Here is a 115,343-nt window from a genome sequence, read left to right as displayed (position 1 = left end):
AAAGAAAGCAACGGTTTGCCAAACACGGGCATTAAAGCCGCCTTTGAGTTCCTTGATGATTTCAAAGCAATTCTGACCCGTTTCGCGGTCGATCAGTTTCATCAATACTTTTCCCTGGTAAACGGAGAGGTTTTCCAGTTTATCGCCAAACTGGGCCTTGAGTTCTTTCTCTTTAGAGGCCAGGAAGGCTTTACGTTCCCTTTTATTCATGGTAGCCATGCGGCTGTTCACATCTTTCAGCACTTTTGCCGCCGATCTGGCAAAAGGATAGGTTACATATACCGCGTTGCGCAAACGACTCCAGCGCTCACGTTCTTTGCGCAGCGCCTTCGGCATTTTAGCCACTACGTCAAATATTGCCAGCGTGATTACCGGAACGGTATCACGTCCCACTATCATGGCATGCAATGGTATCACATCAGCACCATGCGCCTCCTGGGCCATCGCATCCGTGTGACAGAGGGATATGACCAGTACCAGGAATAATGAAACGATGATCTGTTTAAAACGGATGCGCATAGTTAACTTAACGTTGCTTATGTACGGAATGTTACCACAAGTTATAAAAAGATTTGAAAATCCGGTTTAACTAAAAAGTGTTACTGTACCGGCCTCATATGTAACTTATTTACTACGAAATCATTGATGGCTTTTTCTACGGCGGGGATATCATGCCCGGTGAGCGCGCAGCCCATCACATGGCTGCCGGCGCCCGGAACGGGCACTGCCTCCTTCAGGGAATCGGGCGTTCCCAGCAGCTTTTCCATCTCCAGGATGGCGGCTACCCGCACCGTTTTATCCTGGTGCGTTTCATCTTTATAATAATATAAATTGATCACCGGCTGATGCACTTTTCTAAAGGTCTCCTCCACCATACTGGATTCCAGCAGGTTTTGCAACTGCACCACCGCTTCCAGGCGGTAATTGTTGTACCAGTATTTTGCTGTTTCCGGATCTTTATCATCGCTCCGCCTGAAATCGCCTTTGCTCACCGTTCTGGCCAGCTGCAATCCCCAGGGGTTATTGGCCAGGAAGGCCAGGTTGTCGTTGATCGCAACATTGGGCGACATATTGATCAGGGCATAAACATCATCCGGGTAGGCCGCTGCCAGCTTCAGCCCCAGCGTACCGCCCGTGGAGGTGGTCATCAGGATCACTTTATCGCCCAGCGCCTTGCCTATACTCAACGCTTCTTCTGCATCTTTCCACAAACCCGCCGCGGTCATATGCAGCAACGGATCGCTGGTGTCAATCCCGTGCCCGTCGAGCCGCGACAGGTACAAATTACACCCGTAACGTGCCGCAAAGTTACGATGCACCGGGTTCCCTTCTTCCTGGCTGGCGGAAAAGCCATGCAGGTATACCACTGAATAAGGCGTTTTATGACGTCCGGAATCCTGCCACACTATACGGGCTTCATTATCCGGTTTGAGCCGGTGCCCGGCTTCTTTATGCTGTATGTAGGCTTCCAGGGCAGGGCCGGCAGCTGGCACTGCGGGCAGTTTGTGTTCATAAACCGGTTCAGCCGGTTTGGGGCCAAGAAGATACACCACAGCTGCTGTGGCTATAACGATCAGGGATATACGCAACCACTTAGGCATCATAAGGATATTTATTCCAGCTAAATGTAGATAAGAATTCTGAAATGGCGCTGCCTGGCTGGTTATTTAACCAAGAAAAAATCCTTCAATAGCAACGCCATTGAAGGATTCTTTCTAAAAAAATATCCGGAGGTTATCTTCTTCTTACTTTCTGATAAATACTCATGGCGGTACCAATCACCGTAATAATGATTCCCAGCCATAACACGTTGATATAAGGGAATATCAGCGCTTTCATCACGATGTAATCGCTGAAGCCTGACGCTTCTTTTACCTTCAGCTCTATTTTATTCTCCGCCGGCATGATCTTCGAGAACCGTACATTCAGTCCCAGCGGCGCCAGGGTGTCTTCCACGCTGTACTGGTAGCTGCTGTCACGGATAAAATAGATCGGTTGCAGTTTAAAATGATCATCTGTTTGCGTATATACCTCCAGCTCTGCTCCTACAGCCAGGTCACCATTCTGCGGGATATAATTGCGGCTTTCCGGTTTGGTGTTTAATCCTTTCAGCACAATAAATCCTTTGGAGAAGAACACCGAATCACCCTGTTTCATTTCATGGGTAACATAAGGTGTGGTATCTTCTTTGGCGGCTTCTTCCCGGTTAGGTGCGGCAGATACATAGGTAAAAATGTCCTTCGTGAGGTAATGCCTGGAAGCCGGGTTGGACGACAGCGCATTTTCCTTTTTATTCACAAACGCATCCGGGTAAAGGGTGAAACGCTCCAGCGCCTTGCCGGTTTGTTTATCCTTTTTCTCATAATGCACTACATAATATGTTTTCGGATCTCCCTGCGCTACGGAATCGCCGGTATAGGTAACGTGATAGTCGCCCATTTCCACCGGCACATCCTTTGGCAGCATAATATTCTCCCGCGGATTCTGTTTGCTTTCCTTTGTAAAAATACCATCGCCCAGCATCTTCATGCGGTCCAGTGAAATCACTTCCATTTTGGCGGAGGAAATCAGCACGCCCAGCAACACCATCCCAAAACCGATATGCGCAACAGAAGCGCCTGCATTTTTGATTTTGCCTTTCAGACCGGAGAAAATATAAAAGAAGTTGCCCACAATCGCATAAATGCTGGCAAACAACATCAGGTAAATAGCAGTAAGGAAACCGGCGCCGTAAGTATCGTAGGTAATAGTGCCTTTCCAGGCCACCAGCCCGGTTAATAAGAGCGCTACGATAGTAGGTACCAGCAGTTTCTTCGTGATTTCGCCGCGGGGAGTATCCTTGTACCGCATAAACTGCACAATCGCCGTTAATACACCCAGTACAATCGCAATCCAGATCTGGATTTTGTTGTAGTGGAATATACTGTTAGACGGCGGCGCAATATCGTTCATGTTGAACGCAGACTTCAGCCCGGTGAGGCTCAGTAATTTATTCCATACCGGAATAGAAGTGGTGAAGGTGATCTGGATGGCTGCAATGAGCAGGATCAGGGAACCTACAAACAGCCAGAACTCACGTGAGTAGCTGTTCTCTTCTTTCTTCACGGAAGGAATTTCTTTTCTGCGTACAATCAGCAGGGCGATGGCCGGCACCGTAAACACCAGCATGGAAATCAGCAGCTGTGCGCTCATGCCCATATCGGTAAAGGAGTGTACGGAAGTATCGCCCAGTACGCCGCTCTTTGTTAAGAAAGAGGAGTACAGGATCAGCACGTAGGAAATAAAGAAAAAGAAGAAGGTAGATTTCAGCGAGTGCCCGGTGGCTTTATACGCCAGGAGTGTGTGCACGCCTGCCACCATGGTCAGCCACGGTACCAGCGATGCATTTTCTACCGGGTCCCATGCCCAGTAACCACCAAAGTTGAGCGATTCATAGGCCCAGGCAGCGCCCATCATAATACCGGTTCCCAGCATCATTATGGCAAATAAACCCCAGGGCTGTACCGGTTTTACCCAGCCGGTGTAATCTTTTGTCCATAACCCCGCAAATGCAAAAGCAAATGGAATGATCATGGAAGCAAAGCCCAGGAACAATACCGGCGGGTGAATCACCATCCAGTAGTTCTGCAACGTCACATTCAACCCGTTTCCGTCGTGGATATGCTGCATATAGTCAGCTGTCTGGAAGATGGGCGCCAGCTGGTTTTCAGGCGCTTCCCTCAACAGCATGAAAGGATTGCTGCCCACTTTATAGCCCAGGATGAAAATACCCAGCAACATGCTGGCCATGATCAGCTGTGCAAGAGAGAAAATCGTCATTACCGGCGCTTCCCAGTTTTTGGAAGTGCGGATCAGGAAAATCCCCAGGATGCTGTTCCAGATGCTCCACAGCAGGAAGCTGCCTTCCTGGTCGGACCAAAGGCTGGATAACAGGTATTGGATTGGCAGGTCGCGGGAAGTATTGCGCCATGCGTATTTATATTCGAAATAGTGATTATACAGGATGAAGTACAGGCAGCTGAATACGCCGATGACGGCGGCCGACTGGATAATGAAAGACCAGCGTGCCAGTCGTTTCCAGGAATCCCTGATCAGTGGTTCTTTTCCTTTAACTACATTATAATAAGCCACGGTGGCTACCATAGATGCTACAAATGCCAGTATGGCAAAGAAGTGGCCTAGTTGGCCCGGCAGTAAATGTTCCCCTACAAACTTCATAAAATTCCTCTGAGAGATGTGAATATTGTGGCATTGATCATCCGACGGTGACAATCATATACATATAGCTAATTATATCTGTTTATTGCTCACTGCAACCTGGTCGTCCTTATACTTGGAAGGACATTTCATCAGTATTTTGCTGCAGTGAAACTCAGTGCCTTCCATTTTACCGGTCAGTACAATGGATTCGGCCTTTTCAAAGTCGGTAGGTTTTGCGCCGTAGAAAACTACTTTATGGGATTCCCCCGTTTTATCGTGGACGTAGAAGCTGAACAGGTTGGCATCTTTAGTTGGATCGTAGTTCATCGCTTTTAAGGTATCGAGTTTACCAATAACATGGAACTCTTTCCCTTCTTTCTCGCGGGCTGTTGCGAAAGTTTCATAGGTGCTGAAATCACCCACCATAGTCACTATCACTCCAATTGCCACCGCAATTACCACCAACAGAATAATATTTGTTTTTTTCATATGAAAATTATCTTCCCTATTGATTAGACACAAGCTGCAAAAACCCTTTACCAGCGCGACTTCAACAACTCCTCTCCTTTTGCCGTACTTTATTTGTTTCCGATTAATCGGCAAAATTAAGTGAAAATGACCTTCTTCCGACAAATTTTATATAAAAGGTAATTCTTTTTAAGAGAAGGACGGCTGTAAGTAAACAGAATCCTATCTTTGCGCGGAATTTAGAAAAGTACGACTTTATCATGGCAGATTTATCTCAATTTGACCCTAACTCGGTTGGCCTGCTGTCCAACAACGTTTTTGGCTTACCTTTTTCCGAAGAAGAGGCCAGACTGGTATTATTACCTGTTCCCTGGGAAGTTACCGTTTCCTACAACAATGGCACGGCCCGCGGCCCGGAACGTATCTTCAGGGCTTCCTTCCAGGTAGACCTGTACGACGCAGATGTAAAAGACGGCTGGAAACAGGGTTTCTACATGCGGGAGCCCGATAAGCACCTCCTGCTCCGCAGCGATTACCTGCGCAAGGAAGCAGAACTGTACCTGAAATTCCTGACCGAAGGGGGAGATATTTCTGAAAATGAATTCCTGAAAAAAACACTGGTAGATGTAAGTAACGGTACCAGGGCCATGAACGAATGGGTATACATCCAAACCAAATCGCTCCTGGAAAAAGGCAAGCTGGTAGGTTTGGTTGGCGGCGACCACAGTACGCCACTCGGCTTCTTCAAAGCCATTGGTGAACACAAGGGCGAGTTTGGGATCCTCCAGATCGATGCACACTGCGACCTCCGCGATGCATATGAAGGATTCAAATACTCCCACGCCTCTATCATGTTTAATGCACTGGCAGAAGTGCCGCAGCTCTCTAAACTGGTACAGGTAGGGATCCGCGACTATTGCGAAGAAGAAGTGGATTACGTGAATAATAGTGAAGGCCGCGTAGTAACCTTCTTTGATAAACAGATCAAGGAAAGACAATTTGAGGGAGAATCCTGGAAAGCTATCTGCGACAGCATTGTAGACAACTTACCGCAGCAGGTATACATCAGTTTTGATATCGACGGACTGGATCCGAAATTATGCCCGCATACCGGTACCCCGGTGCCCGGCGGGTTTGAGGCGGAACAAATATATTATCTCTTCAAACGGGTGCTGGCCAGCGGCCGGAAACTGATCGGTTTTGATCTGAACGAAGTAAGCACCTCACACGACGAATGGGATGCCAACGTAGGCGCCCGTGTGTTGTTCAAACTTTGTAACCTGTTGATCAGTTCCAATTCTTAATCTCACATTCCTGTTCATGCATAGTTTGCGCATCCTGCATCCGAATACCTCCAGCAGAATCCGGTTATTACCGGTTATGCATGGGCTTACGGGCATACTGTTCCTGTTTAATGCGATCGGTATTTACCGCAGTCCGCAGCCGAACTGGTTCCTGGTGTTTTTTTTCCTGGTGGTAGGTGTATTGTGCATCGGTTTTCCTTTTACCATGAGAAGGTTTAAGAAATTCACCGAAGCCAATACCGTCGCACGGATGATAGAAGCGCTCATCTGCTTTACCGGCAGTTTGTATTTCCTGTCGCACCTCAACCCGGTTACCGCACTACTGCTGTTCCTGGTGGGCGCAGGGCTCGCCTACGTAGGCTGGATGGAACACCGCATTTTCCAGCCATCTTATGTAAAGATGGATACCACCGGAATTACCCTTCCTACCACCTTCTCAAAAAGGCTGGTTGGCTGGAACGAACTGAATAACGTAATTTTGCGGAACGATCTGCTCACAATAGACTTTAAGAACAACAAGATCCTGCAACTCGAAATACTGGATGAACCAGGCAACGAACAAAGGGAAGCGCTGAATAACTTCTTCCGGAGCAGGGTGCAATAACAGTATATAAAAACAGAAAATGCTAAAACAAACACCTTACATATTATACTCAGACGGTAACGGTAATATTTTTGAAGATACCACCCTGTATGTAACCGGCCGCAGCGGCTGGGATGCATGGCCGGTAGAAGCAGACGAGTGGATTGAATTGCCGGAAGGAGGTAATTTGTATGAGTTGCCCGGCCGCCGTGGTATTGGCATCAACGCCGCCACCGGCGATATGCAGCTTTGTGATAAAGGATGGGCTGTAGCCGCATTTATACCGCCGGCGCATACCGGTTTTTACCTGGCTGCCTACGAAACCATGCCGGATGCGCCTACCCTGCCGCTGTTCTGCTACACCGCAGTAGGCTGGCTGGATGGTAAGTTTTATGTGCCCGCCACCCGCATTGAAGCAGATATCCGCCAGGAATGCGCGGGCTTTGACGATAAAAAAGTGAAACAGGGCGTAAAAACCCTGGTGGAAGCATACCCGCATAACAGGCTGGTACAGCACCTCGCGGAAAATTGCGCGCTCACCTATGAGTGTCCTGCTGCCCGTAATTATTTTATGGGAAGATGGGAATGCCCTATTCCTTCCTCTCCGGCATGTAATGCCAATTGCGTGGGCTGCATTTCATTCCAGCCGGAAGAAGAAAGCATTGTTTCCACGCAGGACCGTCTCCGCTTTAAACCAACCGCGGAAGAAATTGTGGAGTACACCGTACCTCACCTGGAATCAGCCCCCTTCCCAATCGTAAGCTTCGGACAGGGCTGTGAAGGCGAACCCCTGCTGATGTGGGAAACCATCCGCGAATCCATCCTGGAAATACGTAAACACACGCCTAAAGGCAGCATCAATATCAATACCAACGGTAGTAAGCCAGATGCCGTAAGAGCCCTGTGTGAAGCAGGCCTGAACAGTATCCGCGTAAGCCTTAACTCCGCACAGGAGAAGTATTACACCCCGTATTACCGCCCTAACAACTACGTTTTTGAAGATATCATCGAAAGCCTGAAAGTAGTGCGTGAATTCGGCGGCTGGACCTCCATCAACTACTTCGTGTTTCCGGGCATGACCGATAGCGCAGATGAATATGAAGCGCTGCGTAAACTGATCAGGGAAACCGGCTTGAATATGATCCAGTGGCGTAATTTCAATATTGATCCCGACTGGTACCTCGGCAAACTGGGTGTAACGGAAACGGGCGAATGCCTAGGGGTAAAACAGCTGCAGGAACTGATCCATGAGGAATTCCCGGATCTGAAGTTCGGTTATTTTAATCCTCCGATGGAGCGTATTACCGGCGATTATATGAGCGACTTTGCTCACTGAAAATAACAGAAATCATTTTAAAAAAGCGCGTCTCAAAAATAATTGAGACACGCTTTTTAGTTTAAAATAGTTTTCCCGTCTAAACTACCAAATTTCATTCTCTAAAAATTAAGTGCTGATGATAAACGCTCGATGTCATCCACAAAGAGCTTTTTGATATCCAGGGTATTAATTGCAGCATATAATGCGACCTTTGCAACGCTTTCTACAGGAAGAGGACGATTAGGCTTGATTTCCGGCCCCAATACAGGATCTGGTAAAAGCTTCCGGATATACTCATTTTCCTGTATGGTTTCAGGACGTTCCAAACCATAAAGCATTCCTGGTTTCAGGATAGTCAGATCAAGCCCAAGTTCATTTGAGCTTAAAAAAGCTTCGGCAGCAGTTTTACTTGCCATATAACCGGCAGGCGTATCCGGAGCACCTGCACCTGCCGAGATGTAGACAAATTTGTCAATACCCATTGACTTTGTAGTAATACCGGCAATTTTTGCCGCGGTAAAAATCATCCGTTCATAAGTAATGCCCTGATCAGGTTTTTCTTCCAGTATCCCGATACAATGGATCACAGCGCACGCCCCCTGCAAATGTTTCTTCCACTCACCCGGCTGGAAAATATCGGCAGAAACCCAGGTAGTCGTTTGGTAATCCTTCCCATATACGTTTTCAGGTTTGCCGCCCCGGGAAATGCTTATCACCGGAATTGTATGCAACGATGCTAATCTGCATATTGCCTTTCCTAAAAAACCATTGCCTCCTGTTATTACTATATGCTTCATTTTATATCATATATGATGTTTATAATACAATATTACAACATTTACATTATAAAATAGCGTTAATGATGTATTTTTTTTACTTTTACATCATAAGTGATACAAATGAATAAAACAGTCGACCTGGTGAACCATTGGGCTGCGTTTGAAAAAGCGCACCCACAAGGAGAAATATTAGATTTCTGCCGGTACATGCTCACAAAAAAAAGGGAGGATAAACCTAATCAGCATTTTTTGGGCGGAGCCGTTCCTCCGGATCCTCACAGTAAGTTAGCTAAGCTAATAGGCCGGATCGCCAAAATCCACGTAGTATTATCGCTTCCAATACTAAAAGAACATGGTATTAATAGCTTCGAAGATTTTGCATTCCTTAATTCAATTTTCAAGCTTGAAAATCCAAGAAAGACAGACGTAATAAATAGTAATTTTATAGAACTGTCTTCGGGGCTATTGATCATCGACCGCCTCAGAAAGAATGGCTGGATAAGTGAAAAAGATGATGATGCTGATAAGCGTTCCAAACGGCTTTCGATTTCATCAAAGGGCAAAAAGGTATTGGAGCAGGTTTATAAGCGTATGGCTGAATTGAACAAGCAATGCTTTGGCAATATCTCAGATGATGATATTATGCTTTGCATTCAACTGATGTCTCCGGTAGAATCAGCGCTGATGGCTTCATGGTTAAAAAGCAAAGGGAAATAACGACTTTCGCAAATACAATACCGGACAACCGCAGGTTTAACAGGATTGCTGTTACTTCAACTCTTCTGCAAAGCGGTATTGCCTCGCATACGCCGATGGCGACATTCCCGTTACCTTCCGGAATACCCGGTTAAAAGTGATGGGATTGTTATACCCGGTAGCATAGGCCACTGCTGCAATACTGTCGAAGTCACCGTTAATAATATTCTTACACGCTACATTGATCCTGATCTCATTCAGGAATTCAAGATAGGTTTTGCGGGTGTGTTTTTTAAAGTATTTGCAAAAAGCATAAGTAGTAAGATGCGCCACGCCGGCAATTTGTCCCAGCGAAATATTCTCCGCATAATGCTCCAGCGTGTATTGGTAAATATCATTCATCCGCAGTCCTTCCGACTCGCTGTAAGATTGCCTGGAAAACCCCGTGGATAACGACTTCCAGTCCTTCACCTGTTTAGAGAAATATACCAGCATGCCCACAAATGCCAGCAACCTTTCGGCGCCGCTGAGCCGGGAGATCTTTAATATATCGGCAGCTGTTTTCTCCGCGTATTCGGCAGGCAATTGCAAACTGTTGGCGCTGAGTTGCAGGAACTTTCTTACCGCCTCCATTTCTTTCAGGGAAAATAAGCCCTGTAATGCGTGTTCATGATCGAAAAAGATATGGATGGCGTGGATATTCTTCTCCTGTAAATTTTCAAAATACCGCGCATCCCCTTTAAACATATGGGGTTGATTGGCGCCAATCACATAAATATCTCCGGCCTTGAAAGGTTGGGTATAGTTTCCGGCAATCAGGGTGCCTTCTCCCTTTATAATAAGTGTTACCTGCGCCTCTTTGTGACGATGAAGGTAATTATAAAAGTAAGGGAGGATATCTTCCTGTATGACTACAGCACCTTCATCGGCAACGGGGACAGTAAATTGAATTACTTTCATTAACCAATATTACTAATTTACCTGCAAAATTAGCGATTATGTGGCAATAATGGTAAAGTGTTGGACAATATCATCCACTGATCTCTTTTCTGCCCGTCCCTATTTTTTGCTGCAACCACAAAAATCCGCCGCCCGACAACACGCACCCCAGCGCTGTAATCCCCCACCACGGCCTAAACCCAAGATGCTGCACCACAAACGCCCCCGTTGTGGGCGATACAATATTGGCCAGCGAATACGAAATGGTATACAACGCGGCATATTGTCCGCGGTTATGGTCCAGGCTCCTGCCGATCCAGAAACTGTTCATAAAGGGGAGGCAAAACATTTCCCCGAAGGTGATCACCACCATAAATACTACTGCCAATGCCCATACCGGCGGCAGGAAACAAAGTAACATATAGGACAAGCAAACCATCATGGCGCCGCGGGCCACAAAGGACAGGTTAGGCATTTTTCCGTCGAGGCGGTACACCATTACCATTTCCACCAGCGCAATCAGGATCCCGTTAACAGACATGTTCAGACCAATAGCCCACTCTTCCAGGTGCATCACTTCTTTAAAATATAACGGCACAATGCTGGAAAACTGGAACAGGCAGATGGCATTTATGGTGGCAAAAAGCAGGAACCACAGGTAAATATGATCCCTCCATACCTTCTCTTCCGCTTTTACGGCTGCTTTGGCAGCCTTTGGCGGCGCAGGTACCGGCGGCAGGAAAATCCGCATCAGGATGGCCGCCAGCATACAGGTGAACCCGTCTACCCAGAAAAGCAGCTGGTAACTGAAACTGGCAAGGATACCCCCGATAGCAGGACCTACCGACCAACCCAGGTTCACCGCCAGCCGGTTCAGGGCGTACGACCGGGTCCGGTTTTCCGGCGAGCTGTAGGCGGCAATGGCAATGCTGTTGGCCGGCCGGAAGGCATCTCCCACAGAACTCATTACAAATACGCAGATACATATTTGCTCAAAGGTGCGCATCTGACCCAATAAAATGAATAATAATCCGTTAGAGAAAAGACTCCAGAACTGTACCTGGTAGAAACCGATCTTATCGGACAGCCATCCGCCCAGCAGGGCGCCAACAATGGCACCGGTACCAAAACAGGCCATAACCAGGCCTGCCTGGGCAATACTGAAATGAAGATGTTGTGTAAGATATACGGTCATAAAGGGAATGACCATCGTTCCGCTCCTGTTGATCAGCAATACAAGCGAGAGCCACCAGGTAGCAGGAGCAAGACCAGTATAGGCATTTTGGTAAAGACGGATCGTTTGTCTGGCCAGGTTCATAAAATCGGTGAAAAATAATTTACGATAATTGGATTAACAGCACAGTTTTTGCAAAGATCCGGAATTCATCTTTTGATAAGCGATTATTTTTTCTGGATCAAAACATTAACTTTGGCCTGAACAGGCACTCAATAAGGTTATCATGGAGGAAAAAAACGGTAAAAAAAATATACAGGCTTTAGGAATCACTATCGGCGTGCATGCATTGCTGTTAGTAGCGCTGGTATTTACCGGTTTTTCTGCACCTCCGCCCTTGCCGGATCAGGATCTTGGCATGGAAGTAAACCTTGGCACATCCGATGATGGCATGGGGGACGAACAACCATTGAACCCTAATCCACCCAGTGCTGCGGCACCGGAACCAGCAGCAGCTGAAAGTCCGGCTGCTACCGCTCCGGCCAACACGGAGCCTCAGCAGGATATTGCCACCCAGGACGAGGAAGAGGCCCCGGAAATAAAAAAACCGGAAAAGCCTGTTGAGAAACCTAAAGAGATTCCAAAGAAATTAGAACCAAAACCTGTTAAGCCAACAAAGAAACCTGCAGAAACGCCACCGGCGCCCACACCTCCCGCACCAAAACCAAAGGCGGTGTTTTCAGGCGGTACCGGCAACAGTGCCAATAGCGGTAACAGCGCCAATGGCTCTAATAATGCCACAGGAGAGGGTAATACCGGCAAACCCGGCGATCGCGGTCAACTGGGGGGTAACCCTAACGGCGGCGGATATACGGGCGGTGGACTCGGCGGCGGACGCTCCGATTTCCACCTCAATGGGAGAAGCCTCATCGGCAGGCCACAGGTTACTTACGACGGTACCGAAACAGGCTACGTAGCCATCAATATAAAAGTAGATCAAAAGGGAAATGTGACATCTGCCACTTTTAGTATGAAAGGATCTACTATCAGTAACCCCCGCCTGATTGAGATTGCCAAAAAGGCTGCCTCCAGCGGACAACTGAAATATAATGCCAACCCGGATGCACCAGAAGAACAGTTCGGAGTGATCCGCTTCTTTTTCAAAGCAGAATAAGCAGCGTAATATATACAGATTTTAAAAGAAGCTGTTTTATTACCGGACCAGGAACTGATCCGGAACAGCATAGCTTCATCCTGAAATCTGTCGTTCCTACATCATCTTTACCTATGATTGCAACAACTGACAAGAGCAATTTTTTTGTGTCATTTCGAGGAACCTATTTTTTATCGCCAACGATGATTGTAAAACTTAACCGTATCTTTTCCGGCACCGCAATATTGCTTGTGCTGATGCAGGCCGCTGTGGCTCAAACTTTCCCGGGTTACAACAACAGTAACTACGCGGGTATTTATGGTGTATTCTCCAACCCGGCCAGCGCTGCCGGCTATCGCTACAAATGGGATGTAAATATTATAGGTGCGGATGTAAATGCCGGCAACACTTATATGAGCGTTCCGAAATCATTGCTGTTTAATATTCCTGATACGCTGAAACGCAACCAGGATTATTTCCTCGATGAAGGCGCCAACAGGAAACAAATGGGCTGGCAAATGGCGGAAATTGCACTGCCTTCCGTATTATATGCTATTGATGAAAAACAGTCTGTTTCCTTTGTATGGCGTATGCGCAGCAGCAGCAGCGGCGGTAATTTCACTACCCCCATCGCCAATTTCTTTGGGGTGGATTTTCCAAATCCAGGGTATATCAACACCAACTTAAGTATTCCGCGTGCAGGCGTTTCCTCGCATGTATGGCATGAACTGGGCTTCAGTTATGCACGCACCATCAAAGAAACTTACAGCGGCCGGTGGAAAGCCGGCGTTACACTGAAACTGCTCAGTGGCGTGGCCGCGGGTTACGCCGCTGTTAAGGGCGTTGACTTCCGGCTAAACTCATCAAAAAGTGCCACTATTACCAGTGGTACCCTCTATTATGGCTATAACAAAGAAATGGACGACTGGCAGTCGCCCGCACAAAAAAACCTCCAGTTATTTCATAACAACGGCATCGGCGCAGACATCGGCGTGATCTACGAATACCGCCCCGACAACGGCGGCTTTGGCGCTTCCGAAAGCTCCGACGCAGATGACTATAAATTTCGTATAGGCGCTTCCATTACCGACATCGGCAGGATAAAATATACCAAAGCGCCTATTAACACGGACCTCAGCCTGGTAAAAGACAATGTAGTGCCAAAGGATGTGCAGTATAAGAAAAATGAAAGTCTGCAGCAATACGCCCGCCGGCTCAACAATTATTTTACGCCACTGGGCACCGATTCTACTTTCAATATGATGCTGCCCACGGCGCTCAACCTGATGGGTGATTATAATATCGACAGCCGCTTTTTTATCAGTGCACATGCGGTTATAGCATTAACCGCCGGCAACCGCGATATATCCAAAACATATGCACTAACACAGTTTAATATTACGCCACGGTATGAAACCTACCTTTTTGGCGCCTATATGCCATTCACTATTAACCGTAACGGCCAGACCGATGTGGGAGCGGGTATCCGCATAGGTCCCCTCCTGATTGGCTCCAGCACAATTTTCACCAACCTCTTTCAAAAACATGTCGATCGTGCAAATGCTTTTGTAGCTTTGCGCTTAAATTCAAGCATGTTCGAACGGGGTGAGGGCGGTGGGCTCTTTAAGAAGCGTAACCGCCAGTTGGATTGCCCGGTGGTTAATAATTACTAATATGGCCTCTTACAAAGAAACGCTGGACTATCTCTATGCACAGCTGCCCATGTTTACCAGAGTGGGCGTCAGTGCGTTTAAAACAGACCTGCATAATACCATTGCATTACTGGATCAGCTGGACCAACCGCAACACAGCTTTAAAACCATACACGTAGCCGGTACCAACGGCAAAGGCTCTTCCAGCCATATGCTGGCAGCCATTTTCCAACAGGCCGGCTACAAAACAGGACTTTATACTTCCCCTCACCTGCTGGATTTCAGGGAGCGTATCCGCATCAACGGGCAAATGGTTCCGGAAGATTTTGTAGTTAATTTCACAGAACAGATGCGCGGGCATATTGCCGACATCCAGCCCTCTTTTTTTGAACTCACCGTTGCCATGGCATTCCGCTACTTCCAGCAGGAAGCAGTAGACATTGCCATCATTGAAGTGGGCCTCGGCGGCCGGCTGGACAGCACCAACGTCATTACGCCCGAACTGTCGCTGATCACCAATATCAGCTACGATCATAAAAATATTCTCGGCGATACACTCCCGCAGATTGCCAGCGAAAAGGCAGGCATCATCAAAGCCGGGGTACCGGTAGTGATCAGCGAAACACAGTCTGAAGTACAGGACGTGTTTATCAATACCGCCAACGCACTGAATGCCCCCATTCACTTCGCTGACCAGGAATGGATGGAAGCTTCCGGCGCCATTGAAAGCAATCACTTCACTATAACGTTACTGGATACACGACAACAGCAGATGCGCCGTTTACAACTGGATCTGACCGGTCAGTACCAGGAAAAAAATGTAATGGGCGTATTGTCGGCCGTAAAAATATTACAGCAAAAAGCCTGGCATATCACCTGGGATCATATCAGCCATGCACTTTCCCACGTAAAGAAACTGACCGGCCTGAGAGGCCGCTGGGAAGTGGTTCAACGGCATCCGCTCACTGTACTGGATGTTGGCCACAACGAAGCCGGTATCCGCGAAGTGATGCAGCAGCTCGGACATGTTAACTACCAGCAGTTACACATTGTGGTAGGATTTGTGAAAGATAAGGAAGTAGAAAAAGTGCTGCCATTATTCCCGCCTACTGCGCATTATTATTTCTGTAAAGCACAGATCCCCCGCGCATTGGACGAAGTAGCACTGGCTGAAATGGCGGCGGCCAGCGGATTACAGGGCCATGCCTACCCAACTGTTCAGGCGGCGCTGCAGGCGGCCAGGCAACATGCCCAGCCGGATGATATGATCCTCGTTTGTGGAAGCTTTTTTATTGTAGCAGAAGTGATGTAAGTTATTTCATCGTCATTTTACCCAGATACAGCAACGCGTAAAAGATACAGGTGGTGTGCAAACTGTGTACTATTTTGTTATCCAGCAACAGTTGCTGTAGTTCTTCCAGCGGCATAATCACCACTTCAATATCTTCGTTATGATCTAATTCCTGTTCCTGCACCTTTACCCCTCCCGTTGCCAGGAACATATGCGTGTAGTTGTTACTGGAAGCCGTATTGGGCGCAATGGTACCAAGCGACACCCATTCTTTAAATGCATACCCGGTTTCTTCCAGCATCTCGCGTTTCATCGCAAATAAAGGGTCCGGATCTGTGGGGTCCATCGTGCCACCGGGAATTTCCAGCAACGTTTTACCTACTCCCTGCCGGAACTGCCGGATCATGATTACCTGTCCGTCTTCACGGAGCGCCATACCGTTTACCCAGTTGTTATACTCCAGTACGTAATAAGGCGCCACAATTTTACCTGCGGGCGTTTCGCAGGTATCGATACGCGCCGTAAGCCAGGCATCTTTAAAAAGGTATTCCGATGACAGTAATTTCCAGTCCATATTCATAATAACAATGCTTTACCAATCCATTCGTTCTTTCAGGCGCAGGATATGCTCCAGGTGATGTTTACCATGCCAGGCGTAATTGGCGGCATGGGTTTTCAAATGATGACTGGTGCCATTGGCAGGATGTACAAAAGTACGTTCCCAGTCGCCATCCGATAAGTGCTCCATCAAACTTACCCAGCGGTTATGCAGGGCATGCAGCAGGGTGACAGATACGTTTATAGGCGTAAACTTTACATCAGGAAGTTCCGCCCATAGTTGCTCCTCGTAAGGTTTTATAACCGGCTGTTCTTCTGTGAGGGCCAGCTTCATGCGGGTGTATCCGTTCATATGGCTGTCGGCCAGGTGGTGTACCACCTGTGCTACCGTCCATCCATCCGGGCGGTAAGGCGTTTGCAGCTGGTATTCGTCCAGTTGCTGCACGGCAATCTCCACCAGCTGGGGCAAATAGCGGATGTCGTTAATAAATCCCCGCAACATTTCCGGCGTATAGTCCGGTAATGCTTCAAAGCGGCCGATAGGATATTTCAGTGATTCCATCCGTTAGGTGTTAGTTTATTCTTCGCGTAAGTCTTTCCCCGTGAGATGAATGAATACATCTTCCAGGTTCGCTTTCTTCACTTCTTTCTTTCTTTCAAAACCGGAAGATACCAGTTTATCAATCAATGCATCGGGCGAGTCGATAGCGATAATAAGACCGCTGTCGACGATAGCGCAACGGTCGCAGAGGAATTCTGCTTCATCCATGTAATGGGTGGTGATTACCACGGTGGTACCCTGGCTCCGCACCTGCTGGATCAGCTCCCACAAGTTGCGGCGGGCCTGTGGATCCAGGCCGGTAGTAGGTTCATCCAGGAAAATGATCTGTGGTTTATTGATGAGCGTAGTGGCAATGGAAAACCGTTGTTTCTGGCCACCGGAAAGTTCCTTGAATTTTGCTTTGGCTTTATCTTCCAGGTTAAACATCCCCAGGAGCTTCATGGGCTCCACGGGCTGGTTATAAAGGCCGCCAAACATTTCTATGAGTTCTGTGAGATTCAGTCCGGGGTAATAGCCGGAACTCTGGAGCTGTACGCCGATGATCTTCTTAATATCGTTGGGGTCTTTGTCGAGGTCATAACCTCCCACCATCACTTTGCCGGCTGTTTTTTCCCGGAGGGTTTCAATGATTTCCAGGGTAGTGGATTTACCGGCGCCGTTGGGGCCCAGCAGGCCAAAGATCTCTCCTTCAAACACCTCAAAGCTGATTCCTTTTACCGCGGTAAACTCCCCGTATTTTTTTACCAGGTTGCTTACCTCAATGATCTTTTTCTTTTCCATGGGGCCAAATTACAGAAAGAATGCGAAAAAAAAGAGCCTCTGAACGAAGGGGACAGCCACCGGCCGTCCCCTTCGTTTCAATTACTGCTTGATAAACACCTGCGTAAAGAAGGTAATCCTCCCCTTATCGGCGGTGCCGATACCAATGAGCGTATAATCGCCCAACATATTTTTGCGGTGCCCCGGGCTCTTGATCCATCCATTTACCACGGCTTCGGCGTCGAGGGTGCCATAGGCTACGTTTTCAGCGGCGCTGGCTACGCGGCCCATCTTTTTGGATACGTTGGCTACGCGTTCTTCAAATCCCTCATGACCAAAACCGGTGCTGCCGTTGGCCATATCCCGGCTGTGGCGGCGGGCCTGCTGGCTGATGGTGGCATCCAGCTGTAAAGGCTTCAGGCCTTTGGACTGGCGGAACTTGTTGGTGTAGTAAAGAATCTGGTCATCCATGCTGGCACCTGCATTACTGCTGTCTGCCGCATGGGTGGCACGTGAACACGCGCTAACCTGGAAAACGGCCAACAGGGCGACTAATAATGCAATGATCCGCTGGTTCTTCAAAATCGACATAGAAATAAAGTGGTTAATTATTAAAAATGAATAAAGAGTACTAATATGACTATTAAAACCAGGCCAGGTTTAGCAAGCCGGGTGCCAGAAATTAAAAACGGTGTATAATGGACATTTTGTATCCGCTATACACCGTTTTTTGTAATATTTTTTTAAGCCTACTCGTTCATGATCCGCTGCCAGGTATCCATCATTGTTTTGGACCCTATAAAGATGGCCATCCGCTGGTGCAACTGTACCGGTTTCAGCTCCAGGAGCCGCTGTTTACCATTGGCCATGGCCACGCCGCCCGCCTTTTCCATGATAAACGACATGGGATTGCACTCATAACAAAGCCTTAAACGGCCAGCCGGGTACTTACCAAAAGCCGGGTACATGAAAATACCGCCCTGGATAAGGGTACGGTGTATTTCAGCCACCATACAGCCCACAAACCGGTGGCGGTAAATACGGTCGTTTTCATTCCTCGCCATAAAATGATCGATCGATTTACGGATTCTCTGCTCGTATAAGTGGTAATAACCCACATTAACGGAGAAAATATCGCTGTCGGGCGGACATTTCAGGTTGGGGTGCGACAGGCAGAACTCCCCGATAGACGGGTCCAGGGTGAAGCCCTGCACGCTGCGACGGGTAGCATATACCATCATGGTAGAGGAGCCATAAATAATATACCCCGCAGCAATCTGCTTGGTGCCCGGCTGCAGGAAATCCTCCAGTTCACATTCAGAGCCCTCCGGCGTAAGCCGGCGGTACACCGAGAAAATGGTACCGATAGATACATTCACATCTATGTTGCTGGAACCATCCAGGGGATCCAATAACACCACGTATTTCGATTTTTTGGAATGCTCATCATGAAAAGGAATAAAGTTTTCATTTTCTTCTGAAGCCACGCCACAGCAGTAAATACTGGTTTCCAGTGAATCAATGAACTGCTCATTGGCAAATTCATCGAGCTTCTTTACTGATTCGCCCTGCACGTTGGTCCGGCCGGCTTCTCCCAGGATGTCGGCAATACCGGCTTTGTTTACTTCCACATTTACCCTTTTAGCAGCGAGGCCGATATCACGCAGTAAACCGGATAACTGACCGGTGGCTCCCGGGTAATTCCGTAACTCCTGGATAGTAAATTCATCCAGTGTCATTACTTTTTGCTTAAGATTCATAACGTTAGGTTGTATGGGCGAATTTAGTCAATTGAAACTATTTTAACGGAACTGTCATTTATCTGCAAACAGATTTTAAAACAATTCTAAACTTGTCTTACTTTGCCGAATAATTTTTTAAAAGAAGATAAACTATCATATGAAGGTTTTCAAGTTTGGTGGCGCAAGTTTAGAAAGTGTTGAACGTATCCGGCAGGTGGCTCAGATTGTACAGTCATTTCCGGACGAAAAACTCCTCATTGTTATTTCTGCCATGGCTAAAACAACCAATGAGCTGGAGAAGGTAGCGCAAAACTTTTTCCTGCGCAAACGGGAAATTGCCGCGCAGCTTCTCTTTAACATCGAGGAGCAACATGTGAATGTAGCCGAAGCCTTGCTGGGAACAAAGGATCATCCATTATTTATCCAACTGCAGCAATTTTTCACCGAAGCCGAATGGACACTTGGCGAAAAACCCCTGCGCACCTATGATTACTATTACGATCAGCTGGTGAGCCTGGGTGAACTGCTCAGCACCTCTATTGTAAGCGCCTTCTTTAACAGCGTGGGTATCCACAATACCTGGCTGGATGTAAGAGATATTTTCCGTACAGACGACAACTTCCGCGACGCCAATATCGACTGGATCTATACCCAGCGGCAGGTAACCGAAAAAGTGGTTCCCCTGTTCAACAACACCAATATTGTGATTACACAAGGCTTTATTGGCAGCACCGACCAGAACGAAAGCGTTACCCTGGGCCGGGAAGGCAGCGATTACTCCGCCGCCGTTTTCGCCAATATGCTCGATGCCGAAAGCCAAACCATCTGGAAAGATGTGGAAGGATTGAAAAATGCCGATCCCAAACTGTTCCCCAACACCGTGAATATACCGGAGATCAGCTACAGTGAAGTGATAGAAATGGCCTACTATGGCGCCCAGGTGATCCACCCGAAAACCATTAAACCACTGCAGAACAAACAGATCCCCCTGCTGGTGAAATGCTTCCTGGATAAAAACCTGCCCGGCACCGTCATCAAGGAAACCGCAGATGTAAAACAGCTGCCCCCTATCATTGTGCTGAAAAAGAACCAGGTGTTGCTGAATATTACCTCCAAAGACTACTCCTTTATCACAGAAGATAAGATCAGCGACATCTATGAGATCTTCCACGGGCTGAAGGTGAAAATTAACCTGATGCAGAACGGAGCCATCAATTTCTCCTGCTGTATAGATAATAACCCGGAGAAGATAGAACTCCTGATCAAAACGCTCCACGAGCAGTTTAAAATCGTTTACAACGAAGGACTGGAGCTGCTTACCGTTCGTTATTACCAAACCGGCCTCCTGGAAGAACTCAGCGATGGCCACACCATACTTTTAGAACAACGTTCAACCGCCACCATACAGCGTCTCTGGAAAAGATAAATTTATCCAGTAAAAATATTATCACCCTTCGTGCAACTTTTTTCGTACCCGTTCGTCTTTAGTAAAAATGTGGTATGAAAAAAGTTGCTATCGTTTTAAGCCTGAGTACCGTGGTGATGCTGATCATAGCATGCGGAGGGAAAATGGTCAACCGTGGCTACCTTTCCGCCAGCAACCCGGATGAATTGCCTATTTACCTGATCACCCTGGGATATTTCAGGGAAACACCTGCCTGTCCCACAACCCCATCGTCGTGTGTGATGAATAAAACAACAGAGATGCCCCTCGGCAAAATACAGGATGTTTTAAGATCGGCGCTTCAATACTACCAGGAGAACTGCAGCAGGAAATAATGACCCCCTTTTTTGGTATTAGCTTTTGAGAAAATTTACAACGGAAACGATAGTATGAGAACAATCATCGTAGCCCTGGGAATGCTTTTTATCGGTGTGCACGCTACCCTGGCACAACAATCCAATTCCACAGGAAAAATTACACTGACAATTACAGACCATGAAGGCAAGCCGCTCCCCTTTACCAGCGTAATGGTGAGGAATATCAAAGATTCTTCCCTCGTAAAAGGAGAACTGACCACCACCAACGGCAGTTGCGCCTTTGAAAAAATAACCTTTGGCCATTATTTCATCCAGGCTTCCCAGATGGGATACAACACCACCTACAGCAAAACATTTCAACTCAACGCCGCTCATAAAAACATTACCCTGGATACCATCCGCCTGAACACTTTAGGCAAAAATCTCCAGGCCGTGAATGTAACCGCTCAGAAACCTTTTATTGAAAGTTCTGCCGGGAAAACAGTCATGAACATCGAGAACAGCGTGAGCGCCGCCGGCAATACCGCGCTGGACCTGCTCCGCCGCGCACCGGGAGTACAGGTGGATAACAACGAAAACGTAACCCTGAAAGGGCAAAGCGTTACGGTAATGATCGATGGCAAACTGACCTACCTCAGTGGCGAACAATTAACCAATCTCCTGAAAACAACACCCGGGGAAAGCATTGCTTCCATTGAAATATTAACCAGTCCTTCTGCCAAATACGATGCCTCCGGTAACGGCGGTATCATCAACATAAAAACTAAAAAAGGAAAAATGACCGGGATCAATGGTAACGTGAATGCTACCCTTACCCAGTCGAGATACGGCCGCTATGGTATTTCCGGTAATGTTAACTGGAGAACGGAAAAATTCAACCTGTTCGGTAATTTCGACCAGGGCGACTATCCCCGCCAGGTTACCCGCGTATACAGCCGGAACGTAAAGGAAAACGATGGCAGCTCCACCTATCTTCAGCAGAATATATTTCAGCGTAACCGCTTTAAAAATAACTACCTGAAAATAGGAATGGATTACTTTATCACTGATAAACAAACCATCGGCGTACTGGCCAACGGCTATAAAAACGCCTTCAGTAACCAGATTTACAGCAATGCCGACCTTGGCCGGGTTCATATGCCGGCAGATTCTACCGTGAACTCCCTTACCACCAACAATAACAAGTTCGATAACATTGCGCTTAACCTCAACTATAAACTAATCCTGGATACTGCCGGCGGAAGGGAAATCAGTTTTGATGCAGACTATGCACAGTTCAACAACCACCGCTTTATGCAGCTGAACGACAGCCTGTATGACGCCAAAACACAGTTGAACCGCAACCCCAACAGCATCCGCACCACAGGAGGCACACAGGTAATTATCAAAAGCCTGAAAGCAGATGTGAGCTGGCCGCTCGGCAAGGAAGGCAAACTGGAAGCCGGCGCTAAAACCAGCTTCGTTACCACCACCAATGTGTTGCAGTTCGACTCTTTGTCTCATGGTGGCTATAAACCTTCCCCCGGGTTAAGCGACCGCTTTAACTACCAGGAAAATATTTATGCCGCATACGCCACCTACAAAAAACAAATACATAAAACGAATCTGCAGCTGGGGCTGAGGGTAGAGAACACCGAATCTACCGGGACTTCTTTCACAACCGGAACAAATGTGAAACGCTCTTATGTGGACTTCTTTCCAAACATCAACGTGGAGCAAAAACTGAATGATAAAAATAAGCTGAGCCTGGCCATGTCGCGCAGGATAGAAAGACCGCAATACGGTCAGCTGAATCCATTTATGTTTTACCTGGACAAGTATACCTACTTCCGCGGAAATCCTTACCTGCGGCCGCAGTACAGCAACATCGCAGAAGTTGCCTATACGTTCAAAGACAAATACATCGCCACTTTCCGCTACAGCCGGATTAAAGATATGATGGAAGAATTCATTACGCAGGACGACAGTACCAAAGCCTCCATCAGCACGGAACGCAACTATGATAAAACAGACATCTATAGCATCCTGTTTACGCTGCCTTTCCAGTTTACAAAATGGTGGACCAGCGACAACAACGCAGATTTATCCTATAACAAATACCGTTTTGAAGATCCCGTAACGAATGACCCTTATTACCGGTATAACTTCAATTATTATATCAGCAGCACGAATACTATTACTCTTCCGAAAGATTTTAAGGTAGAAGTAATGGGCTACTATAACTCGCCTTTTATTTTTGGTATTTTCAGGGGCTATGCACAGTATAACCTGAACCTGGGCGTTCAGAAAATGTTCCTGAATAAAAATGCCACCGTAAAACTGAGCTATAACAATATCCTGCGGAATGAAAGCTATCGCGGGGCCGCAGAATTTGCCAACCTGAACATGAGCATCTTCAATACTTGGCAGTTCCGGACGGTGAACCTTTCTTTCAGCTATAAATTTGGCAGTGCCACCATTAAAGCGGCCCGTGAAAGAAAAACGGGTACCAGCGATGAACAGAACCGTGCGGGTTAAACCAGGATACGCATCATTTGCTGAATCAGCGCCATCATAGCAGTAGGATATACACCCAGCCCTATTAACAGTATGGTTAAAATCACCAGGGTAATATTACCGGCCATGGGCAGGGCCGGTATCACCGTTGTTTGTTGCCCTTTTGCAGGCACTGCAAACATAGCCGCCACCAGCCGGATATAATAATACAACCCGATCACGCTGTTAATCACCAGCATAAACAACAGGAACCACTGGTGCCCGTCCACGCCGGCCAGCACCACATAAAACTTACCGATAAAACCGGCGGTAAGCGGAATGCCCGCCAGCGATAACAGCATCGCCGTAAATACGGTGGCCACCCAGGGATAACGCCAGAACAGCCCCCTGTAATCAGCAATCGTTTCCGCATCCTGCGAACTGCTCGACATTACAATCACCACCCCAAAGGCGCCGATGCTTGTAATAAAATAAGCTACCAGATAAAATGCCAGCGCCTCCAGCCCCGTTTGCACACCCGATAAAAAAGCAACCAGGATGTAACCCATATGCGCGATGGAAGAATAGGCGAGGATACGTTTGATATTCTGTTGTGTGAGTGCCAGCCAGTTGCCCGCAAACATAGACGCTACCGCGATAATAGCTACTATCCACCACAACATCGGGTAGTCGTTACCGTGAATGTCCTGGTAAAAGCGGATCAGCAACACCAGCATGGCTCCCTTGGAAACCGTGGCAATAAACGCTGCCACCGGCAACGGCGCGCCCTCATAAATATCCGGCGCCCACATATGAAAAGGGACAATCCCCAGTTTAAAACCCACTCCTATCAGCATCAACCCAAAACCTGCCATCACACTCACCGGCAAATAACCCGCCTCGCGTAAGGCTGCGCCTATTCCCGGGAAATCCATATGGCCGGTAAACGCATACACCAGTGCCATTCCGAACAGCAGGAAAGCAGACGACAACGCCGCCAGCATCAGGTATTTAATCCCCGCTTCATCAGACCGCTCACGGGCACGCAGATACGCAATTAATCCGTATAAACTGATGCTTAGTATTTCCAATCCGAGGAACAGCGACATAAAATGGCGGCTTACCACCAGCACCAAAGCACCGATAGTAGCGAGGATCAGGAGAATGTAATATTCTTCCTTCCGCTCTTCCCTTTCTTCAAAATAATTAAATGACAACAACAGGATAATAAACCCCGATACGAGGATCAACCCGGAATTAAAGAGTGAAAACTCATCGATCACCAGCAGCGGTGGCACGGGATGAGGAATATACTTAATGGCAGGAATCACCGCCGCCATCGCCATACCAAAAGCAAGCAGGGAAAAGCTGTACACGATGCGGTGATTACGCCAGGCTGCTACCAGCAACATGGCTATCACTGCCGCAGCACATAGGGTAATCAGCGGCCCCAGACTTAAAAAATCAGCGAACGACATAGTCAATGTTTTGGGAAGTATTCAATACCGGTTGCGGATGGAAGCCCAGCCAGCATATCACTATTACCAATGCTATTATGATCACCAGCTCACGCCCGTTCAGATCGGGCATGGCATATTGCCGGTCGCACGGACCGAAGAAAACTTTCTGCATAATGCGCAGCGAATACGCCGTTGCCACCACCAGGCCAATAGTAGCCAGGATGGTGAGCACATGATTGGCCTGCCAGCTTCCCAGCAGCACCAGGAATTCCGCTACGAAATTGCCCAATCCCGGCAACCCGAGAGAGGCCATCACAAAAATCATGGCAGCGCTGCCCATCATGGGAAGCCGCAGCCAAAGCCCGCCCATTTGCCGGAGGTTGCGGGTATGTATGCGCTCATACAACGCGCCCGCAATAATAAATAACGCACCCGTACTAATGCCATGTGTGATCATTTGCATCACTACGCCCTGGTAAGCAATTTCATTAAGGGCAAAGGCGCCCAGCAGTACAAAGCCCATATGGCTTACGCTGGTGTAGGCAATCAACCTTTTAAAATCCGTTTGTGCATAGGCCAGCATGCCCCCATACAGGATACCAATTACGCCCAGTAACATGGCCACCGGCGCTATGTCTGCGGCGGCAGTGGGAAACAGCGGCAACACAAACCGGAGGATACCATAAGCGCCCGTTTTCAGTAACAACCCCGCCAGCACTACGCTGCCCGCAGTAGGCGCTTCCGTATGCGCATCCGGCAACCAGGTGTGAAAAGGCACTGCCGGTAGTTTGACGAGGAAGGCAACCAGGAAACCCAGCATCAGCCAGCGTTCCATAGAAGGCGTCATAGGGGTGTTCAACAGCTCAAAATAATTAAACGTATATACATTAGTGTTAGCTTTATGCACAAAGTAAAGACCGAGTATTGCCAGCAGCATCAGCAAGCCCCCCGCCTGTGTGAACAGGAAAAACTTGTTGGCCGCATACTCCCGGTGTTCATGTCCCCAGATACCAATCAGGAAGTACATGGGGATCAGCATCATCTCCCAGAAAAAATAAAACAGAAAAAGATCCATTGTCAGGAAAACACCTGTGATACCACAAAGCACAAACAACAGGTTAAAGTGAAAGAACCCTACCCGCGTTTGGATTTCCTTCCAGGAAATTAATACCGCCAGCGCCCCAAGGAAAAATGTCAGCGCCAGCATCAGCATGCTTAAACCGTCCATCGCCAGGTGCAGGCTGATACCGAAATGCGGCACCCAATCCATCCGGAACTGGTACCACCAACGGGTATTGCTACCTCTATGCTCCATCCATACCCCTGCGATAATGCCGAGGTTCACCAGCAGGCTGCATAGGGCTATCCACCGGCTGGCAGCGTGGCTTCTCACGCCTGCCACCCACGACAACAATGCCGCGCCAAAAAGGATCAATATCAATACCAGCAATATCATAATTGTTCGTTTAATCGTTCGGGTTATATGTATATCCGCCAGATCAGCACCGACAATATCGCCACCGCACCCAGCACTACGCCAAGTATATACCATCTCAGCAAACCACTCTGCGTACGTGCGAGCACGTTATGACACCATTCCATAAACGCCGCCAGCCCGGTATAAAACGTGTCTATCAGATCCCTTCTGTTGATACGCGACAGGTACACAAAAGGGCGTACCAGCAGCACATTGTATAATTCATCAAAGTCCCACCCCCTGCTCCAGTAGCCACGCAGCCACATGATAGCAGGCATCTCCAGGAAATCAGACATGCCTTTGGGATGCTTCACTACCCAGGCATACGCCAGCCCGATGCCGCCCAGCGCCAGCAAGGCCGATAAGGCCTGCGAAGTCCATTCCATAGAAAGACTTTCATGCAGTACCGTCACCGCCGGCAACACCGGTTGCAGCCAGTTGCTGAATAACGTTACATGCCCCATTGTATGTGGCAATTCTATAAACCCGGCAACCGTGGATAATACCGCCAGGATATACAGCGGGATCATCATACTGCTCCCCGGCCGGTGATGCACCTTCGTTTTCTCTTCTCCATAAAATACCAGGAAAAACATGCGGAAAGTATACATACCCGTGAATAACGCACCCAGCAACGCCGCCAGCCAGAAGCCCACATGGCCGCCGGCAGCGGACCACGACAACCAAATGATCTGGTCCTTACTGTAAAAGCCGGCTGTTATAAAAGGAATGGCCGCCAGCGAAGCACAACCAACCAGGAATACCCAATAAACGCCGCGCAACTGCTTTTTCAATCCACCCATCTTAAACATGTCCTGCTCGTGATGCAGCGCTACAATGATAGCGCCTGCGGCCATGAACAACAACGCCTTGAAGAAAGCATGCGTAACAAAATGAAATACCGCTGCCGACCACGCGCCACAACCCAAAGCCAGGAACATATACCCGATCTGGCTCACCGTGGAATAGGCCAGCACCCTTTTAATATCCGTTTGCACCAGCGCGCTGAAACCCGCCAGCACCAAAGTAATAGCGCCTATCACGGCAGTAGTGGTTTGCGCCGCGGGCGCCAGTTCAAATAAAGTATGCGTACGCGCAATGATATAAACCCCTGCCGTAACCATGGTGGCGGCATGTATCAACGCACTCACCGGCGTAGGGCCCGCCATGGCATCGGGCAGCCAGGTTTGCAACGGCAGCTGGGCCGACTTGCCCACTGCGCCGCCCAACAGCAGCAAAGCGATGGTGGTAACCACCGTATCGTTCACAGACCAGAGATGTGTACTGTTTTCCAGTATGCCGGGAATACTCAGTGTACCGGTATACTGAAATAACATAAACAAAGCAATGGCCATCGCGGTATCGCCTATGCGCGTTACAATAAAAGCTTTCCTCGCTGCATACCCGTTGGCAGGATCTTTATACCAGAACCCGATCAGCAGGTAACTGCAAAGGCCCACCCCTTCCCAGCCAAAGTATAACAACAATAAATTATCTGCCATCACCAGCGTAAGCATGGCGCCTACAAATAAATTCATGCAAGCAAAAAAACGGGCGTAGTCCGGCTCGTCGTGCATATAACCGGATGCATATACATGGATCAGGAAGCCCACAATGGTGATCACCAGCACAAATACCACCGACAACGCATCCATCCGGAAATCGAAACCTGTTTTAAATCCACCGGCTTCCAGCCAGTTGCCGGCATGCTGAACAATAGCCTGTTCACCATTGGCGGCAAATTGTATAGCGATGATAATAGCCACTATTGCAGCCAATCCGATACTGCCGCATCCGATTACGGTAACGCCTATACGGTCGAAACGCTTCCAGCCCAGCATGAGCAGGAAGGCGCTGATAAAAGGAATGAGCGGTATGAGTGCAGGAAACATACAATTGAATATTTTATCCGTTCATTTTTGCTGCTTCGTCGCTGTCCAGTGTTTTGAGCTGATGATATAACTGTAAGATCAATGCCAGTCCTACCGATACTTCTGCCGCCGCCATCGCCAGGATGAAGATGAACATCACCTGTCCGTCTGCTGTACCCCAGTGGGAAGAAGCCACTACAAATGCCAGTCCTGCTGCGTTCAGCATTATTTCCACCGACAGCAACATAAAAATAATGTCGCGGCGAACCAGTATACTGATCAGCCCCAGCACAAATAAAACGCCGGCAAGCAGCATGCCCGCTGTGGTAGGATGTACTATCATGATTGATTATTTTCAAGGAACCGGTGCAATGTTTTCTCTTTCTGACGCCCTAAGTGGTAAGCCCCTACAATACCCGCCATCAGCAACATCCCCGTAAGCTCTACCGCCAGGATATAAGGCCCGAATAATGCAATGCCCACCTCCTTCGGATTCACAATCTGAATACCGGATACCGGCTGGCGGTTCTGTAGCACCAGGAAAACAAGCTCTCCAAGCAGGATGATACAAAGCAGCGATGGGAAAATCCAGATGCGTGGCTTCAGCCATAGCCGCTCCTGCGCGGCCGACTCTTTTCCCAGGTTCAGCATCATCACAAAAAAGATCAGCAATACCATAATGGCGCCCGCATACACAATCACTTCCAATGCCGCCATAAAGGGCGCGCCATAGAGATACAGCACCACAGCCACCGCCAGTAAAGACACTACGAGATATAACAAGGCATGCATAATATTATACCGGGTGATCACCATCACGGTAGATAACACTGCAATCAAGGCAGCAATATAAAATGCAGTTCCTATCATGGTATCAGGCTTTTAATATCTACCGGTGGTTCTTCGTGTTGCGCATCGCCTTTGTCTTTTCCACGAATGGCCATACCGGCTACATTGTAATAGTTATAACCAGGATACTTGCCTTCACTGTTAATGAGCAGATCCTCTTTTTCATATACCAGGTTCTGACGGTTATATTCTGCCATTTCAAAATCGGGCAATAACTGTATCGCGTAGGTAGGACAAGCCTCTTCGCAGAAGCCACAGAAAATACAGCGGGAGAAATTGATCCGGAAAAATTCCGGGTATCTTCTGCCCGATTCATCTTCCGTTGCCTGAAGGGAGATGCAGTCTACCGGGCAGGCCGCGGCACACAGGTAGCAACCTACACATCGTTCGCCTCCATCCGGATCGCGGGTTAACGCAATGCGGCCCCGCCATCGGGCCGGCAACGGCGCCCGCTGTTCCGGGTACTGAAAGGTTTCCCGCTTGTGGAACATATGCAGGAATATCAGCCACATACTTCTTACCAGACTAAACATGTTTTTTGTTTTAAGTATTTAACCACAGCTTAATGGCAGCTGTTACCATCAGGTTTAAAATCGATAACGGAAACAATACCTTCCATCCATACTCCATCAGCTGATCATACCGCGGCCGCGGCATAGATGCCCGGAACAAAATGAACAGCATAATAAAGGCAAACGTTTTTATCACAAACCATAATACCGGTGGTAGAAAAGCCGGTCCAAGCCAGCCGCCAAAATAAAGCGTTACCAGCATGCCGGAGATCAGCGTTACGCCCAGGTATTCACCGATGAAGAACATACCGAACTTCATCCCGGAATATTCTGAGTGGAAACCCGCTACCAGCTCGCTCTCCGCCTCCGGGATATCGAAAGGTAAACGGTGTGTTTCTGCTACGCCCGCCACCAGGAAAATGAGGAAGCCGATAAACTGCGGGATAATAAACCACACCTTCCGCTGGGCTTCCACTATTTCACCCAGATTAAAAGAGCCGCTCAGCACCACCACGCCCATCAGCGCCAATCCCATAAACACCTCATAACTGATCATCTGCGAAGCCCCGCGCATAGCACCCAGCAACGCGTATTTGTTATTGGAAGCCCAGCCGCCCAACACTACACTGTATACGCCCAATGAAGACATGGCCAGGAAAAACAACAGGCCGATGTTCAAATCTGCCACCACAATTCCTGGTGCAAAAGGTATCACTACAAAGCTCATGAGCACACTCAGCATCACTACACCGGGTGCAAATACAAACACTACTTTATCGGCAAATGGCGGAATCCAGTCTTCCTTAAAAAACAACTTGATAGTATCTGCCAGCACCACCAACAGTCCGAAGGGCCCTGCCCTGTTGGGACCGTAACGGTCCTGCCACAGTGCCAGCATCCGGCGCTCCACCCAAATGAGACCGGCCGCCGTATTTAACAGTGCAAAAAGCACCCCTCCTATTACCCACCAAATGTTTATCATAGCATTATACTTTTATCAGTTGCGGCGCCTCTGAAATCTGCATGCCTGGAAGGCCTACAGGTATTCCGGCAACGCCTTCCTGTAATGTATCGTTAATGATCACCGGTAACGTATAGTGGTGACCGTTATCCGTGAAATGCAGCAGGTATCCAGCGGTTACCTGCAACCGTTTTGCGTCTTCACTATGCAGCATAATGTAGGGAGCCGGAATACGTTCCGCAATACCCGGTGTATGCACACTCAATTCTTCTGATCCGAAAATATGATAGAGCGGTACCAATAACAGATGTTCTTTGAGTGGCAGAAAAGGCTCCGGTACTTCCGTATAAAAAGGCGTTTGCCCGTTCCCGTGAGGTTCAATCAATCTCTTGCCGGAGTTGCCGTCGTGCAGCGGTCCGCCTGTTTCCACCTGGAATTTGTTTACTGATTGCACAGAGTTCCATCCGGGCGACCAGAAGAAAGGAATCATGGAAGAAGGCGGCTCTCCCCGGTATCCTTCCATGGTAAAGGACAGCGCGGTATCTGTATCCTGTGGCGGACGGGGCTCGCTTACATCTACATTGGCCTGCATGGCGGTACGGCCGCTGAAGCGATGTGGTTCCCGCGGTACCTTCTGACCGGCAATCCGGAAATCAGCATGCGGCGCAAGATGATCTATACTTTCAAATTTTTCGTATGCGTGTGCAAGGTGACTCACTACTTCATCGAAGTGCTGCAAACCGGAGAGTGTAGCATGCCCGTTAATGCTGGCTATCTGCAACAGCCAGCGCCAGCTTTCCTGTACTGCCGAGTCGGGTGCAAACACCTGGAAGAAGCGCTGGGCGCGGCCTTCATTATTCACCAGCGTACCGTCCGATTCAGCAAAGGTGCCAGCCGGTAAAATGATGGTGGCTTTCTCCGCCGTTGGATTATAAAGATGATCCAGCAGGATCACATCTTTCACCTTTTCAAAAAACTGCTCTGCCCGGTGCTGGTTCAGCCGGCGGTACAGGTCATTTTCCAAAACGATCACGGTATCCACTTCGCTATTCAAGGCACGGTCTACCGCCGAATCCAGGCGGTGGCCACCCAGCATTTCAAGGCCTACGCTATTGCATTCCGGCACCGTGTAGGTAAGCATGGCGTCGATACCAAGATCCCGCAGGGACCAGGCCACATTGGCGGCGGCTTTGATGATGGCTTCACTGCCGCCGCCATAGCCTGCAATGATAAGCGGGTTCTTAGCGGTTTTCAGCACCGCTGCTATTTCTGCAGCAATGGCTTTTCCCTGCTCCGACATACCTTTTACTTCGGGCATTTTACTGCTCAGCAGGTGACTAACGCCAAAGCCTATACGGGCAATATTGTCCGGCGCCGTGTGATAAGCACCTTTTGCAAGTTCATCGAGTTTGGTTTCCTGGACATTTAAAATATAGAGGGGGCCTTTGCTGTCCTGTACGGCTTCCCGTACGGCGGCATCCTGCCACGCGGGCATGTGAATATGATTGATCACCTCCTCTACGGGGATACGGCGTACCGCCTGCCGCACCGACAGGGCCAGCATCGGCGCCGTATTGGTGACATCTTCACCGAGGATAAGCACCACATCTGCCGCTGCCGCTTCCTGCAGGGAGGCGCTACGCACCGGTCCCTGTTGCAGTATTTTGAGGGAAAGGGATACCAGGTCGTGATCTGCTGCTGACACACCCAGGTAGAAGTTTTCTTCCCCTACCAGTTCTTTCAGCACGGCATTGGATTCCAGGGAAGCTCTCGGCGATCCTATGCCGATGGTCTTCCCTGGTTTCATCCGTTGATGTACATGCTGCAACACCGGGATGCCATTGGCCTTATCTGCAGGGCCGTGATGCACCATCGGCGTTTTGATCCGTTGTCCGCTGTTCACAAATTCGTAGCCATAGCGGCCACGGTCGCAAAGGAAATAACCATTTACCGCGCCATTAAACCGGTTAGTGATTTGTCGCACGGCGCCATAACGCTCGCCGGCGATGATATTACAGCCCAGTCCGCAGCCCTGGCATACGGAAGCAGCAGAGGTCAGATCCCATTTACGGGTATAATGCTGCTTGAGGGTTTTATCCGTAAACACACCGGTAGGGCATATTTCGGCAAGATTGCCGCTAAACTCGCTTTCCAGTGTACCCTCTTCCTGCCGGCCAAAATATACATGGTTATGCGCGGCGAAAACATCCAGGTCCTTACCACCGGCAAAGTCTTTATAAAACCTCACGCAACGGTAGCACTGGATGCAACGGTTCATTTCATGATTCAGGAATGGTCCGAGATATTGGTTGTTGTAAGTTCGTTTTGTAAAATGGTAATCACGGTAAGAGTGGCCTGTCATCACCGTCATATCCTGCAAATGGCAGGAGCCGCCTTCATCACATACCGCGCAGTCGTGCGGGTGATTGGTCATCAGCCAGCCGATCACATGCTCCCGGAAGTTGCGGGCGTCGGTATCGTCAATGGATAAACGAAGCTGGTCTTTTACCGGCTCCATACACGACATAATGATCTTTCCCTTCTTATCATCTTCATCTTTAAACACCTTAACAGCGCATTGACGGCAGGCGCCTACCGCACCCAGGGCGGGGTGCCAGCAAAAGTAAGGAAGGTTCAAACCCAGCGACAGGCAAGCTTCAAGCAGGTTCTTTCCCTCCTTTACTTCGTAAGGTTTATTATCAATGTGTATGATCGGCATATGGACATTTTTTTTCTTTGATGTGTTGTTCAAAATCTTCCCGGAAATATTTCAGTGCACTTTGCAACGGTTCCATTGCACCGGGCGCCAGCGCGCAGAAAGTATTACCGGGGCCTAACAGCTTCGTATGCATTTCCAGTTGCTCCAGGTCTGCGTAAGTTCCTTGTCCCTGCTCCAGTGCGTATAGTATCTTCTCCGTCCAGGGCAGTCCTTCGCGGCAGGGCGTGCAGAAGCCACACGATTCCTGTGCGAAGAAGTGCTCCAGGTTATGTACAAACCCCACCGGGCAGGTGCGGTCGTCGAGTATCACCATAGTGCCGGTACCCAGGCGGCTTCCCGCGGCAGCTACTCCTGCGAAATCCATTTTCACATCGAGGTGGGCATCGGTTAAGAAATCAGTAGAAGCGCCACCAGGCAAGGCACCGCGAAAACGGAATCCCGCTTTCATGCCACCTGCATGTTCCTCCAGTAATTCCCGCATAGTAACGCCCATAGGTAGTTCCCAGGCACCGGGCTTATTTACTTTTCCACTTACACCGTATATTTTCGTACCCCCGTCGGCGGTATAACTCAGTGATTTGAACCAGTCGCCCCCCTTGCTGATGATATGCGGTATATAAGACAACGTTTCCACGTTGTTTACAATCGTTGGTTTACCAAACAATCCGCTTACCTGTGGAAAGGGCGGTTTGGCGCGGGGTATAGCGCGTTTCCCTTCCAGCGAATTGAGCAATGCAGTTTCCTCTCCGCACATATATCTACCTACGCCGGTATGCAATTGCATTTCCAGGCTGTAATTTTTACCGAGTATATTTTTACCGAGATATCCCGCGGCATAGGCATCCGCAATTGCCTGGTTCATGATCCGCGCGGCTTCTTTATATGCCCAGCGCATAAATACAAAACCTTGTGTGGCCTGGATAGCATAAGCGGAAATAATCATTCCTTCGAGCAACTGGTGCGGGTTCCCTTCCAGCAGCCAGCGGTCTTTGAAGGTGCCGGGTTCCATTTCATCGGCGTTACAGATCAGGTAACGCGGACCGGTTACTTCCGCGGGAACAAAACTCCACTTCATACCAGTGCTGAAACCTGCGCCGCCACGACCTTTGAGGTTGGCGTCTTTCACCCTGCCTGTTACTTCCGCCGGGGTGAGCTCCTGCAACACTTTGCGTAATGCGGCATAGCCGCCCACTGCTTCATACTCCTTCAGGTGAAGAGGCGCTCCGGAAGCGGGTATATGTTGTGTGAGCGGTTTTTCCATCTTTATAAATATTGATCCAGTATTTGTGAAAGGGAAGCTGTTGTAAGATCCCTGTACAGGTCGTTGTCTATCATCATTGCCGGCGCATGGTCGCAGGTACCAAGACAAGCGTTAGGCAGCAGTGTAAAGCGTTCATCCGGTGTGGTTTGTCCGTACTTAATCTGCAGCAGTTCCATCAGTTGTTGTTTAATCTCCGTATAGCCCATCACGTAGCAGCTGATACTATCGCATAACAGGATCACGTGCCTGCCTACCGGCCGCCGGAAGATGAGGTTGTAGAAAGTAGCTACGCTGTCTACTTCAGCGGTGCTCATTTCCAGTATAGCGGCAATGTCTGCCACGCTTTCATCAGATACCCAGCGGCGTTGCCCCTGTACAATTTTCAATGCTTCAATACAGGCGGCTTTTTTTACCGGCACCTGCTGCATTTCATGTGTGATCTGTTCTATTTCAATAGCAGAAAGCATATGTTGTTGTATTATCTGTCAATATCTGCGAGTACGTAATCCATTCCTCCGAGTATCGATAACAGATCGGCCACGGTATATCCGCGGCTGATCAACGGAATCATCTGCATGTGCGGGAAAGAAGGCGTTCGTACCCTGGTGCGGTAAGAGGCGGTGTTGCCATCGCTGATCAGGTAATAACTGTTCCATCCTTTGGTGGCTTCCGTGCAAACAGCAGCCTCCCCGGCGGGTATTACCGGTCCCCAGCTTACGTTGAGGAAGTGATGGATAAGCGTTTCAATATCCTGCATGGTGCGTGCTTTTACAGGAGGGGTAGCCAGCGGGTGGTGCGACTTGTAATCGCCGGACGGCATGTAAGCCACGCATTGTTCAATAATGCGGAGGCTCTGTCGCATTTCTTCCACCCGTACTACCGCGCGGTCGTAACAATCTCCGTTGTGTGCGACCGGGACCTCGAAAGCAAAATTCTCATAACCACCATATGGCCGCTTCTTGCGCATATCCCACTCCAGGCCGCAGGCGCGGAGTCCGGGGCCGGTTACGCCCCATTCAATGGCTTCTTCCAGTGTATAGATGCCGATACCTTTGGTACGGGCTTTAAAGAGATAATTTTTCATGACCATGCTGTCGTACTCTTTCAGCTGTTTGGGGAAATAGCTGATAAAGTTTTTCACCAGCGGCTCCCAGCCGTTGGGCAGATCCTGGGCTACACCGCCAATACGGAACCAATTGGGATGCATACGGCCGCCGCAAATGGCTTCAATGATTTCGAAGATGCGTTCACGGTCGGTGAACATATAGAACACGGGCGATAGCTGTCCCAGGTCCTGTGCAAAGGTACCGTACCATACGAGGTGACTGGCAATGCGGAACAGTTCGCAGAGCATAATACGGATCACCTGCGCACGCAGCGGCACATCAATGCCGCCCAGCTGCTCCACCGATAACAGGTAAGCGAGGTTATTATTTACGCCGCCGAGATAGTCGATACGATCTGTGTAAGGAATGTAGGTATGCCAGGACTGCCGTTCTCCCATCTTTTCCGCGCCACGGTGATGGAACCCGATATCGGGTACGGCGTCCACAATATCTTCGCCGTTGAGCTGGAGGATGATACGCAACACGCCGTGGGTACCCGGGTGTTGCGGACCGATGTTGAGGAACATAAAGTCAGCGTCTTCGCTATGGCTTTTTAAGCCCCATTCTTCGGGTTTAAACCGCAGGGCCTCCTGCTCCCTGTCCTGCTTCTCGTCATAGAGCTTAAAGGGCCCCATTTCAGTAGCGCGTGCCGGGTGCTCCTTCCGGAGCGGATGCCCCTCCCAGGTGGAAGGCATGAGGATGCGTTTGAGTAAGGGGTGACCATTGAACCGGATGCCGAACATATCGTATACCTCGCGTTCGTACCAGTTGGCGGCCGTCCAGATGGGGGTGATGCTTTCCAGCGTTGGGTATTCGCCGTGCAGACCGGCTTTTATTCGCAGGAATTCGTTTCTGTCGAAGGAAAAAAGTGTGTAAACAACGGTAAAGTCATAGGGTTTATGCCCGTTCTGTTGCCGTTTATACGCACGCTCATCAATGGCCGTGAGGTCATAGAGCATGCGATAAGGCATTTGTATTTCAGATTTGAGAAACTGTAGTACGGCCACAATATGCTCCTGTGGCGTCCAGAAGGTGGGCGTCCCATCCCGTGTAACCTGAGGTTCGAAGGTGATATCACCAAAACGGGAGCTTAATTCCGCTGCAATGCGCTCTGGCATGGCGTATTAAGTTTAGATGGGGGTAAGATAAAATTGTGGTCTTTTTCCGGTTTAATCTTTCATATATCCATTGATGTTAGTAAGTATTTTATATTTCATCGGGTGTTTTAAAATTTGTCATTTGTTGCCGTTTCTCACGGAGGGTGTCTTTCATGGAAATCTTTTCCGGCCTGATGACGCCCTGTTCGCCGATCACCCAGCTGAGTGGCCGTTTCTCTTTACCAACGCTGTCGCGCAGCATAACGAGTCCCGACATAAATGCGTCCGGGCGTGGGGGACAACCGGGTACGTAAACATCTACAGGCAGGAATTTATCTACTCCCTGTACTACGCTGTAGATGTCGTACATACCGCCGGAATTAGCACAGGAGCCCATGGATATTACCCAGCGGGGCTCCATCATCTGCTCATACAAACGTTGAATGACGGGCGCCATTTTTATAAATACGGTGCCTGCGATGATCATGACGTCTGCTTCGCGGGGAGTACCTCTGATTACTTCCGCACCAAACCGGGCCATATCATACTTAGGGGTCATAGCGGTAGCCATTTCTACAAAACAACAGGAAAGGCCGAAATGGAAGGGCCATAGCGAATTTTTCCGTCCCCATGCCAGCAGGCTTTCCACGGAAGTGAGCATTACACTTTGCTGTATCACTTCTTCCATAGAAGTATTGCCGGATATCTTACCCGTTACATCATTTGCGTTGGTCAGCCACCATTTCATATAAAAGTTGATTTACCTTGAAGTCATAAAATCAACATGCTGTTGCTACGTCAGTGCCTGTGGTGTTGGAGTCTTAATGTCCGTGTAACCATTAACGTGAGCGGAGGTTTTCTTCCGCATTTTCTTATATGCGCGTAAAATCTTTTTCCCATCGGGCCCGAAGTCCAATGCGCCGTTACGCCATTCGTAAATAAGTACAGCCAGTAATATGAAGATAAAAACGGCAACGCCGAGGAAGCCGGTCCAGCCAACTTCTTCATAGGCAATTGCCCAGGATATGATTAATACTGTTTCAATGTCGAAAATAACGAAGAGCATCGCTACCAGGTAGAACTGGGAAGGGAACCGTAATCGTGCAGAGCCGGTGGAGATGATGCCGGACTCATAGGCCTCTCCGGTGGCGCGGTCTTTATGCCGCTGCCCCAGTACATAAGAGAGCCCCAGTATGATACTGATAAGTATCACAACGATAGCACCATATGCTAAAAACGGCCAGATAGGGGTGATGTCAGAAACAGCGCTTTTCAAAGTGTTCGCCCTCCCGAGCGATTTACTTAAAAGTCCGTCATGCCTGTCTATCAGTTAAAACCAGTAGTATGCTTTCCAATCTACTGAACATGTCTATTATTGGTAATGCTAGTCTGTAAACCGCCAAATCAAGAGGGAAGACCGGATATGGATCCGGTTTCATAACGTTTCAAGTGCTGCTATACGGTAAAGACTATATGAAACTGAAGTTACAAAAAATACAATGATAAAACAAAAGATTAAAATGCGCTACTCAGGTATGCGTACCCGTAATATAGCATTCGAGACTGGTAATGATATGCTGTTGGTCGTCAATAATAAACTTTACCACGTCACCAATAGATATCAAACCCATCAGCCTGTTCTGCTGGTCAACTACCGGGAGGTGACGGATCCTTTTATCTGTCATCAATCCCATACAATCTTCAATGGAATCATCTTCGGTAACCGTAATTGGGCGTTCCGTCATGATTTCCCGGATCAGGGTTTCCTTTGATGCACGCCCCTTCAGGATAACCCGGCGGGCGTAATCACGTTCGGAGAAAATTCCCATAAAATGTTCGTCTTCATCAACTACTGTCAATGCTCCCACGTTGTGATCCACAAGGAGTTGAAGCGCTTCAAAAACAGTGTTGTCGGGATTTATGGAGTATACTGCATGACCCTTTACCTGCAGGATATTACGTACCTTTCCCATGGCAAGATATTTAGAATAGTAAATAAATGAAAAACCACCATTTCTAAGTTACCAATTTTCATTGTTAAAAGCAAGGCAGTGAAAATAAATCGTTTGTGTAAATTGTACACAAAGCTTCATGCGGAGGTTGTCTTACTCAGGATTAAACTTATTTCACTGATACGCTGATTTGATCATTTTGGATTTTTAAAGATTTGGGGAGATTAAAGCGGATATACTCGCTTATATCTCCAAAATCTTTTAAAAAAATAATCAGTTAAATCAGCGTAATCCTGAGTAAGACAAAATCCGCGTTCTTCGCTTATATCTCCCCGAATCCTTTAAAATCCAAAGTGATCAAATCAGCGTAATCAGTGAAATAAGTTTAATCCTGAGTAAGACAAAATCCACGTTTTCGCTTATATCTCCCCGAATCCTTTAAAATCCAAAGTGATCAAATCAGCGTAATCAGCGAAATAAGTTTAATCCTGAGAAAGACAACCTCCGCGTTCTTCGCTTATATCTCCCCGAATCCCTTAAAATCCAAAGTGATCAAATCAGCGTAATCAGTGAAATAAGTTTAATCCTGAGTAAGACAACCTCCGCGTAAGACAACCGCCGCGTTTGTTAATGATTGTTAAAAAAAACGGGATATAAATACGCGGCCATTTATATTTGCCCCGGTATGAAACTTTCGGTTAAAAGTATTGGTCAGCTGGCAGTGCCCGCCGCCACCGTAGCATTGCTCTTTCAGTTGTACTGGCTGAGACAAACCTGGCTTACTGCCCGGCAGTCGTTCCGTGCTACTGCGACGGAGTGCCTGCAAAAGGCCTACGACGCAGCCATGATGAGCAACCTGGGTCACATAGGCCGTACCAACGACTCCCTTCAACAAATGAATATATCGTCTTCCATTAACTTTGAAGAACTGGAAGATGATGAAAATGAAACTGTGGAGCAGGCCGCCAAACGCGACAGCATGATCAATACACTCGCCGCCCGGCTGCATCTCGACACCGGTAAATCCCACAGCATACCGGTACCCAATGTGGAATATGCTCAGATGTCCAATATTCTTTCACGCATGTTTTCATCTTTTGGCTTACAGCTGGTGCATATCGACAGCCTTCAGCACGAATACCGGTTGTTACTGCATGAAAAAAATATTGATCTGCCGTTCCGAGTGTACACCGATTCTACCCTGACCGCGGTAAAGAGTAATCCACAGCTGCTGCTCATTCATCCCGCGTTGAATACCCAAACCAATACCATCGGCGTACTGTTTTCCGGCGAAACCATTTATCTCCTGCAACAAATATTCCCGGCTATCATCGTTTCTTTCTTTATAGGACTGCTAATCATAGGCTGCATATGGACACTCTGGCGCATCATCGTAAAACAAAAGAAACTGGAGCAAATGAAACAGGACTTTATCAGTCACGTTACCCACGAACTGAAAACACCGGTAGCCGTACTACAGGCCACAAACGAAGCGCTGCTCAACTTCGGTGGCAGCAATAGCCCGGAAATGACAACACGGTATCTCCATCTCAATAAAACAGAACTCGACAAACTCCAGGGACTCATCGATCAGATCATGACCATCACCCGGCTGGAACAACAACTGCATCAGCGGCAAACAACCGCCATGCCGTTGGAAGAGAGCCTCAGCAGCATTATTCAGCGATTCGCCTACCAGGACAATGTGCATGTTCAAATAGATAACCAATCAGGACACAACAGTATAGAAACCGATAAACAGGCGTTTGAAATCATCTTCAGCAACCTGCTCGATAACGCCATTAAATACAACAACAAACCACAGAAGCTGATTACATTGACAATAAAAGATAACAGGGACCGTATCCTTATTACGGTAGCCGATAACGGCGAAGGCATTTCCAACAGCCATCTGCCCTTTATCTTTGATAAATTTTATCGTGTTACCAGTGGTGATACACAGGATACGAAAGGCCACGGACTTGGGCTCAGTCACGTTAAAGCACTGGCACAGCAACTCCAGGCCACCGTTGAAGTGAACAGCACTCCCGGCACAGGCACTACGTTCACCCTTCAATTTCCGCGCTATGCAAAAAATTAAACTACTGCTGGTAGAAGATGAACCTACCCTGGCAGGCGTAGTGAAGGAAACGCTGGAGCTAAACGGATTTCACATTATGCATGCGGCAAATGGCCAGCAGGGCTGGGACGCCTATCTTTCCTTCCGGCCCCACGCCTGCGTGGTGGATATCATGATGCCCAAAAAAGATGGCATCTCCCTCGTAAAAGATATCCGTAACGTAGACGAACACACGCCGATCATCTTTCTTACTGCCAAAAGCGAAACCTCCGACGTATTACGCGGACTGCAAAGCGGGGCCGACGACTATATCAAGAAACCCTTTAGCATGGAGGAACTGATTCTCCGCGTTAAAACACTCATCAAACGCGCGCATAGCAACCCTTCCCTCAATGCCCCCAAAGGTATTTACCGCATCGGCCAATATGTTTTTGATCATAACCGCCAGGAACTGAAACATGAAACTGCCACCATCCGGCTCTCCCTACGGGAAGCAGATATGCTGCGCATGCTGGCAGAACGTCCTAACACCACCACCCACCGGAAAAGCATGCTGCTGGAATTATGGGGCGATGATAATTTTTTCAACGCCCGCAATATGGATGTATACATCAGCAAACTCCGGAGATACCTGCAACACGACGCCACCGTGCAACTTATCAATGTAAGAGGACAGGGATATAAGCTCGTCTTTTAACAATCATTCACACTATACTCAGGTTTGTTAACGGTTACGTGTACACGATGATCCTACTTTCGTATCGTTCAATTACAAACGATGATACAAAAAGCAGCGATCCTTTTTTGTACCCTGCTGGCAGCGGCTGTCAGCAGCCATGCACAGGCCACCAAACAACTGAAGGAAGTAGTTATAAAAGGTAAAGCAGACATCCGCGCGAAAGGAGATACCCTGGAATATGATGCCGCGCGCTACAAAACAAAAGACAATGCTGTAGTGGAAGAACTGCTGCGTAAGTTGCCCGGTGTCCGGGTAGACCGCGCCGGCAACATCATCGCCCAGGGGGAAACTGTACTAAAAGTATTGGTAGACGGAAAAGAATTCTTTGGCAACGACCCCGCCATTGCCACCCGCAATCTCCCGGCCGACATGGTTGCCAAAATCCAGGTGCTGGATAAAAAAAGCGACCAGGCCGCCTTTACCGGTATCGACGATGGTAACAGCACCAAAACCATCAACATCGTTACCAAAAAGGAAATGAAAAAAGGATACTTTGGCAATGCATCAGCGGGCGGTGGCACCCATGAGCGCTATGAAGCCGGGGTGAACGTTAACAGCTTCGCCGGCGATAAACAGCTCTCCGTTTTATTCAAAGCCAACAACGTGAATAAGTCGGGATTCAGCGCAGGCGAACTGCTTCGCCTCGCCGGCAGCAACCCCGAAATATTTGACCAGCTTCCCTCCTATGCAATGGCCGAAATCCTCAAAATGAAAGGCGTACAGGCAACAGCAGACAACCCGGAGGAGCTGGCGCAGCTCTCTAATCCCACGGGATTAAACAATATCCAATACGGCGGCGTGAACTTTAACAACGACTTCAGCAATAACACCGCCCTGCGCAGCAGCTATTTCTATAACCGGTTCGCATCACGAAATAATTATGATAACCACCGGTTTTATCAACTCCCCGACACCAGCTATCACTACTACCAGCAAGGCTATCAAACAGATATCAATAACAACCATCGCATAAATGCCAGCATCGATATACCTGTAAATGCACACAACAGTATTAAGATCTCCCCGGTATTCAACAGCATACGGTCTTCCGGTGTCAACCAACTCTCCTATCGCTCCCTGAATGAAGCGCAAACACAATTGCTGAACAACGGTACCCAATACCATGAAAGCAATGCCAGCAGCTGGCAGTCGGCCACCGATATTCTTTTCCGGCATAAATTCCGGCAAGAACGGCACACCTTATCACTCACCGTAACTCCCGCCTGGCTGGAAAACAATAACCAGGTGCGAAATATCTCCCGCAATAATATCTATAACATTAAAATACCCCGCACAGATACTATTAATCAACAGCTCCGGATACAGGGCCGCGGCTTTTCGATAAACAATCAATTCGTATATACCATGCCGTTATCACGCACACACACGTTGCTGATCAGTGAAAATTTCTTCTACAGCAACACCCGGCAACAACAAACCGCGTTCAGCTTTGAGCCGGTGCAACAACAATACACATTGCCGGATGAGCGCTACCACGACGACTTCTCCACGACCAACACCCGCAGCACACCCACTGTGGCCATGTCTGCAAAGTATAAGCGTTTCAGTTACACCGCGGAAGCAGCCCTGCAAACCAACTGGCAGCAAAGTAATTCGCAGGTACAGCACTACCAGGTCAGTAACACCTATCATAACCTGCTGCCCCGTATCAACGCCCGGTACCAGTTTTCGCCGGCACGCAAAATCAGCTTCGATTACCAGACCAGTGTTCAGCTGCCTGCCATTTCGCAGCTACAGTCCCTTCCCGATATCAGCGACCCGATGTATGTGCGGCAGGGCAACCCTGGACTGAAACCGGCTATAAGACGCAGCATACGCGCATCTTATCTTTTCACAAACGCGGATAACGACAGTTATACCAATATTATGGCCAATGGCAGCATAGTGGCCCGCCAGTTTACTGACTATGCCGTTACAGACAGCAGCGGCAAACAACTGATCACCACTATTAATGCTAACGGGTACGCCAACACGAACGTATCGTTCCAGCACTTCTTTAAAACAGACGACGAAGGATCGGGTATCACCTATGGCCTGCAGCTGGCTTACAATGCCTATCCATCGCTATTCAACAGCATGCAACGCAACAACCGGCAATACAGCGTGGCCCCCGATATCAGCTTTAATTACTATCCCGCGGCATTCCTGAATATTTCAGCACACCTCAACACTGCGTGGAACAACACTACTATGCTTCAAAAACCTTACTGGTTGTTTAACTACGATTTGTCCGCTATTGCCACGCTTCCCTGGAACATGCAGGCAGAGAGCGAGTGGACAGGTTACACCACCTCCGGCCTCAGTAACAACTATAACACCACCGCCCTGTTATGGAATGCTTCCCTCAGCAAAAACATAGGCAAAAAGTATACACTGAAAGTAGCCGCCACCGATTTGCTGCGGCAAAACAAAAATGTGATGCGGATGGTGCGGGGCGGATATACGGAAGATCAGCGGAACAACGTGCTGGGGCAGTATTTCATGGCAAGCCTTGTTTACCAGCTCCGCTCTTTCAAAAAAAGTAATTCATCTCACTAAATATATATTATCATGAAAACAACCTCCATCTTAACATTTGTATTACTGGCCGCCGTGTACATACCTGCAGCTGCGCAGGACAGAAGCAGCGGAAAAATAAGCTATACGCTTACCATGAACCTGCACGCTAACCTGAAGCCGGAACAAATGCAATACAAAGACATGATTCCCGAAACTGCCACCCAGGACGCGTCATTGTGGTTTAACAAACAGCGCTTCAAAACATTCTATAATGCTAGCCAGAAAAAGGAAGGAGACGAGGTGGAAGTAAACGTAAACATTCAATCTGATAACGGCGATGAATTGTATGTGGATCTGGACAGTAAAAAACAATGGGCAAAGAAAAACGGCAAACTGAAGGAAGCACCGTTAGACATACGTAAAGGCGAAAGCATTGTCACCGGCGCAACAAAGGAAATCCTCGGTTATCACTGCCAGCAGCTTATCCTCGTTAATAAAAAAGATTCCACCACAATATGGTACACCACTGCCCTGCCGTTACATGCAGGCAGTCCTATTGGTATGTTCACCGACAAAGGCGTGGTACTGGAAATGCAGCACAAGAAAATGAGTTTCGTGGCTACCGCGATTGAATTTACGCCCATCAGGGACGAAGAGTTAGCCATCAGCCGTTAAACAAAAAAACGCAGCGGGAGATGATCCCGCTGCGTTTCCTTCTCAAAAAAAATATTACAAACTCACTACTCCCTTTACCGGTGCAGCTGTTTCCTGGTGCAAATCAAACACTACAATTTCATTGGCGCCTTTCTTCAGCCACGGAGCAGGACAGTACAGGTTTTTCTGTGGTCCTATTTCCCAGTAGCGGCCAAGATTGTGACCGTTTACCCAAACAATTCCTTTCTTATATCCCGACATATCGATGTAGGTATCACCGGTTTTATCCAGGTTAAAAGTGGCTTTAAAAAACTGGCCGGGTTTAGCAGCGTTACCGGAAGAAGCGCTCAGTTCCTGTACGAATTTTTCCGTCATTGGCAGGCTGTATACTTCCCAGTTCATCAGTGTCATACCGTTCAGGACTACACGATCTGTGATCCCTTTACGGTCAATCAGCGCTTCTGCAAAGTTGATGCGGCCCATGCCCTCTACCAGGATTTCCAGTACGGGATCCTTCACATCGCTTACCGGCAGGTCAATTGTTTTCTCCCCAAGCCGGCGGTCAATTTTCCCGATGTACTTGCCATTGAGAAACACGGTCGCATAGTCATGCAGGTCTTTTACACTCAGCTTGCCGCTCTTATGCCCTATCAGCGTGGTTTTATACACCATAAAGCCATAGTCCTGCCCATATGCTTCAAATGGCTTTGGCTGCGGGGATTTAACCGGCTGCGGTAAATGATCCCATACCGAAGTGAATGGGGTAAGATTAAATGCAGGAATTGTAATGGCCGGAACAGGCTTTGGTATGGCAGGTAATTTTTTGCCCTTCGGGAGATAGGAACCGATCAGCTGACGCAATGCCTGGTATTTAGGCGTCGCGTTTCCCTGCTCATTGATAGGCGCGTCATAGTCGTAGCTGGTTACATCGGGTTCATAGCCCTTTCCACCGGAATTTGCGCCGGCAGTATAGCCGAAGTTGGTGCCGCCATGAATCACATACAGGTTGAATGAACGTTTGGTATCCATCAGGAATTTCACTTCCTTTGAAATGCCGTCTATGCCCGGCCGTTGCCATTGTTCGCCCCAGTGGGTTAACCAACCCGGGTAAGATTCGCTGCTGAAGGCGGGTACATTGGGGTTCTGTTTTTTGGCGGCGGCGAAATCAGCTTCCGATCCGCCGGAGTCCAGTCCGATGGCTGCGCCTTCCACGCCTCCTGCTTCCAGCATGTAGGCAGTAGCGCCATCAGCAGTATAGAATGGAACATTGATGCCATTCTTTACCCACATTTCTTTCAGCGTATTTAAATATTCTTTATCGTTGCCGTAACTGCCGTATTCATTTTCAATCTGCACCATTACTACCGGTCCGCCGTTGGTGACCAGCAACGGCTTTATTTCTGCCGCCAAACGGTCTACGTAGGTGGATACCGCGGCTATATAGCGCGGATCCATACAGCGCACCTTTATATCCGGCGTTTGCAGTAGGTAAGGAGGCAAACCACCAAATTCCCATTCCGCACACACATACGGGCCGGGGCGCAGTAATACCCACATGCCTTCTTCCTGGGCTATTTTAATAAATTCCGCAATGTTGTGGTTACCGGTACTGAAATCAAACTGGCCTTTCACCGGTTCGTGATAGTTCCAGAACACATATGCCGCAATGGTATTACAACCCATTGCCTTCGCCATCTGAATGCGGTGACGCCAGTATTCATGTGGTATACGGGCCGGGTGCATCTCTCCGCTGATCATCTGGAAGGGTTTACCATCCAGCATAAAATCAGTTTTACTTAATGCAAAAGAATGTTTGTTTTGCGCCTGCACTGCCTGCCCCATCCAACAGGATAGCGCCAGCATGCCGCTAAGGATTACTTTTTTCATTGTTCAAATAAGTTGCAGATAAGCGTTCAAAATACGCCAAAAATCTTTGATTGGAAAGATTTTTATTGTACGCTGATATCCGCTACTATGGGCCGGTGGTCTGATACATAGGCTTTCAGTGTATCGTCATAACCGCCGATATTATTATACCGGGTTACCGAGAAGCGGTTTACCGGGGTGGTCATGATGTAATCAATGGTGCGATCCGGCTTATCTGAAGGAAAAGTAAGCGGGCATTGCTGGAGGCAGCCAAGGTTCATGAAACTCCGTATAATGCCTATGGTCTGCGATGCAGGGATCGCATTAAAATCCCCGCCAAGTATCAATGGCTTCCCCAGTTCCGTTACTATCTTTTTTAATTCTGCCGCCTGTAATAAACGGCTGTCTTCCTGCGCGAGGTGGTCGAGGTGAGTGGACGCAAAATAAAATTCCCGGTCATCTTTTTTCACCCGGATCATGGCCATTGTCCGGAACTCGCCACCGATATCCGGGGCCACCGGCAAGGCATAGCGTTTTCGTTCAAGAATGGGTAAGCGCGAAAGCACGGCATCGCCATACTCCCCTCCGGTTACATCCATTGCCTTCGTGAAGTACCAGTCCATTCCCGTCAGCTTTGCCAGTTCTGCTGCCTGGTGAACGTTCACACCGGTACGGCGGGTATACACATCTACCTCCTGCAACGCCACCAGGTCCGGCTTTTCCTGGTTGATCACTTTGGCCAGGGCCTCCAGGTTGGCCGGCGGACCGGAAGAAGCCCGGGCGCCGTAAATGTTATAAGTCATCACTATTACCATTGTTTTCGGACGCGCCGGTTCTTCCGGTGAAGTATTTGCTGTTTCCCGCTTGCCACAGGACAACAGGCAGCTGGCTAAACCTATCAACCAAAATATGTTTCTCATCATCAGAAGGCGTTGATCTCCGCAATATGCGTCAGGTAGATATCTCCCTGGCTGGTGTTCACCGTCAGTTTCACAAACCTGGCCTGCTGCGCATACGCCAGGTAAACGGTGCTTACTTTATCATTAGCCAGTGTGAATGATTCAGTATAATTCCAGGTGGCGCCATCGCGGCTCAACTCCACGATAATATTTTTGGGGTTGCCGGTAGCCTTTACCTCCCCGGTATTTTTATCTGTCCGCCCGGTAATACTGATACCGTGTATCTTTTGTTCCACCTGTGTATCAATGGTAATATAATGCGGAGGGCCGGGCTTCGACGCTTTCCACCGGGTGCTCCAGAAGGTGGCAGTATCGCCATCCAGCGAGTGGATAGCGTGGCCGTTGGTGGCCCCTTCGCCGGTGGTTTCCTCCGATGAGAAGCCCGTAATATTCCAGTTGCTGCGATCCAGCATAGGAAACGGATTGGCAGCATAACGCCCGCTGATCAGGAAGTAAGCAGTGCGTAGCTTTTCATTTACTTTCATGCTGGTTTCAATAGTCACAGGCAACAGGTAGCTGCCTACGCCATCCAGTTTATCCATATGCACTACCAGGTTTAACGGCGCCGTGCTGAATCTTCCTGCCGGGATTACAGCGGAAGACTGTTCCAGCTCATAGCTTCCCTCGGGTAATACCGGGTAACTGGTAAAGTTGTTAGTGTTGAAATGATCTGTCAGCGAGGCATCTACTTTGAATTTTACATTTATGTCAGATGCCGGTGAATGCGGCCCGCCATAACAGGCGCCATAAACAATACTGTCGCCCTTTCCGGATATTTCAAATGAATACACCGCAGGAGCAATAACTGCCTGTGGCATGTACACAACAGCGGTGCTGTCGGATATATTTTCCAGTTCAGCACTGTTGTTCCGGCAACTGCTCCAGGCGGTGGCCGCAGCAAGCGATAATATCAATAATTTTATCTTCATTTTTCTACAATTAATCATCAGGAAATAATTTACCAGCCGGGGTTTTGTACCAGCTTTCTGTCGCGGTCTATTTCCGATTGAGGAATAGGGAACAGGTAATAATTCTTCAGGAAAACCCTCCGCTCAAATATGGTTCTTTGATAAAAAACCTGGTCGGTAAGTTTGGTGCCTGCATCTACGTTCATGCCGTAGAAGTTTCCGCCATCGGTTTGTTCGGCAATCTTCCAGCGGCGGGTATCGAAGTAACGGAGGCTTTCCAATGCCAGTTCCACTCTCCTTTCATGCCTGATCTTTGCGCGCATGGCGGCCTGGCCCAGCCCACCCGCAACATCAGGTACGCCGGCCCTGTTACGGATTTCGTTCAGGTATTTGAGGATATCGGGGTTACCAGGCTCGTACTCGTTCAATGCTTCGATATAGTTCAGTAATATTTCCGCATAACGAATCAGTATAAACGGCCTGGCCACATACTGGGTGATCCTGGGATTACTGTCGGGATGCACGTTTTTCCGGGCGATGTAACCGGTACGCGGAAAGTCCCACGATCCTTTCTTACCGGTATTGCCGGTGAAGAAAGTTTCAATCACTTTATTGCCTTCACTTTTATTGATCCAGAGACTTCCATTGTAACTAACATTTACATAAAACCGGGGTTCCCTGTTTACATACATGTTGTAGGTACCGGCAGTGGTATATTTGGTAGCGGTGGAAGAAAAACCGGTTTCTTTATAACCCGATCCGGATTCATAGATCCCTTTTCCATTTTCCATTTCGAATTCATCTACCAGTTGCTGCGTAACAGCCACCGCAGCGTATCCGCTGGCTAAACGCGGCGTTACGGAACGTTCCCAGTCTTTCAGCCCGTTAGAAGTCCTGGTGAAAATCACTTCCGAATTCCAGGGATCCAGGAATACATCGCGGGTAGAGAGGTATGGATCGAAGTTTCCGCTGGTATCATTCTTACGGTACAGGGAAAAACTGAAACCGGTCATTACCTCTTTGGCTGCATCGGCGGCACGTTTCCATTTCTCCCGATCATATTGCGCGCTTACCAGCTGTTTGCCATCCAGGTTGCGGAAGCCGGCGTAGTCGGGGTTACCGTTGAACTGCGGACTTGCCGCCAGTAACAGCACCCTGCTTTTAAAAGCCTTGCATGCGGCCTGTGTGGCGCGGCCATAATCATTTTCGCCCTGTGCGGTAAAATGTTTGGGGAGTTTCTGCGCGGCGAGGTCCAGCTCCGATACAATGTAGTTAACGCATTCGTCGTACGAATTCCGTGGCTTCTGCATCTCTTCATCGGTAGGCACCAGGTCACCGGCGATCGGGATATCGCCCAGGATAATAGCGGGGCCATACTGACGGATAATACCGTAATAAAAGAACGCCCGCAGGAAACGCGCCTCGGCTTTATACTGGTCAATGAGATCCTGTCCGTTAGGCAGCGCCAGTATCTCTTTATTCCCATCAATATGCTGCATAAAATAAGTAGCCGAACGGATCCCCTGGTAGAATTTAGTCCAGTTGTTCATGTAGTCGGATGCTGCACTCCAGTTACCCAGGTTCATGGGATAGGTGTTATAACCGGAGCCGGGCCGGTCGTACGTAATATCTGCATCGTCTGAACATCCTTCCCAGGCGCAGGTATTGCGGTAGGCTTCATTGGGGATGGTAACATAGATGTTAGCGAGGTATTCTTCAGAATATCTTCTTCTGTTAAATACCTGCTCAATGGTGATACGGTCGCTGGGAACCTGGTCAAGGAAGTTACTGTTACAGGAAGCCGTTAGCAAAGAAACGCCGACCAGTAAAATGTGAACCATCTTTTTTATTTTCATCCGGAGAGAATTATAATGTTTAGGAATGATCGTTGTTATCAGAAGTTGACGGCAACGCCGGCAGAATATGATTTGGTACTTGAATAAGAGGCGCCTCTTCCATTGCCTACTTCCACATCCCAGAGCTTGAACGGTGAGAAAGTGAGGATGTTTACCCCTTGCAGGAAGATGTTGGCGGATTTAAATTTCGCGCGTTTCATCCAGGCAGCGGGCAGGTTATAACTTAGCTGTAAAGTCTTTAACCGGATATAGTCGCTGTTCTTTATCCACCAGGTACTGGCGGCATAGTTATCATTCAGTGAACCTGCCATCAGGCGGGGATAAAAAACATCCTGGCGTGGATTTTCTTCGGTCCACCGGTCGTTGATATTGCTGAATAAATTTCCGCGGCTCAGTCCCTGCTGGAATGGCATGGTGCCTTCACCGTTCAGCAGTACATCCACATGAGCGGCGCCCTGGAAAAGGGCCGACAGCCCAAACGCTTTGTAGCCGAGTGTAAAACCGAAGCCATATACCATTTCAGGAACATCGCCATATCCGATGGGCGCCTGATCATAGGAATCGATCACGCCGTCGCCGTTGATGTCTTTGTATTTAATATCGCCGGCACGCACATCGCCTGTTTGCCTGGGTGAGTTCTGTACTTCCTTATCGCTTTCAAAAAGTCCGAGCGCGATGTACCCGAATCGTTGTCCTACGCGCAGCCCTTTGCGGTCCAGCCAGGGATACTTCCAGCTGGGGTCATCATTCTCCACTACTTTATTCCTGTTATAAGTAAAATTGCCTAACAGCTGCAGGGTGAAGTCGCCGAAACGGCGGTTATAGGTGACCGATGCATCTATTCCTTTGTTATCAATAATACCCACATTACCAAACGGTGCGTTGATCATCCCTATATAACCCGGTAACGATTTCCGGCGCAGGAAAATGCCGCTGCGGTATTCCCGGAAAAGATCCACCTGCAACGTGAGATTATCATGCAGTAGCCCGATATCAAAGCCCAGGTTAGTTTTGCGGGAGGTTTCCCATTGTACATCCACGGCATATTCACCGATTTCCTTACCGGTAAATTTCTGGTTGATGTTCTTTCCAAAATAATAATCGCTGGTATTAGCTACGGTTGCCAGGTAGGCAAATCTTCTGCCGTCGATGTTACTATTGCCTACGATACCATGCGAAAAGCGGATCTTAAAAAGTGATACTGTATTTTTAATACCGGAGAAGAAATTCTCTTCAGATACTACCCAGCCCAGGCCTGCGGAAGGAAAAAGGCCATAACGCTGATCGGGGTAAAAGTTTTCCGATCCGTTATATCCAAAATTTACTTCTGCAAAATACCGGTTGCGGAAACCGTAGGTGAAACGCCCTGCCAGTCCCTGGAACCGGTAAGGCAATGATGTTTCCAGGTCGGCCGCATAGGTATTGGCTTTGTCGCTGCGGTTGTAGAGCAACATACCGGATACATCGTGCTTACCAAAACTCCTGTTATAGTTGAGTCCAAATTCAGAATAGAAGGTGCGTTCGCCCTGGTTACTTTTTGTATACTGGAGAAACTCTGTACCAATGGCCACCTGGTCAAACACCAGGTTACCATCGGCATCGCGGCCGGTGGCCAGCCAGGTGTCCGGTATTTTCGTATAGCGGTTGCTGGTATAGTTATAGGCGTCGAATGAAAACATACCCGTTACAGATAAGCCCTTGGTGAGGAAAGGCAGCTCCTGCGTGAGGCGCAGATTAGAGTATACCTGGCTTCTCCACTGGTTGGCATAACCGCCCTGGGTAAGACTTGCCCAGGGATTGGACAAACCGCCTGAACGCACGTCCGCCACTTTACCGTCCGGGTAACGCGTTGGAATCTGCACCGGCGTCATAAAATATGCATCCGTAAAAATATCGGATACACCTGTAGTTGGCAGGTTTACATTACTCAGGTAACCTTGTATGCCTAGTTTAACAGTGGTAGTGGCGGAAGGCTTCAGGGTGATATTGGAAGTAACGTTATACCGTTTCAGGAAAATAGAGGAATTGTATTTGGTGAGTTCATCTGTTTTATACATTCCGAGCTCATCGTAGTAACCAAGACCGATATAGTATACCGCTTTTTCTGAACCGCCGCTGATATTGGCGTTCGCATTCCGTACTTTTCCATTGTTGCGGAACAGTTCTTTAAACCAATCCACATTAGGATACAGGTAAGGATCACTGCCATCGGCGGTTTTCCGGATAGCCTCGTCAGAATACACCGGCGCGCTGCCACGGGTGGTCAGCGCTTCGTTTGATAATTTCATATAGGTAGGACCGTCGGCAAACGAAGGTAATTTCGTAAACTGGGTGATGCCTTCTGTATAACGCAGGTTATAGGCAGGCTTACCCGGCTTACCTCCTTTGGTGGTGATCAGGATAACGCCGTTGGCGCCGCGCACGCCGTATACTGCAGTGGCAGAAGCATCTTTGAGTACAGAAAAACTTTCAATGTCTTCAGGGTCTACATTGGAAATACTCCTGGGCACACCGTCCACCAATGTGAGTGGTGCGCTAAAGCCCTGTGTAAAAGTGGAGATGCCGCGGATGTAAATATTGGCATCGTTGTAACCCAGTTCCCCGCTGCGTTGTACAGATACCATTCCGGCTACGCGGCCACCGAGCGACTGTGTAAGGTTGGATACCGGCTGCTTCAGTTCTTTGGGAGTGATAGTAGCCTGGGCACCTACCAGGCTGATTTTTTTCTGCTCACCAAAACCCACTACCACTACTTCTTCCAGCGCGGAAGACGCTTCCTCCAACACTACGTCTATTTTGCTTTTGCGTTGTACCGGGATTTCCTGTTTACGGAATCCCATCAAACTAAACACCAGCACCGCATTATCATCTACTGACAAAATAAATTTTCCGTTGCCGTCGGTACCGGTGCCCAGGCGGGTGCCTTTAATGGCAACGGTTACGCCTACCATCGGCTGCCCCGTAGAATCCACCACTACACCGGTGATTTCCCTTTTGCCTACTGGAGAAAGATTAATGACAGGAGGTACTTCTTTTGTAGCTACTGAAATATTCTGACCGGAAGTTCTGAACTGCAAACCCGTACGGCCTTCCAGGTCCTGTAACAGTTTGGCAACCGCCATATTTTTATAGTTCACGGTTAACTTCTTTCCAAAAGCTTCCAGTGATTTATCGTACAGGAAACGGAAAGTGGTTTGTTTTTCAATGGCGCGAAAGAGGGTGGTCACCGTGGCATCTTTCAGCTGGATGGTGACTGTTTTTGTTTTGGGGTCCTGTTCCTGTGCGTGTAGCGGCGCCATATAAACAGCTGCCGCCAGGAATGAGCACAGAACGACCCTCACGGCCTTTTTAAGGCCGCGTGAAGCGGATAATAAAATTAGGATCATACGTTAGGTTTTGTTAGCGTAGTATGTATTAAAACAGGATTAAGCGGTTTATTTTTTATCTATACGGATTATATTTCCCTGGCGATGATATTGCAGATGATAAATAAAACAGATGGATTCCAGCACAGATTCCAGCGAAGTGTTGGCCTGTTGCCCGGACAATACATGCCGTCCCATTTCCGGTGTGGCCAGCACAATACGTACGCTGTACCATCTTTCCAGCACGGTAGTAACTTCCTTCAATGTAAGATTGTCCATCGTGATAATACCCTCCTGCCAGGAGTTCATTTTATGCGGCTCTTCCCTGAACCTCGTAAATCCATTCTTTGCGCTGTCGTAACTTATTTTGCTGCCTTGTTCCAATATGGCTTGTTGTCCTTCTGCCGCCATTACTTTTACTTTCCCTGTGGCAACGCCCACCACCAGCTTTTCGCCGGGGTAATGCTTCACATTAAAGGAGGTTCCCAATACCTGTGTTTGTACTTGCCCGGTGTGCACGATAAAAGGAGCCTGGCGGTCGGGATGTATCTCAAAAAAAGCCTCGCCGTCCAGCATTACCTCCCTGGAGGTGCCGGCATATGCTTCGCTGTAACGGATCACCGACCGGGCATTTAATATTACCGTAGAACTATCGGGAAGCACTATACGTTTTATTTCTCCGTCGCCTGCAGCAATGGTGGTATACGACGGCTGATGACGGGGCCATAGTAACATCAGGCCCAGCAACACCAGCAGCATGGCGGCATAGGGCAACCAGCGGCGGAATTGACCGCCCCGGATATTTCTTTGCAGCGCCGTGTTCACTACTTTATTTTTCAATCCGGCAGACAGTGGTTGCGGCTCGCTTTGAAACCATTCTTCAGGCGGCATCAGATCGCCCTGTTTGTTTTCTTCGAGCAACTGTAAAAGCAACCGGAGCTCCTCCCGGCTGGCAGTATTATGTTGTACTTTTTCTATCAGCTCCTGTAACAGGCCGGCATCAGGTTTCATCATATACAGTTCACTTCTACCTATATATACACTAAAAAAAAGGAGGCTACTTAGTGGAAGAAAAAAATTATTTCAGGAAGAATAATATCAGCAGCAAAATATAGGAATCTCTCAACTCAGCTTTTATTACTTTCAAACTGCTGTGGATGTGCGCTTCTACAGTACGTATGGAGATACCCAGTTTATCAGCGATTTCGCGGTGCGATAATCCTTCTTCCCTGCTCATACGGAATACTGCCTGTTGCTTGTCGCCCAGCGAGTCCAGCACGCCCTGGTATTGCTTGTACAGTTCATTATAATCCAGCCGGTGTAAGATACTGTCGGCTGGCTGCAACAAGGCATGCTCCGGATCTGTGGTCATTAGCCGGCGACTGACTTTATTGCGGATAAAATTCAGGATATGATTTCTTGCGATCGTGAATAGTAATACCTGTATATCAGCAGTCTCATCCAGCTTTGCGCGGAAATGCCAGAGTTTGAGGAAAATGTCCAGCAGTAATTCTTCTGCATCTTCCTCAATACCCACCTTTTTCCTGCAATAGCCTAAAACGCGCGGGCCCAACAGATCCAGTAAAGAACGCAGTGCTTCTTCGTCGCCTTCACGGAAACGGCGCAACAGGAAAGGTGAAATAAGAATAGTTGTATTGTCCATGCAGGAGACAAAATTAATAAGCCATTGTTAACGTAAGGTTATGATATGATTAACAGCGTGCAGTCTATAATTTTCATTGTTCGTCTGGTGGAATTTTACGTCCATCAATATTAATAAAAATAATCTTGTGGAGAAAGAATTTCCGGTGATCTCTTTTATTAAAAATATACCGCTCAGTGGCAGGTTGCTAACAGTTACTCCGGGGGGGTCAGGGATCAACAACAATCTTTGCAGTATACCTGCTAAAAACAAAAGGGAAACCGGTAAGCTGGTTTCCCTTTTGCGGTATTTAAATATTTCCTTTTTTCAGTTCCTTAACGGCATGATCACATGCCCGCGCAGTAAGCGCCATATAAGTAATAGAAGGATTCACACAGGAGGAAGACGTCATGCAGGCGCCATCTGTTACATATACATTTTTAGCGGCGTGTACCTGGTTAAAACCATTCAGTACAGATGTTTTGGGATCTTTACCCATGCGGGCGGTTCCCATTTCATGAATGCAATGTCCCGGAGGAGGTGCACCGTCGTAGCCATGCACATTTTTCAATCCTGCTGCTTCCAGCATTTCTATCGCACTGGCCTGCATATCCTTGCGCATGGCCATCTCATTGCCTTTAAATTCACAGTCGATATCAAGTATAGGCAATCCGTATTTGTCTTTCTTATTTTTATTCAGTACTACCTTATTTTCAAAATAAGGCAGGTGCTCACCCCAGGAACCTATGCCCATGCTCCATTTGCCGGGTTCGCCCTGGGCTTCTTTCAGCTGAACGCCGATGCCCTCCATGCTGGTGCCACGGGCCCTTCCTGCGCCGCCCTGGTAGCCAAAGCCACGCACATAGTCTTTTTGCATGGTGTTGGCGTTGGTGTTACGGAAACGCGGAATATAAATGCCGTTGGGTCTGCGGCCGCTGCTGTAATACTGGTCTTCAAAACCTTCATAATCGCCGCCGGCGCCAACGCCATAGTGATGATCCATGAGGTTATGCCCCAGTTGTCCGCTGTCGTTGCCAAATCCATCCGGGAACCGGTCTGACACCGAATTGAGCATGATCCAGCTGGTACCCAGTGTGGATCCGTTCAGGAAAATAATATCTGCGTAATATTCTACCGTTTTCAGGGTATGGGAATCCATTACTCTTACACCGGTAGCTTTACTTTTATCTTTATCATATAATACTTCCAGTACAATAGAATCCGGGCGCAGGGTCATGTTACCTGTTTTGGCGGCGGCAGGCAAGGTAACGCCGTTGCTGCTGAAGTAACCGGTAAACGGACATCCGCGGGCGCACAGGTTACGGTACTGGCATGGACCACGGTCCTTTAATCCTTTTGTGAGATGCGCCACGCGGCCTATGGTCAGGATACGGTCGTTATACTTTTCTTTGACGCGCGCCGCAACATGCTTCTCCAGGCAGTTCATTTCCATTGGCGGCAGGAAAACGCCGTCGGGCAGCTGTGGCAGGCCTTCCGCCTGACCGCTTACACCGATATATTCTTCTACATATTTGTACCAGGGGGCAATATCTTTATAGCGGATAGGCCAGTCAACACCATGACCATCTTTCGCGTTGGCTTCAAAGTCCAGGTCGCTCCAGCGGTACACCTGCCGGCCCCACATGAGGGATCGGCCGCCTACCTGGTATCCACGCAGCCAGTTGAAGGGCTTTATTTCGTTATAGGGGTTCTCAATATCATTTACCCAAAACTGTTGTGTGCCTTCATCAAAAGCATAACAACGGCTCTGGATGGGATGCTTCTCCCGCATTTCATTGGGGGTATGGAGATGATGAGCAAATTCCCACGGCGCTTTCATAGCGGTGGTGTAGTCCTTGATGTGCTCTACATTGCGGCCTCTTTCCAATACCAGCGTTTTCAGTCCTTTTTCACTGAGCTCTTTGGCAGCCCATCCGCCGCTGATACCGGAGCCCACTACGATGGCATCATATGTATTTTCCTTCTCTGCCTTTATATTCAGGTTCATATCGTTGTGTTTAAAGCCGCAAGCGGCCAGGAATAGGCTTTTGAAAAGCTATCCCTGACCGCTACGCACCTATTGTATTTTTAAATATTACCTTTCTTCAGTTCTTTCACGGCATAATCCACTGCACGGGCAGTTAACGCCATATAGGTGAGAGAAGGATTTACACAGGAGGCGGAGGTCATAGCCGCACCATCTGTTACAAAAACATTCTTCACGGCATGCATCTGGTTAAAGCCGTTGAGCACGGATGTTTTAGGATCACGGCCCATACGTGCGGTACCCATTTCGTGAATAGCCATACCCGGGTAAGATCCGTTGTCGTATGTTTTCACGTTTTTAATACCTGCTGCTTCCAGCATTTCTGCGGCATCATTCATCATGTCTACGCGCATTTTCTTTTCGTTCTCCTTGAACTCTGCATCAAACTTCAATACAGGCTGGCCCCATGCATCTTTCACGGAGGTATCCAGGGTTACCTGGTTGGCTTCATAAGGCAAACATTCACCGAAACCACCTAAGCCAATGCTCCATTGACCAGGTTCGGTGATCATTTCCTTAAAGTCCTTACCCACACCCATTTCAGCAATACCGCGGCTCCAACCTGAGCGGCTGGCGCCACCCTGGTAACCAAATCCACGGATGTAATCACGTTTATCGCTGCCGATGTTGCGGTAACGGGGCACATAGATCCCGTTGGCGCGACGGCCGAAATAGTATTTATCTTCATATCCTTCTGCAGTACCGGAAGCGCCTGTACGGAAATGGTGATCCATCAGGTATTTGCCCAATACGCCACTGTCGTTACCCAGCCCGTTCGGGAAGCGGGAAGACGTGGAGTTCATCATTATAAAGGTAGAACCGAGGGTAGAACCATTGATGAAGATGACCTTCGCGTAGTATTCCACCATTTCTTTGGTGTGCTTGTCTATAACCTTTACACCTGTTGCCTTGCCTTGCTTCTCATCATAGATGATGGAATTTACAATGGAATCAGGACGAAGTGTGAGGTTACCGGTGGCTCTTGCTGCCGGCAGCGTGGAGGATTGTGTGCTGAAGTAAGCGCCAAACGGACATCCGCGGCTGCAGAGGTTGCGGTATTGGCATTTCTCACGACCGGGAAGTGGTTGTGTGATATTGGCTACGCGCCCCATCGTAATATTACGGCCTTTGAATTTTCCTTCTACGCTGGCCTTCAGATCTTTTTCCACGCAGTTCATTTCCATGGCAGGCATAAACTGGCCATCAGGCAGTTGTGGTAGACCTTCGCGGGTACCGCTGATACCTGCAAATTTTTCTACGTAATCGTACCAGGGGGCAATGTCTTTATAACGGATAGGCCAGTCTACCGCAATGCCGTCTTTCAGGTTGGCTTCAAAATCAATATCGCTCAGGCGGTACGACTGACGGCCCCACATAATGGATTTGCCACCCACGATATCCGGGCGGTACCAGTCGAAACGTTTTACTTCATTATATGGACTTTCCGAATCGTTGATCCAGTATTTTTCGTTGTGTTCACTGTAGGGATAGTCGCGGCTCAGTTTGGGATGTGTTTCGCGCTGATCTACCGTGATACGGCCGCGGTGTTTAAATTCCCACGGATCTTTGGTGGCCGTTTCATAGTCTTTCACATGTTCCAGTGGTTTACCACGATCCAGCATGAGTACTTTCAGGCCTTTTTCTGTCAGTTCTTTGGCTGCCCATCCACCACTCACACCTGAGCCAATTACGATGGCATCATACGTATTTTCAGCCTGTGCTTTTATATTCAGGTTCATTTAATTAAGTTTTAAAAAGTAAAGAGAAGATTACACTGCCCAGGCTTTTTCTCCTTTGGTGTAAGGAGTACAACCTTCGTACTTGCCCGGAACGGGAACATAGCGCAACGCTTTGGTGGCACCCGGTTCGGAGGTGAAGTAACCCAGCAGGGTTAATTCTTTCAGGTACTGGAAATAATGGGTAGGATCCCCTTCTTTTTTATCTTTGCGCTTGTTGTAGTCTACGCGCTCTTTTTCAATTCCTGTGAGGAGTTCGGTGCGCTGTTCCGGTGTAATGTCCATGAAGCCTTTTTTGAATTGCTTCTCACTTGCCTCATTGATTTTTGACAACCCATCGAGGAATGCCTGCTGATCTTCTTTCTTGTAACAATCGTTCATCATTACAATGATAAAGTCTTCTACTTTGGCATCTTTTGCTCCAGGAGTGCTGGTTTTGGGTATGATGGTTTCCGCTATCTCCGCCAGCAAAGCTTTGGTTTCCGGCTTGTGAAGATCGTAGTTCTTAGGACCAGACCCTGTGCAGCTTTCTAAAGCTGATAACGTGGAAGCGGAAATGGCAGTACCCAACAAAATCGCCACATTCCTTATTGCGTCTCTTCTGTGCATAAATAGTAAGTTGATTTGACCTTCGAACAAGTTGGAAAAAATTCTTCTAAAAACCAAATAAAGAGGGGTGAAATATGCATGAGCGGCTAAAAATAGGAAGAAGTAAAAAAGAAGATGGGTAGATGTAAGTCTGTAATGCGACTTCCATCTACCCATCGGCCTGTACAGTGTGGCAACTGTTACAGGATATATTTTCCTTTGTCGTCTACCAGTACAACCGGCAGGCGGTGGTGTTTTTCGAAATAATCATAAGCCGACCTGAGTTCTGCCCAGAATTGTTTGGAAGAGCTGTCGGTCATGGTAAAGGTGCCCAGGTAGTTCATGGAACCGGGGTTACCGAACTTCACGGGGAATACATGCACCGGTATGAAATCCTGTCCTGCGTTCTTTGCATTGACCGCTAAAATGTATACCTCATCAATGAATTCATCGGTTAAAGGAATACAGCCTACGGTGATACAGTTGCCATGGATATAGATTTCACCACCGGGGTTCTTTGGATCGCTCAGGATGCGGTCGGAGAAATTCGGGTAGTTGATGCCCAGCGACAGGTGATAGTTGCTGTTCGGGTTAAAATCGTTGATATAATAGAATCCTTCCGGCACCTGGCGGTCCCCTTCCTTACGCTTGGGTCCCATTTTACCGGAAAGTGTACATACCCGGTAAGATTTGAACAAACGGAAAGTGTCCTGGGGGTTATTTTTTACCCAGATCTCCATTTCACTATCCAGTTTGAAGGAACGGACAAACATATATCTTGCAGGGTAGGCAAGGCCCTTCTTTTCGAATTCTTTTTTCAGCAACTCCTCTTTTTCACGGTATGCCTCCCCTACTTTGGGAAACATTTTCTGGTTGTCGAGGAAAGATTGCTGGGCAAAAACTTTACCTGCACCCAACAAAATCAGGACGATTACAACAAGTCGCTTCATAATATTATTCAACAAAATTTTAATATTTACACCAGGTTTATATAAGCAAGATAAAACAATAACAGGGCAAGAATAAAATATATTACCATACTCACTTTCCTGTTGGCTATCTTTAAAATATAGTGTTTGTGCCCCTGATAGATCAATATGGCCGTAAAGGCCTGGAAAATTCCACCTAACAAAAACAATACACCGAACAGCGTTTGCATCCTCATAAAAAACGGAACTCTTATTTTAATATTGTAAAGTTACGCGTTTATTGCTTTACTGTAGCTTTATCCATTCCAGTTTTACGGTAGTTTCGTCCATGCCGGAGCTGAAAGTGGCGCGCACGGGGTACTTCCCGTTATAGGCGTAGGTATAGGTGTTGGTGATCACCCTGGAAGTGTTGGGACTGCTAATGTTTTCAGTGAGCACGTTGTGGGCCGAGAGGCTTCCACCACCGCCGTCCAGCAGGATAGCCAGCTCTGGCTGCAGCTGCTGCGGGTTCCGCATGCGGTCGTAGGTGTAGCTGACAGAAGAAGTATACACAAACTTACTGTATCCCGGCTGTTTACCGTAGGTATCCATCCGTTCCACATCTCCTTCCTGGTTCCAGGTATACTCCAGGTATCCGCTGTTTTCCCAGGCTGCTTTGGCGCCATTATGGCCAAACTGGTAACGCCGGGCTATTTTACCACTGGCATCATACGCCAGGGAGTCATAGGAATACACGGCGTTGTCGCGGTAATAACTGATCCTGGACACCTTGTCGCTGCTGTACTCAAACGACAGGTAAGGATCGCCGGTAACGGCTTTTTCATCCGCAGCCGACAGGCATTTCACCAGGCGGCCATTTTCATACACCGGCAGCTGGACATCGCTGTAGGTAGCATTTTCCGTTTTGCGCAGCTGTATAATCCGGCGAATGGATTTGTCGGGATTATACTCCACCGTTGTTTGTCCTGCGGGCGATACCATTTTGTGCAGGTAAGTTTGCTGATCGCCGCCATTAGGGAAACCAATATGGTTGCCTTCGCTACGGAAAGCAGTAAGGATGGTGAACGATGTCACCAAAGCGGCATAGATAGCCCCGCGGGCTATGGAAGTTGTGTGCATAGGTTACAAATATTAAATATAAATATACTGTATAAAAATAACTAAAGTGTGGCTAATGCGGGAAAAGACGCAATATATACGCGCATTTTGACAAGTTGGTTTAAAATAACAAATTATTTACATATCGTTAACATTTGCATGCGTAGGTTGTCTTACTCAGGATTAAACTTATTACACTGATTACGCTGATTTGATCGCAGCGTAGGTTGTCTTACTCAGGATTAAACTTATTACACTGATTACGCTGATTTGATCACTTTTTGATTTTAAAAGATTCGGGGAGATGTTAGCGTAGGTTGTCTTACTCAGGATTAAACTTATTACACTGATTACACTGATTACGCTGATTTGATCACTTTTTGATTTTAAAGGATTCGGGGAGATATAAGCGTAGCTTATCTTTTTGCCTGATTAGGATTTTACTTTTTTCTTTGGGAGATGGGTATTTAAAAAAGCTGACTTGAAGATCGGATAGCCCATGCCTTACATCTGCTTTGCACATGCTTTGCACATGCTTTGCACATGCTTTATATATGCTTTTGATTTGCTGTTAATGTGGAGGTGACGTGGACTTGATCGGTAACGTATTGTGCATCAATGCGCTAGAGCCGGTTTTAAGATATTCTTTAGACAGGTTCATCAGAAAAAGAACCTGGATATCAACGCTTTAGGCATATTATAAAGATAAACATAATCAGGCAAAAAACAACGTTTGCATTTTTTTTTAGCTTTAAAAGATCAGGGAAAATAAAAGCGCATCTTCCGCTTCTATCTTCCCTGATCTTTAAATCTAAAAAACTCAAAAAAATAAAATCAACTTACGCTTATATCTCCCAAAATCTTTTAAAATCAAAAAGTGATCAAATCAGCGTAATCAGTGTAATAAGTTTAATCCTGAGTAAGACAACCTACGCGTAAGACAAACTACGCCGGTTACAAATTGCCGCGCAGTGCCTGTTCTCTTTCTATGGATTCAAACAAAGCCTTGAAGTTGCCTTTACCGAAAGATTGCGCACCCTTGCGCTGGATGATCTCGAAGAATACGGTTGGCCGGTCCTGGATAGGCTTGGTGAAGATCTGCAACAGGTAGCCTTCATCATCGCGGTCTACCAGGATGCCCAATTTTTGTAATGGCGCAATGTCCTCATCAATCTTACCAACCCTGTCCAGCAGGGTTTCATAGTAAACCGGTGGCACCGTCAGGAATTCCACGCCCCTGTTTTGCAGCTCAGTCACCGTGTTCACAATGTCGTTGGTGGCAATGGCTACGTGCTGAACACCAGGTCCGCCATAGAAATCGAGGTATTCTTCAATTTGTGATTTCTTCTTTCCTTCCGCAGGTTCGTTGATGGGGAATTTCACACGGCCGTTACCGTTACTCATTACTTTACTCATTAAGGCAGAGTATTCGGTGGAAATATCGCTGTCGTCGAAAGAGATCAGGTTCCTGAAACCCATCACGCGCTCGTAAAATCCAACCCAGGTATTCATCTCATTCCAGCCCACATTACCCACGCAATGATCTACATATAACAGGCCGGTATCCGTTGGATTGTAATTCGTTTTCCATTCCTTATAACCCGGCATAAACAATCCTTTATAGTTTTTACGTTCTATAAAAAGATGCACGGTGTCGCCGTAGGTATGAATACCGCTCCGCACTACTGTGCCAAATTCATCTTTCTCTGTAACCGGCTCCAGGTAAGGCGTGGCGCCCCGTTTCACGGTTTCTTCGTAAGCCGACCGGGCGTCGTCTACCCACAGTGCCAGTACTTTCACACCATCACCATGTTTGGCAACGTGACGGGCAATTTCGGTATCCGGCAACAGGGAGGTGGTGAGCACAAAGCGCAGTTTGTTCTGCACCAGCACATAGGAAACCCTGTCTTTTACCCCGGTTTCAGGACCGGCATAAGCCACCGACTGAAAGCCGAAAGCAGTTTTGTAATAATGTGCCGCCTGCTTGGCGTTGCCTACATAAAACTCTACGTAGTCGGTACCGTTGAGTGGTAAAAAGTCCTGCTGACCGGTTAAGTTGTCCGCATTCGCTAATGCTGTTTCCATAACATTCAATTGTTTTGGTTTTATAAGTTGGTTGGTTTTTGTGAATCATTTATTCTGCCCAGCTCATGACGTAGCTGCCATCTTCAATACCCAATGCTGCTTCGGTGATCTGCAAAGGGTGAAAGGTGTCTACCATCACTGCCAGCTCTTTTGTTTCTTTTGCGCCGATGCTTTTTTCCACGGCTCCGGGGTGAGGCCCGTGCGGGATACCCGCAGGATGTAAAGTGATCATTCCCCGCACCACATGCTTACGGCTCATAAAATCGCCGTCTACATAATATAATACCTCATCACTGTCGATGTTACTGTGATTATACGGTGCAGGGATCGCCAGCGGATGATAATCAAATAACCGCGGGCAGAAGGAACACACGACAAAGTTGTTTCCTTCAAAGGTCTGATGCACCGGCGGCGGCTGGTGTACCCGCCCGGTGATCGGTTCAAAGTCGTGGATGGAAAAGGCAAACGGGTATTCGCATCCATCCCAGCCAATTACGTCGAAGGGATGATGTTTATAATGAATGGGATAGATCACCCCTTTCTTTTTTATACGGATCAGGAAGTCGCCTTCCTCATCAATGGTTTCCAGGTGCTGCGGCTGCCGGATATCCCGTTCGCAGTAAGGGGAATGCTCCAGTAATTGTCCGTATTTGCTCAGGTATCTTTTTGGATAACGGATAGGACTAAACGATTCCACTATAAACAGGCGGTTATCTTCCGTATTAAAAGTGATCTGGTAAATAGTACCACGGGGAACCACCAGGTAATCGCCATAGCCAAATTCCAGCTGGCCGTATTGTGTTTTCAATACACCGCTTCCTTCATGCACGAAAATCATTTCATCCGCATCCGCGTTCTTGTAAAAATATCCTTCCATGCTTTTGCGGGGCGATGCCAGTACAATATGAAGATCACTGTTTACGAGTACTGCTTTGCGGCTTTCTAAAAAGTCGTCTTCCGGCTTAATATTAAACCCCATGAAGCTCCGGTGCTTCAGCATCTTTTCTTCTGCCACCTTTGGCGCAACGGAATAGGGTTCATCTACTTTTACAATCTCCGTAGGGGGGTGACAGTGATACAACAGGCTGGAGTGGGAAGAGAATCCCTCCGTAGAAAACAACTGCTCCGAATACAGCTGGCCGTCCGGTTTGCGGAACTGGGTATGGCGCTTATGCGGTATTTGTCCTAGTTTATAATAATGTGGCATGACGGGTGGTTTGAGAAAATTGTTCTGGTGTACAATTAAAAGATTGAATGGGTGTATGATTCATTGTACTGGTGTACGATCCATATTTATATGATACAGTGCAACCTGCTGATGGCAGCAAAAAATTAAGATACACATGCGCAGGAATAGCAACTGAATACTATTACAAAGTTACGGTATATAAACACGAAGGATGGCCGGTAGCGGCCGTTGGGAAAGGTTATGCCAAAGTCGAATCCATGGCAAGCGTGGCCATGAGAAAGTAGTAGTTAAGCTGACTATTGCTTGTATATTTCAGTGAAATGGACAAGTGGCAATTGTTTAGGCGACTAAGGTAAGGAAAAACTGTGATTCCAAAATGATTTTTGTCATGGGCAATATTCAGTCACACAATTGTCACAAAACAACCATTTTGTTCAATGTCAGGAATTATGAAATTGCAACTATCTTATTTATATTTTAAATATAATTCTAAAAAATAACCATAATAAGTATCAAAAATCAACAAATGACCCTAAATTTAAAACATTTCTAAAAATCGCCACTGCACTTTTATTTACCAGTGTAATTGTAGACTTTTGTTACACAATCGTCATATTCCAATAGTGATACCGTTCTACACATACCAGTTCTCTTCGGTTTCTGCCTCCAGGCGGATAGCGGACACTATGGCGACAACGACCACCATTATTACAACCCCACTGCGGGGTTAGTTTTCACATATTATCCAACGACCACAAGGGTGGTACATAACCGGGAGGACCCGGACTTATCTACGTATAAATTTTCCATATGCAAGTATTAAAATTTGGCGGCACTTCAGTGGGAAGCGCCAAAGCAATAGAACAGGTTTGCAACATCCTCAAACAATATAAACCGGCCGGTAAATATGCCATCGTCGTATCTGCACTCGGCGGGGTAACGGATAAGCTTATACGCTGCGGGCAACTCGCGGAGCAAGGCAACGAAGACTATAAAAGTATATTACAGGAAATTGAAGCCCGGCACCTCGATACCATCCGTGAATTATTCCCTATCACTGCACAAAGCGGGCAAATCAGCCAGCTGAAGAAAAAACTCAACACCCTCGAAAACCTCTGCGACGGCATCTTCCAGGTCGCAGAACTCAGTCCGCGTACCCTGGATAAAATCATGAGCTACGGCGAACTGATGTCCTGCGTTATCGTTGCTGAAAAGCTGAAACAGCAGGGATTCTCCGCTACCTGCAAAGACAGCCGCGAACTCATTGTAACAGATAATCACTTCGGCCACGCTACCGTTAACTTTGTTGCCACCAATCACCATATTACGCAGTTCTTTGCACAGTCGCCCGCCGACTATGTAGTACTGCCAGGCTTTGTTGCCGCTACCCCCGATGGCGAAACCACCACCCTCGGACGCGGCGGCTCCGACTACACCGCCGCCATTGTGGCGGCCGCCGTCAACGCCACCGTACTTGATATCTGGACAGATGTGAGCGGCATGATGACCGCCGACCCCCGCATTGTATCACAGGCTATTCCCATCTCACACATTTCTTATGTGGAAGCAATGGAGCTGTCGCATTTTGGCGCCAAAGTCATTTATCCCCCCACCATCCAGCCGGTGATGAGTAAACGCATCCCCATCTGGATTAAAAATACTTTTGCCCCGGAAGATCATGGCACCCTCATACAGGACAGCGCCGACCGCAGCTTCCCGGTAACAGGCATCTCCGGTATTCCCAACATCGCCCTGCTCACCCTCGAAGGAAGCGGCATGGTGGGCATCCCCGGCTTCTCCAAACGGTTGTTTGAATCCCTCTTACGGGAACGCATCAACGTAATTCTTATTACCCAAAGCTCATCTGAACACTCTATCACTGTAGGTATCCATGAAACAGATATGCTGAAAGCTAAAACTGCGGTGGACAGCGAGTTTGCACAGGAAATAAGCGAAAAACGCATTGAACCCCTCCTGGTGGAAAAAGACCTCTGCATTGTGGCCGTAGTGGGAGATAAAATGAAAAACCATCATGGCACCAGCGGTAAGCTCTTTGGCACCCTGGGCAGGAACGGGGTGAACGTAAGGGCCATCGCGCAGGGATCTACCGAAAAAAATATCTCCGCGGTGATCAACAAAGCCGATATCAAAAAAGCGCTGAACGTTATGCATGAAACCTTTTTTGAAACACCCCTCAAACAGGTGAACCTCTTTATCGCCGGCGCAGGAAATGTGGGCAGCAAACTGCTGGAACAACTGGAACAACAGCAATATTACCTCCAGCATGAACTGGGGTTGCAGATCCGGGTAACCGGCCTGGCCAACAGCCGCCACACCCTCATCAGCGAAACCGGCATCACCTTACGTGAGTGGCGCGAACAACTGGAGCAGGCCAAACATATCAGCACCGCCGATTTCGTGCAGCAGATAAAAAGCCTGAACCTCCGCAACAGCGTATTCGTGGACAATACCGCCAGCAGCGATATTGCAGCCGTATACCACGAGTTCCTGCAACACGGTATCTCCGTGGTTACCTGCAATAAAATTGCCTGCTCATCAGACTACGCTTATTATAAACAACTGAAAGACCTCGCCCGCAAATACAACGCCTCCTTCCTGTTTGAAACCAACGTGGGAGCAGGACTACCGGTCATCAATACACTGAATGACCTGATCCGCAGCGGCGACAAAGTACACAGCATCGAAGCCGTGTTGTCCGGCAGCCTCAACTTCGTATTCAACCATTTTCTAAATGGCACCAGTTTCCGTGAAGTAGTAAAAGCTGCGCAGGACGAAGGCTACACCGAACCAGATCCGCGCATCGATCTCAGTGGTAAGGACGTTATGAGAAAGATCCTCATCCTAGCCCGTGAAAGCGGCGCCGCCATTGAAATGGATGAAATCACCAACTACTCATTCCTGCCCGCCGAATGCCTCGACGCCCCTTCTGTAGCCGCCTTCTACGAAGAGCTGGATGTACATGCCGGTCACTTCCAGGGACTGCGCGAAGCCGCAGAAGCTGAAGGCAAACGCCTGAAGTTCGTAGCCCGCTATGAAGATGGCAAAGCCTCCGTAGGCCTGCAAAGCGTGGCTCCCGATCATCCGTTCTTTAAACTGGAGGGGAAGGACAATATTGTGCTGTACACTACCAGCAGGTATAAAGACCAGCCACTGATCGTAAAAGGCGCAGGTGCAGGAGCAGATGTTACCGCCTCCGGCATCTTTGCAGACATCATCCGGAGCGCCAGATTGTAAACTTTCCATGAAATGAGTTGCAATCCTGACAATCAATTATTAAATTAAACTAACTTAAAGGTGATATGGACAGTATAAAAGTATTTGCGCCGGGAACAGTGGCCAATGTAGCTTGTGGGTTTGACGTGATCGGCCTGGCGCTGGACGCGCCGGGAGATGAAATGATCCTTCGCAGGAGCAGTGAACCAGGCATCCGCATTACTGCCATCCATGGCGCAGACCTGCCCCTGGAAACATCACGTAATGTGGCCGGCGTAGCCGTTCAGGCATTATTACAGAAATACGACCAGCCGGATATCGGCATTGAAATAGAGATCTTTAAAAAGATCCACCCCGGCAGCGGCATCGGCTCCAGCGCCGCCAGCAGCGCCGGCGCGGTAGTAGGCGTAAATCATTTACTGGGGGAACCCTTCACCAAAAAACAACTGGTAAGGTTTGCCATGGAAGGAGAACGGCTGGCCTGCGGTTCAGCACATGCGGACAACGTAGCCCCGGCCATCCTCGGCGGCTTCACCCTGGTAAGAAGTTACCGTCCCCTGGATATTACCACTCTCCATACACCGGAACATCTGTGGGTAACCGTTATACATCCGCAGATAGAGGTGAAAACGTCTGATGCGCGCGAAATACTGAAACAAAAAGTGCTCATGACAGATGCCATCCGGCAATGGGGCAACGTAGGCGCACTGGTGGCGGGGCTTTACCAAAACGATTATGAACTGATCAGCCGCTCGCTGGAAGATGTGATCGTGGAGCCTATCCGCTCCATCCTCATCCCGGCCTTCCACGAACTGAAACTGAAATGTAAAGAAGCCGGCGCCCTCGGCGGCGGTATCTCCGGCTCCGGTCCCTCTGTATTTATGCTCAGCAAAGGAGAAGAAAATGCCCGCAAAGTAGCGGCTACGATGGATAGCGTTTACGCACCACTTGGCGTGGATTATAAAATCTACGTTTCCCAGATTAACACCGCCGGTGTAAAAGTGATTGACTAACTAATTAACAACGTTTTATTCATGCAGTATTTCAGCTTACAGAACAAGCAGCACCAGGTAAATTTCGAAACAGCAGTAGTACAGGGATTGGCGCCAGACAGGGGACTCTATTTTCCGGAACAGATACCGGCACTGGATAAAGACTTCATCAATAACCTGCATAATTATACGGACCACGAGATCGGACTACAAGTAATCCGCCCGTTTGTTGGCAATGAAATACCCGAAGAGGCTTTAAAAAAGATAGTAACCGATACATTACATTTTCCTTTCCCGGTGCAAAAAGTGACCGGTCATACCTACGCCCTGGAACTGTTCCACGGCCCTACCCTTGCATTTAAAGATGTGGGCGCCCGCTTTATGGCCGGCTGCCTCGGCTATTTCCGCCGCAACAGCACCACTCCTGTAACAGTACTGGTAGCCACTTCCGGCGATACCGGCGGCGCCGTGGCCAGTGGTTTCTATAATGTACCCGGCGTGGAAGTGGTGATCCTCTACCCTTCCAAAAAGGTGAGTGTATTGCAGGAAAAACAACTCACTACCCTTGGCAATAATATTCATGCACTGGAAATAGAAGGTACTTTCGACGACTGCCAGCAGCTGGTAAAAACTGCTTTCCTGGACCAGGAACTGCAGGCACGCCGGCCGCTTACCAGCGCCAACTCCATCAACGTAGCCCGCTGGCTGCCCCAGATGTTCTATTATTTCCTGGCATACAAACAAATGAAGGCGGCACATCCCAGGCTCGTGTTCTCCGTACCCAGCGGCAATTTCGGCAACATCTGCGCAGGCATGATGGCTGCTGCCATGGGATTGCCGGTATCACACTTTGTGGCCGCCACCAATATTAACGACACCGTGCCCCGCTTTATGGATAGTGGCAAATATGAACCAGGCAAAGCATCGCCTACCATGTCTAACGCTATGGATGTGGCAGATCCCAGCAATTTTGTACGTATCCTGGAACTGTTTGGCAACAGCCTCCCTTCCCTCGCAGAAAAACTTACCGCCTACAGCTTTAATGATAAAGATACCGCCCGTACGATGGAACAGGTATGGAAAGAAAACCATTATATGCTGGACCCTCATGGGGCAGTAGGCTTCATGGGATTGCAGCGTTACCTGGAACATTCCCCTGAGCTGACAGGCGTTTTCCTGGAAACAGCCCACCCGGTGAAATTTGAAGACACCGCTCCTAAATCTATCCGGGAGGAAATATATACCCCCGCGAAGGTGATGTCTTTATATGGTAAAGAAAAACAGGCTACCCTGCTGGCTGCCGATTATCCTGCTTTCAAAAACTGGTTAATGCAATAATGATTCTGTAGTTTTGGCGCCAGTATGAAGTATTTACCTATCCTCCTGTTATTAATGGGTGCGCAGGCATGTAATAATGCCGGCACCCGGCAGCAAGATACTGCCAGCCGCCCGGACTCCGTGCTGTACAGCGATATCATCCGGCCGGTAACGGATTCTATTTCACAGTTTCCTGACCATCCTGATTTGTACTATCGCCGCGCACTGCTATTGTTTAATACCAATCCTGCACTGGCGCAGGCCGATTTTGAAAAAGCCGCCTCGCTGATGCCGGAAAATACCGACTACTGGGCAGGGGCAGGCGAAGCCGCCCTGATCGTGAATGATTATAAAAAGGCAGCCGCAAATTTTCAGCAAGCGCTGGCTACCGCTCCCGGCTATACGTACCTGGAATACCGCCTGGCCACTGCACTGATAGAAAATAAACAATATGCCCAGGCAGACAGCATCGCTAACGTGCTCGCACAAACGACAGATGCTCGCGATAAAGCATTCTACCTGAAAGCCCGCATGGCGGAAGATAAACAGGATACCACCTCGGCTATCCGTCACCTTACCTCCGCCATTCATGCCGCCGGGAAACAGCCTGAATTTGAGGCCGTCATGGAACTGGGCGACCTGCTCCGCAGCCGCAAAGCCACTGCCGCCCTTAACTATTACCAGCAGGCATGGCAACTGGATACTACCAACGCATATCCTTTATTTGAAGCCGCTCAATTCCAGGAAGAACTGGGCGACCTTCCCGCCGCGCTCGGCGCGTACCGGAAATGCATAGTGGCAGATCCCGGCTTTGAACCAGCCTACCTGGCACTGGGGAAAATTTACAGCAATAAAAAGGACTGGAAAACGGCGTACACCTACTACAACCTGGCGGCCAAATCGGCGCCAACAGACGCATGGGCCTATTACTACAGGGCTACGGCACAGGAACAACTGGGCAACAAAGCACTGGCTATAGAAGACTATACCAAAGCTACTTCCTTTAAGAAAGATTTCAGCGAAGCAAAGGAAGCCCTGAGAAGATTGAACCCGTAATTACTTAAATTTACATCATTCAAAAATAGAGCACTTGGAAAAACATCCTGTTTTAGTGGCGCCATCTTTACTGGCAGCAAATTTCCTGGAGCTGGGAAAAGAAGTGGATATGGTGAACCGCAGCGAAGCCGACTGGTTCCATCTCGATGTAATGGATGGACGGTTTGTACCTAATATCAGCTATGGCTTACCCGTGATTGCACAGATCAAAAAGAAAGCGCAGAAACCCTGTGATGTGCACCTGATGATCGAAGAACCGGAGAAATACGCAGCCGACTTCAAAAAAGCCGGCGCCGACATACTTACTGTACACTTCGAAGCCTGCATCCACCTGCACCGGAATATCCAGCAGATCAAAGGACTGGGCATGAAAGCCGGCGTGGCACTGAATCCGCATACACCGGTAGGGTTACTCGAAAATGTGATCCGGGATATTGACGTGGTGCTGATCATGAGTGTGAATCCGGGTTTCGGCGGACAAACATTCATTGAACAAACCTACCAGAAAATAAGACAACTGAGACAACTGATCACCGACAATCACGCACATGCGCTCATTGAAGTAGATGGCGGTATAGGCACAGATAACGCCGGACAACTCATCCAGGCGGGCGCAAATGTATTAGTGGCAGGCAGTGCCATCTTCTCCTCTGCCGATCCTGAAAAGACTATTCACACGCTCAAGACAAGTGTGAAATAATTTCCTTTGATAGTGGCTTGGTGAGATATCCTGTTACAAAATTGTAAGCATTCACACGCTCCCTGTCCTTTTCATCAATGGAGGAAGTCAGTACAAAGATCCTGATTTGCTTAGGCAACTCCGCCTGGAAAACAGCATATTCTTCCAGGAACTCCCAGCCATCCATCACAGGCATATTGAGATCCAGCAGTATAAGATCCGGCAAGGCCTGTGCTTCTCCTGCATTTTCCCGGAGAAGGTCCAATACATCCTGTGCGTCGGAAAATACACGGATATTACTGCTGATAGCCTGACGTTCGATCATGATTTTGGCAATCTGCTGGTGAATCGGGTCATCATCTACAATAAAAATCGTATTGATTAAACTCATAAAGGGGGTTTATTCTGATCTAAAAGTAATAATAAATTTGGTTCCCTCTCCGGGATGACTTTCTGCTCTTATATTACCACCCATCGCTTCTACCTGCGTTTTCGTGATAAATAGGCCAATTCCTTTCGCATCCTTATTTTTATGAAAGGTTTTGCGGAAGCCAAAAAGCTTGTTGCCAAACCGCTCCATATCTATACCCACGCCGTTGTCTTCCACGCTCAGAATGATGTTATCATTTTCTTTCCAGCTCCGCAGATGCAGTGCAGGCGTACGTTCTGAAGAACGGTAGCGGATAGCGTTGGTAATAAAATTCAGCAGGATACTGTCGAGGTACACCCGGGGGTATTCAATCACCGGCTCCTCCTCAAAATCGTAGGTGATCTGGATATTGCTGGTTTCTATATCTACCAGCAAAATATCTTTTACCTTCTGTAATCTTTCGGCAAACGACAGTTTTTCTTTTTCCACATTCACATCTTTCCGGATCTGCACTACCTCCACCAGGTCGTTCAGTGTTTCATCAATCTTCTTTATCACCTCGTGTACCATACCCAGGTAAAGATCCTTTTCCTGCTGGGCGGCAGCTTCATTGTGCATCTGCATCAGCGCCTTCAGGTTGGCAATAGGCGCCCGGAGGTTATGGGAAGTGATGTGGGCAAAATCTTCCAGCTGCTTGTTCTGGTTCAGCAGGTTTTTGTTCAGGTTAGATAACTGCTCGTTGGCCTTCCGCAGCTCTTTCTGCAATTTCCGGCTGTCCGTAATATCGCGCATAAACACGGAGATCCCGCCGTCCTGCATCGGGGTAAGCAGGAAATCATACCATTTGTCTGCCCCCGGGAAGTAGATGCCGAACGACTGTGACGCCTGCTGCTGGATGCATTCCTGCAGCCGTGCATAAAACACGGTGCCGCTTAAGCGCGGAAATTCCTTGAAGATATTGCTGCCCATGGCCACCGGGTGACCAATCATTTTCTCGGCCTTCCGGTTCAGGAAGTTGAGGTTACCTGATTTCTCCATAGCGGCATATCCCATATCGATGGTATCAAAGAAAAGGCGCATCAGCTCTGTGTTCCGGGTGAGTGCGTCCCTGATTTCCAGTTGTTCGGTGATATCCTGTACGACCCCGTACATGCGTACCAGCCGACCGTTTACATAACCGGGTTGTCCAATAGACCGGACCCTTTTTACCTGTTGTTTGGAAGAAATGATGGTGAGCTGGGCATCGAATGGCCTGCCTGTTTCCATACATTGCTGCATCAGCGCTTCGAGGCTTTCACGGGCTTCAGGCGTGTAATAGGCCAGTGCTTTTTCAAGATCGACGGGGGTGTCTACGGGGCAGTCGTGGATGTGATACGACTGGTCCGTCCACCGCACCTGGCCACTGTCTACATCCAGTTCCCATCCGCCTATCTTACCGATGGTACCTGTTTGCTGGAGGAATTCCTGGTTCTTCTTAATCTCCAGCTCCTGCAGTTTTTTATCGGTGATATCATTTACCAGCGCTACCACAATCATTTCCTTGTCCACCGGTTCAATCACCGGGAACACGGTCAGGTCGAGGTATACTTCCCGGCCTACGGTGGTCCATCGCTTGTCCTGGGAGAAGTCGATCCGCTTTTCCACGCGGAGTGATTTATTCTGTTCCAGGGCCTGTACAAACAGTTTGTCCAGTTCAAACATGGTGGCCAGTTCATCGTTCATCACGTTGAAAGGCTGGCGGCTCATGGGATGCGGCGAATTAAAGAAGAAGCGTTGTGTTTGATTGATCCGGCGGATAAAGCCAAAATTATCAAACTGGATATAACCGATGGGCAGGTTTTCGATGATGTTGTCGAGGAGTCGTTCGCTTTTCTGGAGGCTGAGTTCCGATAATTTTTTCTCTGTGATATCGTCCAGTATCAGGAAGATATTATCCATATTCCGTTGCTGGTCTGTGAGGGGGAATATGGTCGCTTCGAAATATACGGGATAAAGCCTGGTGATGTTTTCGTGGTGTTTCTCGCGGTAGCTGAGGAGGATTTCCCGTTTGATCGTTTTCCCTGTTTTGCGGGCTTCCTCGAACATAACGGCGAGGCCATTAAGCCGGTAGAAAGGGTCTTTCAGCCATTTATAATCCGGTTGGGTAAAGAAGGCGTGGTGTTTGCCCCAGATCTGCCGCTGGCGGGTGTTCATGTCCATACTATCACCATCGGGCGAGAACTGTTGCAATCCGAGCGGAAGATTTTCCAGCACCTGGCCATAGTACACTTCATTACGGGCACGTTTTATTTCGGTGAGTTTCCGCTCTGTGATATCGATGCCGATGAGCATGCAATGCGTAAGGGCGCCGGCTTCACTGAAAAACGGGGTAATGCCGGCTTCCAGCCATAGTGGCTTATTTTCAGCGTTAATAAGAAAGCAGAGCTGTTCCTGCACCGGTTCCCCTTTTGTAAGGGTATTCCAGAGATCCTGCCAGTGTTCCGGGTTATCAGGCCGGAAGAGGGCGGTAAAAGCGCCGCCGGTAAGGGGGCCTTCTGATGGCTGCAATGCCGCTATCACCTGCGTATTAACCGCAGTCACCGTACCTGCCGCATCTATGGTGACAGAGAGTGCAAAGGCATTAATAGCGGTTTCAAGATGCTGTAAGTGGCTGTAATGCTGTTGCAGCATAACTACATTCATATGATAGCAGAATCTAAAATCGTTGTGTCAGGAAACGCCTAAAGTAGGCATTATATAATAAAAAACACTATTGGACAGGTAAAAGTAATAAATTGTTAGATATCGGTCAATTCCTCATAAACGCAGAATTAACAAGGGAAAGAGTGGATTGGTTCAATCATTTATCCACCTGTTGTGGATTTTGAGTTTTCCGAAATTGTTAAACGATCAATATCTTTGGGGTATCTTATTACATTATTATTTTTAAAATATTATCAGATGAAAGTTTTGATTATCATGGGTTCCGAGAGTGACAAGCCTGTAATGGAAGAATCACAGAAGCATTTACAGTATTTTGGAATTGAAAATGAGATGATAGTGGCTTCTGCTCACCGCAATCCTGATAAAGTAAGAGAATTGTGTATAACCGCTCAGGAAAAGGGTTTTGGCGTAATTATTGCCGCAGCGGGCATGGCAGCAGCCTTACCGGGAGTTGTATCAGCTTACACTTCGCTGCCTGTTCTTGGAGTTCCTTTAGATGGTGGTTTACCGGGCGGAATTGATGCCTTGTATTCAATTGTACAGATGCCTGCGGGATTACCGGTAGGTACATTGGCGGTTGGAAAAGCGGGTGCGCGTAATGCGGCTATACTGGCTGCACGTATCCTGGCTTTGGGTAATAAAGATATCGCCGCTAAAGTGGAAGGCTTCAAACAGAACGGGTACAGAATTTAGTGATAGCTTAACAATTGCGTTCTCCAGGTTATACTAGATTTAAATATATTCGGATTGAAAAATACCGATCATTTCCTGGACAATTAAACCTTAGAATCATTGACTGAATCCATTATCAATTTAGACAGTATTAATCCCATTGAGTTTTTCGGCGTTAACAACGGAAAGCTTGATCTGCTGAAAAAGAAATTCCCATTGCTTAAGATCCTGTCCAGGGGCACCCAGTTAAAATTGAGTGGGGCACCGGAAGAAGTGGCTACAGCGGAGGAAAAAATCGGTCAGATCGTTAAATACCTGGAGCGGAACGGTAACCTGACAGAGAACTATTTTGAACAGATTCTTGGAGATGAGGAAGGCACTAAAATCGACAATTTCAGTGAGCGCAATCCCAACGAAGTACTGGTGTTTGGGCCCAACGGCAGAACCGTAAGGGCCCGTACTGCCAACCAGAAAAAGATGGTAGCGCTGGCGGAAAAGAACGACATCATTTTCGCGATAGGTCCTGCCGGTACCGGTAAAACCTATACTGCCGTTGCTTTGGCGGTTCGTGCTCTCAAAAACAAAGCGGTTAAAAAGATCATTCTAACCCGCCCTGCGGTAGAAGCAGGGGAAAGCCTCGGTTTCCTGCCGGGAGATCTGAAAGAAAAGATCGATCCATATCTGCGGCCATTGTACGATGCGCTGGATGATATGATCCCTGCGGAAAAGCTGAGTTACTACATGACCAACCGCGTTATTGAAATTGCACCGTTGGCGTATATGCGTGGACGTACCCTGGATAATTCCTTTATTATCCTGGATGAAGCGCAAAATGCCACCGACCTGCAGATCAAGATGTTTCTAACCCGTATCGGTGCATCTGCACAGGCCATCATCACCGGTGACCTTACACAGATAGATTTACCCAAAAATCAGCAATCCGGTCTGGAAAGGGCTACCCGCATCCTTCGTAACATCGATGGTATTGGTCAGGTGGAACTTGATGAGGAAGATGTGGTAAGACACCGGCTTGTTAAAGCCATCATCAAGGCTTACGAAGCCAATAAGGAAAAATAAGACAGTTGATATCCTGTTATCTGATAGCTGGTTATTTGTTTGGACGGTACAACCGCCACCAGACAAGCAATCAGCTATCAAAATAACAATTATCTAAATATTTAACTCTTTATTAACGGCGATTGCCGTAAGTTCACCTGTTTTTATCCAAGGGAGACATTCAGTCCGGGAGCCTGTGAGTGTGCTGAGCTATAGCTGATGACTTTGCAGTATTGAAGTTTACCCCTATTTTTGTTGTGATATATTATAATTTATCGACCGCATGACCAATTTTTTTCGAATCATGACACTGGCATTGATTACAACCTTGCTGTTAGGCAGTTGTAAGAAAAGGGCTTCCCCTGAAGAGGTGGCGCTGGCGTTTATGCATGCGATTCAGGATTCGAACTACGACCAGGCAAGGGATTATGCCACAAAAGAATCCCAACAGGTGTTACAGATTTATGCCATCTTTGACGGCCGCCGCAGTGGCGCTGAAAGAGAAAAAATTAAAAACGCCCGCATCGAGGTAGTCAATATCGAAGAAAACGGCGATAAAGCGGCTGTTACAATACTGAATTCCTCCGCTCATCAGAAAGAAGTTCTGCAGATGGTGAAAGAAAACGGCCAATGGAAAATTTCCCTGACGTTCGACAGCATCATTCCCAATTACACGCCGCAAACCGGTGGTAATGCAGCCTTCGACTCTACCAGGTTACCCGCAGACAGCGCACCTGTTAACGGTTTGACCGCGCCGGGAAACTAAATAATTATCCTCTCTTTTATATTTTACCTAAAAGGAAAGGATAATTTTTAGCTATTAACGGCTAGTTCCCTTAATTTTGCCACGCATTAATGATCAGATGTGTGGCTTATTCCTGTTTTTACTTACCGGAAACCTGACCATATCTCCATGAAAAGTGAGGTGAATACTTTATTCACTTTTCAACATTAATCCAATATTGAACAATAAACCTTAAAGTAAAGTAGATTATTATGATGACAAATCCCTGGCACAGTGTGAGTCCCGGCTCTGAAGTGCCTAATGTTGTAAATGCAATTATAGAGATTCCAAAGGGATGCCGAGCTAAATATGAACTGGATAAAGAAAGCGGTTTGCTGAAACTGGACCGGGTTTTATATTCTTCTGTATACTATCCTGCCAACTACGGTTTTATTCCACAGTCTTACTGCGATGACCATGATCCGCTGGATATCCTGGTTATCTCCCAGATCGAATGTGTTCCCATGTGTATCATCGATGCCAAAATAATCGGTGTCATGCAAATGATAGACGGCGGCGAAGCAGATGACAAAATCATCGCGGTAGCAGCCAACGATATGAGCGTAAACTATATCAACGATATTACCGAACTGCCGCCTCACTTCATCGACGAAATGCGCCATTTCTTCGAAGAATATAAAAAGCTGGAAAAGAAAACCGTTGTGGTGGAAGAATTCCAGAACAAAGAGAAAGCAAAACAGATCATTCTCCAAAGCTTTGAAGATTACAAGAAGATCTTCAGACAGAGCTAGCGGATTTTGTCTTGGCTCAGGATTACGCTGATTTTACTGATTAGCTGGATTTATTCTTTTGGATTTTATAAAGGATTAAGGGAGATGGAAGCGGATATATTCGCTTTTATCTCCCTTAATTATTATAAAAAAAATCTTAAAATCTAAAAAAAATCCAAAAGTAAAAATCCAGCTAATCAGTAAAATCAGCGTAATCCTGAGCCAAGACAAAATCCGCGCTCTTAAAAGTATCTCTTTATAATCCGCAGGTGATGCGTACGCAAACCCGTATCTGCGTTTATAATTCCTTCGTTATCTATCGGATCAATCCGTACCTTTCCGGAAGAATGGATAATTTCATGATCGTTCAGCAAAATACCAACATGCGTAATCCTCCCCTCTTCGTTGTCAAAAAAGGCGAGATCCCCCAGGCGCGCTTCCTGTAAAAAATCAACAATGTGTCCCTGGGTAGCCTGCTGGTAAGCATCCCGCAAAAGTGGAATACCGGACAGCTTGAACACCTGCTGCGTAAAACCGGAGCAGTCCACGCCAAAAACACTGGAACCTCCCCAGAGATAACCGGTGTTCAAAAACTGCTCTGCGGCGCTTTTTAAGGCAGTAATATCGACGGGGTTATGGTGGGTAAGCGGAAGCGGTTTATCCTCAAATTTTACAGCAATAGTTCCCCACTGCGTGGAAATATCGCTATCGCTCTTTACAAGGCAGCCAAAAGGTACCAGCATGGGCCGGTCATTCATGGTAACCCGGTTTACCCAGGCCGGAAAATAGTATTTTGCCGGAGCCAGGTACAGCGATTCATCTATCGTTTCCAGGTGGGCAGCTGTGGCCCAACCGGTGTAACCGTCGTACTGGTTTTTAATTTTCACCCAGCCATCGGGAGCCGTTTCGGTGATCTCCACCGCTGCTCCCCATAAGAGCTGGGAAATCATTTCGCTTTTATGTGAGGTAGCACTCCTTAATGGCGCAACTGGCACAATGACAATGGCGTATGGCATATTAATTGTATAAATCCCTTTTACTATTCAATAATCTTATGCGCTAAATGAACTTTTTCCGCTTTTGTACGTAAATATAAAGTAATAAGTTTATGCAACAACAGTTAACCAATTTATCGGACAAGGAGTTAATATCCCGCGCCAGGAAACAGCTTGACCGGGAGGCGGAAAGCGTATTGATAGACAGGTACAGTCATTTACTGGTGGCTGTTACCATTCCTCATTTGAGTAGCCAACCGAATCTCGACCCCAACATTGTTTTCCCGGCCCTTCTGCAAAGATTAAATGCCAGTCTTAAAACACAAACCATCTATAAAGCCAACGAATGGATCCTGCATATACAAAAAGGATACCTCGGGAAGCCTGAAAAGAACACCCCCTTCTATCCATCCCGCGACGGAAGAGACCTGCTGCATATCGAAAATACGGTAGACAAAGCCGCTACCAATATCATAGACAGACAGGACCTCATCGTGCGGCTGGAACAGGCGCTCCAACGGCTGAGTGCAGATGACAATGCACTGATCACGCAATTCTATCTTGAAAATAAATCCTTTGCCGACCTTACAGCTGCTACCGGACTTCCCAGGGAGAAGTTAAGATCGCAACTCAAAGCCGCCAAAGCGAAACTTGCCAAGTTATTTATGAATCAGGGATATGCTAGTTAACAAACCGAATAATGAGAAAGTACTGAAGATCTTTTCTGCCATCCGGTGCCTCAGCAGGGACCAGCTGCCCCGTTATATGGAAGGCAGGCTGACCGATGTGGAACGGCACCTGGTAGAACAACACCTCACCGACTGCGATCTCTGCTATGATGCATTAACCGCACTGGAGCAGGAAGAGAATACCGAAAGATACCAGGACCTCACCAATAAGCTGCAACGCTATGTACAAAACAGCATACAGCCTGTTTCGCACGTACAAAAAGTAGCGCAATACACCCGTAAGGAAAAGAATAAGGAACACATGCTGGCCTATTTCTGGATCATTGCCTTCATCGGCCTTGGTGTGGGCAGCGTGTATGTATTACGCGGACATATGCGTAATCAGCCACCAGTGCGTATCATGGCGTCATCACTACCGCAGAAAGACTCTGTGCGTGAAGAGGTGGCTACCGGCGTTCCATTGGTAACCGCCGCGGAAAACAATCCCGGAACAACAACGCCGGCCCCTGCTACTACGCCTGCCATTCAAACATCAGCAAAACCAGCAACTGCCCCGGTTCACCCCGACTCCGCCGCGCTGAAAAAAGCAGCCGCTTTAAAAGCGGCGCAAAAGAAAGCCGCGGCAGACAGCATCAAAAAACATACACTATTGCAAAAACAGGCAGACTCCCTTAAAAAGGAAGCCGCCGATAAAGTAACCGCCAAAGCAGAAGAAAAGAAACCGGAACAAAGACCGGAACAAAAACCTGCGGCACCCAAAGAAAAACAGAAAGAACAGGCGCCACCACCAGACCCTCCTAAAAGAGAAACACCTTCCACGGCTGTTAACAGCGATGAATACCTGTACAAAGCAGCCATGGTATACCAGCAACAGGGAAACCTTAATGAAGCCATCAACAGGTACAAAAGGATAGAATCTGTGAGCTCAGGCAAATACGTGGAAATGGCCCGCTACCAACTTGCTATCTGTTATCGTAGTAAAGGACAGGCTGGCAAGGCCCGCCGCATGTTTAAAGAAGTGATCAGGATGGATGGTTCCATGAAAGCCGCTGCCCAACAGGCGTTGGATGGTATGTAAAAAATAAAATATCAAAATAATTATGGATTTTTGCAAATGCTGCATCTTAGATGCAGCATTCCATTTATTAGCCTGTGAATAATCCAGATATACAACAACTAACAGACCAGGAGCTACTGCAACGGTTCAAAGCTGATAATAACAGTGATTGGATAGGTGTGCTGTTTGACCGCTACGCCCTGCTTTTACTGGGTATGTGCATGAAATACCTGAAGAACGAAGAAGATGCACGCGATGCCGTGCAGCAAATCTTTCTCAAGATGTTATCCGACATCAACAGGCATGAAATCCAGTATTTCCGGGCCTGGATCTACCAGGTAACCAAAAACTACTGCCTGATGCAACTGCGGCAGAAGCATATGAAATACAAGGAAGAAATCTCCGACAAACATATGGGTGGTATTGCCGCTGATCCCGAAGATAAGCAGGTGTACCAGGAAAAGGATATCTTGCTGGAAAATATGGGGCAGGCTATGAGCCAGCTAAACCATGAACAAAAAATCTGTGTTGAATTGTTTTACCTGCAAAAGAAATCCTATCAGGAAATTGCTGATCAAACCGGGTATAGCCTCCTTCAGGTTAAAAGCTATATTCAGAATGGAAAGAGGAACCTGAAACTTTTATTGGAAAAACAACAACGCGCAAACAAAAGTTAATTTGCATCAATAGTGATATGAACGAGCATTTCAACGATATCTTTGTAACTACAAGCTGTCCTACGCAACAGCAGCTGCTTGACTATGTTCAGGGCAAGCTGTCTGCGGAAGAACAACATGAAGTAGAAATGCACCTGTCTGACTGTGAGCTTTGCAGCGATGCATTGGAAGGGCTGGCGGCTATAAAAGATAAGGAGAAGATTCCCGGATGGATTATCCAGATGAGATGGAGTCTTCTTAAAAAAATACACAAACGCTACAGGACCAGGAGAAAATCAGAAAATTATATATCCCTGGCCGTTATTATTCTCTGCATCCTTTTCTTACTGCTTGCATTGTTCTGGGCATACCATTTCTCTGTAAAACATTAGCGGGGGGAAGTATTTTTCCCTCCGCCGCATTTAGCTGCTAATACAACTTCTTATCCCCCTTTTCTTTCCATCTCCGGAAAACATTCAACGCCTCCTGATCAGGCAAAGCAATCAGCGGAATTTTTTTATCCGCATGATCCTTCTCTATTTCCCGGTAAATAAATGAATCATCAAAATCAATGGCAGCCGCATCTTCCTTTGTATTGGCGTAGTAAACACGTTGTGGCCTCGCCCAGTAAATAGCGCCCAGGCACATCGGGCAGGGTTCACAGGAAGTATATATTTCGCAGTCGTGCAACTGGAAAGTACCCAGCTTCTTACATGCTTCGCGGATCGCTACCACTTCTGCATGGGCAGTAGGGTCTGTGTTTGCCAGCACCTGGTTCCAGCCCTCTCCTACAATCTCATCTCCCCGCACCACTATCGCACCAAAAGGACCGCCGTCACCATTATCCATTCCTTTACGCGACAAGGCAATGGCATGCTGCATAAATCTTCTTTCTCTTTCTCCCGGCATACAGTTACTTTTTGATTTACTCAAATTTAACGAAAGCTGACCACACATAAAAAAGCCCCGCGAAGAATCGCGGGGCTTATCGTTAACTATGTATCGTCGTATTTAGAATTACTTGTTTCTGATTACTACTACGCCATCAAACACGTCAATCAACACTGGTTTGGATTTATCAATATCTCCTGCCAGTATCTTCTTACTTAACAGGTTAATGATTTCCTTCTGGATGAGGCGTTTCAGCGGTCTTGCTCCAAACTGCGGGTCGTAACCCTGTACAGAAAGATACTCAAGCGCATAGTCTGAAAAGTCCAATATCATGCCATTCTTTGCTACCATATCCTTCAGTTGCTGTAACTGAATGTTAATTATTCCCTTAATTTCACTTCTCAGTAACGGCTGGAACATAATCACCTCATCTACCCTGTTCAGGAACTCCGGACGAATGGTTTGTTTCAGCAATGTCATCACTTCATCTTTCGTTTTATCTACTATTTCTTCGCGGTTGGTATCATCAATATTTTCAAAATTTTCCTGGATAATATGGCTACCCATGTTACTGGTCATGATGATGATCGTATTCTTGAAATTCACCACGCGGCCCTTGTTATCCGTTAACCGGCCATCGTCCAATACCTGTAACAAAATGTTAAAGGTATCCGGGTGTGCTTTCTCAATTTCATCGAGCAGTATCACGGAGTATGGTTTACGGCGTACCGCTTCTGTCAGCTGGCCACCTTCATCATATCCCACATATCCCGGAGGCGCTCCTACCAGGCGGCTTACGGAGTGTTTTTCCTGGTATTCACTCATGTCTATCCGGGTCATCATGTTTTCATCGTCAAACAGGTACTCCGCCAATGCTTTGGCCAGCTCTGTTTTACCAACACCGGTAGTACCAAGGAAGATGAATGAACCGATAGGTCTGCGCGGATCCTGCAATCCTGCTCGGCTGCGGCGGATAGCATCAGACACCGCGATGATAGCTTCGTCCTGTCCTACTACACGCTGGTGCAGTTCTTCCTCCAGGTGCAGTAATTTATCCTTTTCACTCTGCATCATTTTTGATACCGGGATACCCGTTGCCTTTGCCACGTTTTCCGCGATATCTTCCGCGTCTACTTCTTCTTTAAGAAGACGTTTATGATTAGCAGATATTTTATTCAGTTCTTCTGTGAGATCTGTTACCAGTTTTTCCTGTTCCTTTATTTTACCATAGCGGATTTCTGCCACCCGGCCGAAATCGCCGTTACGCTCTGCCTGTTCTGCTTCCAGCCGCAGGTTTTCAATCGCTGATTTGGCACTCTGGATCTGGTCAACCACTTCCTTCTCTGCCTGCCATTTTGCTTTGAACGTATTCCTTTCTTCTCCCAGCCGTGCTATCTCTTCACCCAGCTCACGTAACTTATCTTCGTCGTTTTCTCTTTTAATTGCTTCTCTTTCAATTTCCAGCTGACGGATCCTTCTTTCCAGTTCATCCAGTTCTTCCGGCATGGAGTTCATCTCCAGCCTCAGTTTAGCCGCACTTTCATCGATCAGGTCAATAGCCTTGTCCGGTAAAAAGCGGTCTGTTATATAGCGCTGCGATAATTCTACCGCAGCAATAATTGCTTCATCTTTGATGAGTACGTGGTGGTGACTTTCATATTTCTCTTTCAGTCCACGCAAAATGGAGATGGCATCTTCCACGGAAGGCTCATCTACCAACACCTTCTGGAAGCGGCGTTCCAGGGCTTTATCTTTCTCAAAATATTTCTGGTATTCGTTCAGGGTGGTGGCACCAATGGCCCGGAGTTCCCCTCTTGCCAGGGCAGGTTTCAGGATATTGGCCGCATCCATTGCGCCTTCCATAGCGCCAGCGCCTATCAGCGTGTGGATTTCATCTATAAAGAGGATGATTTCCCCGTTACTTTCGGCTACTTCCTTTACCACGCCTTTCAATCTTTCTTCAAACTCACCACGGTATTTGGCGCCTGCCATCAAAGCGCCCATGTCGAGGGCATAGATGATCTTTGATTTCAGGTTTTCGGGTACGTCGCCGTTAATGATCCGGTGGCCCAATCCTTCCACGATAGCCGTTTTACCTACACCGGGTTCACCTACCAGGATGGGGTTGTTTTTAGACCTGCGGGAGAGGATATGCAGGGTTCTGCGGATTTCCTCATCACGGCCGATCACCGGGTCGAGCTTTCCTTCCCGGGCCATTTCATTCAGGTTCTTGGCGTATTTCTGAAGCGTGTTATACTGGGTTCCGCCGCTTTGGGAATTAACGGTATCTCCTTTACGGAGTTCCCGGATGGCGGCTTTGAGGCCTTTTTCAGTAAGACCGGCATCTTTCAGTAATTTGGCCGTATCGTCGTTACCGCCAAGGATGCCCAGGAGCAGGTGCTCCACGCTTACAAATTCATCTTTAAATTCTTTGATGGCCGCTCCTGCACGGAGGATCACGTTATTGGCGTCACGGCTGAGCGACTGACCGCCTTCTCCTCCTACTATGCGCGGGTATTTATTGATCTGCTCATTTAGCTTATTGTTTACAAATGAGGTGTTTACATCATTCTTCTTCAATAAGTATTCAATCGGGCTATCTTCATCATTTAATAAAGCTTTGAGCAGGTGCCCGGTTTCAATCGACTGATTCTGATTATTAAAGGCCAGTTGCTGGGCCTGTTGCAGTATTTCCTGCGATTTTATAGTGAAATTATTCAAGTTCATATCTGTTGTTTTTTCTCCTTTTTTGATGTTATCAAACGTCTTCTGGTAACAACAAACCATGATCCAATGTTGCAACTCCGGAAATTATGACATATAAGGGAAAGGATTACTGCATTTTTAGCAGAAAATTAGCCTAGTAACTGCTAATTTTTCATTACAACCGCCCGTTTATTCCGGGTATATTTATGGTTTACCTCAGATGTTATGAAAAATATATTTGCCTGTATCGTATGTGCAGTACCGTTATTCCTGCTCTCCCCTGTGCTGCTGGCGCAAAAGAAGCCGGCTATACCACTGCTGGTATCTGTCCATCCCTCTGCAAAGGATGGCAAACCGCCTATGAGTTTAAAGACTGCAATGGGGCTGGCGCATACTTACCAGCAGCAGCAACCCGGAAGAAGTATTGAAATACAATTCCAGCCCGGTACCTATTTCCTGGACAGCACCCTGCTGATAACCGCGGGCTATTATAATGGTAACATTACGTTCCGGCCGGCCGGAAAGCCGGGCACAGTAACCCTCAGCGGGGGAAAGCCGTTGCAGTTGCAGTGGACACCCTGGAAGAATGGCATATACAAAGCCTCCGTGGACATTCCTTTTGAGTTCAGCCACCTTTACATTAACAATAAACAACAGATCCGGGCACGTTATCCCAACTACGACAGCAGCGCAAAACATTATAACGGTACCGCTGCAGATGCGTTGAGTCCTGCCAGGATAAAGACCTGGCAACATCCCGAAGGCGGCTACGTACACGCCCTCCACCGCTCAGAATGGGGTGGTTATCATTACCGCATCACCGGTGTGAACACAGATGGTACGCTCCACCTGGAAGGCGGCTACCAGAACAATCGCCAGATGGGTATGCATGAACAACATCGCTTTGTAGAAAATATTTTTGAAGAACTGGACGCAGAAAAAGAATGGTTCTACGATAAAACCACTAAAACACTTTACTATAAACCGGCAGCGGATATTAACCTAAAAACAGCTGACGTAGTTGTTTCCTGGTTTTCTGAAATCGTCGTTCTGAAAGGAGATGCAGCGCATCCTGTTAAGGGTATCACGTTTAAGAATATACGTTTTGCGCATACCAATGCCACGTTTATGGATACACGGGAACCGCTGCTACGAAGCGACTGGGCCATATACAGGGGTGGAGCGGTGTTGTTAGACGGCACGGAAAACTGCGTTATCACCGGCTGTGAATTTGATTATAACGGGGGTAATGCTGTATTTGTCAGCAACTACAACCGCCATGCTGATATCAGTCATTGTAACATTCATGATGCCGGTGGCAGCGGTATCTGTTTTACGGGCAACCCCGGTGCCGTAAGAGCGCCCTTGTTTGAATACCAGCAATCCCCCGTATTTGCCGGCATGGATACAGCTGCAGGTCCGCAAAGCCCCAACTATCCCGATTCCTGCCTGGCATACGATAATCTTATTTACCGTACCGGCCGCATAGAAAAACAAAGCGCCGGCGTTCAGATCTCTATGGCGATGGACATCACCGTTTCACATAATACCATTTACGATGTGCCGCGTGCAGGCATTAACGTTAGTGAAGGTACCTGGGGTGGGCACCTCATCGAATACAACGATGTATTCAATACTGTGCTGGAAACCGGTGACCACGGGGCGTTCAATTCCTGGGGTCGTGACCGCTGGTGGTATCCCGACCGGCAGGTGATGGACAGCATGGCTGCATTGCATCCCTGGCTGGTGAAACAGGATGCCGTAAAAACAAATATACTCCGCAACAACCGCTTCCGCTGTGATCACGGCTGGGATATTGACCTGGACGATGGCTCTTCCAATTATCACATCTATAATAATGTTTGCTTAAACGGCGGGCTTAAACTGAGGGAAGGATTTTTCCGTACCGTGGAAAATAATGTGATCCTCAACAATTCTTTTCATCCGCATGTGTGGTTTGAAAACAGCCACGATATTTTCCGCTATAATATTGTAGGTAGCAGTTATAAACCGATTGGCATCAGGTATTGGGGAGATATCATCGACTTTAACGTGTTCCCGGATGCAGCGGCCATCAATACTCCTACGGATAAACATTCACAGACAGGTGACCCCTTGTTTGTGTCTCCTGCAACAGGCGACTACCGGGTAAAACCAGGATCACCGGCGTTGAAAGCCGGGTTCAAAAATTTCCCGATGAACCAGTTTGGCGTGGTATCGGCTAACTTAAAAGCGTTGGCTAAAAAAGCACCGCTGCCGGTACTGAAAGCAGCCACTGAAGCTTCATCCACGATCAGCAACTGGCTGGGTGCGCAGGTGAAGAACATAGAAACCCTGGGAGAACGCTCGGCTGCGGGGTTACCTGATAATAAAGGCGTGTTCCTGGTGGCCGTACCCGGAAGTTTTAAATATGCCGTAAAAACAGGCGATGTGATTTTACAGGTGGGAGAACGAAGCGTGAATAACGTGGATGACCTGCTAAAAGCAAGCACTTTCTATACAGATAAAAAAGTACCGCTGGTAGTATTCAGAAATCAACAGCGGGTTACTGTCAATTGATATGGGGATGTTCCTTTGAGCGCTCAAAGGAACATCCTTTCCTTTATTCCCGTCCTTTAGCCAGCTGCTACCTTGTTCATTACACCCTCGCCCGAACTACCGGAAACGCACATATCTTACTAGAAATCAACATCTTGTGAATGCTCATTTAGATGTTAGAACTTATATCCGGTTGTTTATTATTAAAGTAATCAAACAACACGGCGGCCTCCGTTGTTATAAAAGTCCTTGAAACACAAACTGTACATTCCTGCTTACGGCCGGATGATTCAGCCTAAAAAACTGGTCACCACATTCTTCATCACTAAACCCTACAATTATGTCTTTCGATTTACTGGAAAGCGCTAAAAGTATTTTCAACAGCAATGTCGTTAGTCAGGCCTCCTCACAACTTGGAGAAAGTGAAGGCGGCATTCAGAAAGCCATCAGCGGTATCATACCGGTTGTATTAACCGGCCTTCTTAATAAGGCGGGGTCCTCCGGAAGCGCCGGCGGTTTGCTCGACCTCGTGAAGGGGGCAGCGGGCGACGCCAACCCTTCCGCCATTACAGGTGCGTTGCAAAGTGGTGCCGGGGGCTTGCTCAGTAAAGGCGCCGATTTGTTACGCAGCCTGTTCGGCGACAAGGTGAATTCCATTATCGGTATGTTATCTTCCTATGCCGGTATCAAGGAATCGTCTGCCAGTACTCTGTTGCAATCCGCTACCCCTGCTACGCTTGGTACAGTAGGACAATACGCCGCCCAAAACAATCTATCTCCCAATTCCTTTCTTTCCCTGCTGGACTCACAAAAAGATAAAATACTGGGCGCTATACCCGGAGGACTGAACATTGCCGGCGTACTTGGCCTGGCCAATATCGGCGACCTTGGTAAAAAACTCGGCAGCCTGCTGCATATGGACACTGCTACCACTACCGGCGGCGCTGTAAATATCAAACCGGATGCAAAACCCGGCAGCAGCCGCTGGATATGGTCCCTGTTGCTCATCCTCATTGCCATCATCCTGTTGTGGTACCTGATGCGCGGTTGCGGCGCCAATAAACACGACGGCGTTCCTGTTACGGATAGCGTTACCACCAGCCAGATTGCAGATTCGGCTACCATGGCTGTTACAGAAGGCGGCCCGGTGGTTACCCGTGAAAGCATTAAGGTTACCCTTCCCGATGGCGTTGTATTGGATGCCTATAAAGGGGGTATAGAAGATCAGCTGGTGGTGTTCCTGAAGGACAACAGCCGTCCAGCTGGCAAAGATGTATGGTTTGACTTCGATAACCTCAACTTCAAAACCGGCAAGGCTGAACTAACGGAAGAAAGTATGAAACAGGTAGGCAATATTGCCGCTATTATGAAAGCGTTCCCTAAAGCTAAAATAAAGATTGGTGGTTATACTGATCGCACGGGCGACAGCACCAGTAACCTGCGGCTGTCTAAAGAACGCGCGGAGTCTGTAGTTGCGGCATTAAAGAAAAGTAACACCAATCCGGCACAGTTACTTGGTGCAGAAGGCTATGGTTCACAGTTTGCAAAGGCGGCTGCTGATGCTTCTGAAGAAGAAAAGAAAAGAGACCGGCACATTTCTGTAAGTGTACGCGAAAAATAAATTCATCAAAACAAAAAAGGGAAGGCTGGACGGCCTTCCCTTTTTTTATTCTTTTACCAGCACCAGCCGGCTTCTGTCTGATTTTAGCATAGTGGCATAGAACTTCACCAGCTCGGGGTAGTCTGCCGCCGGGAAAATCCCCGCCTTTCTTTCTACTTTTCGTATATAGTTCAGCGTATTCCCTTTGATAGAAACCGCCGCATTATAACTGCCGAATTTAGCGGTTACAGATACCGGCGCTGGGAGCGATTCCGGTTTATATCCCGCTGGTAAAGTGATCGTCACGCTATCCACATCCCGGTAAGCAAAATCAAACTGGATATCCGATTTGCGGGTGGTGTCAGGTTCCAGCTTCACCCCATCGCGTGTGAGGATATTGGGAACCAGGAACATTCGTTTACCCGTTACCGTTGCATAGTTATTTCCTTTGATGCCTAATTTCTCTTCAATGGAAGGAATAGGTGTTTCCAGCTCTGTACAGTGATAATTATTGATATCATAACTGGAAAGATCCAATCCTTTACGCAGTTCCTCCAGTTGTTTTTCCGGGCTCAGTGAATGCAACATGTCACGTAAATCATCCTGCTGAAGACCACTGTAAACGGTTGTTGCTTTAATATCGATGTTACCTGTAGCATCAATAACGGCATCCACATGGCGGATCTGTTCATTGCAATCCATTCCATAAGCGGGGGTACGTATTAATTTGCTGTCGGTTGCATCTACCAGGAGTACCGGCCGGTTGTCGGTAAAGGAACCGAGGTAGCCGGCGGGGATCGTGTTACTGGTACATTCCAGCCAGGTAGTATCTTTCTCACCGGGTACACAGAGTATCTCGTGATTAAACTGGGAAGACGGGAAATCTTCGCGCAGGGTATGCTCATCGTCTCCTGCTTTTACCAGTACACAATTTGATTTAATTCCCGCTTCTTTCAGTAACGCCATCATATAATTAGATAAGGCCTTACAATCGCCATAGCCATTAGCAGCCACAGATGCCGCATCAAAGGTTTGCCATCCGCCTATGCCTAACTGAATACTGATATAACGGTTATTTTTCTGAAGAAATTTATACAGTACCCTGATCTTTTCCTGGCGGCTGCTGATACCATCAACCAGTTCATGTACTTTGGCTTTGATATTGTCGGGCAACACATCCCGGCCTGCATTAAGCTGGTATGCAAAGTTTCCGAAATCTTTCCAGGTGGTCATTTTACCCTTATAGCTCCCCAACTCAAAATCCGTTGGAGCCAGAAAAACGCACGGAGTCCGCTGGTACAACTCAACCGGGTAAATTTCATATTTCCTGGCAGGCAAGTGGTTGACTTCCCATGTGATTGTTTTGTTGCCTTTCTCCGTGGCGACGACTGGTTTACCCTCATAGAGATAACTGCGGTAACGCAATTCATAGTTCTCCGGGTAAATAACCGTCAGCCTGCTTTTTTCAACAGCCGTGTAAATACTCGGCTGCGCCTGCAAACCAGGTATCCCGTATATTGTATTGAGGCGCAGCTCAATGGTATATTCCACCGTATAGGGGTATACGTTATAGTAGAACTGGTGAAGCTTCGCACGGGTATCAGACATCAGGCTGCCATCCCCTACCGCACTTATATCGCGGATATCGCTTTGTTTCAAACGTTTCAACTGCTTGCCTTCAGCATCATATAAGGCGCCACTAATAGAGCGGATCTCTGACAGCTTATTATAATACATCCCCATTTTCATATGTTCAGCCCCTGCCTCATCCAGCACAGTAACCACGTAATGAGAAATATAACGGGCATCTGTAAGATCGTTTATTTTCAACGTAGCCTCATCTAACCTTTTTACCAGGTGCGCATTGGCCCTTAATGAATCAGGAATAGCGCTCACCGGATAAAATGGATCTCCTGCCAGCACTGCCTGCGACACGGTAAACAGGAAAAACAGGATGGCTATTGACAATTGCTTGCGCATAATTTACTTTTTCTTTTTTAACACAATTTGTTCTGCTTCTTTCTTTACCACCAGGTCATAAAAATCGCGCAGGGTCGGGTATTCTTCCGGCCCAAAGTTGGCTTTGTTTAATTTTACCCGGCAGCGCAGCTGTATGTGGTTTTCTGTTTGCTGGATAAGGTATTGAAACAGACCTTCATCTCCATTATAATTCGCTGCGGCAGATTTCGGCATTTCATCTACTACATATCCTTCGGGCACTTCCATATTAAAGGAATATACTTCATCAGACACGCTGTTCATTTCTACGGGGAACTTACGCTCCATCGCTTTAAAAGGATTGCTTTTATGGGCTTCCGACAACAACGGGTTGATGTATAGTACATCGCCGTCGCCTACCTGCATTTTAAAATCGTACTTTACCATCACAGGTGACTCCAGTTCTTTCAGATCCTCTACCGCCTTATTCTCCAGTTCTATTTCACCGGTATAGGATTTTGCTATCCGTTTAAAAAATTCTTCGGGGTCTTCATCTTTTACAGCCGTCCGTATTTTATAAGACTCAAAGTAGGTGGGCCGTTGCATAAAAGTGCCTGACACCATGCCGTTTTCTATCTTCCCCAGAATTACACTGGTAAACCGCTGTTCTTTCAGGGAATCCGCTCCCAGGATCACGGGGGTGGCAAAGTCATCCAACGAACGGGCGGCGCCATTGTAGCATTCTGCCGGGAGCTTTCCGAAGCCCAGCAAAGGTTTTGAGGCATCCAGTTTCAGGTATTCTTCTCCCAGGTTCACACCGGCAATCACGTAGTTAAAGTGGGTATATAAAGGATAGAACTGGTATACATACCCATTGCTACGGGTACTCAGCAGCAGTGGGGTAGCAAAAAGGTTTGCTTTCTTCAGCATCGCCACCAGCAACATGTTGATGTCGGATACATTGCCGTTCTTTGAATTAAAAACGGTTTTGAGTGACTTGTCCATCCACAGCGCGCTGTGATCTGTGCAGGTAAAATTATCGCGAACCCAGGTATAAATTTTCTGTACTTTCTCCTTGTCGGTTTTAGCATCTTTCACCAGTTCTTCCACTTTATCGGAAAGAAAACCATTGTTTGTGGTCAGCACTTTGCCCAGTTCTTCTTCCTTCATCAGGTCTTTCATCAGCTCCTCCCAGGTGCTTTGCACCGGCTTACGCGGCTCTCCCGGCCAGTTATAGGCAGATAACTGGAACTCTACCCTGTTAACATAGTTATCGGTAGTAGTGATATAGCTCTCGTCGTAAATCGGCGGTACGTCTTTCAGCGCCCATTTATAGGTGGTGATAGAAGGCGTTACCGTTACCAGGTGGGAAGGCCCGCTAGCTCCCTGCGACTCATTCCGGAAGGTAAAGGTGGAACGGGAATAGGTTTTCGTTTTTACCACATATGGCTCATATCCTTGTGGGATAAGCATATAGTCGAAATATTCCGGGATGGCTACGCTGTATTCGCTCCACAGACAAGGATATTGCCCCTGGAAATCCCAGGCGCGTAAATGCCTGTAAAAAGGAGAGGCGATAGAAAAGGTGTATTCAATGATAGTACCCTCCTTTACTGCGGGCAGGGTGAATTTCTTTATCAGCAGGGATTTATCCTGTTTGTCGTTGAATACGTTTTTGCTTTCCATCCTGGTTTCCACCACTTCCCCGTTTTCGAGGTTGTAGGCAGCCGCTTTCAGGTTCAGTAATTTCTCTTCCGACGTTTCTGATTTATATATCGGTACGTGAACGGTGGCCTCATCATAGCCGTTTTGATCAACGATCTTAATGCGCCGGTGTACTTTGTACACCAGGCGAAGGTCGTTTCCATCCGACTCAAAAATGGAGGAGCCTATCTCAGACAGGATAATGGCGTGGGCGCCGGTATCTTTCTCAGATCTATTAATAGCAAATTCTTCTTTGGAAACTTTTCCAAATTTCATTTTACTTCCGTCCTGGGCAAAGGTGGACAGGGCGAACAAACAGCTGGCAATGGGAGCCAGCATAACAAAGGTATAGCGCATCAGTTAACAGGCATATGGGATATATATGCGGGTCGAAGATATAAATAATATGCTAATTTTGCCCGGATGACCCACACTTTATTCATAAAAGAGCTGGCAAAAGAGTTAGGATTTGACCATTGCGGCATTGCGAAGGCGGTGCAGCTGGACGACGATGCCCGCCGGTTGGAAACCTGGCTGAATAAAGGTATGCATGGTAACATGCAGTATATGGAGCATCATTTCGACAAAAGGATAGATCCCCGCAAGCTGGTCGACGGCGCGCAGTCGGTGATCACCCTGTTGTTTAACTACTTCCCTTCCGAACAGCAGCATGCCGACGCCCCGCGCATCTCCAAATACGCTTACGGCCAGGATTATCATGAGGTGATCCGGGCGCGGCTCAAAACGATGTTGCTGCGGATGCAGGAGCGGATAGGTCCTGTTCAGGGCCGGGGATTTGTGGACTCCGCCCCCGTGCTGGAACGCGCCTGGGCCACCCGCAGTGGATTAGGCTGGATTGGCAAAAACGGGAACCTGATCCATAAACAGGCCGGTTCCTTCTTTTTTATAGCTACCCTGATTACCGACATCGAACTGGAATACGACGGTCCGGTGGCCGATTACTGCGGCTCGTGTACCCGCTGCCTGGATGCCTGCCCTACGGAAGCGCTGGTAGCGCCGGGTGTAGTGGATGGCAGTAAATGTATTTCTTACTTTACCATAGAGTTGAAAGAACAACTGATCCCCGATAAAATGAAGGGACAATTTGATAACTGGATGTTTGGCTGCGATACCTGCCAGGATGTTTGTCCCTGGAACCGCTTCTCCAAAGCCAACCAGGAAGCGGCGTTTACACCCCTGCCGGCGATCCTGAACTTTTCTACCCGCGATTGGGAGGAGCTGACAGAAGAAGCTTTTAAAGACATCTTCCGTCATTCCCCTCTCAAACGCAGTAAGTTTGCCGGTATCAGGAGAAATATCAACTTCCTGAACACTTAGCGACTGGCCGCTTTAATCAGCCATTGGGTCAGGTCTGTTGCTGCTTCATAGTTTTGGAAAGATGCCGGCAGCTTCTTTCCATCCACATATTCGTTATAAAACCAGGGGTCGCCAACGGCGAAAACCTTGCCTTTTCCCACTTCAGCTACTGCCATAATAACGTGTTCACCATCCTTATAAACCGCTCGTGCAGGGGCTTTCAAGGTTAAAGTGGACAATTCCTTGATATACACCTGCCGGCCAGCCTGGAATATTTCATGTCCGGCCGGGATCCGGAAAGTACCCTGCTCCCAGTTTTTGCCTTTTACACGGTTGCGGCTGTCGCCATTAAAATGGATCCCGAATTTTTCACTCAGCTTGTTAAAGTGGGAAAACTCCGCGTTGGCAGAATCGTTTTCCAGCAATACCAGCACCCCGCCGGCCTTTACCCAGTTATAAATACTGCGGGCGTCCTTTTCATTCATATAGTTGGGTGTGGGCGATTCCTTGTCCGTGTCCGGATCAATGATCATATAAATATCCGTGTGTTTCAGGTTAGCGGCCGTGGGCGCCTGCAACAGGCTGTCCTTTTTCACCCCGAGGGAGTCGAAAATATGCCCCCAGAGCGATACGCCGCCGTTGTCCGTCTCGCCCCAGATGTAATGCCACCTCACGGGATTACCGGCATTGTCCTTTTTGAATTCATTATTATAATAATAATCCAGCGTAACGGTGAGTTCCCTGGCAGGCGGCTGCTGTGCGAAGGCGGTCAATCCCGTTCCTACCAGCAGCATCATACATAAAGTAATACGTTTCATGGTTTTCATATTGGCAAAAAAGTACTCAATAATCTTCAAAGATTATAGCCCCCAAAGCGTGAAATTATCCAGCCAGGGGAAAAATATCGCCCTGTGGTGTTTTTTACTTTTTTTAAAATAATGTTTGCTAATTTCTTGACAATCGTTTTACCTTAACCTACTTTTGTATCAAAGTGAACGCAATACCCCATAACAAACCGCAAAATATCATTTATCATATACCGGCTATGCCGGATTTTAGCTGATTAACTTTTTATGGACCTGAGTGCCATAACGTGGAATTTTAGCAATAAAGGTCGAATTCTTTCGACCTTTCCTTTTTTATATCCGTTTTATGTTATATTGCCGGGCAATTCTATTAATTGTCAGACCAACAATTTTTCAACCAGGTAAGGTGTGTACATGCGGAAGCGGGTCTTAATATCTATCTTGTTATTCCTCCATACTTTGGTAATGCGGGGACAAACACTCCCCTATCAATTCAACCGGATTGATATTAACCAGGGGCTGTCCAACAACCAGGTTAACTGCGTTTTCAGGGATAGTATGGGTTTCATGTGGATTGGTACTGTATCGGGACTGAACCGGTTCGATGGGTATCACTTCACTGTATACCAGCATGATCTGCGCGACACCACTTCTGTTTCCGACAATAACATCAATAAAATCATGGCCGGCCCGGGGCAGCAGCTCTGGATCCGGACCCGTTCGGGGATTAATATCTATGATCCTGTAACGACCCGTTTTAACCGGCGTCCCGAAAACATCCTGCGTCAATGGGGCTTTTCCGGAAACGTGGTTACCGATATTGTAAAAGACCCATCCGGCGGGTATTGGTTCCTGCATCCTTCAGCAGGCATTTTCCTGGTAGATAACGGCAACAGGGCGCAACAGTTTACACACAACAGTGATGGTGGCAGCATCGGCACCAACAGCGTATCGGCACTGCTACCCGGCCAGGCCGGTCATTACTGGCTGCTGCACAGCAATGGCCTGCTGGAAAGGATGGACGCCCGCAGTCACCGCATCGTTTACCGCAACAACACACTCGTGAGGCCAGACATTGCCGGCGCCACCTGGTCGATGGTGGCGGATGCCGACGGCGACCTTTGGTTATTCAGTACCAATGAAGACAACGGCGTTTACTTTTTCGATATCCGCTCCCAACAGTTCCGGCATATTGATCAGAATACCCCCGGCCTCGCGCTGAACAACAACATTGTAAGAGGTGTGGTTACAGACAATAACGGGTTAATATGGATAGGTACCGATCATGGCGGCATTAATATCATTAATAAGAAAGCACAAAGCATCCGTTATATTGAGAATATCAACGAAGATGAACGCAGCCTGAGCCAGAACAGTATCAACGCCCTTTATAAAGATAATACCGGCATTATATGGATCGGGACCTTCAAAAAAGGATTGAACTATTACCATGAGAACATGGTAAAATTCCCGCTGTATCAATACCAGGCGTATAGCCGTAATAGTTTGCCCTATAACGATGTAAACAGGTTTGTGGAAGACGCGGCCGGCAATTTATGGATAGGCACCAACGGCGGCGGCCTGATTTACTATGACCGCAGCCGCAACACGTTTACCCAATACCGGCATGAAGCCGGTAACAACAACAGCATCGCCGGCAATGTAATTGTAAGCCTCTGCATAGATCATAACAAACAACTATGGGTAGGCACCTACTTCGGGGGCCTGGACCGGTTCGACGGCAGCCGCTTTATCCATTATAAACATGACCCGGCAGACAGCACCAGCGTGAGCGATAACAGCATCTGGGAAATACTGGAAGACAGTCGCCACCAGCTTTGGATCGGCACCCTTGGTGCGGGACTTAACCGGCTGGACCCTGCCACCGGCCGGTTCCAGCGTTTTCCGCAGGTAAAGTCCACGTACATTGCCGCCCTGCTGGAAGACCGGCAGGGAAATCTCTGGATAGGCACCTCCGATGGTATCGATGTGCTGCACCTGGCCACCGGCGTTTTCAAACATTATAACAACGTTCCCGGTGTAAACGGCAGCCTGAGTCATAATAACGTAGTATGCATTTTCCAGGACAGCCAGCAACGCGTATGGATAGGCACCCGCGAAGGACTGAACCTGTTCAGTCCAAAAAACAATAACTTCCGTACTCTTCGCAAAGAAGACGGTCTGCCGGACAACTCTGTCCTGAACATCCTTGAGGCCAACGATCACAGCTTGTGGATGAGTACTCCCAATGGTTTGTCTAATATGAAGATCGGGCCGGACGCCTTTACCTTTAAAAATTATGATGAATCCGACGGGCTGCAGGGGAAAGACTTCAACGAAAACGCCGCGTTGAAAACCAGTCGCGGGGAACTGATCTTTGGCGGCGGCAACGGGTTTAACCTGTTTTATCCAAACGCCATTGCGCTCAACAACAATATTCCGCCGGTAGTGCTCACCGATCTGCAGATATTTAACAAAAGTGTACTGCCGGGTGAAAAGATCAACGGGCGGGTATTACTGAAAGCGGCTATCCCCGAAACACAAAGCATTACCCTGAAACCCGGTGAAAACGTGTTTTCCATTGAATTCGCGTCCCTGAATTATTTCCACCCGGAGAAAAACAGGTATGCATATATGCTGGAAGGATTTAATAAAGACTGGCTCTATACCGACGGTATGGAAAGGAAAGCCACCTTTACCAACCTGGATCCAGGCGATTATACATTCCGGGTAAAAGCCTCCAATAATGATGGTGTATGGAATGAAAAAGGAATTACGCTGAAAATAAAAGTACTTCCCCCCTTCTGGAAAACCTGGCCAGCCTTCCTGGGTTATGTGTTGCTGATACTGGGCGCCTTGTTGCTGGCCCGCCGCATCATACTGGAACGGGAAAGGCTGAAATTCAGGATGGAGCAGCAAACACAGGAAGCCGCGCGCATGCATGAGCTGGATGCCCTGAAGATCCGTTTCTTCACCAACGTAAGCCACGAGTTCAGAACGCCGCTCAGTTTAATCATCACCCCGCTGGAAAAGATTATCCGGCAAACATCTGAAAGCACCCTAAAAGTGCAGCTGGAGCTAATGCAACGGAATGCACGGCGTTTACTCAACCTGGTGAACCAGTTACTCGACTTCCGTAAAATGGAAGTCCAGGAAATAAAACTCCATACCGCCGAAGGCGATATCATCGGTTTTGTAAAGGACCTCACCTCGTCGTTTTCAGACTTGTCTGATAAAAAGCATATCCAGCTTAACTTCCAGAGCAATGTACAGGAGCTGAAGATGTTGTACGATGCAGATAAAATAGAGAAGATCATCTTTAACCTGCTTTCCAATGCCTTTAAGTTTACGCCTGAAAATGGCAGTATATCCGTTCACGTTAGCTACCAGGAAACAACCGCGCAACTGGAAATTGCCGTAAAAGATAATGGTATTGGTATTCCCCCGGAGAAGCAGGAGTATATCTTTGAAAGGTTCTTTCAACATGAAGTACCCGCATCTATGGTAAACCAGGGCAGCGGGATCGGCTTATCCATTACAAAAGAGTTTGTGAAATTGCATGGTGGCAGCATTACGGTAGACAGCGCCCCGGAAATGGGCAGCTGCTTCACGGTATACCTGCCGGTTAAAACGGCTGCTGTTGCTGTTCCCGGCGCCGTACAGGAAACAATTCGTACTACCACCGCCGTTACACCGGCCGCTACCGTGAACAGTAACTCTAAAAAACCGGTGGTTTTACTGGTAGAAGATAACGAGGATTTCCGTTTTTACCTGAAAGATAACCTTACCCAGTACTTCCAGATCATAGAAGCCGAAAACGGGCTTGCAGCCTGGAAACTGCTGCAGCAAACACTCCCGCACCTGATTGTAAGCGACATTTCCATGCCGGAAATGGATGGATTGGAATTATGTAAAAAGGTACGCGCACAACAACGCACGGCACACTTACCCATTGTATTGCTTACGGCCAGGGCCGAAGAAGCCCAGCAACTCGAAGCGCTGGAAACCGGCGCTTCCGATTACATCACCAAGCCTTTTAACTTCGAGGTGCTGCTTTCGCGGATCAAAAACATTATCTCCCAGCAATCATCTCTCAGAAAAACATTCCAGCAGTATATAGAAGCCAACCCGGGAGAAATAGCTATTTCATCTGCCGATGAACAATTTATCCAGCAGGCTTTACAAATTGTAGAGAAGAATATCTCCAATCCCGACTTCTCTGTAGAAGAACTGAGCAGGGCGCTTTTTATGAGCCGGGTATCTGTGTATAAAAAGATCCTGGCCCTTACCGGCCGGTCGCCCATTGAATTTATCCGGGGCATCCGCTTAAAGCGGGCCGCACAGCTGCTCGAAAAAAGCCAGCTTACCGTGGCCGAAGTAGCTTATGAAGTGGGATTCAACAACCCAAAATACTTTACAAAGTATTTCAAGATGGAATACAATGTACTCCCCTCCGTTTATGGGAAGAAGAAATAATACCACTACTTCAATTATACATCAACTCTCCTAAACAACAAATCTGCCCTATTAAATAACGAAATCCGACCCATGCCTACCGGATGCAATGGATAATTTTGTGGACTGACTATTAAACCTGACTATGTTCAAGCAAAACTTTAAACGAAGCAACCGCCTGTATCTGCTGATTGAAATCCTGCTGTACTGCGTGATCACCGGTTCACTCATTGGCCTCTTCTTCTTATAACAGCCTTAAAACCAGCCTGTTCCTTCTCCGTACGTTAACATTTAATACCCTAACGGGAATCAATTAATTCCCTGACTGCTACAAACGGTTAACATAATCGCCCTACATCTAAAACATACCCATCCCCTCTGATTCCGGAGCTCCCTTTACATTTGTTTTACACGTTTTGAAGTAACACGTTTTGAAAAATAGATCGCGGATACCACATCCGTAATTGTAACAACCACGTTCAACCGACGAAAAAAATCCATTCAAATATGCACATAAAGAGGGCGATACCGATCGTACTTATGACGTTCCTCACTTCCTGGTGTTATGCCGGGCAGGTGGAAAAACTGTCTGATGGCCTGTTGATTCATTTAAAAAATCCCGCCCCGAATGGCGCCCGGCAGGTGAAGCTGCAAGTGGTCTCCGATAAGGTGATCCATGTAACGGCTACCCCCGACGACCATTTCACCGGCGCTCCCAGCCTCATGGCGGTAGATGCACAGGGTAACAGCATCAAATGGGATTCGGAAGAACGAAATGAAACCGTGACTTTAAAAACGGCCAGCATTACTGCCACCGTGGCGCTGAATACAGGAGAAGTGGTATTCCGCGATAAGGCCGGCAACATTATATTACAGGAACAACCCGGCGGCGGTAAAAGCTTTACGCCGGTTACCATCGGCAACAAATCATTATACCGGATCCAGCAGGTGTTTGAATCGCCCGCCAATGAAGCGTTCTATGGACTGGGGCAACACCAGACCGGTTTAATGAACTACAAAAACCAGGACGTGGATCTCACACAGTACAACTCGGTGGCAGCCGTTCCTTTTGTAGTATCCAACCGTAACTATGGCATTTTATGGGATAATTATTCCATTACCCGTTTTGGCGACAACCGTCCTTATAAACAAATGTCCGAATTACACTTAATGTCTGCTGACGGGAAACCCGGATTCAGTGCTACCTATGGCGACCGGTATAATAATACGGTGTATGTAAAAGCAGTGGAAGATAAAATTGATTATGAGTTCCTGGATCGCCTGTCGTCGCTGCCTGCAGCTTTTCCAATGGTAAAAGGAAAAGTAACCTGGGAAGGTACGGTGAATGCAGATGAAACCGGCGAGTATAAATTCTTCATGACCACTTCCGGTTACACCAAAGTATGGATCAATGGCCAGCTGAAACTGGACCGGTGGCGGGAAAGCTGGAACCCCGGCGCTTCCGTTTTCCGGCATCTGCTTCAGAAGGGACAACCCACTACCATAAAAGTGGAGTGGATCCCGGAAACCACCCAGTCCTTTATCTCCCTTAAATTCCTCCCACCCACTCCCATTGAAGGAGCGGATAAAATGCAACTGACTTCAGAAGCAGGTGAAAAAATTGACTACTACTTCATGTATGGTGAGCATATGGATGAAGTGATCAGCGGCTACCGGCAGGTAACCGGCAAAGCCACCATGATACCGCGCTGGGCGCTGGGTTTCTGGCAAAGCCGGGAGCGGTATAAAACACAGGACGAGATTGAAAATACTGTAGCAGAGTTCCGCAAAAGGAAAATCCCGCTGGACAATATCGTACTGGACTGGAGTTACTGGAAACAGGATGAATGGGGCAGCCAGCAGTTTGATCCTGCCCGTTTTCCCGATCCCGTGGGCATGATCAGCCGCCTGCACAAACAATACCATACTAATTTCATGATCTCCGTATGGCCAAAGTTTTATGAAGGGATCGACAACTATAAACTTTTCGACAGCAAAGGCTGGTTATACAAACAGAATATTAAAAATAAGCAACGCGACTGGATAGGTAACGGTTATGTATCTACGTTTTATGATGCCTTTAACCCGGAAGCGCGTAAACTGTTCTGGAGCCTGTTGCAGAAAAACCTGCTCAGCAAGGGCGTGGATGCATGGTGGCTTGATGCCACAGAGCCGGATATCCTGTCCAATGCCTCTATCGAAGAACGCAAAAAGCTGATGGATCCTACCGCGCTGGGATCAGCCACCCAATACTTCAACACCTATGCGCTGGTAAATGCGCAGGGGATTTACGAAGGGCAACGTGCGGCCAAGCCGGGTCAACGTGTGTTTATCCTCACCCGCTCCGCCTATGCTGGGTTGCAACGCTATGCTGCGGCCACGTGGAGCGGTGATATCGCCGCCACCTTTGAAGAATTCAAAAGACAAATCCCCGGCGGACTAAACTTCAGCCTTTCCGGTTTGCCTTACTGGACTACAGATATCGGTGGTTTCTTTGTGGAAGATAAATACGATCAGCCCAACCCACAGGGTCCTGCACTGGAAGAATGGAGAGAACTCAATACCAGGTGGTTCCAATATGGCGCTTTCTGCCCGCTGTTCCGTTCACACGGGCAATATCCTTACCGCGAGATGTTCAACATCGCGCCCGACAGCAGCACAGCGTACCAGTCGATGTTATACTATGACCAGCTGCGTTACCGCCTGCTGCCTTACATCTACTCCGTAGCAGGCAATACTTACCACCACGACTATACGATGATGCGTGGCCTGGTAATGGACTATGGCCAGGATACAGCGGTGCTGAATATCCGCGACCAGTACATGTTCGGTCCTTCGCTGCTGGTAAACCCTGTGACGGAGTACCATGCCCGCAGCCGGGAGCTGTACCTGCCCGCAGGCAACGGCTGGTATGATTTCTACACTGGAAAATATGAAACAGGTGGTCAGCATATTACCGCAGCAGCGCCTTTGCAGCGGATGCCTTTGTATGTAAAAGAAGGCGCTATCCTGCCGGTAGGTCCTGCACTGCAATACACCAATGAGCGCAAGGCAGATACCATACACCTGTATGTGTATACCGGGAAAGACGGGGAATTTACTTTGTATGAAGATGAAAACAATAACTATCAATATGAGAAGGGCGCTTTCAGCAACATTTCCTTTAAATGGAATGAAGCCGCGCAAACACTGACGATAGGACAACGGGAAGGCCGTTTTCCGGGTATGCTGCAGCAAAGGCACTTCCTGGTAACGTTTGTAGGTAAACAAACCGTCGCAGGACCGGATATCAGCAATAAGACAGGTAAAATGATAACATATAATGGAATAGCAAAAACGGTCCGGGCCATCTGACCTGGACCACTTCTTCTAAAAACATTTAAACATTATTCAACCTCCTTTGCCTAAATAAAACACGTTAAACATGAAAATCTGGTACACAATCAGCAATTATTTTCCGCGGCAAACCGTCTTAAAGACGCTTGCTGTATGCAGTTTGGCTACAGCAGCGCCTCCGGCACTGCATGCAGCTGCCAATAACGGGAAGGCATATACGCAACCTGTAAAACAAGCAATCACGGGCAAGGTAACCGACACCAAAGATGGTGCTCCCCTGCCCGGCGTTAATATCATTGTAAAAGGAACTAACCGGGGTACCGTAACAAATGTAAACGGAACTTTCACCCTGCAGGCAGATGCGGGAGAAATACTCGTAGTGTCGCTGGTAGGCTATAACAAACTGGAAGTACCCGTTCAAACGGGCAGCCCGATGACGATACGCCTGGAATCAGCGGCTACAGGGCTGGATGAATTGGTAGTAGTAGGTTATGGCGTGCAAAAGAAAAAAGTAGTGACCGGCGCTACTGTACATTTAAACAACGATGACCTGATAAAAAACCACGCCATCAGCGTGGAGCAGTCCTTACAGGGACAGGCGCCCGGTGTGCAGGTAACTTCCAACTCCGGTCAACCCGGTGATGCGTTGAAATTCACTATCCGTGGTATCGGCACCAATGGCGATTCCCGCCCGCTTTTCATCATTGACGGTTTTCCGGCGGATGATATCAGCTTCCTCAATCCAAATGACATTGCCAGCGTAGATGTGCTGAAAGATGCCGCCTCCACTGCTATTTATGGCACCCGCGCAGCGAATGGTATCGTAATGATCACCACTAAAAAAGGCCGCGCCGGTAAAATGAATGTCAGCTTCGACGCCTCCTACGGATTGCAGAATCCAGCCCGCAAGCTGGACTTACTCAATGCGCAGCAGTACGCCAATATCATGAACGAAGCGTCTATCAACTCCGGTTCTGTGCCTATCTATACACCAGACTCCATTGCGAAACTGGGTACAGGCCCCGACTGGCAGAAAGCAGCTACCAACAAAAATGCACCCATACAAAATTATAGCCTGAGTCTTTCCGGCGGTAATGAAAAGTCCGTTTTCTCCTCGTCCTTTTCCTTCCAGGGACAGCAAGGCGTGATGGGACTTCCCGGCAGGTCTAATTTTGAAAGAACTTCTTTCAGGATCAATTCAGAACACAAACTGTACAAAGACCTGATCAAAACAGGGGAAAACCTCACGTTTGCGCATACACGCCAGCGGGGTATCGGTACAGGTAACATCTACAACAACTCTATCCGTGGTTTATTAAACGCCACTCCCATTTACCCGGTGTACAATGCGGATGGCAGCTATGGCAAATCCCCTTATGCAGATGAACCCAACCCGATCGGTTCCATTGATTATACACAAAATAATCAAACCATTACCGACAGGATCATCGGTAACATCTATGCGGAAGCTATCCTGATCAAAGGATTGACCTTGCGTACGGATTTTGGCGCGGATATCTCTTATAACTACAACAATGCTTTTATTCCCGTATACAACCTGGGCACCAATAACAGCAACGAACATTCCTCTGCCAGTCAGGGTATGTACCGCAACCTTACCTGGAACTGGGATAACACCCTCACCTACCAACTCACTGCCGGCAAACATAACCTGAACGTAATGGTGGGTACTACCGCCAAAAAATACGAAGGTTATAATGTAAGCGGCAGTAAAACAGACCTGATCATCGCCGACTTTGATCACGCTATTATTGATAACGGCAGGAATGATTCCACCCGTAAAGTATTCGGCACAAGAAGCATGAATGCACTGCAATCTTACTTTGGCAGGGTGTTTTACAGCTACGACGATAAGTACCTGCTCACCGCCACGCTTCGCCGGGATGGTTCCACCAAATTCGGCTCCAACAACCGTTATGGTTATTTCCCTGCCTTCTCTGCTGGATGGATCGTTACCAACGAATCGTTCCTCAAAAACAGCAGCTGGATTAACTTCCTGAAGATCCGCGGCGGATGGGGACAAAACGGTAGTGACAGGATAGATGACTTCAGGTACCTGGCCACCATCAACTCCACTTACCGCGATTATTATTTCAACGGACAAAAAGCGATCGGCGCTTCTCCTGATAAAATACCCAATCCTGATCTGCATTGGGAAGCATCCGAACAAATTGACCTCGGATTTGACGCAACACTGTTCAAAGACGTAACCGTTACATTCGACTGGTATCAGAAAAACACCCGCGACTGGCTGGTAACCGCTCCTATCCCCGACCTGGTGGGTACCGGCGCTCCTACCATCAACGGCGGTAATATTCAGAACAAGGGTATTGAACTTGGCATTAATTACAACCACACGTTTGGAGAAGTAAACATCGGTATCGGCGGCAACATTGCTTTCAATAAAAATACCGTGATAGATATTCCAAACCAGGAAGGTGTATTGCATCCTTCTTACAACGGCGTACTGTCGTCCAACATGGATGAATACTTCCGCGCACAGAACGGAATGCCCATCGGCTATTTCTATGGATTGAAAACAGCCGGTATCTTCCAGAACCAGGCGGAAATTGATGGTTACACCAGCAAAAGCGGCCAGAAAATACAGCCAGGCGCACAACCCGGCGATGCCCGTTTCGTAGATCTGAACGGCGACGGCGTCATCAATGGTGATGATAAAACAAAGGTGGGTGATCCCAATCCTACACAAACGTATGGTATCTCTCTGTCTGCAGGCTGGAGAGGATTTGACCTGAGTGTATTGCTCAGCGGTGTGGGTGGCAATGACATTGTGGATGGTACCAGGGCTTACGACCGTTTTTATAACAACTATACCACGGCTGTTTTTGATCGCTGGCATGGTGAAGGAACGTCCAACAGCACGCCCCGTGTAACACTGGGTAATGAGGCCAACCAGAACTACACCCGTTTCTCTGATCTGTATGTACACAATGGCGCTTTCATGCGTGTAAAAAGCATCAACTTTGGATACGATCTTAAGAAAACTTTACTGAAACGTTTACCGGTTCAGCAGCTCCGGTTGTATGTATCCGGATTGAATGTATTTACGTTTACCCATTACCGTGGATTAGATCCTGAAGTGGGTTATGGAATCGATAGCTGGTCGTCTGGTACTGACCTCGGTTATTTCCCGCAGCCAAGAACTGTTTTATTCGGTCTTAATGTTAAATTTTAAACTCCGGCAATCATGAAGAAAATAATAGCAGCTATCATCATAACGGGGTTAATGAGTTCCTGTTCCAAAAGTTTCCTGGAAACATTGCCCATCAATACCATTACAGAGGAAGATTTTTATAAAACTCCGGGAGATGCTTACCAGGGACTGGTTTCCGCGTACAGCGTATTGAACTGGGATGGTTACGGCAATATTGCGCTGACATCAGAAATTGCGTCGGACGATTGCTTTGGCGGCGGTGGTGCTTCCGACAACGGATGGAACCAGTGGGATAAGAGCATTAAAATGAATGACCTCAACAGCGCTGCCTGGAAGAAATACTACACTGGTATTTACCGCGCCAATAAACTGATCCAGAAAATTGAAACGGTAGACTTTAAAGGAGATGATGCTACTAAAAACCGTTACATAGGTGAAGCTCATTTTCTGCGTGCTTACTTTTACTTCGACCTGGTACGGATGTTTGGTCATGTGCCATTGATCACAGCGCCACTGGAACCCGGCAACTACAGCATTCCGCAGGCCAATCCGGACAGCGTATACATGCTGATTGCCAATGATCTGAAAGTAGCCGCGGCAAATATTCCGGCAACTCCTTTTGCCAGCATTCCTTCGGGCGAATATGGCAGGGTTACCAAATGGGCTGCTGAAGCCTTGCTGGGCAGGGTATTCCTGTATTATACCGGCTACTACAGCAAACCTGATATTGCCGGTGTATTTTCACAGGCAGATGCTATTGCCGCCATTGAAGATGTGATCAACAACAGCGGGTACAGTCTTGTTCCAAAATACCGGAACCTGTTCCGTGCTTCCGCTGAAAGCACCACTGACTATGCCGGGCAGAATAACGCAGAAGGTGTGTTTACCATTCAATATACTTACCTCGGTATGGGCGACCAGAACCAGCAGAACGGAAACCGTATGCAGGTAATGATCGGCATCCGCTCACAGGTGCTGGGACCTTACTACAAAGGATGGGGCGGCGCTACAGTAAATGAAGCGCTCTTTCATTCCTATGCTCCGGGCGACAGCAGGCAAACCGCTTCCATTATTTCTATTGCCGGAGAAGGATTTGCAGATAGTTATAAGCTGGATGACCAGGCGCAATACACCGGCTTCTTTATAAAAAAATATACGCCGCTGAAAGATAAAAATGCAGATGACCTGGGTGGTAGCTTCCAGTGGGACAATTTCGATAACTATATGGTGATCCGTTTTGCAGATGTGTTGCTCATGGGTGCAGAGTTAAATCTCACTGCGAATGCAGGCAAGGCACAGGGTTATATCGACCGGGTACGCGACCGTGCATTTGGCGATCAAACACATCGCATTACACTCAGCAGTAAAGCACAGATCATGCAGGAACGCAAGCTGGAACTGGCTTTGGAAGGGCACCGCTACTGGGATCTGCTGAGGCAGGGAATGCCTGCAGCTAAACAGGCAATAGACAATGCTTCTTCCCAGGCGGCTTTCAACGTAAGCTTCCGTCCGGAAACAAATGGTTTGTTCTCTATCCCTGAAACACAGATCAATTTATCAAACGGTACGCTCAAACAAAACACCGGCTGGTGATATTGTTCACTTTAAAAACTACAAAAATGAAACGTCTGCATATATATTTTCTCGGATTAATTACTGCATCGTTTTATGCGTGCAGTCCTTACGAAGACAGGATCACCCCGGCAGATCCTGCCGGTATTAAACTGGATTTTTCTGTCACACAAAACCCGGATTATGATAACCAGGTAACGCTGGAAAGCAAAACGAAAGATGTGATCCCATTCTGGGACTATGGTTTTGGTACTACCAAGGAAGCGAAGGCGGTAGTGATCCTGCCTTTTGCAGGCGACTTCTTTGTCAAATATTCGGCTTATGGCACAGGTGGTCCTAAAACAGATTCTGTAAAAGTTACCGTGAGTGCAAACGATCCGAAGTTCTTCGCCAGCAAGCTGTATAATTTACTCACCAATGGCGCCGACGGTAAAACCTGGGTATGGGCCATCGATGTTCCGGGTGGTTATTGTTTTGGTAATGGTCCTGGTGATACCGAAAGGCCGGCATGGTGGACTGTAGGAAAAGCAGGGCTGCAAACCCAGGGCGTACTGGATGATGAGATGACGTTTGATCTCAATAAGAACGCAAATTTTTCCATCACACATAAAGGTGTTACTACTAAAGGTTCGTTTACCCTGGATACTTTGGCGCAGAAGATCAAGATCAATGGCGCTGATATCAGTTGGGGAAACAACGTGGCCTACAATATTATTAAGCTGAACGCTAATGAAATGACGCTGGTACAGCAAGGTGATGGCTGGCGTAATATCTGGATGTTCAAGCGCAAGGGTTTTGTATTTTAAAAATCCACATTATGGCCCCCGGTGGGAATTTCCCCGCCGGGCTTTTTTAACAATTATTTTATGGAGATGATAAAAGCGTATCACATATATCACAAATAATTAAAATACTCAGTATTAATCAATGCTGTTTTGGTTGTTACCTGTTGCCGGTGCTTTTCAGCTCCGGCTATTTTTTTTGGTATATACTACTTTTCTGCGGATCACTTAATTCGTATTTGGTGATTCTTTTTACTATCTTTCAAGACACAACGCCTCTATGTCATGGAAATAAAAGTTCTGACCGCGCCGGGGCTGGGTAGCTCCGGAAAATTACACTGGCAAACATTATGGGAACAATCTATACCCGGAACAAAGCGGATTGAGCAAACAGATTGGAATGCGCCGGTTTGTGCTAATTGGGTAGCGCAGATAGAGAAAGCCGTAGCTGAGGCCGGACCGCAGGTAGTCATCGCTGCGCACAGCCTGGCTTGTATTGCACTGGCGCACTGGGCGGGGCAAACAAACAAAAAGATCAGGGGCGCATTGCTGGTGGCGCCGGCAGATGCAGAACGACCGGGATTCCCTCCTGAGGCAACCGGCTTCTCTCCTGTTCCGTTGGTGAAGTTACCGTTTGAAACTATTATTGTGGCCAGCACCAATGATCCTTTCTGTTCCCTGGAAAGAGCTGCATTTTTTGCCCGTCACTGGGGAAGCCGCTTTGTAAACGCAGGCGCCAAAGGTCATATTAACAGCGAATCCGGGCTGGGAGAATGGCCCGAAGGACAGAACCAGCTGAAGGAACTGGTACAGAACTGGCCAACTCTTTAATGTTGTTACCGCCGGTATTACGCTATTCACTGCTGCAACGCTTAACCTGTAATTTCACTTTTCATTCTACTTTTCCACTTTTTCTTTGAGACCTGAATAAGATATGTTGTTGCCGGAAGTGTTAACTAAATCGATTTTTTTTAAATAGATAATTAACATAAAGATAAACACGGCAGCGCCGCCGGCTAACAGGATTATATCACCTTTGCCCGTTGAATCTTTAAAACTACCTTTTACAATACAATGAAAAAAGCACTGTTCATTTTATCCGGTGTAATGATAGTTACCGGGGCATCCGCACAAATAAAACAGTATACAATGGCGCAGGCGCACTCTCATAATGATTATGAGCGGGCCACTCCTTTTTACGCAGCGGCTTCCCTGCAGTTTGGTTCTATTGAAGCAGATATACACCTGAAAGACGGCATTTTATACGTGGCACATGATGCCAGCGCCATAGAACCGTTCCGCACCTTTAAGGAAATGTACCTGCAGCCTGTGCTCCGGCAGTTTTCCCTTTACAACGGCAAACCCTATGCAGGCAACGCCCCCATGCAGCTGCTGATAGACCTGAAAACAGCCGGCACGCCTACCTTACAGGCATTACAGGAACTGCTCCTTCCCTACCGCAAGTATTTTGATCGCAACACAAACCCTGCTGCCGTAAAACTGGTGATATCCGGCAACCTGCCGCCGATGGCAGAATGGGACAAATATGATCCTATCTTCTTTTTTGATGGCCGGCCGGATAGCGTATATCCGGCAGCGTTACAGCAACGCATTGCCATGCTAAGCGTGGATTTTCACGCCTATAGCAGCTGGAACGGCAAAGGAACACTGGTGCCGGCGGAAATGCAGAAAGTAACCGCCGTCATCAATAAAGCGCATCAGCAGGGATATGCTTTCCGCTTCTGGGGCGCACCCTCCACCCGGTCCACCTATTACAAACTGATGGACCTCGGCGCCGACTGGATCGGAACAGACCACCCGGAGGAATTGTATGATGTAATGCACAACACTGCCCGTACCACCGCTTCCAATATGCCGGTACATGAAGTGTATACGCCTTCCTTTGCATCTGACGCCACACAGGTGCGATCTAAAAACGTGATCCTGCTGATAGGCGATGGCACCGGCCTGGCGGAAATGTTTTCCGGCTACACGGCCAATAAAGGCGCGCTGAACATATTCCAGATGAGGCAACTCGGCTTATCCAAAACCCAATCGACCGACAACTACCACACCGACTCCGCTGCTGGCGGCTCCGCCATGGGTACCGGCACTAAAACACATAACCGCGCTATCGGGCTCGACAATACCTACGTATCTATCCCCCTGATCCCTGAAATACTGGCGCCTAAAGGCATTCAGAGCGGTGTTATTGTCACCGAAGAAATTACCGGCGCCACGCCTGCTTCTTTCTATGGTCATACCGCGGACCGGGATAGCACCTATGCCCTGGAAAAACAACTGCTCAGCAGCAAACTGCAACTGGCTGTTGGCGGCGGAAGGGAAGACCTGGAAAAAAACTTCAGCCGGCAGCTGGCATCCTCCGGTATCCGCATCTACGACAACCTGGATAACTGGGACGCCACTACGAAAAACCGTACGCTTGTGATCCTGAGCAATAAGGCAGTTACCTCTATGCGCAACGGGCGGGGTAACTACCTGAAAACGGCACTGAAAAAGGCATTACAGCAACTGAATGCTTCCGGCAAAGGATTTTTCCTGATGGTAGAAGGCTCCCGGATAGATCAAGGCGGCCACCTTAACGACCTGGACTACCTGGTCCGTGAAATGCTCGACTTCGATGAAGCAGTAGGAGAAGCCCTCCGCTTTGCTGACCAGGACAAGCAAACCACCGTAATTGTTACCGCTGACCATGAAACCGGCGGCCTCGCCCTGATGGATGGCGATATCGCCAAAGGCTCCTTACGCGGTCATTTTGCCACCAACGACCACACCGGTATCCCGGTAATGGTATTCGCCTATGGACCCAACTCCAACCTGTTCCGCGGCGTTTACGAAAACAACGAGATCTTTCACAAGATGCTCAGATGCTTCGGTAAATAATGCAGCGGAGGGGCGCCTTCGGCGCCCCTCCGCCAAAAAACCGCTCCAACTCCGCGTTTCTTTTTTGTACATTTAAAGGCATTTTAAAATTCCCGACATGTTAGCAAGAATCCTATTGCTGCTTACAGGTGTGTTATGCCTGCATGCAGCGTTTGCCCAGGAAACCCGGTACATCTATCTTTCAGGCACCGATAAAGATCATACTGTTAACTGGGACTTTCATTGTTCCGGCGGACAACGCAGTGGCAAATGGACAACGATTCCCGTTCCATCCAACTGGGAACAGCAGGGATTTGGCAGTTATAACTACGGCCATGATAAAGAAAAAGCCAGTGAGCAAGGGCTGTACCGCTACCGTTTCTCCGCACCGGATAACTGGCGGGAACGGCAGGTGAATATTGTTTTTGATGGCGTGATGACCGATGCCGAAGTAAAAATCAATGGGCGCCTGGCCGGTGAGATTCACCAGGGCGGCTTTTACCGGTTCCGGTATGATATCAGTAAACTGCTGCGTAATGGCAGCAATCTACTGGAAGTAAAGGTGAGCAAAATGTCGGCGAATGCAGGCGTAAACCGGGCAGAACGGAACGGCGATTTCTGGGTGCTGGGCGGTATTTACCGGCCTGTTTTCCTGGAAGTGAAGCCATTGGTCCATATTGATCACGTGGCCATAAATGCTACCGCCAAAGGCCATTTCTCCGTGCAGGCTTTCACTACCCCTTTGCCGGAAGGATATTCCCTCAGCGCGCAGGTGACCACCCTGGCCGGCCAGGCTGTTCAGCAGGCAGTGACCATACCCGCCGCAACCACCCACCCCGCCGCCTATACGTTGCAGCAACAACTCGACCATCCCGCTACCTGGAGCGCAGAGTTTCCCCAACGCTACCTGGCAGTAGTAGCAATTAAAAAAGATAACCGGACCATACACCGTATCACCCAGCCCTTTGGTTTCAGGACCATTGAAATAAGACCACGGGATGGCATATACGTAAATAATACCAAAGTAATACTGAAAGGCGTAAACCGCCACAGCGCCTGGCCGGAAACAGGACGCACGCTCAGTAAAGCGATCAGCATACTGGACGTGAACCTCATGAAAGACATGAACATGAACGCTGTGCGGATGTCGCACTACCCGCCGGATGAACACTTCCTGGATGTATGCGATTCGCTGGGTTTATTTGTGCTGGATGAACTTACCGGCTGGCAGGCCGCCTACGACACCGTAGTAGGACGCAAATTGGTAAGAGAACTGGTGGAGCGGGATGTTAACCATCCTTCCGTTATTGCATGGGACAATGGCAATGAAGGCGGGTTTAACCGTGCGCTGGATGGCGACTATCACCTGTACGACCCACAACTGCGCCCCGTGCTGCATCCCTGGGAAAGATACAATGGCGTGGACACCAAGCATTATCCCAACTTCAACTACCTCGTTAACTCCAGCCTGTACGACCAGGACATTTACCTGCCTACCGAATTTATGCATGGCCTTTACGATGGCGGCATGGGTGCGGGCCTGAACGATTTCTGGGATCGTATACTGCAGCATCCCCGTGGCGCTGGCGGTTTTCTGTGGGCATTCAGCGACGAAGGACTGGTACGCACCGATAAAAACGGCATCATCGACACAGACGGTAACCACGCCCCCGACGGCATAGTAGGCCCCCACCGCGAAAAGGAAGGCAGCTTCTACACCATCCGGCAGTTGTGGTCGCCGGTACATATATCCCTGCCCGTTATTACATCCGCCTTCGATGGCCGTATACCGGTGGAAAACCGTTACGACTATACGCCTTTGTCCAGGTGCCGGTTCAGGTGGCAGCTGCTGCGGTTTGCATCTCCCGGAAAAAATAACCAAACAGACACCATTGCCGCGGGTGCAATTGCAGCGCCGGATCTGGCGCCCCATACCAAAGGCTTCCTGGAGCTGTCACTACCAAACGGCTGGCAGGATGCAGACGCACTGTACGTTAGCGTAGAAGATAGTTACGGACGCAGCATCCTCACCCGCAGCTGGCCATTACAACCGCCTTCCCGCATCGTACGGCAGTTTCCCGGGGTGAACGGCCGCCTGAATATTGTAACCGATCATGATACGCTTGCCGTAGATAACGGTACCGGTACTTATTATTTCAGCCGGACAACCGGTCAGCTGCTGCAGATTGTTACTGCCAAAGGCAGGATTTCATTAAGCGGAGGGCCTGTACTGGCAGGCGTTTCACAGGAACTGAAGGAGTTCAGGCCGGGTACCGATTCCAGCGGTTATTTTATCATCGCCCGTTATGAAGGCAATGGCTATCTCCAGGTGAAGTGGACTTTCAAACCCGGTGTCCCGGTACAACTGGATTACAGCTACAGCGTCAAAGGCGCTACGCCTTTCAGCGGTATTACGTTCCGGTATCCGGAGGAAAAAGTAACGGGACTGTCGTGGACAGGTGAAGGGCCATACCGGGTATGGAAAAACAGGCTGCAGGGACAGCTGTTTGGCAGTTGGTATAAAGCCTATAACAACACGGTGACGGGGGAAAGCTGGGAATATCCCGAATTCAAAGGCTATCATGCCAATGTGTACCAGGCCACCTTTCATACAAAGGAGCAGTCATTCACCTTTTATACCGGTAACGAGGGTACGTTTTTACAGGTATTTCATCCGCAGGCGCCAAAGGGAGCAGCTAACAACAATACTACGCCCGCGTTCCCCGACGGGGATATCGGTTTCCTGAGCGCCATTGCGCCCATAGGCACCAAATTCCAGGATGCCGCACAGATGGGACCTGAAAGCCAGGACAATATGATGCTGAACTATACGCCGGTGAAAGGGACTATCTGGATCGGCTTACCGTAAGTTGCCGGGATCCGTTACAAAATTCAGGAAAGCATTGAACTTGGCGTTATACTTACGTTTATCCAGTTTGAAATAGAAGGCGCCGCGCTTGGAGCTGAGCCGGTCTTTGTCCTTTTGTTTGATCAGCAGGCCGGTAGACAAGACCTTGCGGCTGAAGTTACGTTTATCGAAAGTAACGTCATACACCGCTTCATACAGCAGCTGTAACTGGGGAATGGTAAACTTCAGCGGCAGCAGTTCAAAAAGGATGGGGTGTATGGCGGCCTTATAGCGGAGCTTCTCCTGGGCCATCTTCACCATTCCGGTATGGTCGAAGATGAGATCGGGCAGCTTATCAAGCGAAATCCATTCTGCATGGTACTCGTCGTTGATCTGCAGTTTGTATTGATTGATATCGATGAGGGCAAAGTAGGTGATAGAAACCGTGCGTTCTACCGGGTCACGGGCCGGGTCACCGAAGGCAAACAGCTGTTCCATGTATACCCCTTCCAGACCGGTGAGCTTCTTCAAAATCCTTGCAGCGGCGGCTTCAAAGCTTTCGTCGGCCTGCACAAATCCGCCCATCAGGCTCCATTTATTCTTTTGCGGTTCAAATCCGCGCTTGATCAGCAGCAGCTTCAGCGCCTCCCCGTCAAAACCGAAAATGATGCAATCGACTGCCACCAGCATCCTTGATTGCCCTGAATAACGTGTCATACCAGCAATTATTTATATAACCCGGCAATTTATGGTTCCCTGCTGACATTAGGAAATTATATTACAATTTTCCTTGTTTATCTAAACAGCTGTTGCAACACAGGATCGGTATAATCTGCCACA

88 protein-coding genes (2 of these 88 cut by a window edge) are annotated in these 115,343 nt (G+C 48.0%); 38 read left to right on the top strand and 50 right to left on the bottom strand.

Going from position 1 to position 115,343, the window contains the following annotated elements:
• From AB6805_RS20880 to AB6805_RS20865, 4 genes are all read right to left on the bottom strand, one after another.
• Positions 1–519: the 5' portion of a DUF4294 domain-containing protein gene (locus tag AB6805_RS20880; protein WP_370911377.1), read on the bottom strand. The gene continues 105 nt to the left of window position 1, outside the view; the window shows 519 of its 624 coding nt (coding positions 1–519); it begins with the start codon at positions 517–519; the stop codon falls past the left edge of the window.
• 80 nt (positions 520–599) lie between these two features.
• Positions 600–1,601 (bottom strand): alpha/beta hydrolase, encoded by a 1,002-nt coding sequence (locus AB6805_RS20875; RefSeq protein ID WP_370911376.1) that lies wholly within the window; start codon positions 1,599–1,601, stop codon positions 600–602.
• 133 nt (positions 1,602–1,734) lie between these two features.
• Positions 1,735–4,218 carry a cytochrome c biogenesis protein CcsA gene (gene ccsA / locus AB6805_RS20870; RefSeq protein ID WP_370911375.1) on the bottom strand — a complete coding sequence of 828 codons (2,484 nt, stop codon included), beginning with the start codon at positions 4,216–4,218 and terminating at the stop codon, positions 1,735–1,737.
• A 72-nt stretch (positions 4,219–4,290) separates the two neighbouring features.
• Complete coding sequence (locus AB6805_RS20865; protein WP_370911374.1) at positions 4,291–4,689, bottom strand: cytochrome c maturation protein CcmE; 399 nt, start codon at positions 4,687–4,689, stop codon at positions 4,291–4,293.
• Positions 4,690–4,928: 239 nt separating this feature from the next.
• Here AB6805_RS20865 and AB6805_RS20860 point away from each other — a divergent pair, with 239 nt between their 5' ends.
• Genes AB6805_RS20860 through AB6805_RS20850 form a run of 3 tightly spaced genes read left to right on the top strand, consistent with a single transcriptional unit; the run spans position 4,929 to position 7,891 of the window.
• Complete coding sequence (locus tag AB6805_RS20860; protein WP_370911373.1) at positions 4,929–5,972, top strand: agmatinase family protein; 1,044 nt, start codon at positions 4,929–4,931, stop codon at positions 5,970–5,972.
• Between the two features lie 16 nt (positions 5,973–5,988).
• Positions 5,989–6,576 carry a hypothetical protein gene (locus AB6805_RS20855; protein WP_370911372.1) on the top strand — a complete coding sequence of 196 codons (588 nt, stop codon included), beginning with the start codon at positions 5,989–5,991 and terminating at the stop codon, positions 6,574–6,576.
• A 19-nt stretch (positions 6,577–6,595) separates the two neighbouring features.
• On the top strand, positions 6,596–7,891 hold the full coding sequence (locus tag AB6805_RS20850) for a radical SAM protein (RefSeq protein ID WP_370911371.1): 1,296 nt from the start codon (positions 6,596–6,598) through the stop codon (positions 7,889–7,891).
• Positions 7,892–7,992: 101 nt separating this feature from the next.
• Here AB6805_RS20850 and AB6805_RS20845 read toward each other — a convergent pair whose 3' ends face one another.
• Positions 7,993–8,670: an SDR family oxidoreductase gene (locus tag AB6805_RS20845; RefSeq protein WP_370911370.1), complete on the bottom strand. Its 678-nt coding sequence runs from the start codon at positions 8,668–8,670 to the stop codon at positions 7,993–7,995.
• Between the two features lie 102 nt (positions 8,671–8,772).
• Between AB6805_RS20845 and AB6805_RS20840 the strand changes: the two genes are divergently transcribed.
• A complete protein-coding gene (locus tag AB6805_RS20840; RefSeq protein ID WP_370911369.1) occupies positions 8,773–9,369 on the top strand; it encodes a MarR family winged helix-turn-helix transcriptional regulator in 597 nt (198 codons plus the stop codon).
• A gap of 51 nt (positions 9,370–9,420) precedes the next feature.
• Here the strand turns inward: AB6805_RS20840 and AB6805_RS20835 are convergent, their stop codons facing one another.
• The gene (locus AB6805_RS20835) at positions 9,421–10,308 is read right to left on the bottom strand and encodes an AraC family transcriptional regulator (protein ID WP_370911368.1); all 888 of its coding nucleotides are present in this window, start codon (positions 10,306–10,308) and stop codon (positions 9,421–9,423) included.
• 70 nt (positions 10,309–10,378) lie between these two features.
• Positions 10,379–11,605, bottom strand: coding sequence for an MFS transporter (locus AB6805_RS20830; RefSeq protein ID WP_370911367.1), 1,227 nt, complete (start codon positions 11,603–11,605; stop codon positions 10,379–10,381).
• 142 nt (positions 11,606–11,747) lie between these two features.
• Here AB6805_RS20830 and AB6805_RS20825 point away from each other — a divergent pair, with 142 nt between their 5' ends.
• The 3 genes from AB6805_RS20825 (at position 11,748) to AB6805_RS20815 (ending at position 15,578) form a co-directional block, all read left to right on the top strand.
• Entirely contained in the window at positions 11,748–12,635 is an 888-nt protein-coding gene (locus AB6805_RS20825; RefSeq protein WP_370911366.1) for a hypothetical protein, read from the top strand.
• Between the two features lie 182 nt (positions 12,636–12,817).
• Positions 12,818–14,287: a DUF5723 family protein gene (locus AB6805_RS20820; RefSeq protein WP_370911365.1), complete on the top strand. Its 1,470-nt coding sequence runs from the start codon at positions 12,818–12,820 to the stop codon at positions 14,285–14,287.
• A 1-nt stretch (position 14,288) separates the two neighbouring features.
• Complete coding sequence (locus tag AB6805_RS20815; RefSeq protein WP_370911364.1) at positions 14,289–15,578, top strand: folylpolyglutamate synthase/dihydrofolate synthase family protein; 1,290 nt, start codon at positions 14,289–14,291, stop codon at positions 15,576–15,578.
• Position 15,579: 1 nt separating this feature from the next.
• Here AB6805_RS20815 and AB6805_RS20810 read toward each other — a convergent pair whose 3' ends face one another.
• From AB6805_RS20810 to fbp, 5 genes are all read right to left on the bottom strand, one after another.
• Entirely contained in the window at positions 15,580–16,137 is a 558-nt protein-coding gene (locus AB6805_RS20810; protein WP_370911363.1) for an NUDIX hydrolase, read from the bottom strand.
• Positions 16,138–16,149: 12 nt separating this feature from the next.
• Positions 16,150–16,677: a YfiT family bacillithiol transferase gene (locus AB6805_RS20805; RefSeq protein WP_370911362.1), complete on the bottom strand. Its 528-nt coding sequence runs from the start codon at positions 16,675–16,677 to the stop codon at positions 16,150–16,152.
• Between the two features lie 15 nt (positions 16,678–16,692).
• Positions 16,693–17,457, bottom strand: coding sequence for an ABC transporter ATP-binding protein (locus AB6805_RS20800; protein ID WP_079468105.1), 765 nt, complete (start codon positions 17,455–17,457; stop codon positions 16,693–16,695).
• A gap of 81 nt (positions 17,458–17,538) precedes the next feature.
• Complete coding sequence (locus AB6805_RS20795) at positions 17,539–18,027, bottom strand: CAP domain-containing protein (protein WP_200817195.1); 489 nt, start codon at positions 18,025–18,027, stop codon at positions 17,539–17,541.
• Positions 18,028–18,185: 158 nt separating this feature from the next.
• Entirely contained in the window at positions 18,186–19,196 is a 1,011-nt protein-coding gene (gene fbp, locus AB6805_RS20790; RefSeq protein WP_370911361.1) for a class 1 fructose-bisphosphatase, read from the bottom strand.
• 139 nt (positions 19,197–19,335) lie between these two features.
• Here fbp and AB6805_RS20785 point away from each other — a divergent pair, with 139 nt between their 5' ends.
• The 3 genes from AB6805_RS20785 (at position 19,336) to AB6805_RS20775 (ending at position 23,456) form a co-directional block, all read left to right on the top strand.
• Positions 19,336–20,604 (top strand): aspartate kinase, encoded by a 1,269-nt coding sequence (locus tag AB6805_RS20785; protein ID WP_370911360.1) that lies wholly within the window; start codon positions 19,336–19,338, stop codon positions 20,602–20,604.
• Between the two features lie 74 nt (positions 20,605–20,678).
• Complete coding sequence (locus tag AB6805_RS20780) at positions 20,679–20,957, top strand: hypothetical protein (protein ID WP_370911359.1); 279 nt, start codon at positions 20,679–20,681, stop codon at positions 20,955–20,957.
• 54 nt (positions 20,958–21,011) lie between these two features.
• The gene (locus AB6805_RS20775; RefSeq protein ID WP_370911358.1) at positions 21,012–23,456 is read left to right on the top strand and encodes an outer membrane beta-barrel protein; all 2,445 of its coding nucleotides are present in this window, start codon (positions 21,012–21,014) and stop codon (positions 23,454–23,456) included.
• Here the strand turns inward: AB6805_RS20775 and AB6805_RS20770 are convergent.
• The 14 genes from AB6805_RS20770 to AB6805_RS20705 form a co-directional block, all read right to left on the bottom strand.
• Positions 23,453–24,892: an NADH-quinone oxidoreductase subunit N gene (locus AB6805_RS20770; RefSeq protein ID WP_370911357.1), complete on the bottom strand. Its 1,440-nt coding sequence runs from the start codon at positions 24,890–24,892 to the stop codon at positions 23,453–23,455. The two genes, AB6805_RS20775 and AB6805_RS20770, sit on opposite strands and share 4 nt — an antisense overlap.
• On the bottom strand, positions 24,879–26,330 hold the full coding sequence (nuoM, locus tag AB6805_RS20765) for an NADH-quinone oxidoreductase subunit M (protein WP_370911356.1): 1,452 nt from the start codon (positions 26,328–26,330) through the stop codon (positions 24,879–24,881). Before nuoM ends, AB6805_RS20770 begins: the two co-directional genes overlap by 14 nt.
• 23 nt (positions 26,331–26,353) lie before the next feature.
• Entirely contained in the window at positions 26,354–28,243 is a 1,890-nt protein-coding gene (gene nuoL, locus AB6805_RS20760; protein ID WP_370911355.1) for an NADH-quinone oxidoreductase subunit L, read from the bottom strand.
• A gap of 13 nt (positions 28,244–28,256) precedes the next feature.
• A complete protein-coding gene (gene nuoK, locus AB6805_RS20755) occupies positions 28,257–28,565 on the bottom strand; it encodes an NADH-quinone oxidoreductase subunit NuoK (RefSeq protein WP_079468113.1) in 309 nt (102 codons plus the stop codon).
• Positions 28,562–29,092 carry an NADH-quinone oxidoreductase subunit J gene (gene nuoJ, locus AB6805_RS20750; RefSeq protein ID WP_370911354.1) on the bottom strand — a complete coding sequence of 177 codons (531 nt, stop codon included), beginning with the start codon at positions 29,090–29,092 and terminating at the stop codon, positions 28,562–28,564. Before nuoJ ends, nuoK begins: the two co-directional genes overlap by 4 nt.
• Entirely contained in the window at positions 29,089–29,604 is a 516-nt protein-coding gene (gene nuoI / locus AB6805_RS20745) for an NADH-quinone oxidoreductase subunit NuoI (protein WP_370911353.1), read from the bottom strand. The genes nuoJ and nuoI overlap by 4 nt, the downstream gene beginning before the upstream one ends.
• A 10-nt stretch (positions 29,605–29,614) precedes the next feature.
• Complete coding sequence (gene nuoH / locus AB6805_RS20740; protein WP_370911352.1) at positions 29,615–30,565, bottom strand: NADH-quinone oxidoreductase subunit NuoH; 951 nt, start codon at positions 30,563–30,565, stop codon at positions 29,615–29,617.
• 4 nt (positions 30,566–30,569) lie between these two features.
• Positions 30,570–33,263, bottom strand: coding sequence for an NADH-quinone oxidoreductase subunit NuoG (nuoG, locus tag AB6805_RS20735; RefSeq protein WP_370911351.1), 2,694 nt, complete (start codon positions 33,261–33,263; stop codon positions 30,570–30,572).
• A complete protein-coding gene (nuoF, locus tag AB6805_RS20730; RefSeq protein ID WP_370911350.1) occupies positions 33,244–34,524 on the bottom strand; it encodes an NADH-quinone oxidoreductase subunit NuoF in 1,281 nt (426 codons plus the stop codon). Before nuoF ends, nuoG begins: the two co-directional genes overlap by 20 nt.
• Positions 34,525–34,526: 2 nt before the next feature.
• The gene (nuoE, locus tag AB6805_RS20725) at positions 34,527–34,991 is read right to left on the bottom strand and encodes an NADH-quinone oxidoreductase subunit NuoE (protein ID WP_370911349.1); all 465 of its coding nucleotides are present in this window, start codon (positions 34,989–34,991) and stop codon (positions 34,527–34,529) included.
• Between the two features lie 11 nt (positions 34,992–35,002).
• A complete protein-coding gene (gene nuoC / locus AB6805_RS20720) occupies positions 35,003–36,748 on the bottom strand; it encodes an NADH-quinone oxidoreductase subunit C/D (RefSeq protein WP_370911348.1) in 1,746 nt (581 codons plus the stop codon).
• Positions 36,749–36,836: 88 nt separating this feature from the next.
• Positions 36,837–37,475 carry an NADH-quinone oxidoreductase subunit B gene (locus AB6805_RS20715; protein WP_370911347.1) on the bottom strand — a complete coding sequence of 213 codons (639 nt, stop codon included), beginning with the start codon at positions 37,473–37,475 and terminating at the stop codon, positions 36,837–36,839.
• A 45-nt stretch (positions 37,476–37,520) separates the two neighbouring features.
• Positions 37,521–38,003 carry an NADH-quinone oxidoreductase subunit A gene (locus AB6805_RS20710; RefSeq protein ID WP_370911346.1) on the bottom strand — a complete coding sequence of 161 codons (483 nt, stop codon included), beginning with the start codon at positions 38,001–38,003 and terminating at the stop codon, positions 37,521–37,523.
• Positions 38,004–38,256: 253 nt separating this feature from the next.
• On the bottom strand, positions 38,257–38,700 hold the full coding sequence (locus tag AB6805_RS20705; protein WP_079468123.1) for a CBS domain-containing protein: 444 nt from the start codon (positions 38,698–38,700) through the stop codon (positions 38,257–38,259).
• A 664-nt stretch (positions 38,701–39,364) separates the two neighbouring features.
• On the opposite strand from AB6805_RS20705, the gene AB6805_RS20700 reads away from it, so the two are divergent.
• From AB6805_RS20700 to AB6805_RS20685, 4 genes are all read left to right on the top strand, one after another.
• The gene (locus AB6805_RS20700) at positions 39,365–40,780 is read left to right on the top strand and encodes a sensor histidine kinase (protein ID WP_370911345.1); all 1,416 of its coding nucleotides are present in this window, start codon (positions 39,365–39,367) and stop codon (positions 40,778–40,780) included.
• Positions 40,767–41,456 (top strand): response regulator transcription factor, encoded by a 690-nt coding sequence (locus tag AB6805_RS20695; protein WP_370911344.1) that lies wholly within the window; start codon positions 40,767–40,769, stop codon positions 41,454–41,456. The genes AB6805_RS20700 and AB6805_RS20695 overlap by 14 nt, the downstream gene beginning before the upstream one ends.
• Positions 41,457–41,537: 81 nt before the next feature.
• Positions 41,538–44,057: an outer membrane beta-barrel protein gene (locus AB6805_RS20690; protein ID WP_370911343.1), complete on the top strand. Its 2,520-nt coding sequence runs from the start codon at positions 41,538–41,540 to the stop codon at positions 44,055–44,057.
• Between the two features lie 12 nt (positions 44,058–44,069).
• Positions 44,070–44,693 carry a GLPGLI family protein gene (locus AB6805_RS20685; protein WP_370911342.1) on the top strand — a complete coding sequence of 208 codons (624 nt, stop codon included), beginning with the start codon at positions 44,070–44,072 and terminating at the stop codon, positions 44,691–44,693.
• A gap of 54 nt (positions 44,694–44,747) precedes the next feature.
• Here the strand turns inward: AB6805_RS20685 and AB6805_RS20680 are convergent, their stop codons facing one another.
• The 14 genes from AB6805_RS20680 to AB6805_RS20615 form a co-directional block, all read right to left on the bottom strand.
• Positions 44,748–46,559: a beta-galactosidase family protein gene (locus tag AB6805_RS20680; RefSeq protein WP_370911341.1), complete on the bottom strand. Its 1,812-nt coding sequence runs from the start codon at positions 46,557–46,559 to the stop codon at positions 44,748–44,750.
• Between the two features lie 62 nt (positions 46,560–46,621).
• Positions 46,622–47,458 carry an endonuclease/exonuclease/phosphatase family protein gene (locus AB6805_RS20675; protein WP_370911340.1) on the bottom strand — a complete coding sequence of 279 codons (837 nt, stop codon included), beginning with the start codon at positions 47,456–47,458 and terminating at the stop codon, positions 46,622–46,624.
• Positions 47,459–47,460: 2 nt separating this feature from the next.
• Positions 47,461–48,426 carry a BT_3987 domain-containing protein gene (locus AB6805_RS20670; RefSeq protein ID WP_370911339.1) on the bottom strand — a complete coding sequence of 322 codons (966 nt, stop codon included), beginning with the start codon at positions 48,424–48,426 and terminating at the stop codon, positions 47,461–47,463.
• A 29-nt stretch (positions 48,427–48,455) separates the two neighbouring features.
• Positions 48,456–50,246 (bottom strand): RagB/SusD family nutrient uptake outer membrane protein, encoded by a 1,791-nt coding sequence (locus AB6805_RS20665; protein WP_370911338.1) that lies wholly within the window; start codon positions 50,244–50,246, stop codon positions 48,456–48,458.
• 53 nt (positions 50,247–50,299) lie between these two features.
• The gene (locus AB6805_RS20660; protein ID WP_370911337.1) at positions 50,300–53,647 is read right to left on the bottom strand and encodes a SusC/RagA family TonB-linked outer membrane protein; all 3,348 of its coding nucleotides are present in this window, start codon (positions 53,645–53,647) and stop codon (positions 50,300–50,302) included.
• Positions 53,648–53,695: 48 nt separating this feature from the next.
• A complete protein-coding gene (locus AB6805_RS20655; RefSeq protein WP_370911336.1) occupies positions 53,696–54,640 on the bottom strand; it encodes a FecR family protein in 945 nt (314 codons plus the stop codon).
• A gap of 64 nt (positions 54,641–54,704) precedes the next feature.
• Positions 54,705–55,289: an RNA polymerase sigma factor gene (locus tag AB6805_RS20650; protein WP_370911335.1), complete on the bottom strand. Its 585-nt coding sequence runs from the start codon at positions 55,287–55,289 to the stop codon at positions 54,705–54,707.
• A 289-nt stretch (positions 55,290–55,578) separates the two neighbouring features.
• Positions 55,579–57,276, bottom strand: coding sequence for a GMC oxidoreductase (locus AB6805_RS20645; RefSeq protein WP_370911334.1), 1,698 nt, complete (start codon positions 57,274–57,276; stop codon positions 55,579–55,581).
• Between the two features lie 80 nt (positions 57,277–57,356).
• A complete protein-coding gene (locus tag AB6805_RS20640) occupies positions 57,357–59,054 on the bottom strand; it encodes a GMC oxidoreductase (protein ID WP_370911333.1) in 1,698 nt (565 codons plus the stop codon).
• Positions 59,055–59,084: 30 nt separating this feature from the next.
• Positions 59,085–59,660: a gluconate 2-dehydrogenase subunit 3 family protein gene (locus AB6805_RS20635; RefSeq protein WP_370911332.1), complete on the bottom strand. Its 576-nt coding sequence runs from the start codon at positions 59,658–59,660 to the stop codon at positions 59,085–59,087.
• A 179-nt stretch (positions 59,661–59,839) separates the two neighbouring features.
• Entirely contained in the window at positions 59,840–60,589 is a 750-nt protein-coding gene (locus AB6805_RS20630) for a murein L,D-transpeptidase family protein (RefSeq protein ID WP_370911331.1), read from the bottom strand.
• A 264-nt stretch (positions 60,590–60,853) separates the two neighbouring features.
• Positions 60,854–61,687: a hypothetical protein gene (locus tag AB6805_RS20625; protein WP_370911330.1), complete on the bottom strand. Its 834-nt coding sequence runs from the start codon at positions 61,685–61,687 to the stop codon at positions 60,854–60,856.
• 933 nt (positions 61,688–62,620) lie between these two features.
• Complete coding sequence (gene hppD / locus AB6805_RS20620) at positions 62,621–63,751, bottom strand: 4-hydroxyphenylpyruvate dioxygenase (RefSeq protein WP_370911329.1); 1,131 nt, start codon at positions 63,749–63,751, stop codon at positions 62,621–62,623.
• Positions 63,752–63,800: 49 nt separating this feature from the next.
• The gene (locus AB6805_RS20615) at positions 63,801–64,958 is read right to left on the bottom strand and encodes a homogentisate 1,2-dioxygenase (protein ID WP_370911328.1); all 1,158 of its coding nucleotides are present in this window, start codon (positions 64,956–64,958) and stop codon (positions 63,801–63,803) included.
• 792 nt (positions 64,959–65,750) lie between these two features.
• Here AB6805_RS20615 and thrA point away from each other — a divergent pair.
• From thrA to rpe, 5 genes are all read left to right on the top strand, one after another.
• Positions 65,751–68,195, top strand: coding sequence for a bifunctional aspartate kinase/homoserine dehydrogenase I (gene thrA / locus AB6805_RS20610; protein WP_370911327.1), 2,445 nt, complete (start codon positions 65,751–65,753; stop codon positions 68,193–68,195).
• 65 nt (positions 68,196–68,260) lie between these two features.
• Positions 68,261–69,187, top strand: coding sequence for a homoserine kinase (locus AB6805_RS20605; protein ID WP_370911326.1), 927 nt, complete (start codon positions 68,261–68,263; stop codon positions 69,185–69,187).
• Between the two features lie 21 nt (positions 69,188–69,208).
• Positions 69,209–70,504 carry a threonine synthase gene (thrC, locus tag AB6805_RS20600; protein WP_370911325.1) on the top strand — a complete coding sequence of 432 codons (1,296 nt, stop codon included), beginning with the start codon at positions 69,209–69,211 and terminating at the stop codon, positions 70,502–70,504.
• A gap of 24 nt (positions 70,505–70,528) precedes the next feature.
• A complete protein-coding gene (locus AB6805_RS20595) occupies positions 70,529–71,539 on the top strand; it encodes a tetratricopeptide repeat protein (protein WP_370911324.1) in 1,011 nt (336 codons plus the stop codon).
• 34 nt (positions 71,540–71,573) lie between these two features.
• Complete coding sequence (gene rpe / locus AB6805_RS20590) at positions 71,574–72,239, top strand: ribulose-phosphate 3-epimerase (protein WP_370911323.1); 666 nt, start codon at positions 71,574–71,576, stop codon at positions 72,237–72,239.
• On the opposite strand, the gene AB6805_RS20585 is transcribed toward rpe, so the two are convergent.
• Together AB6805_RS20585 and AB6805_RS20580 are read right to left on the bottom strand one after the other, a co-directional pair.
• On the bottom strand, positions 72,220–72,609 hold the full coding sequence (locus tag AB6805_RS20585) for a response regulator (RefSeq protein WP_370911322.1): 390 nt from the start codon (positions 72,607–72,609) through the stop codon (positions 72,220–72,222). The genes rpe and AB6805_RS20585 overlap by 20 nt on opposite strands.
• Positions 72,610–72,618: 9 nt before the next feature.
• Positions 72,619–75,270 (bottom strand): PAS domain-containing protein, encoded by a 2,652-nt coding sequence (locus tag AB6805_RS20580; RefSeq protein WP_370911321.1) that lies wholly within the window; start codon positions 75,268–75,270, stop codon positions 72,619–72,621.
• 174 nt (positions 75,271–75,444) lie between these two features.
• On the opposite strand from AB6805_RS20580, the gene purE reads away from it, so the two are divergent.
• The 4 genes from purE (at position 75,445) to AB6805_RS20560 (ending at position 78,555) form a co-directional block, all read left to right on the top strand.
• Positions 75,445–75,984: a 5-(carboxyamino)imidazole ribonucleotide mutase gene (gene purE / locus AB6805_RS20575; RefSeq protein ID WP_370911320.1), complete on the top strand. Its 540-nt coding sequence runs from the start codon at positions 75,445–75,447 to the stop codon at positions 75,982–75,984.
• Positions 75,985–76,083: 99 nt separating this feature from the next.
• Entirely contained in the window at positions 76,084–77,040 is a 957-nt protein-coding gene (locus tag AB6805_RS20570) for a PhoH family protein (RefSeq protein ID WP_370911319.1), read from the top strand.
• 262 nt (positions 77,041–77,302) lie between these two features.
• A complete protein-coding gene (locus AB6805_RS20565) occupies positions 77,303–77,785 on the top strand; it encodes a hypothetical protein (protein ID WP_370911318.1) in 483 nt (160 codons plus the stop codon).
• A 230-nt stretch (positions 77,786–78,015) separates the two neighbouring features.
• A complete protein-coding gene (locus AB6805_RS20560; RefSeq protein ID WP_370911317.1) occupies positions 78,016–78,555 on the top strand; it encodes an inorganic diphosphatase in 540 nt (179 codons plus the stop codon).
• A 221-nt stretch (positions 78,556–78,776) separates the two neighbouring features.
• On the opposite strand, the gene AB6805_RS20555 is transcribed toward AB6805_RS20560, so the two are convergent.
• The gene (locus AB6805_RS20555; protein WP_370911316.1) at positions 78,777–79,550 is read right to left on the bottom strand and encodes a C40 family peptidase; all 774 of its coding nucleotides are present in this window, start codon (positions 79,548–79,550) and stop codon (positions 78,777–78,779) included.
• Positions 79,551–79,642: 92 nt separating this feature from the next.
• On the opposite strand from AB6805_RS20555, the gene AB6805_RS20550 reads away from it, so the two are divergent.
• The 4 genes from AB6805_RS20550 (at position 79,643) to AB6805_RS20535 (ending at position 82,323) form a co-directional block, all read left to right on the top strand.
• Positions 79,643–80,218, top strand: a complete 576-nt coding sequence (locus tag AB6805_RS20550; RefSeq protein WP_370911315.1) for a hypothetical protein — start codon at positions 79,643–79,645, stop codon at positions 80,216–80,218.
• Positions 80,208–81,296: a tetratricopeptide repeat protein gene (locus AB6805_RS20545; RefSeq protein WP_370911314.1), complete on the top strand. Its 1,089-nt coding sequence runs from the start codon at positions 80,208–80,210 to the stop codon at positions 81,294–81,296. The genes AB6805_RS20550 and AB6805_RS20545 overlap by 11 nt, the downstream gene beginning before the upstream one ends.
• A gap of 74 nt (positions 81,297–81,370) precedes the next feature.
• A complete protein-coding gene (locus AB6805_RS20540; protein WP_370911313.1) occupies positions 81,371–81,952 on the top strand; it encodes an RNA polymerase sigma factor in 582 nt (193 codons plus the stop codon).
• 17 nt (positions 81,953–81,969) lie between these two features.
• Entirely contained in the window at positions 81,970–82,323 is a 354-nt protein-coding gene (locus AB6805_RS20535) for an anti-sigma factor (RefSeq protein ID WP_370911312.1), read from the top strand.
• 37 nt (positions 82,324–82,360) lie between these two features.
• Here AB6805_RS20535 and AB6805_RS20530 read toward each other — a convergent pair whose 3' ends face one another.
• Both AB6805_RS20530 and clpB read right to left on the bottom strand, forming a co-directional pair.
• Positions 82,361–82,840, bottom strand: coding sequence for a nucleoside deaminase (locus AB6805_RS20530; protein ID WP_370911311.1), 480 nt, complete (start codon positions 82,838–82,840; stop codon positions 82,361–82,363).
• Between the two features lie 108 nt (positions 82,841–82,948).
• On the bottom strand, positions 82,949–85,549 hold the full coding sequence (gene clpB, locus AB6805_RS20525; protein WP_370911310.1) for an ATP-dependent chaperone ClpB: 2,601 nt from the start codon (positions 85,547–85,549) through the stop codon (positions 82,949–82,951).
• Between the two features lie 204 nt (positions 85,550–85,753).
• On the opposite strand from clpB, the gene AB6805_RS20520 reads away from it, so the two are divergent.
• A complete protein-coding gene (locus AB6805_RS20520) occupies positions 85,754–88,087 on the top strand; it encodes a right-handed parallel beta-helix repeat-containing protein (RefSeq protein WP_370911309.1) in 2,334 nt (777 codons plus the stop codon).
• Between the two features lie 319 nt (positions 88,088–88,406).
• A complete protein-coding gene (locus tag AB6805_RS20515; protein WP_370911308.1) occupies positions 88,407–89,687 on the top strand; it encodes a DUF937 domain-containing protein in 1,281 nt (426 codons plus the stop codon).
• Between the two features lie 45 nt (positions 89,688–89,732).
• Here AB6805_RS20515 and AB6805_RS20510 read toward each other — a convergent pair whose 3' ends face one another.
• Both AB6805_RS20510 and AB6805_RS20505 read right to left on the bottom strand, forming a co-directional pair.
• Positions 89,733–91,646 carry a DUF3857 domain-containing protein gene (locus AB6805_RS20510; protein WP_370911307.1) on the bottom strand — a complete coding sequence of 638 codons (1,914 nt, stop codon included), beginning with the start codon at positions 91,644–91,646 and terminating at the stop codon, positions 89,733–89,735.
• Positions 91,647–91,649: 3 nt separating this feature from the next.
• Positions 91,650–93,665, bottom strand: coding sequence for a transglutaminase domain-containing protein (locus tag AB6805_RS20505; protein WP_370911306.1), 2,016 nt, complete (start codon positions 93,663–93,665; stop codon positions 91,650–91,652).
• A 66-nt stretch (positions 93,666–93,731) separates the two neighbouring features.
• On the opposite strand from AB6805_RS20505, the gene queG reads away from it, so the two are divergent.
• A complete protein-coding gene (gene queG / locus AB6805_RS20500; protein ID WP_370911305.1) occupies positions 93,732–94,646 on the top strand; it encodes a tRNA epoxyqueuosine(34) reductase QueG in 915 nt (304 codons plus the stop codon).
• Here the strand turns inward: queG and AB6805_RS20495 are convergent.
• Positions 94,643–95,443 (bottom strand): hypothetical protein, encoded by an 801-nt coding sequence (locus AB6805_RS20495; protein ID WP_370911304.1) that lies wholly within the window; start codon positions 95,441–95,443, stop codon positions 94,643–94,645. The genes queG and AB6805_RS20495 overlap by 4 nt on opposite strands.
• Before the next feature lie 429 nt (positions 95,444–95,872).
• Between AB6805_RS20495 and AB6805_RS20490 the strand changes: the two genes are divergently transcribed.
• The 8 genes from AB6805_RS20490 (at position 95,873) to AB6805_RS20455 (ending at position 114,524) form a co-directional block, all read left to right on the top strand.
• Positions 95,873–99,907: a two-component regulator propeller domain-containing protein gene (locus tag AB6805_RS20490; protein WP_370911303.1), complete on the top strand. Its 4,035-nt coding sequence runs from the start codon at positions 95,873–95,875 to the stop codon at positions 99,905–99,907.
• A 486-nt stretch (positions 99,908–100,393) separates the two neighbouring features.
• Positions 100,394–103,240, top strand: a complete 2,847-nt coding sequence (locus AB6805_RS20485) for a TIM-barrel domain-containing protein (protein WP_370911302.1) — start codon at positions 100,394–100,396, stop codon at positions 103,238–103,240.
• Between the two features lie 70 nt (positions 103,241–103,310).
• Entirely contained in the window at positions 103,311–106,439 is a 3,129-nt protein-coding gene (locus AB6805_RS20480) for a SusC/RagA family TonB-linked outer membrane protein (RefSeq protein ID WP_370911301.1), read from the top strand.
• 12 nt (positions 106,440–106,451) lie between these two features.
• Positions 106,452–108,011 carry a RagB/SusD family nutrient uptake outer membrane protein gene (locus AB6805_RS20475; protein ID WP_370911300.1) on the top strand — a complete coding sequence of 520 codons (1,560 nt, stop codon included), beginning with the start codon at positions 106,452–106,454 and terminating at the stop codon, positions 108,009–108,011.
• A 26-nt stretch (positions 108,012–108,037) separates the two neighbouring features.
• The gene (locus AB6805_RS20470; RefSeq protein WP_370911299.1) at positions 108,038–108,796 is read left to right on the top strand and encodes a hypothetical protein; all 759 of its coding nucleotides are present in this window, start codon (positions 108,038–108,040) and stop codon (positions 108,794–108,796) included.
• A 261-nt stretch (positions 108,797–109,057) separates the two neighbouring features.
• Positions 109,058–109,603 (top strand): RBBP9/YdeN family alpha/beta hydrolase, encoded by a 546-nt coding sequence (locus AB6805_RS20465; protein WP_370911298.1) that lies wholly within the window; start codon positions 109,058–109,060, stop codon positions 109,601–109,603.
• Between the two features lie 243 nt (positions 109,604–109,846).
• Entirely contained in the window at positions 109,847–111,676 is a 1,830-nt protein-coding gene (locus AB6805_RS20460) for an alkaline phosphatase (protein WP_370911297.1), read from the top strand.
• A 97-nt stretch (positions 111,677–111,773) separates the two neighbouring features.
• Positions 111,774–114,524 carry a glycoside hydrolase family 2 TIM barrel-domain containing protein gene (locus tag AB6805_RS20455; RefSeq protein ID WP_370911296.1) on the top strand — a complete coding sequence of 917 codons (2,751 nt, stop codon included), beginning with the start codon at positions 111,774–111,776 and terminating at the stop codon, positions 114,522–114,524.
• Here AB6805_RS20455 and AB6805_RS20450 read toward each other — a convergent pair.
• Entirely contained in the window at positions 114,516–115,220 is a 705-nt protein-coding gene (locus tag AB6805_RS20450; RefSeq protein WP_370911295.1) for an NUDIX domain-containing protein, read from the bottom strand. The two genes, AB6805_RS20455 and AB6805_RS20450, sit on opposite strands and share 9 nt — an antisense overlap.
• A 77-nt stretch (positions 115,221–115,297) precedes the next feature.
• A protein-coding gene (locus AB6805_RS20445; RefSeq protein ID WP_370911555.1) for an HAD family hydrolase crosses the window boundary here: on the bottom strand, positions 115,298–115,343 show its 3' portion. 608 nt of this gene lie beyond the right edge of the window; only the last 46 of its 654 coding nucleotides appear in the window; its start codon lies off the right edge, out of view; it ends in the stop codon at positions 115,298–115,300.

This window comes from Chitinophaga sp. RCC_12 (assembly GCF_041360695.1).
In the GTDB taxonomy this organism is placed as follows: domain Bacteria; phylum Bacteroidota; class Bacteroidia; order Chitinophagales; family Chitinophagaceae; genus Chitinophaga.
Note: the sequence above shows the minus strand (reverse complement) of the source record. Positions and strands in the feature narration are given on the sequence as shown.

Excerpts from the sequence above, each read along its gene's own strand:
- AB6805_RS20875 (WP_370911376.1), bottom strand. The coding sequence starts at position 1,601 with ATGCCTAAGTGGTTGCGTATATCCCTGATCGTTATAGCCACAGCAGCT.
- ccsA (WP_370911375.1), bottom strand. The coding sequence starts at position 4,218 with ATGAAGTTTGTAGGGGAACATTTACTGCCGGGCCAACTAGGCCACTTC.
- AB6805_RS20865 (WP_370911374.1), bottom strand. The coding sequence starts at position 4,689 with ATGAAAAAAACAAATATTATTCTGTTGGTGGTAATTGCGGTGGCAATT.
- AB6805_RS20860 (WP_370911373.1), top strand. The coding sequence starts at position 4,929 with ATGGCAGATTTATCTCAATTTGACCCTAACTCGGTTGGCCTGCTGTCC.
- AB6805_RS20855 (WP_370911372.1), top strand. The coding sequence starts at position 5,989 with ATGCATAGTTTGCGCATCCTGCATCCGAATACCTCCAGCAGAATCCGG.
- AB6805_RS20850 (WP_370911371.1), top strand. The coding sequence starts at position 6,596 with ATGCTAAAACAAACACCTTACATATTATACTCAGACGGTAACGGTAAT.
- AB6805_RS20845 (WP_370911370.1), bottom strand. The coding sequence starts at position 8,670 with ATGAAGCATATAGTAATAACAGGAGGCAATGGTTTTTTAGGAAAGGCA.
- AB6805_RS20840 (WP_370911369.1), top strand. The coding sequence starts at position 8,773 with ATGAATAAAACAGTCGACCTGGTGAACCATTGGGCTGCGTTTGAAAAA.
- AB6805_RS20835 (WP_370911368.1), bottom strand. The coding sequence starts at position 10,308 with ATGAAAGTAATTCAATTTACTGTCCCCGTTGCCGATGAAGGTGCTGTA.
- AB6805_RS20830 (WP_370911367.1), bottom strand. The coding sequence starts at position 11,605 with ATGAACCTGGCCAGACAAACGATCCGTCTTTACCAAAATGCCTATACT.
- AB6805_RS20825 (WP_370911366.1), top strand. The coding sequence starts at position 11,748 with ATGGAGGAAAAAAACGGTAAAAAAAATATACAGGCTTTAGGAATCACT.
- AB6805_RS20820 (WP_370911365.1), top strand. The coding sequence starts at position 12,818 with ATGATTGTAAAACTTAACCGTATCTTTTCCGGCACCGCAATATTGCTT.
- AB6805_RS20815 (WP_370911364.1), top strand. The coding sequence starts at position 14,289 with ATGGCCTCTTACAAAGAAACGCTGGACTATCTCTATGCACAGCTGCCC.
- AB6805_RS20810 (WP_370911363.1), bottom strand. The coding sequence starts at position 16,137 with ATGAATATGGACTGGAAATTACTGTCATCGGAATACCTTTTTAAAGAT.
- AB6805_RS20805 (WP_370911362.1), bottom strand. The coding sequence starts at position 16,677 with ATGGAATCACTGAAATATCCTATCGGCCGCTTTGAAGCATTACCGGAC.
- AB6805_RS20800 (WP_079468105.1), bottom strand. The coding sequence starts at position 17,457 with ATGGAAAAGAAAAAGATCATTGAGGTAAGCAACCTGGTAAAAAAATAC.
- AB6805_RS20795 (WP_200817195.1), bottom strand. The coding sequence starts at position 18,027 with ATGTCGATTTTGAAGAACCAGCGGATCATTGCATTATTAGTCGCCCTG.
- fbp (WP_370911361.1), bottom strand. The coding sequence starts at position 19,196 with ATGAATCTTAAGCAAAAAGTAATGACACTGGATGAATTTACTATCCAG.
- AB6805_RS20785 (WP_370911360.1), top strand. The coding sequence starts at position 19,336 with ATGAAGGTTTTCAAGTTTGGTGGCGCAAGTTTAGAAAGTGTTGAACGT.
- AB6805_RS20780 (WP_370911359.1), top strand. The coding sequence starts at position 20,679 with ATGAAAAAAGTTGCTATCGTTTTAAGCCTGAGTACCGTGGTGATGCTG.
- AB6805_RS20775 (WP_370911358.1), top strand. The coding sequence starts at position 21,012 with ATGAGAACAATCATCGTAGCCCTGGGAATGCTTTTTATCGGTGTGCAC.
- AB6805_RS20770 (WP_370911357.1), bottom strand. The coding sequence starts at position 24,892 with ATGTCGTTCGCTGATTTTTTAAGTCTGGGGCCGCTGATTACCCTATGT.
- nuoM (WP_370911356.1), bottom strand. The coding sequence starts at position 26,330 with ATGATATTGCTGGTATTGATATTGATCCTTTTTGGCGCGGCATTGTTG.
- nuoL (WP_370911355.1), bottom strand. The coding sequence starts at position 28,243 with ATGTTTCCTGCACTCATACCGCTCATTCCTTTTATCAGCGCCTTCCTG.
- nuoK (WP_079468113.1), bottom strand. The coding sequence starts at position 28,565 with ATGATAGTACATCCTACCACAGCGGGCATGCTGCTTGCCGGCGTTTTA.
- nuoJ (WP_370911354.1), bottom strand. The coding sequence starts at position 29,092 with ATGATAGGAACTGCATTTTATATTGCTGCCTTGATTGCAGTGTTATCT.
- nuoI (WP_370911353.1), bottom strand. The coding sequence starts at position 29,604 with ATGTTTAGTCTGGTAAGAAGTATGTGGCTGATATTCCTGCATATGTTC.
- nuoH (WP_370911352.1), bottom strand. The coding sequence starts at position 30,565 with ATGATAAACATTTGGTGGGTAATAGGAGGGGTGCTTTTTGCACTGTTA.
- nuoG (WP_370911351.1), bottom strand. The coding sequence starts at position 33,263 with ATGCCGATCATACACATTGATAATAAACCTTACGAAGTAAAGGAGGGA.
- nuoF (WP_370911350.1), bottom strand. The coding sequence starts at position 34,524 with ATGGAAAAACCGCTCACACAACATATACCCGCTTCCGGAGCGCCTCTT.
- nuoE (WP_370911349.1), bottom strand. The coding sequence starts at position 34,991 with ATGCTTTCTGCTATTGAAATAGAACAGATCACACATGAAATGCAGCAG.
- nuoC (WP_370911348.1), bottom strand. The coding sequence starts at position 36,748 with ATGCCAGAGCGCATTGCAGCGGAATTAAGCTCCCGTTTTGGTGATATC.
- AB6805_RS20715 (WP_370911347.1), bottom strand. The coding sequence starts at position 37,475 with ATGAAATGGTGGCTGACCAACGCAAATGATGTAACGGGTAAGATATCC.
- AB6805_RS20705 (WP_079468123.1), bottom strand. The coding sequence starts at position 38,700 with ATGGGAAAGGTACGTAATATCCTGCAGGTAAAGGGTCATGCAGTATAC.
- AB6805_RS20700 (WP_370911345.1), top strand. The coding sequence starts at position 39,365 with ATGAAACTTTCGGTTAAAAGTATTGGTCAGCTGGCAGTGCCCGCCGCC.
- AB6805_RS20695 (WP_370911344.1), top strand. The coding sequence starts at position 40,767 with ATGCAAAAAATTAAACTACTGCTGGTAGAAGATGAACCTACCCTGGCA.
- AB6805_RS20690 (WP_370911343.1), top strand. The coding sequence starts at position 41,538 with ATGATACAAAAAGCAGCGATCCTTTTTTGTACCCTGCTGGCAGCGGCT.
- AB6805_RS20685 (WP_370911342.1), top strand. The coding sequence starts at position 44,070 with ATGAAAACAACCTCCATCTTAACATTTGTATTACTGGCCGCCGTGTAC.
- AB6805_RS20680 (WP_370911341.1), bottom strand. The coding sequence starts at position 46,559 with ATGAAAAAAGTAATCCTTAGCGGCATGCTGGCGCTATCCTGTTGGATG.
- AB6805_RS20675 (WP_370911340.1), bottom strand. The coding sequence starts at position 47,458 with ATGAGAAACATATTTTGGTTGATAGGTTTAGCCAGCTGCCTGTTGTCC.
- AB6805_RS20670 (WP_370911339.1), bottom strand. The coding sequence starts at position 48,426 with ATGAAGATAAAATTATTGATATTATCGCTTGCTGCGGCCACCGCCTGG.
- AB6805_RS20665 (WP_370911338.1), bottom strand. The coding sequence starts at position 50,246 with ATGGTTCACATTTTACTGGTCGGCGTTTCTTTGCTAACGGCTTCCTGT.
- AB6805_RS20660 (WP_370911337.1), bottom strand. The coding sequence starts at position 53,647 with ATGATCCTAATTTTATTATCCGCTTCACGCGGCCTTAAAAAGGCCGTG.
- AB6805_RS20655 (WP_370911336.1), bottom strand. The coding sequence starts at position 54,640 with ATGATGAAACCTGATGCCGGCCTGTTACAGGAGCTGATAGAAAAAGTA.
- AB6805_RS20650 (WP_370911335.1), bottom strand. The coding sequence starts at position 55,289 with ATGGACAATACAACTATTCTTATTTCACCTTTCCTGTTGCGCCGTTTC.
- AB6805_RS20645 (WP_370911334.1), bottom strand. The coding sequence starts at position 57,276 with ATGAACCTGAATATAAAGGCAGAGAAGGAAAATACATATGATGCCATC.
- AB6805_RS20640 (WP_370911333.1), bottom strand. The coding sequence starts at position 59,054 with ATGAACCTGAATATAAAAGCACAGGCTGAAAATACGTATGATGCCATC.
- AB6805_RS20635 (WP_370911332.1), bottom strand. The coding sequence starts at position 59,660 with ATGCACAGAAGAGACGCAATAAGGAATGTGGCGATTTTGTTGGGTACT.
- AB6805_RS20630 (WP_370911331.1), bottom strand. The coding sequence starts at position 60,589 with ATGAAGCGACTTGTTGTAATCGTCCTGATTTTGTTGGGTGCAGGTAAA.
- AB6805_RS20625 (WP_370911330.1), bottom strand. The coding sequence starts at position 61,687 with ATGCACACAACTTCCATAGCCCGCGGGGCTATCTATGCCGCTTTGGTG.
- hppD (WP_370911329.1), bottom strand. The coding sequence starts at position 63,751 with ATGGAAACAGCATTAGCGAATGCGGACAACTTAACCGGTCAGCAGGAC.
- AB6805_RS20615 (WP_370911328.1), bottom strand. The coding sequence starts at position 64,958 with ATGCCACATTATTATAAACTAGGACAAATACCGCATAAGCGCCATACC.
- thrA (WP_370911327.1), top strand. The coding sequence starts at position 65,751 with ATGCAAGTATTAAAATTTGGCGGCACTTCAGTGGGAAGCGCCAAAGCA.
- AB6805_RS20605 (WP_370911326.1), top strand. The coding sequence starts at position 68,261 with ATGGACAGTATAAAAGTATTTGCGCCGGGAACAGTGGCCAATGTAGCT.
- thrC (WP_370911325.1), top strand. The coding sequence starts at position 69,209 with ATGCAGTATTTCAGCTTACAGAACAAGCAGCACCAGGTAAATTTCGAA.
- AB6805_RS20595 (WP_370911324.1), top strand. The coding sequence starts at position 70,529 with ATGAAGTATTTACCTATCCTCCTGTTATTAATGGGTGCGCAGGCATGT.
- AB6805_RS20585 (WP_370911322.1), bottom strand. The coding sequence starts at position 72,609 with ATGAGTTTAATCAATACGATTTTTATTGTAGATGATGACCCGATTCAC.
- AB6805_RS20580 (WP_370911321.1), bottom strand. The coding sequence starts at position 75,270 with ATGAATGTAGTTATGCTGCAACAGCATTACAGCCACTTACAGCATCTT.
- AB6805_RS20565 (WP_370911318.1), top strand. The coding sequence starts at position 77,303 with ATGACCAATTTTTTTCGAATCATGACACTGGCATTGATTACAACCTTG.
- AB6805_RS20560 (WP_370911317.1), top strand. The coding sequence starts at position 78,016 with ATGATGACAAATCCCTGGCACAGTGTGAGTCCCGGCTCTGAAGTGCCT.
- AB6805_RS20555 (WP_370911316.1), bottom strand. The coding sequence starts at position 79,550 with ATGCCATACGCCATTGTCATTGTGCCAGTTGCGCCATTAAGGAGTGCT.
- AB6805_RS20550 (WP_370911315.1), top strand. The coding sequence starts at position 79,643 with ATGCAACAACAGTTAACCAATTTATCGGACAAGGAGTTAATATCCCGC.
- AB6805_RS20545 (WP_370911314.1), top strand. The coding sequence starts at position 80,208 with ATGCTAGTTAACAAACCGAATAATGAGAAAGTACTGAAGATCTTTTCT.
- AB6805_RS20535 (WP_370911312.1), top strand. The coding sequence starts at position 81,970 with ATGAACGAGCATTTCAACGATATCTTTGTAACTACAAGCTGTCCTACG.
- AB6805_RS20530 (WP_370911311.1), bottom strand. The coding sequence starts at position 82,840 with ATGCCGGGAGAAAGAGAAAGAAGATTTATGCAGCATGCCATTGCCTTG.
- clpB (WP_370911310.1), bottom strand. The coding sequence starts at position 85,549 with ATGAACTTGAATAATTTCACTATAAAATCGCAGGAAATACTGCAACAG.
- AB6805_RS20520 (WP_370911309.1), top strand. The coding sequence starts at position 85,754 with ATGAAAAATATATTTGCCTGTATCGTATGTGCAGTACCGTTATTCCTG.
- AB6805_RS20515 (WP_370911308.1), top strand. The coding sequence starts at position 88,407 with ATGTCTTTCGATTTACTGGAAAGCGCTAAAAGTATTTTCAACAGCAAT.
- AB6805_RS20510 (WP_370911307.1), bottom strand. The coding sequence starts at position 91,646 with ATGCGCAAGCAATTGTCAATAGCCATCCTGTTTTTCCTGTTTACCGTG.
- AB6805_RS20505 (WP_370911306.1), bottom strand. The coding sequence starts at position 93,665 with ATGCGCTATACCTTTGTTATGCTGGCTCCCATTGCCAGCTGTTTGTTC.
- queG (WP_370911305.1), top strand. The coding sequence starts at position 93,732 with ATGACCCACACTTTATTCATAAAAGAGCTGGCAAAAGAGTTAGGATTT.
- AB6805_RS20495 (WP_370911304.1), bottom strand. The coding sequence starts at position 95,443 with ATGAAACGTATTACTTTATGTATGATGCTGCTGGTAGGAACGGGATTG.
- AB6805_RS20485 (WP_370911302.1), top strand. The coding sequence starts at position 100,394 with ATGCACATAAAGAGGGCGATACCGATCGTACTTATGACGTTCCTCACT.
- AB6805_RS20480 (WP_370911301.1), top strand. The coding sequence starts at position 103,311 with ATGAAAATCTGGTACACAATCAGCAATTATTTTCCGCGGCAAACCGTC.
- AB6805_RS20475 (WP_370911300.1), top strand. The coding sequence starts at position 106,452 with ATGAAGAAAATAATAGCAGCTATCATCATAACGGGGTTAATGAGTTCC.
- AB6805_RS20470 (WP_370911299.1), top strand. The coding sequence starts at position 108,038 with ATGAAACGTCTGCATATATATTTTCTCGGATTAATTACTGCATCGTTT.
- AB6805_RS20465 (WP_370911298.1), top strand. The coding sequence starts at position 109,058 with ATGGAAATAAAAGTTCTGACCGCGCCGGGGCTGGGTAGCTCCGGAAAA.
- AB6805_RS20460 (WP_370911297.1), top strand. The coding sequence starts at position 109,847 with ATGAAAAAAGCACTGTTCATTTTATCCGGTGTAATGATAGTTACCGGG.
- AB6805_RS20455 (WP_370911296.1), top strand. The coding sequence starts at position 111,774 with ATGTTAGCAAGAATCCTATTGCTGCTTACAGGTGTGTTATGCCTGCAT.
- AB6805_RS20450 (WP_370911295.1), bottom strand. The coding sequence starts at position 115,220 with ATGACACGTTATTCAGGGCAATCAAGGATGCTGGTGGCAGTCGATTGC.